Genomic DNA, 104,613 nt, shown 5'->3' on the forward strand with positions numbered 1-104,613 from the left:
TGCCGGTGCAATAAGCCCGCGTTCGCCCAGGCTGTGGTTGCAGGCGAACACCTCATCGATGCCAAACAGGCCCAGCGCCTGCAGGTTGGCGCTCAAATCCTTTTGTTGTACGGCCTTGGCGTCCTGGTGCGGCGCCAGTTGAAACACGCCGTCATCCATGAACAGCAGGCCGATAGGCAGGTCGAACGCGCCACCGGCCAGCACGATATCCAGCGCTTCGCGCGCACTGGGGCCGGACCACGGCGCCTGGCGGCTGATGATCAGCAATGATTTGGCCACGTCATGCACCTCCAAAACAGATCAGGCGGTCGGCGTCCTGGATCGCGTCATGCAATTGCCCCAGGCCCGACAGTGCCCAGGGCGCGTCCAGGTTCACCGCGCTGCGTTGATAGCGCGTGGCTTCCTCGGCATTGAGCACGCCGCGGCGCAGGGCGGCGGCGATACACACGACGCCGTCGAGTTGGTGGGTGCTGACAAATTCGCGCCACTGGCGCGCGATGTCCTGCTCGTCCTGGGGTGTGACGATATTATTGGACGCGCTGTACACGCCATCCTGATAAAAAAACAGCCGCACAATCTCGTGCCCGCCGGCCAGGGCCGCCTGCGCGAACAGCAAGGCGCGGCGCGAGGCGGGCGCATGGGTGGCGCTATACAGTGCAATCGCGAACTTCATGGAACACTCTGCCAACAAACGTGGGCCAATGATAAAGCCGCCGCGACGAAAAAGCCCGCCGTGATCAAAACGGTCACTGCGGTTGATCGTTCTGACGATTGCCGTCGGCGCGGAAGGCTGACTACGCTGTGGCCAGTCCAATTGCAAACGGAGTGTGTATGGCAGGTCCCTTGGCGTCCCTCAAAGTGCTGGATTTTTCCACCCTGTTGCCCGGCCCGTTCGCCTCGCTGATGCTGGCCGACATGGGCGCCGACGTGCTGCGCATCGAATCGCCGACACGGCCGGACCTGTTGCGCGTATGGCCGCCCCATGATCACGGCACATCGGCGAGCCATGCCTACCTCAATCGCAACAAGCGCAGCCTGGCGCTGGACCTCAAGCGGGCCGAGGCGCTGCAGATCGTCCTCGATCTAGTCAAGGGCAGCGATATTCTCATCGAACAGTTCCGCCCCGGGGTCATGGACCGTCTGGGCCTGGGCTACGCCGCACTGAAGGCGATCAACCCCAGGCTGATCTATGTGTCGATCACCGGCTACGGCCAGACCGGCCCCTACCGGGATCGTGCCGGTCACGACATCAACTATCTCGCAATCGCAGGCGTGGCCAGCCACACCGGGCGGCGGGACAGTGGGCCGTTGCCGCTGGGCGTGCAGCTGGCGGATGTGGGTGGCGGGTCCCTGCATGCGGTGGTGGGCCTGCTGGCGGCGGTGGTTGCGCGCCAGCACAGCGGCGTCGGTCAGTACCTGGACGTGAGCATGACTGATTGCTCGTTCAGCCTGAACGCCATGGCCGGCGCGGGTTACCTGGCCTGCGGGGTGGAGCCGGAGCGGGAAAGCCATGTGCTCAATGGCGGCAGTTTTTACGATTACTACCGCACCCGTGATGGACGCTGGATGTCGGTGGGCAGCCTGGAACCGGCGTTCATGCGGCAGTTGTGTGAAACCCTGGGGCGGCCGGAGCTGGCGGTGCACGGGGTGGAGCCTGGGCAGCAGCCGGCACTCAAGCGGGCGTTGCAGGTGGAGTTTGAAAAACGCAGTTTTGACGAGCTGTGCGCGTTGTTTGCGGGCGTGGATGCGTGTGTGGAACCGGTGTTGAGGCTGAGTGAAGCGCTGGCGCATCCGCAGGTGAAGGCGCGCGGTTTGGTCAGCCAGGTGCCGAGGGGCGATGGTTCGACCCAGGCGCAGATGGCCTGCCCGCTGAAGTTCTCCGAGGGTTTGCCGGCGCCACGGCATATCGGGGCAGCCGTGGGGGCGCACAGTGATGAAGTGTTGGCGGAGTTGGGGTTGAGTGCTCAGCGGATTGCGGATTTGCGGCAGGCCAAGGTTATTGGGTGACTGTACTGGCGCCATCGGGGGCAAGCCCCCTCCCACCTTTGATGTGTGAATACATTCAAAATGTGGGAGAGGGCTTGCCCCCGATGAGGCCCTTATTCCACGCGAGTTTCCCCAGTGAACACCAGGGTCTGCCGACACCGCCGACACAAATACCGCCGCCCCTGGCCCACCAGCCCATGGCGCTGCGGCGAAAACGGAAAGTCGCTGTCGGCACAGGGGCACCGGTAGATATAGCGAGTCACCTGGCGACGCTTGACCGCATAGGTGTGGCACCGGTCCGGCGGCAGTTCGTAAACCCCACGCATGATCAACTGCCATTCCTCGCCATGGGGCTGGATGCGCTCGCCAAACAGTTGGTGGGCAATCAGGTGCGCCACTTCGTGGGCCACGGTCTGTTTCAGGAAATGTTGGCTGTTTTCTCGGTAAAGCTGAGGGTTGAAGCGCAGCAGGTTTTCGTGCAAATGCGCGACACCGGCTTTCTGGCCCCGCAGCTTGAGACTGACCTTGGGACGTTTGAAGCTTCGTTTGAAAAAGGATTCGGCTTGCAGGAAACACTCTTCGACGCGGGTATTGAGTTGCTCGGGCATGCTGTACATATCTCCAGAGACGCCCAGTATGCCGCAAAGCAGGGCGTTTCCGAATCTGTCAGGCGCCGAATGGTCATGCATCACGCACAAAGCCACCGTACGGGTGGCTTTGCTTGCGCTTCAACGGCCTAACTGGTGTAAATGGGGCCTACGCCCAGGCCCCAGACGATCACGGTAAACGCCATGATCGCCACCAGCACCACCAGGCCCACGGCCAATACCGAGCTGGAGAACAGAAAACCTTCATCCGGGTCGATACTCATGAACGTCGGCAAGCCCACATACAGCAGATACACCGTGTAGCAGATCGCTGCGGTCCCGACGACCATACCCAGCCACATGTGCGGATAGAGCGCCGCCAGCCCGCCGATAAACAGGGGCGTGGCGGTGTAGGTGGCAAAGGCCACGCAACGCGCCATGCTGGGGTTGGCGTCATAAGTGCGGGCCATCCAGTGAATGAACGCGCCCATTACCGCCACACCGCCCAGCATCGCGGCGTACGACATCAGGGTCATCCACAGCGCGCTTTCCTGGGTGAGCATGACCGGAGCACGGTTGCCGATGACCCAACCGACCCGGGTCGTGCCGATAAATGCGGAGATGGCGGGGATCGCCGCGAGAACCAAGGTGTGAGTGAGGTACATGTGGCTGATGCTTTCTTCCTTATCGCCACGAATTTCCCGCCATTCCTGATCGGGATGGGTAAACAGCCCCACGACGTGATGGATCATGCCAGTCACTCCTGTCGTTATTACTATCGCCCCTCATCGGAGCGCCCACCGGCCAACGGGCCTGCAAGGTCTGGATAGTTGTGCGACCTCAAGTCGCAGTATAGGAAGTGATGTCCTGGAAAACTGTAGGGCCTTTAGAGTAAATCGCGCTGTAAACCCTGGTGCTAATCGCGGCACGGTCTGTGGCTGGCAATCCATTCAAAGGTGGGAGGGGGCTTGCCCCCGATAGCGGTGTATCAGTTACTAGTGCTGGGACTGACACACTGCTATCGGGGGCAAGCCCCCTCCCACATTGGAACTTGGTCGTTCATACCGGTAAAATGCTGCGCTTTTCGTCACACACCTCTAGCGGATCCAAGCGCCATGGGCACTCTTACGGTCAACCAGAACAAACTGCAAAAACGCCTGCGCCGCCTGGCCGGTGAAGCGGTCGCCGATTTCAACATGATAGAGGAGGGCGACAAGGTGATGGTTTGCCTTTCCGGCGGCAAAGACAGCTACACCCTGCTCGACGTGCTGCTGCACCTGCAAAAGGTCGCACCGATCAAGTTCGAGATCGTTGCCGTCAACATGGACCAGAAACAGCCGGGCTTTCCCGAGCATGTGCTGCCGGCCTACCTGAAAGAGCTGGGCGTCGAGTACCACATTGTCGAGAAAGACACGTACTCGGTGGTCAAGGAACTGATCCCGGAAGGCAAGACCACCTGCTCGCTGTGTTCGCGCCTGCGCCGTGGCACGCTGTACACCTTTGCCGATGAGATCGGTGCGACCAAAATGGCCCTGGGTCATCATCGCGACGACATCGTCGAAACCTTCTTCCTGAATATGTTCTTCAACGGTTCGCTCAAGGCCATGCCGCCCAAACTGCGCGCCGATGACGGACGCAACGTGGTGATCCGCCCGCTTGCGTATTGCAACGAGAAGGACATCCAGGCGTATTCCGATTTCAAGCAATTCCCGATCATTCCGTGCAACCTGTGCGGCTCCCAGGAAAACCTGCAGCGCCAGGTGGTCAAGGAAATGCTGCTGGAGTGGGAGCGCAAGACCCCCGGTCGCACCGAGAGTATCTTCCGCAGCCTGCAGAACGTGCAGCCGTCGCAACTGGCCGATCGCAACCTGTTCGACTTCGCCAGCTTGAAAATCGATGAGACGGCCGCCTCGCGTTTCGTCAATGTAGTGAACCTCTGAGCCTGGTCGAGGCTCTAGTACACGGCGCTTGCGGGCGCCGTTTTCAATTCAACTGCCAGGAGAGGGCATGCGCGATTACAAGTGGCTGCACGAATATTGTCTGAACCGCTTCGGTTCGGCGGCCAAGCTGGAAGCCCATCTGCCTGTGCCCAAGACCCCGGCGCAGTTGCGCAAGATCAGCGCTGATCGCTACCTGTCGACCCTGGCGCTGCGGGTATTCCGTGCGGGCTTGAAGCACAGCGTTGTCGACGCCAAGTGGCCGGCGTTCGAGCAGGTGTTCTTCGGCTTCGATCCGGAAAAAGTGGTGTTGATGGGCGCCGAACATCTGGAGCGGCTGATGCAGGACACGCGCATCATTCGTCACCTGGGCAAGCTCAAGAGCGTGCCGCGCAACGCGCAGATGATCCTGGATATCGAGCAGGAGAAGGGCAGCTTCGGTGCGTTTGTCGCCGACTGGCCGGTGACCGATATCGTTGGGCTATGGAAGTACCTGAGCAAGCACGGTCACCAACTGGGTGGGCTGTCGGCACCGCGTTTTCTGCGCATGGTCGGCAAGGACACCTTTGTGCCGAGCTATGATGTGGTGGCGGCCTTGAATGCTCAGAAGATCGTCGACAAGGCACCCACCAGCCTGCGCGACCTGGCGACGGTGCAGGGTGCCTTCAACCAGTGGCATGCCGAGAGTGGGCGGCCGATGTGCCAGTTGTCGATGATGTTGGCGTACACCGTCAACCATTGATCATTGTAGGAGCGAGCTTGCTCGCGAAGAACTTGAGGGCGACGCGTTAAACCCGCATGAGCGCGTTATCGTTAATGATCTTGGCGAGCAAGCTCGCTCCTACAAAGAGTGTGTCAATCGGCGAGCCGCCGGTTCAACTGATGCCGCCAGCGCACATACAGCAGCGCCGTACAAAACACCGCCAGGCTCGCCAGCATCTCGAGCACCCCGAACCACTGGCGGTTCGGGTCATACGCCGCCAGTGCGCCCTTGATGAAATACAGGTTCACCACAAAGCACATCCACGAATGCCCGCGTACGCTGCCCATGATCATTCCGGGCGCCAGCACCAGCAGCGGCACCAGTTCGATCAGCAGGATGACCCACGGACGCGCCCCATGCAGATCGGCGACGAACAGGTAGTACACGCACAACAAGCCTACCAGGGCGAAAAACGCCAGAAGACTCAGTGCGCGCGTCAGCGTGACCCGTGGTTCCAGCCACGCCTGGGACGGCAGGACCTTAGGCTTTTTGGCCACGGCCGTTCTCCAGCAGCGCGGCGGTCTTGGCCAGGCGCAGGCCCAGGGCACGGCACAGGCTGATTTCATGCGGATCGAGCAGACGCTTGCCGTCAGGCCCGGCATGGTGGCTGGCGCCATAGGGCGTGCCGCCGCCCTGGGTGTCGAGCAGCGCCTGCTCGCTGTAGGGCAGGCCGGTGATCAGCATGCCGTGGTGCAGCAATGGCAGCAGCATCGACATCAGCGTGGTTTCCTGGCCGCCGTGCAGGCTGGCGGTGGAGGTGAACACGCCGGCGGGCTTGCCGACCAGGGCGCCGGTGAGCCACAGGTTGCTGGTGCCGTCGAGGAAGTACTTGAGCGGCGCGGCCATGTTGCCGAAGCGCGTCGGGCTGCCCAGGGCCAAGGCCGAGCAGTGTTTCAGGTCATCCAGGCTGGCATACAGCGCGCCTTCGTCCGGGATGCTCGGCGCCACGGCTTCGCACTCGGCGGAAATCGCCGGCACGGTGCGCAGCCGGGCTTCCATGCCGCCCTGCTCGATGCCCCTTGCAATCTGCCGGGCCATTTCGCTGACCGAGCCATTGCGGCTGTAATACAACACCAGCACATAAGGCGTCGTCACGGCAGGATCTCCAGCACGTTTTCCGGCGGGCGGCCAATGATGGCTTTATCGGCGGTTTCCAGGATCGGGCGTTCCATCAGCTTGGGATGTGCGGCGATGGCGGCGATCAGTTGCGCTTCGCTGAGGCTGGCGTCGGCCAGGTTGAGACTTGTGTATTCATCTTCGCCGGTGCGCAGCAATTGGCGCGCGCCGAGGCCCAGTTTGGCCAGCAGGGCCTGCAATTGCGCAGCGTTGAGCGGCGTTTCCAGGTAGCGCACCACGGCTGGCGTGAGGCCGCGGTCTTGCAGCAGTTCAAGCGCACCGCGGGATTTCGAGCAGCGCGGGTTGTGATAAAGCGTCAGATCGGTCATGTGCGGGTCGCATCTTGCGTAAGGTGGCGGGTATTCTACCTGCGCTGGCGCCTGTCCTTAAACCGTAAGAGGCGATAGGCCGCAGCCAACGTTCATTTTTGCAAAGGATTACCCCATGACAAGGCGACTGATCGGTGCATTGGCGATCATCACAACCCTGCTGCTCAGCGGCTGCGGTAACGATTACGGCGTTGACCAGTATGGCCGGACAGTACCGGCCGAGCGCCTGGACAAGCAGTGGCTGGTGGTCAATTACTGGGCCGAATGGTGTGGCCCGTGCCGCACGGAAATCCCCGAGCTCAATGCCCTGGCCGAACAACTCAAGGCGCAGAACGTGGGCGTGTTCGGAGTCAACTTCGACAATGTTCAGGGTGAGGAGCTCAAGGCTGCCAGCGACAAGCTGGGCATCAAGTTCACCGTGCTGGCGCAGAACCCGGAGGGGATCTTCGATATTCCGCGCAGTGAGGCGCTGCCGGTGACCTACATCATCGATGACAAGGGCAAGGTGCGCGAGCAACTGATGGGTGAGCAGACGGCGGAGGGCGTGTTGGCCAAGCTCAAGGCCCTGCGCGGTTAAAGCCACACCTTAAATCAAATGTGGGAGGGGGCTTGCCCCCTCCCACATTTGGACCTCATCAATCCTTGGACGGGGGTGTCAGCCTTCTTCAAGCCACAAGCGAATCGGCTTGCCCTCGGTCGGCCAGAACCGCGTCTGCTCGATCGGCGAGATATCCCAACGCTGTACGCCTTGCAGGGCCTGGAAGAAGCGCTGTTCCTGCTCCATCAACGCCTCGGCGCACAGTTTGCGGGTGCTGCCGATCGGGCCGAAGCTGAGCTTGTCGCCGTCGAGGGTGTACGGCGCAAACCAGTGGTTGCAGCCGCCATTGCCATAGGCGCGACCATCGGCACCGAGGGTGACGGTCAGGTGCGCGTAGTCCATCAATGGCCGCTCGCCGATCCACTCCACTGCATAGCTGTGGTCCTGCTTGAGCTTGACCGCATCACCGGCGCAGCCACTCAGGGCCGTACCCACGGCGGCGAGCAGCAGCATGCGCTTCATTGCGCGGCCTGCTGGCATTTCGGGCAGCGGTGCTTGTCGCCTTCGCTGGCCCAGCCGAGCGCTTTGATGCGGGCATTGGCGGCCGGTTGCAGCGGTTCTTTGGTGAGCTTGGTTTCCACCGCGAATTCAAATTCCAGCACGCTGTCGCAACTGTCGCAATTAACCTTCCAGGTGTGAATCTCCAACTCGCCGAATTTCGGCCCCTGGGCCATGGCGACCCATTGGCCTGCCGGGCGGATGGAGTAGCGCGCATCACCTTCCACGGTCAGGCGCATGGACAGGGTTTTACTGCCGCGCAGGGTGACGATCAGCACGTCGCCATGCTTGATCGAACCACCGTTGCCGGTGACTTGGTAACGGCCCGGCACCAGGGCGCGGCATTCGATCAGGGTGTGTTGCGGGCTCAGCAAGCTGAAGCGGAAATCGTGTTCGGCCATGGATCCTCCAAATAGGCGCGGCATCCTATCACGGGTGCCGACCTATCATGAGCCCGGTATGTGACCGCTGATCATCCCTCGACGAGGTTCTGCGCACGCCCGTCGGCCCACGCCGCAATATTGGCCAGTGTAGTGCCGGCAATCGCCGCCAGTGCCTCGCGGGTCAGGAAGGCCTGGTGGGCGGTGATGATCACATTGGGGAAGGTCAGCAGGCGGGCGAGCACGTCGTCTTGCAGGGGCAGGTCCGAGCGGTCCTCGAAAAACAGCTGGGCCTCTTCTTCATAGACATCCAGCCCAAGGTAACCGAGTTGGCCGGTCTTGAGCGCTTCCACCAGCGCCGGCGTGTAAACCAGGCCACCGCGGCCGGTATTGATCAGCATGGCGCCCGGTTGCATGTGGGCCAGGGTGCCGGCGTTGATCAGGTGCCTGCTGTCGACCGTCAACGGGCAATGCAGGCTGATGACCTGCGCCTCGGCGAGCAGTTCGGGCAGGCTCACGTAGCGCGCGCCCATGGCTTGGACCTCAGGGTTGGGGAAGGGGTCGTGGGCCAGCAACCGGCAGCCGAAACCGGCCATGATCCTGGCAAAGGTGGCGCCGATCTGCCCGGTGCCGACCACGCCGACGGTTTTGCCGACCAAGTCGAAACCGGTGAGGCCGTGCAGGCTGAAATCGCCATCGCGGGTGCGGTTATAGGCGCGATGCAGGCGGCGGTTCAGCGCCAGGATCAGTGCCACGGCGTGCTCGGCCACGGCGTGGGGCGAGTAGGCCGGTACGCGCACAACGCTCAGGCCCAGACGCTGGGCGGCGCGCAGGTCGACATGGTTGTAGCCGGCCGAGCGCAACGCAATCAGACGCGTGCCACCTTTGGCCAGTTGCTCGAGCACCGGGGCGCTGAGGTCATCGTTGATAAAGGCGCAGACCACCTCGTGGTGTTCGGCCAGGGCCACGGTGTCGAGGTTGAGGCGGGCGGGCTGGAATTGCAGTTCGATGCCCGGGGGGCGCGGCTCAGCGAGAAAACTGTCGCGGTCGTAAGTTTGGCTGCTGAAAAGAATGACGCGCATGACTAAAAAGCTCCCTGCAATTCATAGGTTGGAAATTGACCAAATGTGGGAGGGGGCAAGCCCTAATGCCTGTAGGAGCGAGCTTGCTCGCGAAAAACGTCAACGATAACGCGTGCTTCCTGAATGAGCGCGGTGCCTGAGAGTTTTTCGCGAGCAAGCTCGCTCCTACAGGCATCAAGGCAAGCCCCACATGAAAATAGCCTCAGGCGCTGACCCGCGCTTCACTGGCCAGCCGTGCAATCGCCATGTCCAGTTCGTCCAGTGCGGCCATGGCCTTGGCGTCGTCCTGCTTGAGCAGGGTTTCGGCGCGTTGACAGGCCGCGCGCAATTGCGGCACACCGCAGTAGCGCGTGGCGCCATGCAGGCGATGGACGCGTTCGATCAGGGCATGATTGTCATTGGCTTCACGCGCCACCGTAATCGCCAGGCGATCGGCTTCCAGGGAGGCCAGCAGCATGGCAAGCATGTCGGCTGCCAGGTCCGCCTTGTTGGCGGCCAGGCGCAGGCCTTCCTCATGGTCCAGCACCAGCAGTTGCACGCCTGGGCCGAGGCCTTCGGGGAGGCGCTCCGGGCCTTGGTTGCGCAGGGCCAGGCCGGTCCATTTCAGCACCACCTGGGCCAGTTGCCGCTCGCTGATGGGTTTGGTCAGGTAATCGTCCATGCCGCTTTGCAGCAGGGCGCGTTTTTCGTTGGCCATGGCATGGGCGGTGAGGGCGACTATCGGCAGCGGCGTGCCATGGCGTTCGCTTTCCCATTGGCGAATCGCTTCGGTGCTCTGGCGTCCGTCCATGCCGGGCATCTGCACGTCCATCAACACCAGATCGTAGGTTTCCTGCTTCACGGCGTCAATCGCCGCGTAGCCGCTTTCCACGGCCTGCACCTTGGCGCCCATGTCTTCGAGCAGGGTTTGCACCAGCAACAGGTTCGCCGGGTTATCGTCCACGCACAGCACACGCGGCGCACGGCTGGACAAGGGTTCGCCCGGTTCGCTGCGCGAGGGGCGCGGGCTGATCAGGTCGGCCAGGGACCGGCGCAGCTTGCGCGTACACGCGGGCTTGGCCTGCAACTGGCTGTTGGGGTTGGGCACCGACTGGTTGAACAACATCTGCTCGGTCGTCGGGCACAGCACCAGCACCTTGCAGCCCAGGTGTTCGAGGTCCCACAAGTGCTGGTTGAGGCGCTCGGGCGGGATGTCATTGGCGGTGACGCCGAGCACCGCCAGGTCAATCGCCTGTTCGGTCTGGTGCGCGCTGGTAATGCCATTGGTCAGGCTTTCCAGCGTATTGAACGGGGTTACCTCCAGGCCGCAGTCTTCCAACTGGTGTTGCAGGGCCTGGCGCGCCAGTTCGTGGTTCTCCAATACGGCCACCCGGCGCCCGAGCAACGGCGCGCTGGGCAAGTCTTCAATGTCGTCGCGGGTCTTGGGCAGGTTCAGGCTGATCCAGAACTCCGAGCCTTCGCCCGGTGTGCTGTCCACGCCGATTTCGCCGCCCATCTGTTCGATCAGGCGCTTGGAGATCACCAGGCCCAGACCGGTGCCGCCCGGCTGGCGCGACAGTGAATTGTCGGCCTGACTGAAGGCCTGGAACAGCGCGCGCACATCCTGGTTGGACAGACCGATGCCGGTGTCCTGCACGCTGATGCGCAGTTGCACGCTGTCTTCCTGTTCGTCCTCGATCATCGCCCGGGCAACGATGGTGCCTTCGCGGGTGAACTTGATCGCGTTGCTGATCAGGTTGGTCAGGATCTGCTTGAGGCGCAGCGGGTCGCCCACCAGTGACAACGGGGTGTCGCGGTAGACCAGGCTGACCAGTTCGAGCTGTTTGGCGTGGGCGGCGGGAGCGAGGATGGTCAGGGTGTCTTGCAGCAGGTCGCGCAGGTTGAAGGGCACGCTGTCGAGCACCAGTTTGCCGGCTTCGATCTTCGAGAAGTCGAGGATTTCGTTGATGATGCCCAACAGGTTGTCGGCGGATTTTTCGATGGTGCCCAGGTAATCCAGCTGACGCGGCGACAGCTCGCTTTTTTGCAGCAGGTGGGTGAACCCCAGGATGCCATTGAGCGGGGTGCGGATCTCATGGCTCATATTGGCCAGAAACTCCGATTTGATCCGGCTGGCTTCCAGGGCTTCCTTGCGGGCCAGGTCCAGCTCGATGTTCTGGATTTCGATGGTTTCCAGGTTCTGGCGCACGTCCTCGGTGGCCTGGTCGATGCTGTGTTGCAGTTCTTCCTGGGCGTTTTGCAGGGTTTCGGCCATGCGGTTGATGCCCGACGCCAATTGATCCAGCTCCTGGCTGCCCAATGGAGGCAGGCGGGTTTCCAGGTTGCCGTCCTTGAGTTGGGCCACGGCTTGCTTGATCTGGCCGATCGGCGAATTGATGGTGCGGCTGATGCGCAGGGCCAGCGCTGCGGTGCAGATCAAGCCGATGGCGATCAACAGCAGGCTGGCGAACAGGCTGCGATAGCCGCGCAGCAACATGCCGTTGTGGGACAGCTCCACTTCGACCCAGCCCAACAGGCGGTCGGACTCATCCGGAATCAGCTCGCCCGCCAGGTTGCGATGGCGGCCAAACACGGGCATGAGGTAGCGGGTGGCATCATTGCCGGTGCGTTGCAGCAGGTGCGAGCTGTTGCCGGTGGGCGGTTGATTGAGCATGGTCGGGCCGGCATGGGCCAGGGACGAGCGGTCCGGCGCCAGGATCGACACCGTACGCACATCCGGTTGTTCCAGGGATTGGGTCGCGATGCGTTCCAGCAGATCGGTGTTCCGGCTGCTCAGGGCGGGCGCGACCAGCGGCGCCAACTGCTCGGCGATCATTTCGCCGCGTTGCAGCAATTGAGTCTGCAGTTCGGAAAGCTGCATCCAGGTGAAGTAGCCGCCCAACAACAGGGCCATCAGGCTGGTCGGCAATAAAGTCAGCAACAGTACGCGGCCTTTTATTCCCATTCTTCTAAGCACGCCACTCTCCTGCTACCACATTGATATCAATCATCCACGCGGGCATCCGGCCCGCGCCACTTGCGCAGTGTAGCCATTTGCGCAGCCAGGAATCTCGTAAATTAATGACACATGGCAATCTTCGGGCCATTCGGCGCTGACCGGCGATTGCCTGTAACACTTTAATCTTGAATAATCAGTCATTGAGAATGACTTGCAGACGCTAATGAATCCCGCAGCCGTTGGCCTACCCAGCATCCTGACCATCGAAGATGACCCCGTACTGGGCGCCTACGTCCACGAGCATCTGGGCCGCAGCGGCTTTCAGGTCACCTGGTGCCGAAATGGCCAGCAAGGCCTGCAACTGGCCTGCGACCAGCGCTTCGACCTGGTGCTGATGGATGTCCTGCTGCCGGGGCTGGACGGGCTGTCGATCCTCACCCACTTGCGCCAGAGTCATGCCATGCCGGTGATCCTGATGTCGGCCCTGGGCGCCGAAGCCGACCGTATCAGCGGCTTTCGCCTGGGCGCGGACGATTATCTGCCCAAGCCGTTCAGCATGATTGAACTGCGGGTACGCATCGAAGCCATTCTGCGGCGGGTGGCCCTGGATCGCCGTCCCCAGCCGAGCCTTGCGCCTTTGCGCGAGGATGGGCAGGTACTGCGGTTTGACGATGCGCTGTGCGACGTCCGCTACCACGCGCACTGGGCGGGCCTGACGCGCAGTGAATACCGTCTGTTGGAGACCTTGCATCGCAATGCTGAAGAGGTGCTTAGCAAAGCCTTCCTTTATCAGCACGTGCTGCAGCGCGGTTATGCGCCGCACGACCGCAGTCTCGACATGCATGTGAGCCAGATTCGCCGCAAGCTCAAGGCGGTCGGCTACACCGAGCGCGAAGTGCGTACGGTGTGGGGCAAGGGCTACGTGCTGAGCGGTCACGATGAAGACCTTTGAGCGGTTGCCGGGCAGACACTCGTTATTCTGGAAGCTGGCCTGCCTGTTGATCGCCTTTTGTTTGCTGATGATCTGGCTCAGTTGGTCCTGGGGCCGGTACATGGAGCAGCAGAATGCCTACCTCTCCGAGGAGGCGCGCGACACGCTGCGCGGCTATGCGGCGGGCGCCGAGCTGGCCTGGAGCACCCAGGGCAGTGCAGGTGTGGACGCCTGGTTGCAGCAGATGGCTGGGCGTGAGACCACCTGGCTCGGCGTCATCGGCAATGACTTGCAATCCCTCGGCAGCGCACCGTTGAGCGACAGGGAAAGCCAGCGGCTGACCTTTCTGCGCGGGCTGGACTGGCCGGTGAGCCGCCATGCCAAAGGCCCGCCATGGTTGAAGGTCGCGTTTCCAGTTAGCCCTGATGCGGGGTCACTGGTGATCGAACTGCCCAAACGCTTCATGCCGGGGCGTTATCAAGTGTTCTGGCGGATCATCACCAACGGCGTGATTCCCGGGCTGTTTACCTTGTTGTTGTGTATCGGCCTGTATCGATTGCTGATCATGCCGCTCAATCAACTGCGCGAGCAGGCCAATGCCTGGCGTGCCGATCAATTGAATGCGCGGATGTCCCGTGACGCGACCAGCCGCCAGGATGAATTGGGTGAGCTGGGACGCGCCTTTGACCATATGTCCGAACGCTTGCAGGGCACGGTGCAGTTGCAGCAACAGTTGCTGCGGGACATGTCCCATGAATTGCGCACGCCCTTGAGCCGATTGCGGGTGGCCTGTGACAGCGAGCAGGACCTGGCGCAGTTGCGCGAACGCCTGAACCGGGAAATCGACGCCATGCAGCGCCTGGTGGAAGACAGCCTGCAACTGGCCTGGCTGGACAGCGACAGGGCGCCGCTGCCCCACGAAGACATTCAACTGCCGGCGCTGTGGGACATGCTGCGCGAAAACGCCTGTTTTGAAAGCGATTGGCCGGCATCCCGCTTGCCGTGCCTGTTGCCAGCCGAATGCTGGGTGCGCGGTAACCTCAACGCACTGGCCCAGGCTCTGGAAAACGTTTTGCGTAACGCAATACGCCACTCTCCGGCTCAGGGGTGGGTGACATTGGACGGCGCGCGCGAGGGCGACTACTGGCATATCTGGCTGGAGGATCAGGGGGGCGGCATCGATGAGGCTGATCTGGAGCGTATCTTCGCGCCCTTCATCCGGTTGGACGGGTCACGGCCCGGCGACGGCGGCTTCGGCCTGGGCTTGAGCATTGCGCGCAACGCCGTCCAGCGTCAGGGCGGGCGTATCTGGGCGCAAAATTCCGGGCAGGGCCTGCGCGTACATCTGCACCTGCCCGCGCGTTAGCCCTCAGCGGCGGCGCAGTTTGCGTTTCTGCCACTGGTGCGCGACCCACCAGCGCCAATACCCCATGGTCAGGCAGTAGGCCAGGGCACCCAGTACCAATCCGCATACCACCGAGCCCAGCAGGAACGGTTGCCACATCGTGCTCAACTCGCCGCTGATCCATTCCCAGGTGAGGTTGTCGGGGAGGCTGCGTGGCGGCACGTTCATCAACCAGGCACCGGTCATGTAGGTGCAGAAAAACACCACCGGCATCGTGATCGGATTGGTCAGCCAAACCAGGCTGACGGCGATCGGCATGTTGCCGCGCACCACGATCGCCAGGATCGCGGCCAGCAACATCTGCAGGGGGATGGGGATAAACGCGGCGAACAACCCCACCGCCATGGCGCGGGCCACCGAGTGTCGGTTCAGGTGCCAGAGGTTCGGGTCATGCAGCAGGGTGCCAAGAAACTGTAATGACTTGTGTTCCCTGATGCTGCTGGGGTCGGGCATGTACCGTTTGAATAAGCGCCGGGGCATAAGGGGTCCAGGTCAGTTCGAGGGGCAAGTATGCGCGCATTCTATAAACAGAAAATTCAGACTTTGTGACAAAACATCAAAGGCGCTGCGGGGAACCCCGGCTAAGACTGAGTGAATCATTGAAAGGAATGATTCATGAGGACAGGGATGTTCACGCTGGCGCTGGGGTTGCTGACCCTGCGCCTGCTTCCGGCGTTGCCGCCTACCGGATGGCTGTTGGCCATGCTGGTGTTGGCCTTGATGCTGTTGCCGTTTCGCACCTATCCGCTGGCGTTTTTCCTGGTGGGTTTGAGCTGGGCGTGCATCAGCGCGCAGTGGGCACTGGATGATCGATTGCGACCGGCGCTGGAAGGCGAGACGCGTTGGCTGGAGGGGCGTGTGGTCGGGTTGCCGCAACAGACGGACACCGGCGTGCGCTTTGAACTGGCCGACAGCCGGTCGCGCAAAACCCGGCTGCCCAAGCGCATCCGTGTGTCCTGGCATGGCGGGCCGCCGGTGCGCAGTGGGGAACGCTGGCGCTTGGCTGTCACGCTCAAACGGCCGTCCGGCCTGCTCAATTTTCATGGTTTTGATCACGAGGCCTGGCTGCTGGCGCAACGTATTGGGGCCACGGGCTCGGTGAAAGACGGCGTGCGCCTGGCGCCGGCCCGCAACGCATGGCGCGACGGCCTGCGCCAACGCCTGATGGCCAGCGATGCGTACACCCATGAAGCAGCGCTGGCGGCGTTGGTGCTGGGTGACGGTTCCGGGCTGCGAGCGGAGCAATGGCAGGTGTTGCAAGACACCGGCACCGTGCACCTGCTGGTCATTTCCGGCCAACACATTGGCTTGCTGGCCGGGCTGATCTACGCACTGGTGGCCGGGATGGCACGTTACGGTTGCTGGCCGCGCAAACTGCCATGGCTGCCGTGGGCCTGCGGCCTGGCCTTTGTCGCCGCGCTGGGCTATGGCCTGCTGGCGGGGTTCGGTGTGCCGGTGCAGCGGGCCTGCGTGATGGTCGGGCTGGTGTTGCTCTGGCGGCTGCGCTTTCGGCATTTGGGCGCTTGGTGGCCATTATTGCTGGCGTTCAACGGCGTACTGCTGCTTGAGCCCCTGGCCAGCCTGCAGCCGGGCTTCTGGTTGTCATTTGCCGCAGTTGCGGTCCTGGTCCTGACCTTCGGCGGGCGGCTGGGACCCTGGAGTGTCTGGCAGGCATGGACGCGTCCCCAGTGGCTGATTGCTATCGGCTTGTTTCCAGTCCTGCTGGTGCTGGGGTTACCCATCAGCCTCACCGCGCCCGTGGCCAATTTGTTTGCGGTGCCCTGGATCAGTCTGGTGGTGTTGCCTCTGGCGCTCATGGGCACGGTACTGCTGTGGGTGCCGTTGGCCGGTGACGGCCTGCTCTGGTTGGCCGGCGGGGCGTTGGAGGGGTGGTTCAAGATGCTGGCCCTGCTGGCCGGGCAGTTGCCGGCCTGGACGCCGACCCAGGTGCCGCTGGCGTATTGGCTGGTCAGCCTGGTGGGCGCGGTGATGCTGCTGCTGCCCAAGGGCGTGCCGTTTCGGTTGCTGGGCTGGCCCATGCTGTTGCTGGCGGTGTTTCCACCCAGGGAATCGGTACCCCATGGGCAGGTGATGGTGGTGCAGCTGGATGTCGGCCAGGGGCAGGCGCTGATCCTGCGCACCCGCAATCATGCCTTGCTTTACGATGCCGGGCCTCGCTCCGGGTCGGTCGATCTGGGCGCACGCGTGGTCGTGCCGTCGTTGAAAAAATTCGGGATAATGCGGCTCGACATGCTGCTGCTGAGCCACGCCGACGCCGATCACGCCGGTGGCGCGGCAGCTATTGTCCGTGGGCTGCCCGTCAGGCGCGTGGTAGGCGGCGAAACCGAGGGGTTGCCGGCTTTTCTGGAGACTGAGCCTTGTATCAGTGGCGAGCGCTGGGAGTGGGACGGTGTGGCATTCACGTTATGGCAGTGGTCTGACGCCATAGGTGGCAATCCAAAGTCCTGTGTATTGCAAGTGCAGGCCAATGGCGAACGGCTGCTGCTCACCGGCGATATCGACAGCGCGGCCGAGCGCGCCTTGCTCGAAACGCCACTGGCGGTGCCAACCGATTGGCTGCAAGCGCCCCATCATGGTAGCCGCAGCTCGTCATCCAGGCCCTTTGTACAGCGGCTTGCGCCCAGGTCGGTGCTGATTTCCCGGGGCCGGGGCAACGCCTTCGGTCATCCCCATTCGCAAGTGATAGAGCGCTATCAGGCCCAGGGCAGCCGACTGTACGACAGCGCCGAACACGGGGCCGTGCGTTTTCAGCTCGGTGCCTTTCAGCCGGCCATTGTTGCGCGCAGTCAACGCCGGTTCTGGCGCGAACCGTTACCGTAATCCGGCGTTACCAAACACCACAGGCCGCGACAGTCCGGTCTGCGGCCAACGAACCCCGCTGCCGAACCTATATGATAAAGTGGCGCACTTTTTCGAGGGGGCATTCACTGTGTGGGAATTGGTCAAATCCGGCGGCTGGATGATGTTGCCGATCATCATGAGTTCCATCGCCGCACTCGGCATCGTCGCCGAACGCCTGTGGACCCTGCGCGCCAGTCGCGTCACCCCCGAGCACCTGCTGGGGCAAGTCTGGGGCTGGATCAAGAACAAGCAACTCGACAAGCAGAAGCTCAAGGAACTGCGCGCCAATTCTCCATTGGGTGAAATCCTTGCCGCCGGGCTTGCCAACTCCAAGCATGGTCGCGAGATCATGAAAGAGTGCATCGAGGAAGCCGCCGCGCGGGTAATCCATGAGTTGGAGCGCTATATCAACGCCCTCGGCACCATCGCCGCCATGGCCCCGCTGCTCGGTTTGCTGGGCACGGTGCTGGGCATGATCGACATTTTCAGCTCGTTCATGGGCTCGGGCATGAGCACCAACGCCGCCGTGCTGGCCGGTGGTATTTCCAAGGCATTGATCACCACGGCTGCGGGCCTGATGGTGGGTATCCCTTCGGTGTTCTTCCACCGCTTCCTGCAACGGCGCATCGATGAACTGGTGGTCGGCATGGAACAGGAAGCCATCAAGCTGGTGGAAGTGGTGCAGGGCGACCGTGATGTGGACCTGGTCGAGGGCAAAGCGTGAAATTTCGCCGCAAGCAACGGGAAAATGTCGATATCAACCTCGCGTCACTGATTGACGTGGTGTTCATCCTGCTGCTGTTCTTTGTCGTCACCACCACGTTCACCCGGGAAACCCAGCTGCGCGTCGACTTGCCCGAAGCCGTCAGCGGCTCGCCGGCCGAAGACCAGCAGGTCAAGCAACTGGACATTGCCATCAGCGCCGATGGCGTGTTTTCGGTGAATAACCAATTGCTGGAGAAAAACGACCTGTCCACCTTGATGGAGGCCTTGCAGAAGGAGTCCGGCGGCGACACCAACCTGCCACTGTCGATCAGTGCCGACGGCAAGACCCAGCACCAGGCTGTGATTACCGCGATGGACGCCGCCGGCAAGCTCGGTTTCAGCCATCTGCGCATGACCACCGTCGAGGCGGCGAGCCCACCCTGATGGCCATGTCCGATCGTTTGCTCAAGGCCTGGTACGAGGGCCATCCGGCGCTCGTGCTGTTACGGCCGCTGGAGTCGTTGTATCGCCGCGTGGTGCAGCGCAAGCGCGCGCGCTTCCTGGCGGGCGAGGGCGCTATTTACCGGTCACCGGTGCCCGTTGTGGTCGTGGGTAATATCACCGTGGGCGGCACTGGCAAGACGCCGCTGATCCTGTGGATGATCGAGCACTGTCGGCGCAGCGGCTTGCGCGTAGGCGTGGTCAGCCGCGGGTATGGCGCCAAGCCGCCGCAGTTGCCCTGGCGGGTCGAGGCCAGCCAGAGTGCCGAAGTCGCCGGCGACGAACCCTTGCTGATCGTGCAGCGCTGCGGTGTCCCGTTGATGATCGATCCGGACCGCAGCCGCGCGGTGAAAGCGCTGTTGGCCAGCGAAACCCTGGACCTGATTCTTTCCGACGACGGCCTGCAACACTACCGTCTGGCTCGCGATCTCGAGCTGGTATTGATCGATGCCGCCCGTGGCCTGGGCAATCGCCGTTGCCTGCCGGCCGGACCGTTGCGCGAGCCGGTCGAGCGCCTGCACAGCGTGGATGCACTGCTCTACAACGGTGCCGCCGAGGATCGTGAAGGCGGCTTTGCCTTTCGCCTGCAGCCTGCCGCGCTGGTCAACCTGCACAGCGGCGAGCGGCAGCCGGTCCCCCATTTTCCGGTTGGCCAGGCGGTACACGCGGTTGCCGGTATCGGCAATCCGCAACGTTTCTTCAATACCCTTGAAACGCTACACTGGCAGCCGATCCCCCATGCGTTTGCCGACCACGCGCCCTACAGCGCCGAGGTGTTGGATTTCACACCGCGTTTGCCGCTGGTCATGACTGAAAAGGACGCGGTGAAGTGCCGCGCCTTCGCCCGGCCCGACTGGTGGTACCTTGCGGTGGATGCGCTGCCGTCGCCGGCGTTTGTCGCCTGGTTCGACACGCAACTGATGCGCCTGCTGCCCAACCGTCTTTTGCCTTAAACCGTTTATTTCCAGGACATACTCATGGACACCAAACTGCTCGACATCCTTGCTTGCCCGATCTGCAAAGGCCCGCTCAAGCTCAGCGCCGACAAAACCGAGCTGATCAGCAAAGGCGCCGGCCTGGCTTACCCGATCCGTGACGGCATTCCGGTGATGCTCGAAAGCGAAGCCCGCACCCTGACGACCGATGAGCGCCTGGATAAATGACTACCGCCTTCACCGTGGTGATTCCCTCGCGCTATGCGTCGACACGCCTGCCGGGCAAGCCGCTGCAAATGATCGGCGCCAAGCCGATGATCCAGCTGGTATGGGAACAGGCCTGCAAAAGCAGCGCCGAACGTGTAGTGGTGGCGACCGATGATCCGCGCATCATCGACGCCTGCAAAGGTTTCGGCGCCGAGGCGGTGCTGACTCGCGAAGACCATAATTCCGGTACCGATCGCCTGGCCGAAGTGGCGACGCAACTGGGCCTGGCGCCCGACGCCATCGTGGTGAACGTGCAAGGGGACGAGCCGTTGATCCCGCCCAGCGTCATCGACCAGGTCGCCGCCAATCTGGCGGCCCATGGCGAAGCGCGCATGGCGACCCTGGCCGAACCGATCGAAGACAGTGAAACCTTGTTCAACCCGAACGTGGTGAAGGTGGTCAGCGATATCAACGGCCTGGCGCTGACGTTCAGCCGTTCGACCCTGCCCTGGGCGCGCGATGCCTTCGCCAGCAACCCCGGCGTATTGCCGCCAGGCGTGCCGTACCGTCGCCATATCGGCATCTACGCCTATCGCGCCGGCTTCCTGCATGACTTCGTCAGCTGGGGCCCATGCTGGTTGGAAAACACCGAATCCCTGGAGCAACTGCGGGCGTTGTGGCACGGCGTGCGTATCCACGTGGGCGATGCGCTGGAAGCCCCTCCTGCAGGCGTCGATACCCAGGAAGACCTTGAGCGCGTCCGTCGCCTGCTGGGGGCTTGATGGAAGTCCTGTTTGTCTGCCTGGGCAATATCTGCCGTTCGCCCACCGCAGAAGGCGTCTTGCGCCATAAGTTGCGCGAAGCAGGCTTGGCCGGCCAGGTTGAAGTGGCGTCGGCGGGGACGGGGGAGTGGCATATCGGCAACCCACCGGACCTGCGCAGCCAACGTGCGGCGCTGGCGCGGGGCTATGACTTGTCAGCCCAGCGTGCCCAACAGGTCTGCCGCGCTGACTTTGCGCGCTACGACCTGATCCTGGCCATGGACCACAGCAACCTGCTCAACCTCAAAAGCATGCAGCCCGCGCAGGGTAAGGCGCAGCTGGATTTGTTCCTGCGCCGCTTCGACGGTGAAGTGGACGAAGTGCCAGACCCGTACTACGAAGGCGAACAAGGCTTTGACCGGGTGCTGGACCTGATCGAGCGCGCCTGTGATGCATTGGTGATCGAATTGAAGGGGCGGTTATGACCTTGCAAGTCCTTGCGCAGGTATCGCTCAAGCCATTCAACAGTTTCGGCATCGACGTACGCGCACAGTTATTTGCCGAGGCCCGCAGCGATGCAGATGTGCATCAAGCCCTGGCCTACGCCGAGGCGCACAGTGTGCCGCTGCTGGTGATCGGTGGCGGCAGCAACCTGCTGCTGACTCGGGACGTACCTGCGCTGGTGTTGCGCATGGCGACCCAAGGCATTCGCGTGCTGCACGATGATGGCATGCACGTGGTGGTCGAAGCCGAGGCGGGCGAAGCCTGGCACCCCTTTGTGTCGTGGACCCTTGAACAGGGCTTTTGCGGCCTGGAAAACCTCAGCTTGATCCCCGGCACGGTCGGCGCCGCGCCGATGCAAAACATCGGCGCCTACGGTGTCGAGATCAAGGATGTGTTTGCCGGCCTCACAGCGCTGGATCGCCAGACGGGCGAACTGCGGGATTTCAGCCTGGACGAATGCAAGTTTGCCTACCGCGACAGTCTGTTCAAGCATGAAGTCGGGCGTTGGTTGATCCTGCGGGTACGCTTCGCCCTGAGTCGCGCCAGTCACCTGAAACTCGACTACGGCCCGGTGCAACAGCGCCTGGCCGCGCAGGGCATCACCGAGGCCACGCCGAAGGATGTGAGCCAGGCGATCTGCAGTATTCGCCGCGAAAAATTGCCGGACCCGGCAGAGCTGGGCAATGCCGGCAGCTTTTTCAAAAACCCGCTGGTGCCCCAGGCTTTGGCTGCCGAGCTGAAAAGCCGGTATCCGGACCTTGTGGCCTACCCTCAGGCAGACGGGCAAGCGAAGCTCGCTGCCGGCTGGCTGATCGACAAGGCGGGTTGGAAGGGCTTTCGTGAGGGCGATGCCGGCGTGCATAAGATGCAAGCGCTGGTGCTGGTGAACTACGGCTCAGCCACCGGACGGGATATTGCCAACCTGGCGCTGCGTATCCAGCAGGACATTGCCGAGCGTTTCGGGGTCGAGCTTGAGATGGAACCTAACCAGTACTGACTGGTGTTTCCCCAGAAATGAAAAAGCCCCGTATCTCGCGATACGGGGCTTTTTTATAGCGCTGACAATCAGTCGTCACGGCTCATGATGCCGAAGATCTGCAACAGGCTGATAAACAGGTTGTAGATCGACACATACAGGCTGATGGTCGCCATGATGTAGTTACGCTCACCACCGTGGATGATGGCGCTGGTCTGGAACAGGATGCACACCGAGGAGAACAGCACGAAACCTGCGCTGATCGCCAGTTGCAGCCCGCTGATCTGGAAGAACATGCCCGCTACCACCGCCGCCAGCAACACGAAGAAACCGGCGGTGATGAAGCCACCCAGGAAGCTCATGTCCTTGCGGCTGATCAGCACGTACGCCGACAGGCCACCAAACACCAGGGCGGTCATGGCAAATGCCGAACTCACCACTTCCGCACCGCCGGCCATGCCGAGGTAACGGTTAAGGATCGGGCCGAGGATAAAACCCATGAAACCGGTCAAGGCAAAGGCCGACACCAGGCCCCAGGCCGAGTCGCGCAGCTTGTTGGTCAGGAAGAACAGACCATAGAAGCCGATCAGCACGACAAAGATATTCGGGTAACCGACGCGCATCTGCTGGGCCACGTAAGCCATCACGCCGCTGAATGCGAGGGTAAGGGCGAGCAGGCCGTACGTATTGCGCAACACGCGGCTGACTTCAAGCTGCTCAGCCTGCGCGTTGCCATTCACTGCGTAATTCTGTTCGCGCATGGCGACACTCCTTCAGTTTTGAAACGTTCAGTCGCAAAGATCATAACAGACGCTCTGTAACAAGCTATGCAGAGAGTTTGACAGTGTGTTTCATTCGGGTATTATGGCGCCCGCTGAGACGGGATGAGCGACTATAATCCTGTGATGCGCAAGGGAAATTGGCAGAGTGGTTGAATGCACCGGTCTTGAAAACCGGCGAACGTTAATAGCGTTCCCAGGGTTCGAATCCCTGGTTTCCCGCCAAACATCAAAGAGAAATCCCGCGAGCAAACGCTCAGCGGGATTTTTTTTGCCCGCGATTCCGCCGTGTCAGGACTGTCCGCGCAATTGCCCCATTAAATCCGTGGTCTTCCTGACGAGCTTTTACTCGTCACCTCGCTGTTTTTTTACTACCATCGTTAATCTGCGTACTCAAGGAAGAGCGGCCGAGCGCCTTGAGGCTGGTAGAAATTCATACTCGATCTTGAATGAGTCATGACTTTTACCCAGAACCTAACGACTCAGCTAACCGAAATGACCTGTTGGTGGAACCGATGAATAAAATGTGTGGCATCGTTGCAGTGCTAGGGATTGCCCTCTCGGGATGCGCTATTAAAACTCCAGAAAAACCTGAAGTGACACCACCTCCTGCCGTCGTCCAGCAAGAAGCGCCTGAAGCCGCAACTCCGGCACCCGCACAATCGCCTGCGCGATATGAGGCTGCACCTGCGAACGCCAGTGCTTACGCCGCAGTGCCTTACTCACCGCAGGCGGCAGAGCCAGAGCAAGAGCCGGAATCAGAGACAAAACTCAACCAGAATCGCGCTGAGCAGTGCCGTAAAGAGCTGGACGTTCTAAAGGTTTACAACAAAGCGTCTTACGAAAAATACGAAGTCGAATACCAGGCCATTGCCAGCAAGACCGCCAAATACATGGAAGTTAAAGACTCACTGGGTGCCGATTTGAACTATATGGTTATGCCTGCCTATCAATTTCAAATTCGTGAGTTCTGCTTCCGAGTGAAGACCCGTCTGTCGGAGCTTGTGCTTCGCCAAGCGAAATAATAACTCCACTTCAGGGTGCGTTTTTCGCCAGGTGAGGAAGTTTTGAAAAGACTTCCATATCGGGTGAAATACTCGCCTCGCTCGAATCGAGCGGTTAAGTATCCGTAAAGCCAATTGCCTTCGGCGCTGCCGAAGGCGTGAGGCATCCTTCCCCGGCTATGAATGCGCGATGGCCTGCACCGCCAGCGGCAGTTCAATGCTACTTTGGTCGTCGAGATTAATACGATGCACGACGCCAATTTTTTGAATATTTACTTGCGGATGGTTAACTCTTTTTCAGGTAATGGCCGGTCGCGCGCAGGCAGGTCGACCTCTGGAATTTTACAATCTCCGGTCCGACAGCGAGAGCTGCCATCAGGGTGCGGTAACCATGCCAAGTGCGGACGCCAGCGGCAAAAAAGGCGGTAGCCAAGGTTAAACAGCGGCCTGGTCAGCCGCCATGACAAAGGAGCAGCCCAGATGCCGAGTCCCGCTGCTCGCCAGCTCCAGAGGGTCGCGTCCAACCCCGTGACCCACGTTCCATCGTCGAACCTGGCGTGTAGCGATGACTCCATTTGAGCAATGGTGAAATCGACAGATTGGGCATCAAAGGCTGGATGACTGATGTCAACAAAATGGAGGCGATCTGGTGATGCACGCGCACGCAGGATTTTAATCTCTCGAGCGCAGAGTGGGCATTCACCGTCAAAATAAAGCGTCAGTGGCCATTTCATTCGCTCATACATTACAGATGTGTCCTGTACCGGTTTGGAAAAGTACGCTCAGCTGGTTCGCTGAACTTATTCTTGAATAAAAGAGCCACTGCTTGCTCAACCCTGTGGTCTCGGTACTCCCGGCACATCCATATTGATCTTGCGCCAGAAGGCTTCAGAGAAACTGTAAGCCGAGAAAGCGATCAGCCCTAATGCCATAACCAGCAAAATCAACCATCCGCCTGTCAGGCTCTGAAGCGCGTCCAGGGCTTCCTTCATACCAGGTGGATCCATGGCTTGATAATTGGAACCGCTGATTGCCAGTAGCAACGCAATCTCTATAAAGACGACTCCACGGGCTACCAGACCGAATCGAGATACCGGTCGGACATAGCGCATGATGTCTTCATCGGCCTCGAAATATTTCTCGAATGACGCTTTCCATCCCTTGATGAGGTGCGCAATACCTACACCAAGCGGCACGAGAGCGATCAAGTACACCAACAGGTTCGAGTGATCCCAGGATAACAACTGCGCAAGCCAGTCTTTGGTCTGACCTGAGGAGTTGCCCGGGCTTCTAACGCCGCTGATGAGTAGACCTGACGCAAAAAACGCCAGGGCGCCGTTGACTAACCCGCCCGCCAACAGACCACCGCGAATGACCAACCCTTTGAATGTGTTGCCGTGATGATCGACATCACGCGTAGCTTGCAGGACACGCCAGGCCGCGAATGCAAACAGTCCCGCGACCACAAGCCCAACTAAAAAATAGCCAAAGGGTTGGCTTAGCAATGCTTCCAAGCTTTTGTGGCTGTCTTTCGGTTTGGTTGAATCTTGTGCTGCGAGCAGCGCGAAGAGGCCGATGATGAAATAGAGCATACCCCGGGCGGCGTAGCCTCCCCGAGCGAGTATGACCAGGTTATGTTGCGCGGACATTCGATGTATTCCAGAGATTTTGATACAAGAGCAGACACCTGTTGCAGGGTGGGGTTCTGCGGCCGAGTCCTGTGCAGATGCCAACGGCCGGCTGCCGCGCCAGGCCGTGAGCAGAATGGATCATCACTCAACAGTGCAAATCCAGCGGTGATTATGCCGATAGGGCGCGCGGGTGAAGTGCACATCTGAAACCAGATTCAGGCCGCGCTTTTTCAATGCTTCGGTCAGTTGTACGAGTGTCTCTGCCTGGATAGTCATTGCTGTTACCTCGTCAGATTTCCTGCGTTCATAATTCTTGACCGAGGGGGCAGCTCGCTAATTCAAATTTTCTACAGCACTGATTGATGCCTGCTGAAAGCGATTAATCTCAGTTCCCTGTAGTCCAGTGCTTATCCGAACCCGCGCCGCTGCACTTTTTTGCATTCTCCTGATCTACCTCTGTCCCAGCCATCTGAATCCTGCGGATGGCCAACAGCCACAGACCCGGTGCCGATGGTTCGAACGTCAATTGCTTTTATCTCCCGATGGCCGCTGTTGCTGGCTGCGCTGTTCGCGTTATCTACCAATGGCTGCAGCCAGCAACAGGGGCGTGACGTCGCCAGGCAGTTCAGCGAAGGCAAGCCTGATGAGTTTTTTCAAACCAGCGTTGATCGCATGGCCACCCTGGGCATGCGCGACAACCTGCAAAGCCTCTATCTGCTGATGAGCAAGCTTTACCTGCGCAACCCCAGCCAGTGGCGCCAGTCCGGTTACCCGGACGCGGTGACCGCTGCGCGCACCATTCGTCAGGCGATCGAAAACCGTCAGCCATTGCCTGCGCTGGGGGAGCGTCGTGACCTGGCGGCCTTGAGCTATTCCTTGAGCCCGGAGTTTCGTGGTGATCGGGTGGGGGCGTTCATCTACGCGATTGGCAGCATGCTCGTGACGGCACACGGTGGGCGCACGCAATTTTATGTGACCGACTCGATCAACCCGCAGTTTGTCAGCAATGCCGCGCGTAATATCGAGAAAGCCACCTGGCTGCTCGGCCAGCGCCAGGACGCCAACGGGGTGTTGCTGCTGTTTTCCAACGAGATTTCGGAGGAGGGCAGTAACCTCAGTTTCGCCGTCGAGTTCGGCAAGATTGTCGCGCGCCTGGACCTGCTGACCCAGATACTCGATGAGCGCTACCGACGCATTGGTCTCAACTATGCGCAGAGTCTGTTGCTGATGAATTTCTTGCCCGTGCAGTGACACACCGGCCCTATAAAATGGCTAATCAGTGCGGTGTTTCCCTTTCCTCTGTAGGAACTTGCCTTTCATGCCCTTGACCGCTTGAAACACGCCCCCGGTCAGCCCTAGCCTCGGACTTTTCTTAAACATGAGTGCCTACCTTGGGTAAGCGAAAAACGGTTTGGCCTACTGATCGCGAGATCCGCCTGCGATTTATCCTGTTTGCCGTCATCGACGCCGCGAGTGCCCAAGGGGTCGCTTCGGAACTGTTGTTACCCGCGCACAAACTGCTGCGCGACTCGCCGACGGAGGCGCAGCTACGCGACACCCTGGCCGACATCCTGGCCACCGATGAGATGTATGGTTTCAGATTCCCCATCGGTTCCGACGCTGACGATCTGATGCAGACACTGGAGTGGCCGGGCATGCAGGGCAGCGATTGATCATTGAGTTTTCTTTTAAATAATCCTGGTCCGATACGGCTGTGGGAAGGGTCCGTGACTTGAATCGCGCGTGACTTGGCGGGTGTGGGAATCTTCCCATGACTGCTCGCGTGCCGGCATTGCCGTGCATGCCCTTCGTATTTCAAGGACCTGCCCATGCTGTTGCGACAACCACCGCTGCTGTTCGCTGCCCTGACCCTCAGTTCGCTGGTACAGGCCGAAGACCTGCAGTTGGCGCCGGTCGAAGTCACCACGTCCGAAGCCAGTGCCGGCGAGATCGCCCAGGCACAGCTCAACAGCGTGCCCGGCGGCACCAACTTCATCGACATGGACAGCGTGCAGCAGGGGCGGATAAGCACCAACGAGGATGTCTTCAAGTACCAGGCCGGGGTGTACGCCAAGGCGGCCAATAATGAAGGGGTCAAATTGTCCATTCGCGGTTCGGGCTTGAACCGCAGCCCCGGTTCCCATGCCTCCGGCCTGTACGAAATGTTCGATGGCCTGCCGCTGACCGGTCCCGGCGGCACGCCCTATGAACTCAAGGACCCGTTATGGCAGAGCCGGGTGGAGGTGCTGCGCGGCGCCAACGGTTTCGATCAGGGCGCGCTGGCCCTGGGCGGCGCCGTCAACTACGTCACCCGCACCGGTTATGACGTGCCCAAACTGCAAGTGCGCTATGAGGCGGGCAGCCGCGGTTACGCCCAGCGTGAAATCAGTTCCGGCCAGGTGCTGGGAGATGCCGATTACTACATCAGCCTCACCGATTCGCAATCCGACGGTTACCAGCACCAGAGTGCCGGGACGGGCAAGGGCATCGCGGCCAACGTCGGCTATCGCTTCAACCCGAACCTGGAGACGCGCTTCTACCTGCGCTATCGCGAAACCACCAATGACACCCCGGGCAAGCTCACGCGCGAGCAGGTCAGCCATGACCCGCGTGCGGCCAACAGTCTCAACGCCGCCCGCGATTCCAAACGCTTGCAACCGGGTTCCACCTGGCTTGCCAACAAGACCACCTTGCAGTTGGATGACGCTTCGCGCATCGAGGTCGGGCTGGCCTATCACGATTACCCGATGGACCTGCGCGAAGGCACCAACCGCCTGAAAGTTGCCTACACCGACATCAGTGGCACGCTCAATTACATTCGCCAGGACAGCCTGTTCGGCCACGCCAGCAGCACCACGCTCGGCCTGCGCACCACCCAGGCGATGCCGAACAATGGCGCCTCGGAGTACGTGCGCGTCCCGGCCGGCAACACGGCGGGCTATGCCCCGGGCACCAAGACCCGTGACTACACCTATCTGGGCTCCGACACCGTGCTGCATATCGGCAACGAGCTGGAGCTGGTCCCCGACCTGTGGCTCACCACCGGCCTGGCCGCAATCCATACCCGCCGTGAAACCCAGGTCACCTATCCGGACGGCCAGGCACCGACTAGTCAGCACGATTGGGACTACGCGCCACGTGTCGGCCTGCGCTATGACTTCACCCCGCAATTGCAGGTCTACGGCAACCTGAGCCGTTCGGTCGAGCCGCCGCACGCCTGGTCGATGATCTGGGGTTCCAATAAATATTTCGCTGCCGGCAGCGGTGCGGCCACCGGCCTGCAGCGCGAAGGCGTGAAGTTGCGCAATCAAACCGCCACCACCCTGGAGATCGGCGGGCGCGGCGAGGCCTGGCTCGGCCAATGGGACCTGGCGCTCTACCGCTCCGAAGTGCGCCACGAACTGTTGACCGTGGAAACCCAGGCCCAGACCGCGACCGCCAGTGCCATCGTCGCCGAAGCCAATGCCAGCCCCACCGTGCATCAAGGCGTGGAACTGAGCCTGCTCAGCCCGCTGTGGGACGGCGGTCGCAACGGCCTGCTTGCGCTGCGCCAGGCCTATACGTTCAGCGACTTCCACTACCGCGACGATGACCGTTTCGGCGACAACACCTTGCCCCGCATCCCCAAGCACTATTACCAGGCGCAACTGCGCTACAGCCACCCGAGCGGTTTCTACACCAGCCTCAACACCGAGCACGCCTCGCGGGTGGCGGTGGACTACGCCAACTCCTACTACGCCCCGGCCTACAGCACCCTTGGCGCCACGTTCGGCTATGACGCGCCCAGGCAGGACTGGCAAGCCTGGGTCGACCTGCGCAACCTCACCAACCGCCGTTATGCCAACACCGTTACGCCGGGTTACGACGACAAAGGCATGGACTTAGCCCGTTCCACACCCGCCGACGGGCGTGGTGTCTACACCGGCGTGTCGTGGAGCTGGCGTTAAATCAACCTTCGTGCTGGCGCAGGCGCTTGTACAGGGTGTTTCGGCTCACCCCGAGCTCCCGCGCCAGGTGCGAAATGTTCCCGCCCACGGCTTCAAGGCGTCGGTTGAGGTCAAGGTCGTGATCCAGACGTTCGTGGCGGGGCAGCGGCGCTGTCTGCTTCAAGTCGGTAAAAAAATCATCGGGCAGGTGCTCCGGGCGGATCGGCTGTTCTTCGGCCATCGCCAACGCCACCTGCAACACACTGCTCACCTGACGCAAATTGCCCGGCCACGGGTGCTGTTCGAACAGCTTGAGCACCTCGGCACTCAGCCCGGCCCACTGGGTGGGCTCGCGGTGTTGCTGCCACAGTTGCAGGAACAGCGCCTGCTTGTCGCTGCGCTCGCGCAACGGCGGCAGCTCGAGGGTCAGGCCGCCGATGCGGTAATACAAATCCTCACGAAAGCGCCCGGCCTGTACCAACTCCCGTAGCGCTCGGTTGGTCGCCGAGATGATGCGCAGGTCCACCGGGAACACCTCGCTGCTGCCCACCGGTTGCACGCACCGCTCCTGCAGCACCCGCAGCAGGCGGGCCTGGGTGGGTAACGGCATATCGCCGATTTCATCGAGAAACAGGGTGCCCTTGTCGGCCTTGCGGATCAGGCCGATGCTGCCTTTTTGATTGGCGCCGGTGAACGCGCCTTTTTCATAGCCAAACAGTTCCGATTCCACCAGCTCGGCCGGAATGGCCGCACAGTTCACCGCGATCAACGCCTGCCGGCTGCGGGAGCTGGCCTGGTGCAGGGCTTTGACGAACACCTCCTTGCCCACGCCGGTTTCGCCGTGGATCAACAACGGAATGTCCTTCTCCAGCAGGCGCTCGGCCTGGCGCACGGCTTTTTCCACACGCGCGTCGCCAAAATGCAGGGTGGTGAGGTTGACCGCGGTCGGCTTCGACGGCGCAGGCTGATTGAACACCCGTGCCTGTACCGGCATCTGCCTGGGCCGCTTGAGCAGGCACTGGAAGCGATTGCGTCCCGCCGCTTGCAGGGAGAACGGCAGCCCCTCCGGCTGGTTCAACAACTCCAGCAGCGACACCTTGAACAGGCTGTCGATCATCACCCGCGACAAACTGATACCCAGCAGGTTGTCCGCCCGGCGGTTGGCCGACAGCACCTGGCCGCTTTCATCAAAGATCAACAGGCCCGCCCATTGGCTGTCCAGATTGCTCAGACCGGTGTTGAAGGTCAGCTGGAAATGCTCGCCGCGAAACAGGTTGAGGATCAGCCGGTTTTCCACGGTCTGGCTCATCATCTTGACCATGCCCAGGGTGTGGGAGGGCGGCAGGTAGCTGTCGCTGGACACATCCAGCACCGCAATGATTTCGCGTTGGGCGTCGAAAATCGGCGCCGCCGAACCGGTCATGAAGCGGTTGGCCTTGAGGAAGTGTTCGTCGTGCTCGATATGCACCGCCTGGGCGCAGGCCAGTGCGGTGCCGATGGCGTTGGTGCCGCTGGCGCTTTCCAGCCAGCTGGCGCCCGCGCTGAAACCACGGGCCAGCCCGGGCTCGATAAACCGCTGGGTGCCCCACGAGGTCAGGACCTGGCCCTGGTTGTCGGCCAGCATGATCAGGCAGTTGGAATTGCTCAGGATGTTTTCGTAGTAGGGCAGTACTTCCTGATGGGTGGTCTGCACCAGTGAATGCTGGCTCTCCAGCAACTGCCGAATGCCCTCTGCGGGCAATTGATCAAAGCTGGGAACGCTTTGGTGATCCAGCCCGAACGCGCGGCAACGGCGCCAGGAGTCCTGGATGATGGTGTCGTGAGCCAGTGGTTCGGCCATGGGGTGACCTTCATTTTTATTGTTATTGGGCTTACACAATTCAAACTATTGGAATGGGTTCAAGTGTGGGAGGGGGCTTGCCCCCGATAGCGGTGGGTCGGTCAGCATTGCTGTTACTGATGGACCGCCATCGGGGGCAAGCCCCCTCCCACATTGGATCTGTGTTGAACATTGAATCGAGTCCAGAGAGTGTTGTTCAGAACTGTTCATTGTCAACCCCGGCGGTGTTCAGTTGTTCAGCAAGATTGTTCACTCCTGAACATCGCCACTCACCCATTTCCTTATGCATCAAACGCTTGCAGTTTTGGCACGAAACTCGCTCTGACAAACGGCCAGATTCATTCCAATAATAAAAAGGTCGTGTCATGTCATTGACCCTGGAACATGTCTCCCGCGTCGTCGAAGGTCAAACCTGGATCGACGACGCCACCCTGCGTTTCGAGCCCGGCTCCTTCAACGTATTGCTCGGCCGTACCCTGTCCGGCAAGACCAGCCTGATGCGCCTGATGGCCGGGCTGGACAAGCCCGACAGCGGTCGCATCCTGATGAACGGGGTGGACGTCACCAACAAACCGGTACGCCTGCGCAACGTGTCGATGGTGTATCAACAGTTCATCAACTACCCGACCATGACCGTGTTCGAGAACATCGCCTCGCCGTTGCGCCAGGCCGGGGTGTCCAATGAGCTGATCCAGAGCAAGGTGCTGGAAACGGCGCGGATGCTGCGTATCGACAAATTCCTGCAACGCCATCCGCTGGAACTGTCCGGTGGTCAGCAGCAGCGTACGGCCATGGCCCGGGCCTTGGTCAAGGACGCCGAGCTGATTCTGTTCGATGAGCCCTTGGTCAACCTGGACTACAAGTTGCGCGAAGAACTGCGCCAGGAAATGCGCGAACTGTTCAAGGCGCGCCACACCATCGCGATTTACGCCACCACCGAACCGAACGAAGCCCTCGCGCTGGGCGGCACCACCACCATCCTTCACGAAGGCCGGGTGATCCAGAGCGGCAAGGCCGCCGAGGTCTATCACCAGCCGCAAAGCGTATTGGCGGCCGAGCTGTTCTCCGAGCCGCCGATCAACCTGATGCCGGGGCGCATCAGTGGCAATGAAGTGAGCTTCGCCAATTTTGTGCACTTTCCGCTCAATGTCGACCTGCGCTCCATCGGCGAAGGCGAATTCCGCTTTGGCGTACGCCCCAGTCATATCAGCCTGGTGCCGAGCAACGACGATGACCTGGAATTGGCGGTGACCGTGGAGGTGGCCGAAATCAGCGGTTCGGAAACCTTCCTGCATGTGCGCAGCGAACATTTCCTGCTGGTGCTGCACCTGCCGGGGGTGCATGAGTACGACGTCGACGCGCCGATTCGCGTGTATATCCCTACCCATAAACTGTTTGTGTTCGATGGCCAGGGCCGTTTGGTCCAGGCCCCCGGACGCCGTGTCGCGAGGGTTGCCTGATGGCCGAGATCCATTTGCGCAACCTGGCGCATAGCTACAGTTCTGCGCCAAGTGGTCCTGAGGACTACGCCATCCGGGAAATGAACCACGTGTGGGAGCAGGGCGGGGCCTACGCCTTGCTCGGGCCGTCGGGCTGCGGCAAGTCGACCTTGCTTAACATCATCTCCGGCCTGCTCAGCCCGTCCGAGGGCCAGGTGTTGTTCGACACCCAGGTGGTCAACGACCTCACCCCGGAAAAACGCAACATCGCCCAGGTGTTCCAGTTCCCGGTGGTGTACGACACCATGACGGTGTTCGACAACCTGGCGTTTCCCCTGCGCAACCAGGGCATGGCCGAGGCGAAAATTCACAGCAAGGTGCAGGAAATCGCTGAAGTCCTCGACTTGCAGAACCTGCTGAGCAAAAAAGCCCGCAACCTGACGGCTGACGAAAAACAGAAAGTCTCCATGGGCCGTGGCCTGGTGCGCGATGACGTGTCGGCGATCCTGTTCGATGAACCGCTGACGGTGATCGACCCGCACCTGAAATGGAAACTGCGGCGCAAGCTCAAGCAGATCCACGAGCAGTTCAATATCACCATGGTCTACGTCACCCACGACCAGTTGGAAGCCTCCACCTTCGCCGACAAGATCGCGGTGATGTACGGCGGGCAGATCGTGCAGTTCGGCACGCCGCGCGAGTTGTTCGAGCGCCCGAGCCACACCTTTGTCGGTTATTTCATCGGCAGCCCCGGGATGAATCTGATCGAGGTGCAGGCCGAGGCCGGCGGGGTGCGGTTTGCCAACACGTCGTTGCCATTGTCCGAGGCATTGCAGCGACGCCTTGATGCCACCGATTACAAAAAGCTTCAGGTGGGTATTCGTCCGGAGTTCATCCACGTGTGGGACGAGCCCAACCCTGACGCCCTGCAAGCCGACGTCATCCACGTGGAAGACTTGGGCACCTACAAGATCATGACCCTCAACCTCGACGGCGCCACGCTCAAAGTGCGCCTGGCCGAAGACAAACCAGTGCCCGAAGGCCGCGCCTGCATCAGCTTCCCCGCGCAATGGCTGATGCTCTACGCCGATGATTACCTGCTGGAGGTGCTGCCATGAACAAGGTGCAGAACAACAAGGCCTGGTGGCTGGTGCTGCCGGTGTTCCTGCTGGTGGCGTTCAGTGCGGTGATCCCGATGATGACCGTGGTCAATTACTCGGTGCAGGATATTTTTGACCAGTCCAGCCGCTACTTCGTCGGCGCCGACTGGTACAAACAGGTGCTGCTCGACCCGCGCCTGCACGACTCGCTGCTGCGCCAGTTCATCTACTCGGCCTGTGTGCTGCTGATTGAAATCCCCCTGGGCATCGCCATCGCCCTGACCATGCCCACCAAGGGGCGCTGGTCGTCACTGGTGTTGATCATCCTCGCCATTCCTCTGCTGATTCCATGGAACGTGGTCGGCACCATCTGGCAGATCTTCGGGCGCGCCGATATCGGCCTGCTTGGTTACAGCCTCAACGCCCTGGGCATCAGCTACAACTACGCGGCGAACACGGCGGATGCCTGGGTCACCGTGCTGGTGATGGATGTGTGGCACTGGACCTCCCTGGTGGCACTGCTCTGCTACTCGGGGCTGCGCGCGATTCCGGATGTGTACTACCAGGCGGCGCGGATCGATCGCGCCTCGGCCTGGGCGGTGTTCCGACATATCCAGTTGCCGAAGATGAAAAGCGTGCTGCTGATCGCGGTGATGCTGCGTTTCATGGACAGCTTCATGATCTACACCGAGCCGTTCGTACTCACCGGTGGCGGGCCGGGCAATGCCACCACGTTCCTGAGTCAGACCTTGACCCAGATGGCCATAGGTCAATTCGACCTGGGCCCGGCGGCGGCGTTTTCCCTGGTGTATTTCCTGATCATTCTGTTGGTGTCCTGGCTGTTCTACACCGCCATGACCCATTCCGACGCCAACCGCTGAGGCCGCCGACATGAGCAAACGCAAGCTTATTCCGCTGCTGATCTACATCCTGTTCCTGCTGGTGCCGATCTACTGGCTGCTGAACATGTCCTTCAAGAGCAACACCGAAATCCTCGGCGGGCTGACCCTGTTTCCGCAGGATTTCACCCTGGCCAACTACAAGGTGATCTTCACCGACCCCAGCTGGTACACCGGCTACCTCAACTCGTTGTACTACGTGAGCCTGAACACGGTGATTTCCCTGAGCGTGGCCTTGCCGGCGGCCTACGCCTTTTCGCGCTACCGTTTCCTCGGCGACAAGCACCTGTTCTTCTGGCTGCTGACCAACCGCATGGCGCCGCCGGCGGTGTTTCTGCTGCCGTTTTTCCAACTGTATTCGTCCATCGGCCTGTTCGATACGCACATCGCGGTGGCCCTGGCGCACTGCCTGTTCAACGTGCCGCTGGCGGTGTGGATCCTGGAAGGCTTCATGTCCGGTGTGCCCAAGGAAATCGACGAAACCGCCTACATCGACGGCTACTCGTTTCCCAAGTTCTTCGTGAAGATTTTCATCCCGCTGATCGGCTCCGGCATCGGGGTGACGGCGTTTTTCTGCTTCATGTTTTCCTGGGTCGAACTGCTGCTGGCGCGCACGCTGACCTCGGTCAATGCCAAGCCCATCGCGGCGGTGATGACGCGCACGGTGTCGGCCTCGGGTATCGATTGGGGCGTGCTGGCGGCGGCGGGGGTATTGACCATCCTGCCGGGCATGCTGGTGATCTGGTTTGTTCGCAACCACGTGGCCAAGGGCTTTGCCCTGGGCCGGGTCTAGAGGAATCGATGATGGAATGGATGGCCTGGACCACCCCCACAGCCCTGTTCTTTGGCGGCATCGCGCTGATTCTGGCGGGCATGACCACCTGGGAGTTGCGCTCGCCGAGTATCCCTCGGCGCGGTTTTCTGCCGATCAGCACCACCCGTGGTGATCGCTTGTTTATCGGTCTTCTCGGCAGCGCCTACCTGCATTTGCTGGTCATCGGCGTTACCGACTGGAGCATCTGGGTGGCGTCCGCGTTCTCCCTGGTATGGCTGTTGAGTGTGATGCGTTGGGGCTAGGTGTGCACACCCTGTAGGAGCGAGCTTGCTCGCGAAAATCGTCAACGATAACGCAGTGCTCCTGGTAGCCCGCGGTGTTTGTGAGTTTTTCGCGAGCAAGAGAGGGGTGTCTGCAAGCCCCGTTTGAAATTAACCTGGAGGTCTCTATGTTGAATAAAAACAATAAGCTGCGACATAGCATTTCATTGGCTGCCGTACTGGCCCTCAGTGGTTTGAGCGCTTCGGCCTGGGCCGATGCGTATGAAGATGCGGCGAAAAAATGGATCGGCAGCGAGTTCAAACCGTCCACGCTCACCGAAGCCCAACAGCTTGAGGAGTTGAAGTGGTTTATCAAGGCCGCCGAACCCTTCCGTGGGATGAAGATCAACGTGGTGTCGGAAACCCTCACCACCCACGAGTATGAATCCAAGGTGCTGGCCAAGGCCTTCAGCGAAATCACCGGCATCAAGCTGACCCACGACCTGCTGCAGGAAGGCGACGTGGTGGAGAAGCTGCAAACCCAGATGCAATCGGACAAGAATATCTATGACGGCTGGGTCAATGACTCGGACCTGATCGGTACGCACTTTCGCTACGGCAAGACCGAATCCATCACCGACCTGATGGCCAACGAAGGCAAGGATTTCACCTCGCCGACCCTGGACCTCAAGGACTTTATCGGCCTGTCCTTCACCACCGCGCCGGACGGCAAGATCTATCAGTTGCCCGACCAGCAGTTCGCCAACCTCTACTGGTTCCGCGCCGACTGGTTCGAGCGCCCGGAGCTGAAAGCCAAGTTCAAGGAAAAATACGGTTTCGACCTCGGCGTACCGGTGAACTGGTCGGCCTATGAAGACATCGCCAAGTTCTTCAGCGAAGACGTCAAGGAAATCGACGGCAAGCGCGTCTATGGGCACATGGACTACGGCAAGAAAGACCCGTCCCTGGGCTGGCGCTTCACCGATGCCTGGTTCTCCATGGCCGGCGGCGGCGACAAGGGCCTGCCCAACGGCTTGCCGGTGGACGAGTGGGGCATTCGCGTGGAGGACTGTCACCCGGTGGGCTCCAGCGTGACGCGCGGCGGCGACACCAACGGCCCGGCGGCGGTGTTCGCCACGCAGAAATACGTGGACTGGATGAAGGCCTATGCGCCCCCGGAAGCGGCGGGCATGACCTTCTCCGAATCCGGTCCGGTGCCGTCCCAGGGCAACATTGCGCAGCAAATCTTCTGGTACACCGCGTTTACCGCCGACATGGTCAAGCCGGGCCTGCCGGTGGTGAACGCCGACGGTACGCCGAAATGGCGCATGGCGCCGTCGCCGGTCGGGCCGTACTGGGAGAAGGGCATGAAGAAGGGTTACCAGGACGTGGGTTCCTGGACCTTCCTCAAGTCGACGCCGGAGAAACAGAAACTCGCGGCCTGGCTCTACGCGCAGTTCGTCACCTCCAAAACCGTATCCTTGAAGAAAACCATCGTCGGCCTGACGCCGATTCGGGAGTCTGACATCAACTCCCAGGCCATGACCGACATGGCCCCCAAACTCGGTGGTCTGGTGGAGTTCTACCGCAGCCCGGCCCGCACCGAGTGGTCGCCGACCGGCACCAACGTGCCGGACTACCCGCGCCTGGCACAGCTGTGGTGGAGCAACATCGCCGCCGCCGCCAGCGGCGAGAAAACCCCGCAACAGGCGCTGGACAACCTGGCCAAGGAACAGGACGCGATCATGACGCGCCTGGAACGCTCCAAGGTGCAACCGGTGTGCGGCCCGAAAATGAACCCCGAGCGTGACGCGCAATACTGGTTCGACCAGCCGGGCGCGCCGAAACCGAAACTGGCCAACGAGAAGCCCAAAGGCGAGACCGTGAACTACAACGACCTGCTCAAACAGTGGGAGGCGGCGCGTAAATAACAACGCAGCAACCCAGGATGTAAAAATAAAAAATGTGGGAGGGGGCTTGCCCCCGATAGCGGTGTGTCAGTGACGAATTCATTGACTGATCCACTGCTATCGGGGGCAAGCCCCCTCCCACATTTGCATTCTGCACACCTACCGCTTATCCCCCCTTTAACAACCTGATTTGAATTTTTCGCACGCTCCGAGGCTCTGCATTCTATAGGCGCGTGGTTCAAGCGCTTTTGCGGGGTCGCCTTGCAGGCTGGCCCGTTGTAACGGACTTTGCGGAAACTGCCACCATGACACTCCTCACAGCGCTGTCGGGCCAACCGGCCTCTGTCACAGACTCGGCCCAGGGTCGCCATCAACGAGTCTACCAACAGCTGTACGCTGAATCTGCGGATGCCACGCAAGTGGCACGTGATTACCTGCAGGATCAATTGGCGCAGGTAGAAAGCACCGTCAGCGACCTGCCCGAAGTGCCCGAACAGCTGCTGGCCTGGGTCGAACAGCGCTGCGCTGCCGTGGCCGCGGCCTACGCCGAGTACCTGGAGCAACGCCAGCAAGGTCGGCCACGCCGCTACTTCCAGAACAAGGCGCACGCGTTGTATGTGCTGCAACGCGTGGCCCCGACCAAACAGGTAGACGGCGCCTGGCTCTACGGCCTGCTGCGCTATTGGCAGGATCAGCGCTTCGACGGCCTGCTGACCACCTACCTCGAAGAGTTGGGCGACGGCGAAGCCGCCCAGAACCATGTGGTGATCTATCGCAAGCTGCTCAGCGAGCACGATGCCGACAGCGAAGCGGGGCTTGAGGACGGCCACTATCTGCAAGGCGCCCTGCAACTGGCCCTGGGCCTGTGCGCCGAAGAGTTTCTGCCGGAAATCATCGGCTACAACCTGGGTTACGAGCAGTTGCCGCTGCACCTGCTGATCACGTCCTACGAACTGAGCGAGCTGGGCATCGACCCCTATTATTTCACCCTTCACGTGACCATCGACAATGCCAGCAGCGGCCATGCCAGCAAAGCCGCGCAGTCTGTGTTGAACCTGCTGCCGCTGGGTGAGGGCAGGGAAGACTTCTACCGTCGCGTCGCCGCCGGCTATCGCCTCAACGACCTCGGCCCAGGCACTACGGCGGTCATCCAGAGTTTTGATCTGCAGGAGGAGGTGGTGGCCATGCTCGAACGCAAGCGCACTTTCGGCCAGCATATGCATTCGGACTATTGCCGCTTCGAAGGCAAGACCGTCAACCAATGGCTGGCCAAGCCGGGGCAGATCGGTGATTTCCTCAGGGCCATGGAAGAAAAGGGCTGGATCAAACGCAACCAGGACCCCGCCGAGAGCCGTTTCTGGCAGTTGATCGAGGGGGCGGGCGCCGCGATGTTCGGTGTGTTCAGCGGTTATGAAAAACAGGTGCTGCATGACTGGATCGCCGGTGACTGGATGGGCACCCAGCGTGTGGCGCCGGTACGGCCGGGGCGCGGCAGCCGTTTCAGCCGCGAGCAGCACCGTCCGGCTGATCCGGATACCCAGGCCCTCGTCGAATCACTGTGGAGCCTGCCTGATGAACAGCAACCGGGCGCGCTGATCCCGTGGATGTCGGCGCGGCGCCACTGCAGCCCCGCCGGGTTGTACGCCACCCGCCGCTTTATCCAACTGCGCGCGCGTCTGCGCTAAGGAAGTTTGTCCATGTCTGCACAACAACTGGCCGATCGCGCCCTGCTGAATCTTGGTCGAGGCTTGAAGGAGAGCGGCTACCGTTTTATCACCCCGACGCCGTTGACCCACGAGCGCGTATATCGGCGCCTGGGGACACCCCTGGCGATGAACCTGCGCGATGTATTTGGCTGGTCCATGCCGTTCGATAACGACCTGCTGCCTGAGGCCTTCAGGGAGGAGTTGCAGCAGGCCGAAGTGATCGAAAAACACGATGCGCTGTGGCGCAGTACCGTGCGCTGGTCGAGCCTGGAGGGCCTGTTGTTTGCCCATTCGCCTTATCCCACCGTCGAGGCGGACGCGGTGTTTTTCGGTCCCGACAGCTATCGATTCGCCCAGGTGATCGAGGCCCATTTGCAGCAGCGCTTCGAGCCGCTCAAACGTGCGGTGGACATCGGCTGCGGGGCGGGTGTCGGTGCGCTGGTCGTCGCCCAGGCACGCCACGACGCCGAGGTGCTGGCGGTGGATATCAACCCTCGCGCGCTGCGCCTGACTGCGGTGAATGCCGAGCTGGCGGGCCTGACGAATGTGAGTGTCTACCAGAGTGACGTACTGACCAGCGTCGAGGGCGAATTCGACCTGATCGTCGCCAACCCGCCGTACATGAATGACGACCGCCAGCGCGCCTATCGTCATGGCGGTGGTGCGTTGGGCGAACAGCTGTCGGTGCGCATCGTCGGCGAATCCCTCGCACGCCTGGCCGTGAACGGTAGCCTGGTGTTGTATACCGGCGTGGCGATGGTGGCGGGGGGCGATCCGTTTCTGGAGGCGGTCAAGCCATTGCTGGCCAGCGATGCCTATGGCTGGACCTACCGTGAGCTGGACCCGGATGTGTTCGGTGAAGAACTCGATAAGCCAGGGTACGAGCGCGTCGAGCGAATTGCCGTGGTCGCGCTCACCGTCACTCGCCTGCGCTGACGGCTGGGGCGACCATTTATCGGTTGCCGCCGCAGGTTGAGGGAACACCTGCGCACGCTGCGTGCCCTTAAGTAGTGAGACCCAACTACAGGAGTGCAGCGCATGCGCGCGATGACCTACCAAGGCGCCCATAAAGTGCAGGTCGATACGGTACCTGACCCGATTATCGAGCAACCCGACGACATCATCCTGCGCGTCACTGCTACCGCGATCTGCGGCTCGGACCTGCACCTGTACCGGGGCAAGATTCCGACGGTGGAGCACGGTGATATCTTCGGGCATGAGTTCATGGGCATCGTCGAGGAAACCGGCCCGGCAGTCACAGCGGTACAGCGCGGTGACCGCGTAGTGATCCCGTTCGTGATCGCCTGCGGCGATTGTTTTTTCTGCCAGTTGCAGCAGTACGCCGCCTGCGAAACCACCAACGACGGGCGCGGTGCGATCCTGAATAAAAAGGCGATTCCGCCGGGTGCCGCGTTGTTCGGCTACAGCCGCCTGTACGGTGGCATTCCCGGCGGCCAGGCCGAACTGGTGCGGGTGCCCAAGGCCAATGCCGGACCGTTCAAGGTGCCCGGGGTGCTGGCGGACGAAAAGGTGTTGTTCCTTTCCGACATCCTGCCCACGGCCTGGCAGGCGGTGACCAATGCCGGTATCGGCAGAGGCTCCAGCGTGGCGATCTATGGCGCCGGCCCCGTGGGTTTGCTCAGCGCCGCGTGTGCGCAGATGCTCGGGGCCGAACGGATTTTCATGGTCGATGATCATCCCTACCGTCTGGCCTACGCGCAAAAGATGTACGGCGTGATCCCGATCAACTTTGAAGAGGACGATGACCCGGCCGACACCATCATCCGCCAGACCGCCGGCATGCGCGGCGTCGATGGTGTGGTGGATGCGGTGGGTTTTGAAGCCAAGGGCAGCACCACCGAAACCATCCTTACCACCTTGAAGATCGAAGGCAGCAGCGGCAAGGCCCTGCGCCAGTGCATCGCCGCCGTGCGCCGTGGCGGGGTGGTCAGCGTGGCCGGGGTGTATGCCGGCTTTATCCATGGCTTCATGTTTGGCGATGCGTTCGACAAGGGCCTGACCTTCAAGATGGGTCAGACTCATGTGCAGCGCTTCCTGCCGGAATTACTTGAGCACATTGAACTCGGGCATTTGAATCCCGAGGCCATCGTTACCCATCGGCTGTCTCTGGAGCAGGCCGCGCGGGGCTATGAACTGTTTGATAAAGCCGAGGAAGAGTGCCGCAAGGTGATTCTGCTGCCGGGGATCAGTGATCGGCCGTTGACCGAGCCGCTGGAAGAACTGTCTCCCGAGATCCGCATGCAAGGCGCTCCCGGTTTTTAGTCTGCGAATACAAAACCAATGTGGGAGGGGGCTTGCCCCCGATTGCGGTGAGCCAGCTAAGCATTGGTTGGCTGACACACTGCTATCGGGGGCAAGCCCCCTCCCACATTTGAAATGCGTTCAACTCAAGGCTTGTGGCTGTATGTGCAATTGGCCATCGACATCCTTCACCAACCCGCTGGCCAACAACAGCGGCGCCACGCGCTTGTGCAACTGCGGCTCGACGAATTCCTTCACCGTCTCCAGCACCAGCACGCCACTGAGCGGCAACTCGGCCTTGGTGTACGACAACCAGGCCTTCTTCAACGCCATCAGCACATCACTGCCGGCCGTGGCGGCAAAGCGGCGGTGGGTGGGCTTGCCGTCGAAAGTGAACGTGTGCTGGAAGCCGTACCCGGTTTCATCGCCGCCGCTGGCGCTGCAACGGATGCAGGTGCACGGGCCGTCGCCAAACGCGCTGCGCAGGTAGGCGTTGAAGTCCACCACGGGTTTGAGTGACAGGCGCTTATCGACCTCGAACAGGTCTCCGGTCATTTTTTCGTCAGTGTCCAACGTCTATTCCTCGCAAGTCGGTAGCGGTGTTCCAAAGCGCGGCACAATACCAGCCAAGCGCGTGTTTGGGGATTTTTTGCCTTTAACGGGCGAACCATCAGCGGAAAAATTCTCCCGGCGTAGTATCAAATTGCTGGCGAAAGGCGTTGATAAACGCCGACGTCGAGTCATAACCACAGCCCAGCGCCACATCCGTTACCCGCTCGCCTTGCTCCAGGGCGGGCAGGGCGCTCAGCAGGCGCAGGCGCTGGCGCCACGCGCGGAAGGTCAGCCCGGTGTCACTCAGAAACAGACGGCTGAGGGTTTTTTCGCTGACCCCAAGCTTTTGGCTCCAGTCTCCCAGCGTGGTCTGCTGCTCCGGATGCAGGTTCAGGCTGCGGTAGATCTGCCGCAAGCGGGCGTCATGGGGCAGGGGCAGCATCAAGTCCACCTGAGGCGCGGCGGCGAGTTGGTCCAGTATCACCTGGGCCAGGCGCCCGTCCGGGCCATCCTCGGCATATTCCACCGGCAATTCGCTGAAGCTGCGGATCAACTCGCGCAACAGGCTACTCACCGCCAGCACATGACAGTGCCCGGCCGCCCACGCCGTGACGCTGCAATCCAGGTACAGGCTGCGCATCTCGGTGTGGGGCGCGCTGTAGACGCGGTGCGGCATGCCCGCCGGAATCCACACCGCACGCTGGGGCGGGGCGACGAAGCGGCCGGCACCGGTCTGGATCTCCAGCACCCCGGAAATCGCATAGGACAACTGCACCCACGGATGGCTGTGCCGCCGCGTCAGTGCGCGATTGGGCAGCGATTCGGTGCGTCCATACACCGCCCGTGGCAGGCTGGATAGCCCGGGAATCGTGCGTCGGACGGTCTTGTCCTGTCCTTTAGGCGGCATTTACTGGCTCATTGGCGTTAGTCGGTAACAGGTCGTTACGTTAGAGTCGGGCCATGCGCTTGGCAACCCCTGGAAGATTTGCTTATGACCCGTCCGCGTTTCCTGCCCGACAACTTCACCCTGACCCTGATCGCCACGGTGATCCTCGCCTCCCTGCTGCCGGCCAGCGGCCAGACCGCCGTGGCCTTCGGCTGGGTCACCAACCTCGCTATCGCGCTGCTGTTTTTCCTGCACGGCGCCAAGCTGTCGCGCCAGGCCATCGTCGCCGGGGCAGGGCACTGGCGTCTGCATTTGCTGGTGTTCAGCCTGACCTTCGTGCTGTTCCCGCTGCTGGGCCTGGCGCTCAAGCCCGTGCTGTCGCCGCTGATCGGCAACGACCTGTACATGGGCATGCTCTACCTCTGCGCGCTGCCGGCCACCGTGCAATCGGCGATTGCCTTCACCTCCCTGGCGCGCGGCAATATTCCGGCGGCGATCTGCAGCGCAGCGGCCTCGAGCCTGTTCGGCATCTTCCTCACGCCGTTGCTGGTGACACTGCTGCTCAATGTGCACGGCGATGGCGGCTCCACCGTCGACGCGATCCTGAAGATCAGCGTGCAGTTGCTGCTGCCGTTCGTCGCCGGCCAGATCGCCCGGCGCTGGATCGGTGGCTGGGTCGGCCGCAACAAATCCTGGCTCAAGTTCGTCGACCAGGGCTCGATCCTGCTGGTGGTCTACGGCGCGTTCAGCGAGGCGGTCAATGAAGGCATCTGGCACCAGATTCCGCTGTGGGAACTGGGTGGGCTCGTCGTTGCGTGCTGCGTCTTGCTGGCCCTGGTGCTGGTGGCCTCCGCGCTGCTGGGCAAGGCGTTCGGCTTCAACCAGGAAGATCGCATCACCATCCTGTTCTGCGGCTCGAAGAAAAGCCTGGCCACTGGCGTGCCGATGGCCCAGGTGTTGTTTGCCGGGGCGAGCATGGGCGTGTTGATTTTGCCGTTGATGCTGTTTCATCAGATCCAGCTGATGGTGTGTGCGGCGTTGGCTCAGCGCTATGCCAAGCGGCCGGAAAGCATTCCTGAGTTGATGACGCAGGTGGATCCGTGAGTCTGGGCTCTTCAGGCCGATTCAAGCCGACGATTAGGCAGTCGCGCTGAGCCTTCATGCGATAACCGGGCAGGATCAGGGCCAACAGCGCCGCGAGAAACCTATAGAATGCTCAACGGCCACGCGTCTTCTGCGCGGCCGTTTGATCACTGTCAGAGTACCTCGCCCTTCAATGAGCCTTTCAGCCGCAACCCCCCAAGCCAATTGGCAACCGGTCATCGCCCTGGCGCTGGCCGCGTTTGTGTTCAATACCACCGAATTCGTGCCGGTCGGCCTGCTCAGCGCCATCGGCGCCAGCTTTGACATGCCGGTGGCCAGCGTCGGCCTGATGCTGACCATCTATGCGTGGATCGTGTCGCTGACGTCGCTGCCGGTGATGCTGCTCACGCGCAACGTCGAGCGGCGCAAGTTGCTCATCGTGCTGTTCGGCCTGTTTATCGTCAGCCATATCCTGTCCAGCGTGGCCACCAGTTTCGGCTTGCTGATGGTCAGCCGGGTCGGCATCGCCCTGGCCCATGCGCTGTTCTGGTCGATCACCGCATCCCTGGCGGTGCGCCTGGCGCCACAGGGCAAGCAGGTGCAGGCCCTGGGCCTGCTCGCCACCGGTACGTCCCTGGCGATGGTGCTGGGTATTCCCCTGGGTCGCCTGCTGGGCGAGGCCATGGGCTGGCGCACCACCTTCCTGGTGATTGCCGCATTCGCCGCCGCGCTGGTGTTCTGGCTGGCGCGCACCTTGCCTCCGCTGCCGAGCCAGAACTCCGGCTCACTGCGCAGCCTGCCGCTGCTGTTCAAGCGCCCGGCGTTGGTGGCGCTCTACGTGCTGACCGCGATGACCGTCACCGCGCAATTCACCGCCTACAGCTACATCGAGCCCTTCGTCGAAGGCGTCGCCGGTCTGGGTGGCAGTGCGGTCACCCTGATCCTGCTGGTATTCGGCGGCGCCGGCATCATCGGCTCGCTGCTGTTCAGCCTGGTGCATCGTTTCAACCCGCACGTCTTCGTGGTCAGCAGCGTGTTCCTGCTCGCGGCCTGCCTGGCGCTGATGTTGCCGTTGAGCGGCGCTGAATCCTACCTGGTGGGCCTGAGTGTGTTCTGGGGCATGGCGATCATGGGGTTCGGCCTGGCGATGCAGTCCAAAGTGCTGGTGCTGGCACCCGACGCCACCGACGTGGCCATGGCGATGTTCTCCGGCATCTACAACATCGGCATCGGCGGCGGTGCGTTGATGGGCAGTTGGGTCGGCAGCCACTTCGGCTTCGCCTGGATCGGCGCGGCGGGCGGGTTGCTGGCGGCGCTGGCGTTGGTGGGGTATTGCCTGGCGATTCGGCGGTTTGGCACGGGGGTGGTGCAGCGCTGAAGCGACGGTTACCTATCGGTCCAAATGTGGGAGGGGGCTTGCCCCCGATGGCGGCCTCAGGGCCGACCAGGATGTTGGATCAGATCGAGTACATATCCGTTTCTGCGGTAACGGCTACTTAGGGTTCCGCTTTTACAGCGGCTCACTTTTGAAAAGCCGGAATGCCGGCCCAGTCAAAAGTAAGCAAAACGCTCTTGCCCCACCACTCGGCACCTCGCCCAGGCTCGGTGTGCCCGAACACAGGCTTGAATCCGTGGGCCGCCGCAATGGGCCATCCATGGCCCAGTGCGGCTAACCCGGCGTCCTGCCGGGTTACCCACGGACTCAAGCCTGCGTTCGGCCAGCGTGGTTTAACGGGGCGCCTAAGATCAAGATCAAAAGCGCGGCGGCCTTAGAGCCGACCGGTATTTTGTGTCGGCCCCGGTCCAAATGTGGGAGGGGGCTTGCCCCCGATGGCGGTGGCACAGCAGACGCTGGACATTACTGATCCGGCGCCTGACTAAAACCGGACAATTCCTACAAGATCCATCAATGCCCATTGCTACCGTCTCGCGGGGCCGCCCACTTCCCGTGGTGACGGCATGAACAGTAATGGAGTCGATTGTGCAAAAGCGTTTGATCGCCGAGTTTATCGGTACGTTCTGGCTGACGTTCGGCGGCTGTGGCAGCGCCATTCTGGCGGCGGCCTTTCCTGGGTTGGGCATTGGTTTCGTGGGTGTTGCGCTGGCGTTTGGTCTCACTGTACTGACCATGGCCTACGCGGTCGGGGGTATCTCCGGTGGACACTTCAACCCGGCGGTGACCATTGGCCTGTGGGCAGGGCGGCGGATCGCTGCCGGTGATGTGCTGCCGTATATCGCGGCGCAGGTTGCTGGGGCGATTGCTGCCGCGGCGGCGTTGTACCTGATTGCCAACGGGCAGCCTGGTTTCACCGTGGGTGGTTTTGCCGCCAACGGTTACGGCCCCCTGAGCCCAGGCCTCTTTGACCTGAAGGCCGCACTGTTGGCTGAACTGATCGCCACGTTCTTCTTCGTATTCATCATTATGCGTGTGACTGCACCGGGGGCTGCTCCGGGCTTTGCGCCAATTGCCATTGGCCTGGCGCTGACCTTGATTCACTTGGTGCTGATCCCGGTGACCAATACGTCGGTCAACCCGGCACGCAGCACCGGGCCAGCATTATTTGCCGCAGGTGAGTACCTTTCGCAGCTCTGGGTGTTCTGGCTGGCGCCGATTGTTGGCGGGGTTTTGGGGGCGTTGGCAGCACGCACATTGGGCGAGCAAAAGCCGGCTTGATGCCTCATACGGTGGCGAGTGGGTTGCTCTGCACTGTAGGAGCGAGCTTGCTCGCGAAGAAGTCACAGATACCGCGTTCATCCAGGATGCACGCGTTATCGTTGACGTTTTTCGCGAGCAAGCTCGCTCCTACAGTGCAAGGCAAGCTCCCTCGCCACAGGCCCTTGCAACGCCGAAGTTGTATCGGTAACGGTGGCGATAGTGGGCATCACAGCGCAGCCAGTACCTTTTCGAGTTTTTCCTGGTCACGCGCAAACTGGCGGATGCCTTCGGCGAGTTTTTCGGTGGCCATCGCATCTTCGTTGGAGGCCCAGCGAAACTGCGCCTCGTTGATGGACTGGCGCGCTTCGCCGGCGGCACCGAGCACCAGTTTACGATCGAGGGTGCCCTGGTCTTCATCGAGTTTTTGCAGCAACTCGGGGCTGATGGTCAAGCGATCACAGCCCGCCAGCTGTTCGATCTGGCTCAGCGTTCGAAAGCTTGCGCCCATCACCACGGTGTCGATCCCGTTGGCTTTGTAGTAGTTGTAGATCCGCGTCACCGACTGCACGCCCGGGTCATCCACGCCGGTGTAATCCAGGCCTGTGCTCTTGCGGTACCAGTCGTAGATGCGGCCCACGAACGGTGAAATCAGAAACACGCCGGCATCGGCGCAGGCCTGGGCCTGGGCGAACGAGAACAGCAGGGTCAGGTTGGTCTGGATGCCGGCTTTTTCCAGGCGTTCGGCGGTGCGGATACCTTCCCAGGTGGACGCCAGTTTGATCAGCACGCGGTCGCGACCGACGCCGGCGTGGTCATAGAGGTCGATCAGCTGATTGGCTTTGGCCCACAGCGCGTCTTCATCGAAGGACAGCCGTGCGTCGACCTCGGTGGAGATGCGTCCCGGAATCACCTTGAGAATGCCGCAGCCCACCGCCACGGAAAACTGATCGCAGGCCAGGCCCAGGTCGCCTTTGGACAGGTCGAGCGCGTTGCGCAGGATGTCGCCGTAATGCTCGATGGCCGAAGCCTTGAGCAGCAGAGACGGGTTGGTGGTGGCGTCCACCGGGCGCAGGCGGCTGATGGCTTCCAGGTCGCCGGTGTCGCAGACCACGGTGGTGAATTGCTTGAGTTGTTCGAGTTTGGATGTCATGAGCGGCGGTCTCCAAAAAAAGGGTTATCGGTTGAGGGCCTGCGCGGTGTCAAGGTCGGTCACCAGGATGTCGAGGTAACCGCCGGTGAGCGCGCCACGAATCGCCTGGACCTTGTTCAGCCCGCCGGCCAGGCCGAGCACGCGGTGGATGTTGCGCAATTTGGGCAGCGCCACCGACACCACGAATTCCTCATCTTCCTCCAGCACCGGCTTGCCCTGGGCATCGAAGTAACGCAGGCAGATATCGCCCACCGCGCCACGCTCGGCCAACAGGCGCAGCATGTCCTCGGTGTAGTAGTTGCCGCTGTTGCGCAGCAGTTGCGAAGGCTCAAGTTCACCGATGCCGACGATCGCCAGGGTGATGCTGTCAAAGCGTTGCAGCACCTCCTTGACCTCTTCCATCTGCACGATGCGCTGCTTGCTCTGCACCGATTGCTCGATGCTTTGCGAGGGCAGCAGGTACGCCGGGCAATTGAGCAGGGTCGCCAGGCGCTGGGTGAGCAGGGTGGCTTCGAACGCGCCTTTATGGCCGACCCCGCCCAACAGTTGTACCACTTCCTCGGCGCCTTGTTTACCCGGTTGGGCATGCAGATGGCCGACCATGGCGCGAATGGTGCTGCTCCACGACGAAATGCCGATGCGGTCCTGGGGCGACAGGCTGGTCTCCAGGTAATGCGCGGCGGCCGAGCCGATGGCTTGCTTGATGCTTTCATCGTTGCCGGGCTGGGTGGCTTCCACCACGATCACCCGACGCACGCCGTAGCGGCGTTGCAGTTGGGTTTCCAGCTCCAGGTGCAGCCCTTGCAGGCGCATCACGCTGATTTTCACCACACCCTCCGCCAGCGCGCGGCGCAGGGCGCGGCTGATAAAGGACTGGGAGAGGTCCAGTTGCGTGGAAATTTCGGACTGCTTGAGCCCTTCTTCGTAATAGAGGCTCGCGATCTTGGTGATCAGGCGCTGTTCTTCGATCTGGCTCATGAAAGCCTCAGTGGTTGACTCAATGGCCGTGAGGATACCAAACCCTTACGACATGATCAGGCCTCCGTCGATATTGATCGCCTGGCCGGTCAGGTAGGCCGCGTCATCCGAGGCCAGGAACGCCACCAGCCCGGCGACATCCGAGGGTTTGCCGGCGCGGCGCAGGGGGATGTTCCTGACCCATTCGGCCATCAATTCGCCCTTGGCGTAGCGCTTTTCGTCGGTGCTGAGGATCTCGCCCCAGACGCGGTCGTTGTAGTCCCACATCTCGCTTTCGATGATGCCCGGGCAGAACGCATTGACCGTGATGTTATGCCGCGCCAGCTCCAGGGACAGGCTCTGGGTGATGCCGATCACGCCCATCTTGCTCGCGGCGTAGTGCGGGGTGTAGATAAAGCCCTGGCGGCCCTGGCCCGACGAGGTATTGATCAAGCGTCCGCTACCTTGCCTGACCATGTACTTGGCCGCCTCCCGGCAACCCAGCCACACCCCGGTGGTGTTGACCTGCAGCACCTTGTCGAAGTCGGCGCGGGGCATGGTGTCGTAGTGGTCGATGGTGATGATGCCGGCGTTCTGCACCGACACGTCGATACTGCCGAAGCGTGCGTGGCCTTCGCGGTAGAGCCGTTCGATATCGCTTTCGTTGGTGACATCGATGCCGAGGGCGAGGGTGCTCACGCCGTATTCCCGGGCCAGCTGGTCGGCGGTGAAGGTCACGCGCTCCAGGTCGTTGGAGGCCAGCACCAGGTGGGCGCCTTCCTGGGCGAAGCGCTCGGCAATGCCGGCGCCGATGCCACGGCAGGCGCCGGTGATGACGATGGTTTTACCGCTGAATCGTTGCGACATGACGAACTCCTACCAGCACACAAAGCCGCCATCGACCAACAGGTCGACACCGGTGCAGAAAGACGACGCCTGGCTGACCAGGAAGATCGCCGGGCCGACCATTTCGTCCACGCTGGCCATGCGGCCCATGGGCGTGGTCTGTTCAAAGATCTTCACCTGATCGGCGACTTCCGGCCGCGAATTCATCGGCGTGGCGGTGTAGCCGGGGCTGATGCAGTTCACCCGCAGGCCCTTGTCGGCCCATTCCATCGCCAGGCTTTTGCTCAGGTGGATCACCCCGGCCTTGGAGGTGTTGTAGTGCGCCTGCAACAGGCCGCGGTTGACGATGCTGCCGGACATGGAGGCGATGTTGACGATGGCGCCTTTGCCACGCGGCAGCATGACGGCAGCCTGGGCCTGGCAACTGAGAAAGATGCCGGTGAGGTTGATGTCCAGGGTGGTTTGCCAGCGTTGCAGTTCCAGGTCCTCGGCGGCCTGGGCGTTGGCGATGCCGGCGCAGTTGACCGCCACGCTGAGCTCGCCCAGTTCGCTTTCGGTGCGCGCTACGGCCGCGTCCAGCGCGGCGCGTTCGGTGACCGTGCCGCTCAAGGCGAGGGCGCGACGGCCCAGGGCTTGGATGCGCTCGACGGTACTGGCGATGCCGGGGCTGCCGGGCAGGTCAAAACAGGCGACATCGGCGCCGGCCTCGGCAAGCCCGACGGCGATGGCCTGGCCGATGCCGCTGCCGGCACCGGTGACAAAGGCGACTTGGCCCTGAAGACTGAAAAGTTGCATGCAAAACTCCGTTATTTGAAAGCGCCGCTATCCAATGTGGGAGGGGGCTTGCCCCCGATAGCAGTCTGTCAGTTGATAATTGGGGTGACTGATACACAGCCATCGGGGGCAAGCCCCAATGCCAGTCAGTTAAGGCTTTTTGTAGGAGCGAGCTTGCTCGCGAAAAATTCACAGGCACCGCGCTCATTCAGAAAGCACGCATTATCGTTGACGTTTTTCGCGAGCAAGCTCGCTCCTACAGACGGCGGTGTACGCTTAACTGACTGGCATTAGGGCAAGCTCCCTCCCACATTGGATCTTCGTTGTTTGTGGGTTAAGCAGTGGCCATTTCCATTACGGAAACCGGCGTGGCTTCGCCGCGCTCCAGAATCCCCATCTGCCGGCCCCGGCTCATCACCATCACCCGATGGGACAAGCCCAGCACTTCATCCAGATCCGAGCTCACTACGATCACCGCCATGCCCTTGGCCGCCAAATCCGCGATCACCTCATAAATCGCCGCCCGCGCGCCCACGTCGATGCCGCGTGTCGGCTCATCGAGAATGAACACCTTGGGATTACGCGCCAGCCACTTGGCGATAATCACCTTCTGTTGATTACCTCCGGACAGGCTGGAAATCCGCGACTGCGGCGCACCTTTCACGCCCAGCCGCGCTACCGCCGTGCGCGCGAATTCACGCAGCGGGGCAGGGAATACCCAGCCGCTTTTATCCAGCAGGTCGGTGTTGCCGTAGATCAGGTTGTCTTCGATGCGATGTTCCACCACCACGCCTTGCTGCTTGCGGTCTTCGGGCACCAGCACCACACCGGCCTGGATCGCCTCGAACGGCGAGCGCAGTTGACGCACCTCGCCCTCGAGCACCATGTGCCCACGGATATCCTGAGCGGCGCCGGCAAGGGTGCGCACCAGTTCGGTCCGCCCGGCGCCGACCACGCCGGCAATGCCGAACACTTCACCGGCGCGCACGCTGAAGTCGATGCCGTGCAAGGCGAATTCGCGACAACTCAAATCCTTGACCTGAAGCATCACCTGTTCCTGCGGCGCCTGCAGCGCGGGGAAAATCCGCTCCAGGCTGCGCCCGACCATCTGTTCCACCAGCTCACGTACCGGCACTTGCGCAGTGGCATGCAGGGCGATCTGGCGACCGTCGCGCAGCACCAGCACACGGTCGGCAATGCGCGCGATTTCTTCCAGGCGATGGCTGATATAGATAAACGACACGCCCTCGGCCTTGAGCCGCTCCACCTGCTGGAACAACAACTCGGTTTCCTCGCCACCCAAGGCAGCGGTGGGTTCATCCAGGATCAACAAGCGCGCCTTGAGAGTCAGCGCCTTGGCGATTTCCACCAGTTGCTGGGCCGCCACGCTGAGGCCTTCGACCTTGCGCGACGCCGGCACCTTGAGCCCCAGGCGCTCCAGTTGGACCTGTGCCTGGGCTTCGATGCAGGCGCGGTCCACCCGCCCGTGACGCATGGGCAGGCGACCGACGAAGATATTCTCGGCAATCGACAGTTGCGGCAGCAGGCGAATTTCCTGGTGGATCAGGCCGATACCGGCGCTCAACGCGGCCCCCGGCGAACCCGGCGCGTAAGGCTCGCCGAGCCAGGTCATGCTGCCCCCGGCTTGCGGTTGCACCAGGCCTGCGATGATCGACGACAGAGTCGACTTGCCCGCGCCGTTTTCACCGAGCAGGGCCAACACTTCGCCGGGACGAATGTCGACGTTGATCTGCGACAGCACCTGCACCGGCCCGTAGGCCTTGCTGATATTGCGCAGGCACAGCACCGCATCGCCGGCTGTGTCCAGAACTGCTGCGTGCATGACGACCTCCCAGGTTTACGGGTGCTGTTGCAGGAACGGCGCGACGTTGTCTTTGGTGGTCAGCACGGTGGGCAGCAGTTGTTCCTTGGGCACGTCTTTGCCGGCTTTGAGGTCGATGGCAGAGGCCACGGCCAGGCGCCCCATTTTCTGCGTCTGCTGGGTCATGGTTGCGTTCAGCACACCACTTTGCACAGCCTTGAGCCCGGCGATGTCACCGTCAAAGCCGACGATCACCACCTTGTGATCGAGGTTGCCGACCTTGACCGCTTGAGCGGCGCCCAACGCCATGGCATCGGCGCGGCCGAAGAACACGGTAATGTTCGGGTCGCGCTGGAGCAGGTCCTGGGCCACGGCAAAGCCTTTGTCCTGGGCCCATTCGGCCGGTTGCTGGGCCACCACCTTGAGGTCCGGGAAGGCTTTCAAGCCCTCTTCGAAACCCTTGGCCCGATCGTTTTCCGGCGTGGTACCGATCTGGCCTTGCAGGATCGCGATGCGGCCTTTGCCGTCGGTGATCTTGCCCACGTATTCGGCCAGAGTCTTGGCGCCGGCCACGCTGTCGCTGGCGATGAAGGTATCGCCCGGTGCGTCGGGGGCGTTGCGGTCCACGGCGATTACCGGAATACCGGCGGCCTTGGCGGCTTTCACCGGCACACCGGCGGCGGTGGCGCCGGCCGGAATGTAGATCAGCACGTCGATCTGGCGGGTGATCAGGTCTTCTATCTGGCTGACCTGGGTGGAGGAGTTGCCCTGGGCGTCCACGGTGATCACCTTGATCCCCTTGGCCTTGCCCTCGGCTTCCACCGATTGCTTGATCTGGTTGAAGAAGTCGGCCTGCAGGTTGGCCACGGCCAGGCCGATGGTCAAATCCTTGGCCCAGGTGGTGCCGGCGGCGGTGAGGGTCGCGGCCGCCAGAGCAGTGGCGATAAGCAGTTTCTTGGGGCTGAACATGTCGGTGACTCCTGGTTTTATTGTTGGAGGGTGTCAACTGTCGAACAGGTTTAACGGGCAGTGCTGGAACGGCGTCGCAAGGTATCGATGGTGACGGCGAGGGCGATGACCACGCCGATCACCACTTGTTGGATAAAGGGCGAGACGCCCAGCAGATTGAGGCCATTGCGCAACACGCCAATGATCAGCACGCCCACCAGGGTGCCGCCGATGCTGCCCACACCGCCGCTGAGGCTGGCGCCGCCAATCACCACGGCGGCGATGGCGTCCAGTTCCAGGCTCAAACCCGCACTGGGTTGCGACGAGTCCAGGCGCGCGGCCAGGGTCACGGCGGCTATCCCCGCGAGGGCGCCGCTGATGGCGTACACCCACAAGGTAATTGCGCGCACCTTGATGCCCGACAGGCGCGCCACTTCCGGGCTGCCGCCCATGGCGTAGAGGTTGCGGCCACCGGCGCGAAAGCGCAGGAACACCCAGGCCACCAGCAGCATCACCAGGAACAGCCCGACAGTGGCCGACAAAAAGCCGAAATGCCGCACCGTGGCCAAGCGGGTGAACCACTCCGGGAAACCGACGACCTGCCGGCCTTCGGTGAGGATGTTCGCCAGGCCGCGGGCCACCGACATCATGGTCAGCGTGGCAATGAACGGTGGCAACTTGGCGTAGGTGATCAACCCACCGGACACCAGCCCGGCCAGCATGCCGGTGGCAATCGAGATGGGAATCGCAAAGCCCAGCGGCACCGCCTGGTCCTGATAGAGCCAGCCCAGCATCATCATCGAGAAGGCCAGCACCGAACCGACCGACAGATCGATGCCGCCGATCACGATCACCGCCGTCATGCCAATCGCCAGGATGCCCAGCACCGTGACCTGATCAAGAATGTTCAGGCCATTGCGCAGGGAGAAGAAGAATTCGGAGCTGAAGGAGAAGACCAGCACCAGCAGCACAAGCCCTATCAATGGGCCGCCGATATTGCTGGGCAGCAGTTTCACCAGCCGGGGGCGGGGTGGCGGCTTGAGTTCGTCCGGGTGCTGGACAATCGCTTTGGCGTCCACAGTGTTCTCCTGAGTTATTTTTTTTGGAGTGCTTCAGGTCGTCTGAATATTTATGCGAGCCTGACTGTTAATTCAGATTCCAGTGACACTGTGGCAAAGTCAAGCGCTTAATTTTTCAGGCAGGCCTCTAAAACGCCGTTTCAACGGCGTGCAAAGCCCCGGTGTAGACCGGCCCCTGTGGGATTTTGCCCGTCTGTCCGAGTGATATTTCTTCGGCTTTTTTCATTTTTACGCTGATCGCTCACTTGACCGCGCGGGAGATCGGCGTCTAAATAGAAATATATTGTCACTGCTGAATAAATATTCAAACACAGCTTTCGGCACTTTTATCTCACGTGGTCAGCCCCACAGGAGCCGCTGCATGAATGCCTTCCAGTACGACGCCCACCAGATCAAGGAACAGGCCCGCCTGATCCGCCGCCATGTAATCCGCCTGAACGCCGATTCACCGGCCGGTGGCCACACCGGGGCCGACCTGTCCGAAACCGATATCCTCGCCACCCTGTATTTCCGCATCCTCAACATCGGCCCGGAACGTACCGAAGATCCCGAGCGCGATATCTATATCCAGAGCAAGGGCCACGGCGTCGGTGGCTTGTATTGCTGCCTGGCACAGGCGGGCTATATCCCCGAGGCATGGTTGCCGACCTATCAACACTTCAACTCCCACTTGCCCGGCCACCCCGTGCGCCAGAAAACCCCCGGCATCGAACTCAACACCGGCGCCCTCGGCCACGGCTTGCCGGTAGCGGTGGGGCTGGCGTTGGCGGCGAAAATGTCCGGCAGCAAAAAGCGCATCTACGTGCTGACCGGCGACGGCGAACTGGCCGAAGGTTCCAACTGGGAAGCGGCGATGGCGGCCGCCAAGTACGGGCTGGATAACCTGTTTGTGATCGTCGACAAAAACAAACTGCAACTGGCGGGATTGACCGCCGACATCATGCCGCTCGACCCGCTTGACGTGAAATGGGCCGCCTTCGGCTTTACGGTCAGCGAGTGCGACGGCAACGATGTGAGCCAGTTGATCGACGCCCTGGAACACATGCAGACCCGCACCGGCGCGCCCCAGGTGCTGATCGCCCACACCATCAAAGGCAAGGGCGTGTCGTTTATCGAAGCCCGCCCCGAATGGCATCACCGCGTGCCCAAGGGTGATGAAATCAACGCAGCACTGGAGGAGTTGAACCATGGCGAGTGAACATTTGGCGAGTGTCATGGTGCAGGCCTTTATTGACGCGGTCGACGCCGGGCTGGACGTGGTGCCGGTGGTCAGCGACTCCACCTCGACGGCCAAGATCGGTCCGTTTGCCCAGCGTTTTCCCGAGCGCTTGATCAACGTCGGCATTGCCGAGCAGTCGCTGGTCAGCGTCGCGGCCGGGCTGGCCCTGGGCGGAAAGATCGCCGCCACCTGCAACGCCGCGCCGTTTCTGATCTCGCGCGCCAATGAGCAGATCAAGGTCGACGTCTGCTACAACCAGGCCAATGTGAAGATGTTCGGCCTCAACGCCGGCACCAGCTACGGCCCGCTGGCCAGCACCCACCACAGCCTCGACGACATTTCAGTGATGCGCGGGTTTGGCAATGTGCAGATCTTCGCCCCGGCGGATGCCCTGGAGTGCCGACAGATCGTCGATTACGCGCTGCGCTGCCACGGGCCGGTGTATATCCGTCTCGATGGCAAAGCCTTGCCGGACGTGCACGGCGCTGACTATCAATTCACCCCCGGCCAGGTGGATATCCTGCGTCAGGGCGCCGACCTGAGCATTGTGGCCCTGGGCTCGGTGGTGCATGAAGCGGTGGACGCGGCCAAGCTGTTGGCCGAGCAGGGCATCCAGGCCCAGGTGATCAACCTGTCGTCGATCCGGCCTTTGCAGCGCGACGTGTTGCTCAGTGCCCTGAGCGGCACCCGCGCGGTCATCAGCGTGGAAGAACACAACATCAACGGCGGCGTCGGCAGCCTGGTGGCCGAAGTGCTGGCCGAGGCCGGGCTGGGTATTGCCTTGATCCGCCTGGGCATCGGCGATGGCGAATACGCCGCCGCCGGTGCGCGTGAACCGACACGTGCCTTGCATAACATCGATGCGGCTGGGATTGTGGCGGCTGCCACTCGGTTGCGGTGAAGCCATGAATAACAACACGCCGCTGATCCTGGCGATCGACGAAGGCACCAGCAACGCCAAGGCGGTGCTGGTCAACGAACGGGGGCAAGTGATCGCCCGGGGTTCGCGGCCGTTGAGCGTCAACCATCCCCAGGCCGGTTTTTCCGAACAGGACCCGCTGTTTATCTGGCACAGCACCCTGGCCGCGATGCAAGACTGCCTGGCCCAGGTGGATCGCCCGATCACTGCGCTGGCGATCAGCAACCAACGCGAATCGGTGGTGGCCTGGGATCGCCGTACCGGCGAGCCGCTGTCGCCGTGCATCAGTTGGCAGTGCCGACGCTCCACCGCCTTGTGCACCCAGCTGCACGCGCAAGGGCACGAAGCCGTCATCCTGGAAAAAACCGGACTGGCCCTGGACCCGATGTTCTCGGCCGGTAAATGGCGCTGGATTCTCGACCACCTGGACAACGGCCATGCCCGCGCCGCTGCCGGTGAGATTTGCCTGGGCACCGTCGACAGCTGGCTGCTGTGGCAACTGAGCGGCGGCCAGGTGTTCGCCACCGACTACTCCAATGCCGCGCGCACGCAACTGTTCAACCTGCATACCTGCGCCTGGGACCCGCAATTGCTGGATCTGTTCGCCATCCCGTTGGCCGCGTTGGCGCCCATCCAGGCCAGCGCCGGTTTCTTCGCCCACACCGTTGCGTTGGGTGGTTTGCCCGCCGGCATCCCGATCATGTCGATGATCGGCGACTCCCACGCCGCGCTCTACGGACAGGGCGGTTTTGCACCGGGGCTGGTCAAGGCCACCCTCGGCACCGGCTCCTCCCTGATGACCCCCATGAGCGGTGCGATTGCGTCCACCCACGGCCTGTCGACCACCCTGGCCTGGCATGACGGCGTCAAGCCTACGTTCGCCATGGAGGGCAACATCGTCCACACCGGGGCCGCCGTGCAATGGGCCTCGCGCCTGATGGCCGGGGACTCCCTGGACACCTTGACCGCGCAGGCCGCGCAACTGCCGGATAACGGCGGCGTGTACTTTGTGCCGGCGCTGTCCGGGCTGGGCGCGCCGCATTGGCAAGCCGATGCGCGCGGGTTGATCTGTGGGCTGACTGAAGCCACGTCCGGCGCACATATTCTGCGCGCGTCGCTGGAGTCCATCGCCTATCAGATCCGCGATGTGTTCGAAGCGATGCAGCAGGACATCGGCCACCCGTTGCAGGAGCTGTGGGTCGACGGCGGCGCCACACGCAACCGCTGGCTGATGCAATTTCTGGCCAACCTGCTGCAACGCCCGGTGGTACGCAGCCTGTCGCCGGAAGTGTCGGCGCTGGGCGCGGCGCATCTGGCGGGCAGGGCGTTGGGGATATGGGCGAGTGATGCGGCGCTGGAGCAGTTGGAGCGTCAGCGCGAGCGCTTTGAGCCGCAGGATGATCCGACGATGGCAGGGCGCTACACCGAATGGAAAAAGGCCCTGGCCCGCACACTTCTCTAACGCCACATGCAGTCCAAATGTGGGAGGGGGCGGTGCGACGATTCAGTTAAGCGTACACCGTCCACCGTAGGAGCGAGCTTGCTCGCGAAAAACGTCAACGATAACGCGTGCTTCCTGAATGAACGCGTTGCCTGTGAGTTTTTCGCGAGCAAGCTCGCTCCTACAAAAGCCTTGACTGACTGGCGTTAGGGCAACCCCATTCCACATTTGGATTGCTGCTGGCCTTCAAGGCTTCCAGGTCTGCACATCCTTTGCGTCCACCGCCCTGGGCAACAAGCCGGCCTTGAAGAACGCATCGGCAATGTTCTGCTGCTCGGCCAACTGCTCCAGCGTCACCGGTTGCACCTGATAACTGCGGTGCGCATTGGCGGCTTCCACCGTCGTCACATCCAGATCGCCCCACAGCGGCCCGAGCACTTTCGCCGCGTCCTGCGGGTGGGCTTTAACCCATTGGCCGGCCTGTTCCAACTGCGCGTACACCACCTTCAACACCTTCGGATGGGCCTGGGCATAAGGCGTGCCCGTCAGGTAATAACGCTTGTAACTGGCCAGCCCGGCACCGTCCGCCAGGGTGCGCGTCGGCAATTGGCGTTGCACACTGCTCAGAAACGGTTCCCAGGTGACCCAGGCATCCACCTTGTTGTTTTCGAACGCCGCGCGGCCGTCGGCGGGGGAGAGATAGGCCGGCTGAATGTCCGCGAATGCCAGGCCGGCTTTATTCAATGCGGCGATCAGCAGGTAATGAGTGCCGGCGGCCTTGGTCACGGCGATTTTTTTGCCCTTGAGGTCCGCCAGTTGCTGGATCGGCGAGTCCTTGCGCACCACGATGGCCTGTGCTGCGGGCGAGGGCGCTTCCTGGGCAAAGTAGGTAAGTTTGGCCTGGGCCGCCTGGGCGAAAATCGGCACGGTGTCGGCCACATCAGCGCTGATGTCGACGTTGCCGACATTCAGCGCCTCAAGCAATGGCAAGCCGCTGGGGAACTCATGCCAGCTGACATCAATGTTTTCGGCCTTGAGAGCTTTTTCCAGGGTGCCCTGGGTTTTCAGCAGGGTGATCAGGGTCGAGGATTTCTGGTAACCGATACGTACGGTTTCCTGGGCGTCGGCGCTTACGGCAACGGACAAAGCCAGCAATCCTGATACAGCAGCGATAAGGCGGCGAAGGGTCATGAGCGGCTCGATTTTCAACAGAATGAGCCGAAGCATAAGGTTCTGAAAACCGGTTGATAAATACTCTTTCGATCTGAGCTTAAGGACACTTGAAGCCTTGTCCGTTGACGGAGGGTATAGCCGTCAAATCGAGCCGCGAGCCATCACGCAACACCGTCCAAATGTGGGAGGGGGCTTGCCCCCGATGGCGGTGGTTCAGATACAGATTAGTTGACTGACCCACCGCATCGGGAGCAAGCCCCCTCCCACCGGGGTTATGGGGTGCTGGCGGGTCCGGGTTGCAGGCAATCCAGTGCGCGGTCGGCCAGCGTGCGGGCCATGTCGATCAACGATCAGGCAACACGGGCCAATGTGGGAGGGGGCTTGCCCCCGATGACGGTGGTTCAGATACAGATTAGTTGACTGACCCACCGCTATCGGGGGCAAGCCCCCTCCCACCGGGTTATGCGGTGCTGGCGGATCCAGGTTGCAGGCAATCCAGTGCGCGGTCGGCGAGGGTGCGCACCATGTCGATCAAGATCAGGCGACACAGGCCAACTGTGGGAGGGGGCTTGCCCCCGATGACGGTGGGTCAGATACAGATTAATTGACTGACCCACCGCATCGGGAGCAAGCCCCCTCCCACCGGGATGATGGAGTACTGGCGGATCCAAGTTGCAGGCAATCCAGTGCGCGGTCGGCCAGCGTGCGGGCCATGTCGATCAACGATCAGGCAACACGGGCCAATGTGGGAGGGGGCTTGCCCCCGATGGCGGTGGTTCAGATACAGATTAATTGACTGACCCACCGCATCGGGAGCAAGCCCCCTCCCACCGAGGTTATGGGGTGCTGACGGGTCCGGGTTGCAGGCAATCCAGTGCGCGGTCGGCGAGGGTGCGGGCCATGTCGATCAAGTGGGCGGTGGAACAGGCCATGTCGCGTCGAGTGCCTTTGAGGCCTTCGGCGGTTTCGGTGGCCGTGGTGGCGGCGCAGCGTAGCAGCGAGGCAATGTTGGCGATGGCGTCTTCGAAGCTCAGGTCTTCGTGGGCAACAAAAACGGGGAAGGGTGGATCGGGGACGATTTTGCTCATGGATATAGCTCCTACTCGGTTGGGGCGCCATCCGGTGCCGTTTCCACACGGCAGATTGGGTGGCAGCCATACGCGGGGTGGAAACCGGGGAGTAGGACCCAGTCAGACCGAAGTCTGCCCGCGTACAGCCGCCATTGAGCGTTTGCATACGATCATGACGCCTACTCATTCCGGGTTTCCACACCCGATCGCTGATATGCAGCGACGAAGCGAAGGCTAGCCAGTGGATTGAGCAGGCGCAAGGCCGAAGGATTGTCTAGGAAACGTCCTGCAAATTAAAGGGATACGGATTGCTGGCCTTTAACAATGCATGTCGAGCAGGCGATGCAGATAAGGGAAATGATTACTGACTGGGGCCGTCAGCGTTCCATCAGATTTATACGACGAAGATCTCGGAATCGTCCGACTTTACCCTAAACAAATCCCTCTCCAAAGTTTGGCTTTCTCAACGATCCTGCGCGGCCATTACAGTACTGAATGGAATATAAACATGTTCGAAGTACCCATGTATCGGAAAAATGGTAGCCGTATCGAGCTACAGGATTTATTGGAAAAGGTACCTGATAATGATTGGGTATGGCTAATTATCGAATTTGATGGCGTTGCAAATTTGCCAAATGATGAGTCGATTGACGAATTTCAGAATCGTATTCGTTACCTGCCCAAAGGACTCGTTCAAACTTGGGAAAATATATTGAGATTTTCCCGGTGTATTGACTATACAGTCGACTGTTTAATCGTGGCGGTCTCATGTGTTGAGCAAGTGGATGTAGAAAGGTTGTTGAATGATGAGTTTCAGGATTGTGTGATCTTTATTCGTGCAATTGACAGCACTGATTGGATGTTGCATGCGTCAAACCCTGAAATTTTGGATGGCTTTAAAATAGTCACAAGTTAATTATGTATTAATTTCATGGTGGGTTCAGAAAAAATATTGGCATTGGAGGTGTTGTTAGTTGCGATTGGTGTATTTTCAAATATCTAGACTTCACGTTTTCCCTGATCTAATTCAATGTTCGGAATGTCGCATGTTCAGTAATATTAGGTCCAGCCAGTGAAGGTAAGCGTTATAAAATCCGACGCTGAGCTGACCCTAAAAACAGATGGTCTAAAAACGCGCTTTGGCTACGAGATCAGCGTGACAATTAACACCCCCAATTTGCAGGAGGAAGCAGTCAAATTTATAGAGCTGGTCACTCGACACCTTGAATCAGGCTTCAAACTTGCGTCAGACGAAACCTTAGGATATGGCTGCTGGATCACCAAAATGCACCTCAACAATAGGCAAGAACTAATGTTCTTTGAACAGGCACCGAGGACGGAGACTTATGTTCCTGGTATCAACACCACCCTGCAGCTGTGGGCGGAGCAACACATGATATGCGCAAAAAACGGCGTAGATTATGTTGCACCGTCCTTTGAGCAAATGATCATCATTTCACACGGAGTCATGGAAGGGGATCCGGCCGAGGGCGTTCGCTATCCCTCTCCTGAACATATGTCAGGCTGGTGGATCACGACAGATCGCTATGATGGAAATACGGAGAACCTGCAGTCAGTACATCTCCAACATGTCGCGGTCAATAGGCCAGACCTGGTCAAATACCTTGGACTTCCATTTGGGTATCGATTTCACGGGCCAAGCAATGACGTTTGGCTAGATGAAAAAATAAAATAAGCGAAGGTGAATATCTATGCTGTCCAGCACTTTTCACGACCAAAAATTGGTATCGATAGCCGTGGCAGATGATGCGCTGACTATCGAGATATCAACGCAAGACAAGACGACCAAGATACGGGTGACAGGATTACAAAAAATCCGCGTCACAGATTTTAAAGAAGGCAATATAATAAACATTGCTCAAGTCATCCATGCGCAACACTCTACTGAAAGTGTGAGTGCGGTAAAGTCATTGCTACAATACGTTTATGAAATAAGTGATGACGAACTGCAGCAAAATACCAAACTGTCATGCTCATTTGATAAAAAAATCAAGGAATATGAGGATGGTTCCATCGTGATTTTTGAAATAGAACCCTCTTATGGTGCCTATTTGGTTGCCGTCGGCACGGATATCCTGGAGGAGGGTGTACATAAGCCATCCCAAGCATAAGAACATCATCGACCTTGAGACCCAGACGAGAGCAAGCCACGTCCTCACAAGTACATTATTTGCTCTCGACGAGCCCCCTCCTGGAACCATTCCCTACTTCCCTTGTCCCCGCTTCCCATGTCACCCCCCGCCCCGCAAATCCCTTAATTTTCCAAGCCTGCCGGAAGCCTCTCCAGGCCCCCGGCTGCGCCCGTTGTTTTTTTCAGGGCGCAGAGCAGCCGATTCAAGCGGCAAAACTGAATACGGACATTCTCTTCAACCGTGACTTATCAGGCAGGTTTCCCCATGCAGTTCAGCGAATTACTGGCAGCGATTTCCACCCATGCGATCCGTCTGCAGACGGAAGAGGGCGACCTGATCGTCCTGGGCGATGACGACGCGCTGGATGACGGGCTGTGGGACCAACTGATCGCGCACAAACCCCAACTGCTTGAGCTGGTCGCGGCGCATGGCGGTGACTGGTCGAGCCCGGCCTATCGCATCACCCCGGACATGCTGCCCCTGGTCACGCTCGACCAGCCGGCCATCGACCGCATCGTCGCGGCGATCCCTGGCGGGGCGGCGAATGTGCAGGATATCTACCCGCTGGCGCCGCTCCAGGAAGGCATGCTCTACCACCACCTTCGCGCACAGCAGGGCGACCCCTATGTGCTGCACGCGCAGTTCGTGTTCGACAGCCGCGCCCGTATGCACACCTTTGCCCAAGCGCTGCAATGGGTGATCGATCGTCACGACATCCTGCGCACGTCGATGGCCTGGGAGCGCCTCGACGAGCCGTTGCAAGTGGTGTGGCGCAAGGCAATCCTGGCCTGTGAAGAGGCGTATCTGGACGGTGCCGACCGCCTGGCCCAACTGCTCGCACGCTACGATGCGCGCACCTATCGCATGGACCTGGGCCAGGCGCCGTTGCTGCGCCTGGTGTTCGCCGACGATCCGGCCAACGAACGTGTGGTGGCGATGCTGTTGTTTCATCACACCATCCTCGATCACACCGCCCTCGATGGGGTGCGCGAGGAAATCCAGCTGTACCTGGCCGGCAAGCAGGCGCAGGCCGCGCCGCCGGTGGCGTTTCGCGGCTATATCGCCCAGGTGCGTCATGGCGTGAGCGAACAGGCCCACGAAGCCTTCTTTCGCGACATGCTCGCCGACATCGACGCACCGACCTTGCCCTTCGGCTTGCAGGACGTGCAGGGCGATGGCCTGGGCATCGACGAAGCGCGCCTGCCGGTTGATCACGCGCTGAGCGTGCGCCTGCGCAGCCTGGCGCGTCCGTTGGGCGTCGGTGTGGCAAGCCTGATGCACCTGGCGCTGGCCCGGGTGCTGGGGGTGGTCTCCGGCCGTGAGTCGGTGGTGTTCGGCACCGTGATGCTCGGCCGCATGGGCGCGGGCGAGGGCGGCGAACGCGCGTTGGGCATGTTCATCAATACCTTGCCGCTGCGCGTGGATGTCGGCGAGCAAGGCGTGCGCGCCGCGATCAAGGCTACCCACGAACGCCTCACCACCTTGCTTGAGCACGAACACGCCTCCCTGGCGCTGGCCCAGCGTTGCAGCGGGGTGGCGGCGCCGGCGCCGCTGTTCAGTGCAATGCTCAATTACCGTCACAGCGCCGCCAGCGACATGCACGCAGTGATCGAGGTCGCCGAAGGCATCCAGGTGCTCGGCGCCGAGGAGCGCACCAACTACCCGCTGACGGTCAATGTCGATGACCTGGGTGAAGACTTTGCGCTGACGGTGATGGTCGATGCGTCGATCAGCGCGCAACGCGTCGCCGGCTACCTGCACACGGCGCTCGAAAGCCTGGCCGATGCCCTCGAACAGCGACCGGACATGCCGCTCAGCGGCCTGAACATCCTGCCTGACCTCGAACGCCATACCTTGCTGCACCACCTGAACCAAAGCCCCGCGCACTACGCCGACACCGCCCTGATCCATCAGCAAGTCGAAGCCCACGCCGCCGCCCGCCCCGACGCGATTGCCGTGCGTTTCGAACAGCACTGCCTGACCTACGGTCAACTCAACGAACGCGCCAACCAGGTCGCCCATGCGCTGCTGGCCCACGGCGTGCGCCCCGACGCGCGCGTGGCGATCTGCGTGGAGCGCGGCCCGCAGATGATCATCGGCCTGCTCGGCATCCTCAAGGCCGGTGCCGGTTATGTACCGATCGACCCGGCGTACCCGCAGGAACGCATCGCCTACACCTTGGGCGACAGCGCGCCGGTGGCGGTGCTGGTGCAGGCCGATACCCGACACTTGGTCGGCAACCTGGCGCAGATCGACCTCGACGCCCTGCACCAGCAGGCCACGGTCAATCCGCGCCTGCACCTGAGCCCGGCCCACCTGGCCTATGTCATCTACACCTCCGGCTCCACCGGCCAGCCCAAGGGCGTGATGATCGAACACCGCCAGGTGGCGCGGCTGTTCAGCGCCACCCAACACTGGTTCGGCTTCAACCAGCACGACGTGTGGGCGCTGTTCCATTCCTTTGCGTTCGACTTTTCCGTGTGGGAAATCTGGGGCGCGCTGATGCATGGCGGCCAGTTGCTGATCGTGCCGCAACTGGTCAGCCGCTCACCGGATGAGTGCTACGCGCTGCTCTGTGAAGCCTCGGTGAGCATCCTCAACCAGACGCCGAGTGCGTTCCGCCAGTTGATCGCGGCGCAGGGTAACAGCGACCAGGCGCATTCGTTGCGCCAGGTGATTTTCGGCGGCGAGGCCCTGGAGCCGGGCATGCTCAAGCCCTGGTATGCACGGGCGGTGAATGCCGGTACGCAACTGGTGAACATGTACGGCATCACCGAAACCACCGTGCACGTGACCTACCGCGCGCTGGAGGCGGCCGATGCGCAGTTGGTCGGCGTGAGCCCGATTGGCGTGCGCATCCCGGATTTGCAGCTGTACGTGCTGGATGCACAACGCGAGCCGCTGCCGTTTGGCGTGGTCGGTGAGTTGTATGTGGGCGGCGCCGGGGTGGCGCGTGGTTATCTGAACCGTGACGCGCTCAACGCCGAACGCTTCCTGCCCGACCCGGCCACCGGCTTGCGCATGTACAAGACCGGCGACCTTGGCCGCTTGCTGGCCGACGGCAGCGTCGAGTACCTGGGGCGCAACGACGACCAGGTGAAGATTCGCGGTTTCCGTATCGAACTGGGTGAAATCCAGGCCCACCTGGTCACTGCCGACGGTGTGCGCGACGCCGTGGTGATCGCCCGCGAGGATAGCCCCGGGGACAAACGCCTGGTGGCCTACGTGATTGCTGACGGTGCGCCCACTGCGGCCGCCTTGCGCGACCATCTGCTGCTGAGCCTGGCCGATTACATGGTGCCCGCTGCCTTTGTGCTGCTGGAGCGTTTCCCGTTGACCACCAACGGCAAACTCGACCGCAAGGCCTTGCCCGCACCCTATACCGACGCGTTGGCCCGGCGTGGTTATGCGCCGCCCCAGGGCACGGTGGAAACCACCATCGCCACGCTCTGGCAGGACTTGCTCAAGGTCGACCGCGTGGGACGCGAGGATAATTTCTTCGAGCTCGGCGGCCACTCCCTGTTGGCGGTCAAGCTGATCGAGCGCATGCGTCAGGTGGACCTGAGCGCCGATGTGCGCGTGCTGTTCGGCCAACCGACGCTGGCGGCGCTGGCGGCGGCGGTCGGCGGGCACTTTGAAGTGCAGGTGCCGGCCAATCTCATTGAAGAACACAGCACGGCCATCACGCCGGACATGCTGCCCCTGATCGACCTCGACCAGGCCGCCATCGACCACATCATCCAGGCGATACCCGGCGGCGTTGCCAACGTGCAGGACATTTACGGCCTGGCGCCGCTGCAGGCCGGGATTCTCTACCATCACCTGGCAACCGCAGAGGGCGACCCCTACGTGTTGCAGGTGCAGTTCAGCTTTGCTGACCAGGCGGCGCTGGACGGATTTGTCCAGGCGCTGCACAGCGTAATCGAGCGCAATGACATCCTGCGCACCGCGATCCTCTGGGAAGGCCTGGATGAACCGGTGCAGGTGGTGCTGCGCCAGGCGCCGCTGGCGGTCGAGCGGGTCGAGGCCACGGGCGACGATGCCCTGGCATCTCTGCAACAGCGCTTCGACCCCCGTCACTATCGCCTGGACCTGTCACGCGCTTCGCTGATGCGCCTGGCATACAGCGAGGAACCGGGTCGCCTGGTCGGCATCCTGCTGTTGCACCATATCCTGCTCGACCACACCGCCCTGCACGTGCTGGTGCAGGAGATGAGCGCCAGCCTGGCCGGCAGCAGCGACCAGTTGCCCGACGCGGTGCAGTACCGCAACTACGTGGCCCAGGCACGCCTCGGTGTAAGCCAGGCGCAGCACGAAGCCTTCTTCAGCGAGATGCTCGGCGATATCGACGAGCCGACCCTGGCCTTCGGCTTGCAGGATGTGAATGGCGACGGCAGCGGCATCGTCGAAGCGCATCTGCCGCTGGAGCCGGGGCTGAGCCTGGCCCTGCGCGAACAGGCACGGCAGTTGGGCGTGAGTGCCGCAAGCCTGGTGCACCTGGCCTGGGCGCAGGTGCTGAGCCAGGTGTCCGGCCAGCGTGATGTAGTGTTCGGCACCGTGTTGCTGGGGCGCATGCAGGGCGGCGAGGGCGCTGATCGGGCGCTGGGGATGTTCATCAATACCTTGCCGCTGCGGGTCAGCCTTGGCGCCACGGGGGTGCAGGCCGGTGTGCGTGCCACCCACGCACGCCTGGCGCAATTGCTCGGGCACGAGCATGCCTCGTTGTCCCTGGCCCAGCGCTGCAGCGGCGTGCCGGCGTCGTTGCCGTTGTTCAGTACCTTGCTCAACTATCGTCACAGCGCACCGGATGAAGCACCGGGTGACAGCCCGTTCGCCGCGTCCGGCATCCAGGTGCTCAGCTCCGAAGAGCGCAGCAACTACCCGCTGGTGCTCAACGTCGATGACCTGGGCGCAGGCTTCGCGCTCACCGTGCAAGGCGTCGCTACGCTGGACGTGCAGCGCGTGGCTGACTATATGCTGACCGCGCTGCGCCACCTGGTGACGGCGCTGCAACAGGCGCCGACCACCGCGCTGCAATTGTTGTCGATCGTACCGCCGGCAGAGCGTCGGCAATTGCTGGTGGAGTTCAACGCCACTCGCCGCGACTACCCGGCGCACCTGAGCGTCGCCCAGCTGTTCGAAGCCCAGGCGCTGGCACGGCCTGAAGCGGTGGCGGTGGTGCATGGCAAGCTGTCCCTGAGTTACCGCGACCTCAATCGCCGCGCCAATCGCCTGGCTCACTACCTGATCGGCCAGGGCGTGCAAGCCGGCGAGCCGGTGGCCCTGGCGCTGCCGCGCAGCATTGAGCTGGTGGTCAGCCAACTGGCCGTGCTCAAGTGCGCGGCGGTGTACGTGCCGCTGGACGTCAATGCGCCGGCCGAGCGCCAGGCGTTCATGGTCCAGGACAGCGGCGCCCGCCTGGTGCTGGACGACCTGGCCGGGCTGAACCTGGACGGGCTGCCGGCGCAGAACCCCGAGCGGGAACAGTCCGCCGACAGCGTCGCCTACATCATGTACACCTCCGGCTCCACCGGCACTCCCAAAGGCGTGCTGGTGCCCCAGCGTGGCATTACCCGGCTGGTGATCAATAACGGCTACGCCGACTTCAATGCCCAGGACCGCGTGGCCTTTGCCTCGAACCCGGCGTTCGATGCCAGCACCATGGACGTCTGGGGCGCGTTGCTCAACGGTGGGCAAGTGCAGGTGATCGACCACGCCACCGTGCTCGACCCGCAGGCGTTCGGCGCCGAGCTTGCCGGTGCCACGGTGCTGTTCGTCACCACCGCGCTGTTCAACCAGTATGTGCAGCTGATTCCCGAGGCATTGGCCGGCCTGCGCATTCTGCTGTGCGGCGGCGAGCGCGCCGACCCGGCCGCCTTCCGCAGCCTGCTGGCCCAGGCACCGTCACTGCGCCTGGTGCATTGCTATGGCCCGACCGAAACCACCACCTACGCCACCACCTACGAAGTGCGCGCACTTGCCGATGACGTGGAGAGCGTGCCGGTGGGTCGGCCTATTTCCAACACCCAAATCTATGTACTGGACGCGCAGTTGCAGCCGGTGCCGCTGGGCATCACCGGCGAAATCTGCATTGGCGGCGATGGCGTTGCCAAGGGTTATTTGAACCGACCGGACCTGAGCGCCGAAAAGTTCGTGCACGACCCGTTTTCCGAACAGCCCCACGCCCTGATGTACCGCACGGGCGACCTGGGGCGCTGGTCGGTGGACGGCTTGCTCGAGTGCCTTGGACGCAATGACGATCAAGTGAAAATCCGTGGTTTTCGTATCGAGCTGGGTGAGATCGAGGCGCGTCTGGCGAGCTGCGCCGGCATCCGCGACGTCGCCGTGCTGGCCCGCGAGGACGTGCCGGGGGACAAGCGCCTGGTCGCCTATTTCACCTGGGCCGACGCCGCGCTGGACATCGACGACGTGCACGCCCACCTGCAAGGCCTGCTGCCGGACTACATGCTGCCCTCGGCCTACATGCCCCTGGCCAGTCTGCCCTTGACCAACAACGGCAAGCTCGACCGCAAGGCCTTGCCCGCGCCAGACCCGCAAGCCCTGCTCAGCCGTGCCTACGAGGCGCCCCAGGGCGAGGTGGAAACCCTGCTGGCGCAGATCTGGCAGGACGTGCTCAAGCTCGAGCGCGTCGGGCGGCATGATCATTTCTTCGAACTCGGCGGGCATTCGTTGCTGGCCGTCAGCCTGATCGAGCGCATGCGCCGCGTCGGCCTGAGCGCCGATGTACGCGTACTGTTCAGCCAGCCCAGCCTGGCGGCATTGGCGGCGGCGGTGGGCAGCGGGCGTGAAATCGTGGTGCCGGCCAATGGCATCCCGGCAGGTTGCACGCACATCACCCCGTCGATGCTCAGCCTGGTGCAACTCGACGCAGCCGCCATCGAACGCATCGTGGCCAACGTGCCGGGCGGTGCGGCGAACGTGCAGGATATCTACCCGCTGGCGCCGTTGCAGGAAGGCATCCTCTATCACCATATCAGCGCTGAACAGGGCGACCCGTACCTGCTGCAATCGCGCATGGCGTTCGACAGCCTCGAACGCTTGCACGCTTTCATGGGCGCGCTGCAGCAGGTGGTGGCGCGCCACGACATCCTGCGCACCGGGGTGGTCTGGGAAGGCCTGGACAGCCCGGTGCAAGTGGTGTGGCGCCAGGCGCAGCTGGTGGTGCAGGCCGTCAGCCTGGACCCGGCCGACGGCGGCATCATCGAACAACTGCATGCGCGCTTCGATGCGCGGCACTACCGGCTGGACATCACCCAGGCGCCGCTGCTGCGCATGGTCTACGCCCAGGACCCGGCCAATTCACGTGTCGCGGCGATCCTGCTGTTCCACCACCTGGCCCTGGACCATACCGCCATGGAAGTGGTGGGCCAGGAGATGCGGGCCTTCATGCTGGCGCAGGCGGATGACTTGCCCGAGGCCGCGCCGTTTCGCAACTACGTGGCCCAGGCGCGCCTGGGAGTCAGCGTGGCCGAGCATGAGCAGTTTTTCCGCGGCATGCTCGCCGATGTCGACGAGCCGACGCTGCCATTCGGCCTGCACGATGTGCAAGGCGACGGCCGCACCATCGAAGAAGCCGAACTACAATTGCCGGTCGAGCTGGCGCAGCGGGTGCGCGAGCAGGCACGCCACCTGGGTGTCAGCGCCGCGAGCCTGATGCACCTGGCCTGGGCGCAGGTGCTGGGGCTGGTGTCCGGGCGCGACGACGTGGTGTTCGGCACCGTGCTGATGGGGCGCATGCAGGCCGGCGACGGGGCGGACCGCGCCCTGGGCATGTTCATCAACACCTTGCCGCTGCGCGTCGACGTGGCGGCCGCTGCCGCCGACGCGGTCAAGGCCACCCATGCACGCTTGAGCGCCTTGCTCGGGCATGAACATGCCTCCCTGGCCCTGGCCCAGCGTTGCAGTGGGGTGGCGACGGCCACGCCGCTGTTCAGCGCCTTGCTCAATTACCGCCACAGCAGCCCCGGCGAAATGGCCCGCGACGGCCACGGGATCTGGGAGGGCGTACAGCTGCTCGGCGGCGAAGAGCGCAGCAACTATCCGCTGACCCTGAGTGTGGACGACCTGGGCGAAGGCTTTGCCGTGGCCGTGCTGGCCTTGCCGCAGATCGGCGCCCAGCGCCTGTGTGACTACATGCACAACGCCGTAGAGCAACTGGTGGCCGCTCTGGAACACGCGCCGGACACCCGCTTGCCTCACCTGCCGATTCTGCCGACGGCCGAACGCGACACCCTGCTGCGCGAATTCAACGCCACCGCCCATGACTTCCCGCGCGGGCACACGCTGCACGGGGCCTTTGAAGTCCAGGTCGAGCGCCAGCCCGATGCCATCGCGGTGATGCAGGACGGGGCGGCGCTGACCTATCAACAGCTCAATCAACGCGCCAACCAACTGGCGCATCATCTGCTGGGGCTTGGCGTGCAGCCGGATGACCGCGTGGCGATCTGCTGCCGTCGCGGCCCGCAGATGCTGGTGGGCCTGCTGGGCATTCTCAAGGCCGGCGCGGGTTATGTACCGATCGACCCGGCGTACCCGGCCGAGCGGATCGCCTACCTGTTGCAGGACAGCGCACCGGTGGCGGTGCTCTCGGAAGCTGGTACTCGAGACTTGCTCGGCGCCGTCGCCAGTGTCGACCTTCACGACCCCGGCTTGAAGCAATACCCAGTGAGCAATCCGCAACTCGGCGCACTGACCCCGGCGCACCTGGCCTACGTGATCTACACCTCCGGTTCCACCGGCCAGCCCAAGGGCGTGATGGTGGAACATCACCACGTGGAAAACCTCGTGCACTGGCATTGCGAGGCCTTTGGCCTGGGGGCTGCCAGCCAGACCAGCAGCGTCGCCGGTTTCGGTTTCGATGCGCTGGCCTGGGAAGTCTGGCCGGCGCTGTGCGTGGGCGCGACCCTGTACCTGCCGCCCGCCGAGGTGGGCAATGAAAACATCGACGAACTGTTGGCCTGGTGGCTGGCGCAGCCGCTGGACGTGAGCTTCCTGCCCACCCCGGTGGCCGAGTACGCCTTCAGCCTGAACCTGCAACACCCGACCTTGCGCATGCTGCTGATCGGTGGCGACCGCCTGCGCCAGTTCAGCCAGGAACGGCGTTTTGCCCTGATCAATAACTACGGCCCCACCGAAGCCACGGTGGTCGCCACCTCCGGCCGCGTACGGGCCGGGCAGCCTTTGCATATCGGCCGGCCCATCGCCAATGCCACCAGCTACGTGCTGGATGCGCACTTGCGTGCGGTGCCGGTGGGCGTGGCGGGTGAACTGTATGTGGGTGGGCGCGGCGTGGCGCGCGGGTACCTGAACCGCCCGGACCTGACCGCCGAGCGCTTCCTGCAAGACCCGTTCAACCCCGGGCGCATGTACCGCACCGGCGACCTGGTGCGCTGGTTGCCCGATGGCAACCTGGAGTACCTGGGGCGCAACGATGACCAGGTCAAACTGCGCGGGGTGCGGGTTGAACTGGGTGAAATCGAAAGCCGCCTGGCCGCGCTCGACAGCGTGGCGGAGGCCGTGGTGCTGGTGCGCGAAGGGCGCTTGATCGCCTGGTTCACCGAGCACCAGGCGCTGTCGATCGAAACGCTGCGCGCGCAGCTTCTGGCGCAGTTGCCCGAGGCCCTGGTGCCGGTGGCCTACGTGAAACTTGCGGCCTTGCCCCTGACCGCCAACGGCAAGCTGGACCGCAAGGCCCTGCCAGCCCCAGATCAGGCCGCGCTGCTGACCCGTGACTACGAAGCGCCCCAGGGCGAGGTGGAAACCCGTCTGGCGCGGATCTGGGCCGACGTGCTGCAAGTGGAGCAGGTGGGGCGCCATGACCACTTCTTCGAACTGGGCGGGCATTCGTTGCTGGCCGTCAGCCTCATCGAGCGCATGCGCCAGGTCGGCCTGAGCGCCGATGTGCGCGTGCTGTTCAGCCAGCCGACCCTGGCCGCGTTGGCCGCCGCCGTCGGCAGTGGTCGCGAAGTGCAGGTGCCGGCCAACCGTATTCCCGACGGTTGCCAACGCATCACCGCGGACATGCTGCCGCTGGTCACGCTGGAGCAGTCGACGCTGGATCAGGTGATCGACCAAGTGCCCGGCGGCGCCGCCAATGTGCAGGATATCTACCCGCTGGCGCCGTTGCAGGAAGGCATTTTCTACCATCACCTCAGCGCCGAGCAGGGCGACCCGTACCTGCTGCAATCGCACCTGGCGTTTGACAGCCTTGAGCGTTTGAACGCGTTTGCCCAGGCGCTGCAGCAGGTGATCGATCGCCACGATATCCTGCGCACCGCAGTGGTCTGGGAAGGTCTGGTGCAACCGCTGCAAGTGGTGTGGCGCAAGGCTGAACTGGCCGTGCAGTGCGTATCGCTGCAAGGCAACGTCCTTGAACAGTTGCACCAGCGTTTTGACCCGCGCCATTACCGGCTGCCGATGTCCCAGGCCCCGCTGATCCGCCTGGTGTATGCCGAGGACCCCAGCCAGGAGCGGGTCGTCGCGATGTTGCTGTTCCACCATATCGCCCTTGATCACACGGCACTCGACAGCGTACGCCAGGAGATGCAGGCCAGTTTGCTCGGGCAACCCCGGATCGCTGAAGCTGCCATTCCTTACCGCAACTATGTGGCTCAGGCGCGCCTGGGCGTCGCAGAGCAGGAGCATGAGGCGTTCTTCCGCCAGATGCTGGGAGACATCGACGAGCCGACGCTCCCGTTCGGCTTGCAGGACGTTCAAGGTGACGGCAGTGCAATCGAAGAGGTGCAGCAAAGCCTGGCCCCGGCCTTCAGCCAGCGTCTGAGGGCCCAGGCCCGCCTCGCGGGTGTCAGCGCCGCCAGCCTGTTTCATCTGGCGTGGGCCCGGGTGCTGGCCAGCACCAGCAGCCAGTACAGCGTGGTTTTCGGCACTGTACTGCTTGGCCGTATGCAGGGGGGCAAAGGCAGCGACCGTGCGCTGGGGATGTTCATCAATACGTTGCCGCTGCGCGTGGATATTGATGAAACCGGCGCGCGCGCGGCCGTCAAGCACACCCATGAGCGCCTGACGGCACTGCTCGGCCATGAACATGCATCGCTTGCCCTGGCCCAGCGTTGCAGCGGCGTCGCCGCGCCGTTGCCGTTGTTCAGCGCAGTGCTCAATTACCGCCACAGCGCCAGCCAGGAGGCGACGGTGTCGCCGGCATGGCAAGGGATTCATACCCTGGCCAGTGAGGAGCGCACCAATTACCCACTGACCTTGAACGTCGATGATCAGCGCGAGGGTTTCCGCCTGACCGTCATGACCCCCGCGCACATCGGTGCGCAACGCGTCTGCGGTTATATGCAGACGGCTCTGCTTGGGCTGGTCGAGGCGCTGGAGCAGGCGCCGCACCTGCCGATCAGCCGCTTGTCGATCCTGGGGCAGCAGGAGCGCGAGAAACTCTTGCACGGCTTCAACGCGACCGCAGTCGATTACCACCTCGACCAGACGTTGCACGGCTTGTTCGAGGCGCAGGTCTCACGCACGCCGGAGGCCGAGGCAGTGAAAGCGGGTGATCAGCGCCTGAGCTATCGGCAACTCAACGAGCGGGCCAACCGTCTGGCTCATCACCTGCGCGAACTGGGCGTACGGCCCGAGTCGCGGGTCGGGGTGTGCCTGGAGCGCGGCCTGGACATGGTCATCGGCCTGTTCGCCATCCTCAAGGCCGGCGGCGGTTATGTGCCGCTCGACCCGGCCTATCCCCATGAGCGCCTCGCCTACATGCTGCACGACAGCGCACCGGTGGTGGTGCTGGCCCACGGCGCAACCCGTGCCTTGCTCGGTGATGTACCCACCCTTGATCTGGACCGCGACACCTGGCAGCACCAGCCGAGCACCAATCCCGGCGTGCCGGACCTGACTGCCCGGCATCAGGCTTATGTGATCTACACCTCCGGCTCCACCGGCCAGCCCAAGGGCGTAATCAATGAACATGCCGGTGTGGTCAACCGTCTGCTGTGGATGCAGGACGCGTACGGCCTCAACGCGCAGGATGCGGTGTTGCAGAAAACGCCCTTCAGTTTCGACGTGTCGGTGTGGGAGTTCTTCTGGCCGCTGATGACCGGCGCCCGTCTGGTCATGGCGCGGCCGGGCGGACACAAGGACCCGGCGTATCTGTGCGAAGTGATTGAGGCGGAGCACATCACCACGCTGCACTTCGTACCGTCGATGCTCGACGTATTCCTGGCCCACGACGATGTCAGCCAGGCCGCCGGGCTGGTGCGTGTGATGTGCAGCGGTGAAGCGCTGCCGGGCAGCCTGGTGCGGCGCTTCAAGCAGCAACTGCCGGGCATCGGTTTGTATAACCTGTATGGCCCGACCGAAGCTGCGGTGGATGTGACCGCCTGGAACTGCGCACGCAGCGACGTGCCGGACAACACGCCGATCGGCAAGCCGATTGCCAACACGCGCATGTACGTGCTGGATGAGCAGTTGCAGCCGGTGCCGCTGGGCGTGGTCGGTGAGCTGTTCATCGGCGGCGTGCAGGTGGCGCGGGGGTATCTCAACCGTACGCAACTGACCGCCGAACGCTTCCTCGAGGACCCGTTCAGCGCGGGCCGGATGTACCGCACCGGCGATCTTGGTCGCTACCTGCCGGACGGCAATCTCGAGTACCTGGGCCGCAACGATGACCAGGTGAAGATTCGCGGCCTGCGCATCGAACTGGGGGAAATCCAGGCGCGACTGATCGAGCATCCAGCGGTGAAAGAGGCCGTGGTCGTGGCCCGCGAAGATCGCCTGGTCGCCTACTACACCGGCGCGGCCACCGCCATCGACGCCCTGCGCAGCCAACTCTTGCGGCACCTGCCGGACTTCATGGTGCCCGCGTTGTTCATGCACCTCGACGCGCTGCCCCTGAGCCCCAATGGCAAGCTCGACCGCAAGGCGCTGCCGGCCCCCGGTATGCACGCGCTGAGCGTGCGTGAGTACGCGGCGCCCGAAGGCGACACCGAGATCCTGCTGGCCCGGTTGTGGGCCGAGTTGCTCAACGTGGAGCGCGTGGGGCGCCATGACAATTTCTTTGAACTGGGCGGGCATTCGCTGCTTGCCGTGAGCTTGATCGGGCGCTTGCGCCAGGAAGGCATGGAAGCCGATGTGCGAGGGCTGTTCGAGCAACCGACCCTGGCCGGCTACGCCGCAATGACCGAACGAATGGAGATCGTCCTGTGAACATCCAACAATTGCTGGCAACCCTGAAAGTCAAGGATGTGCAACTGGCGCTCAAAGGCGAGCAACTGTCAGTTCAGGGCAACAGACAAGCCTTGAGCGACCCGGCGATCCTTGCTGCGTTGCGCGAACACAAGCCGGCCCTGATCGAACGGATCAAGACGGGTGAATATTCGGCCGGCAAAACCGGCGAGGTCCAGGTGCCGGCCAACGGCATCGCACCGGGCGTCGAGCGCATCACCCCGGCCATGTTGACGCTGTCCACACTGAGCCAGGATGAGATCGAGCGGATCGTCGCCACCGTCGAGGGCGGCGTGGCGAATATCCAGGACATCTATCCACTGGCACCGCTGCAGGAAGGCATTCTCTACCACCACGCGAGCACGGAGCAGGGTGACCCGTACATCATGCAGTCGCAGTTCGCCTTCGACAGCCTGGCGCGGTTCGAACAGTTCGCCAACGCCTTGCAGAGTGTCGTGGATCGGCACGATATCCTGCGTACCGGCGTGGTTTGGCAAGGCCTTGAACAGCCCTCGCAAGTGGTCTGGCGCCAGGCCCGGCTGCCGGTGCAAGCCCTGGAGCTGGACCCGGCTGAGGGCGATGTCGCATCGCAATTGCGCCAGCTGTTCGATATGCGCCATTACCGCCTGGACGTGACCCAGGCCCCTCTGCTGCGCCTGGTGCGCACCTGGGACGAACCCGGGCGGCGCGTGGTGGCAATGCTGCTGTTTCATCACATGGCCCTGGACCACAGCGCGCTGGACGTAGTGCGCCATGAACTGCAGGCGCTGTTGCAAGGCCGTGGCGAAGAGTTGGGCCAGCCCATCCCGTTTCGCAATTACGTGGCGCAGGCGCGGCTGGGCGTCAGCGAGCAGGAGCACGAGGCGTTTTTCCGTCAGATGCTCAGCGATATCTGCGAGCCGACCTTGCCTTTCGGTCTGCAGGATGTGCAGGGCGACGGCCGCGATATCGTCGAAGCGGATTTGCCGTTGTCGGCAGCGCTCAATCAACGTACCCGCGAGCAGGCACGCCAACTGGGCGTCAGTGCCGCGAGCATGTTCCATATGGCCTGGGCGCAGGTGCTGAGTGTGCTGGCAGGCAAGCAAAGCGTGGTGTTCGGTACGGTGTTGATGGGGCGCATGCAGGGCGGTCAGCAGACCGACAGGGCACTGGGGATCTTCATCAATACGTTGCCGTTTCGTGTGGACGTCGGTCATGCGGATGTGCGCACCGGCATCAGGGACACCCATGCACGGCTGACGACGTTGCTGCGCCATGAGCATGCCCCTTTGGCGTTGGCGCAGCGCTGCAGTGGAGTGACTGCGCCCACGCCACTGTTCAGTGCGTTGCTCAATTACCGGCACAGTGGTTCCGGCAATCAGGCCGAGGCTGTGGCGGCATGGAACGGCATCGAAATGTTGAGCTCGCAGGAGCGTACCAACTACCCGCTGACGCTGAGCGTGGATGACCTGGGCGATAGCTTCATCTTGCGTTTGCTCGCCTGCACCCAGGTCGACCCGCACCGCGTCTGCGCCTACCTGCAAACCGCCCTGGAAAACCTGGTGAGCGCCCTGGAGCAGGCGCCGCACACCGCGCTCAACCAACTGCCGGTGGTGCCGCTGGCCGAGCAGCGCCTGTTGATCGAGCAGTTCAACGCGACCCAGGCGGTGTTCCCCCAGGGCAGCACCTTGCACGCGCGCATCGAGGCCCAGGCCGCGCTGACCCCGGATGTCATCGCGGCGGTCTGCCTGGACCGCACGCTGAGCTACGCCGAACTCAACGGGCAGGCCAACCTGCTGGCTCATCACCTGCTGGCGCTGGGGGTCAGGCCCGATGACCGCGTGGCCATCGTCGCGCGCCGTGGTCTGGACACCCTGGCCGGCTTGCTGGCGATTCTCAAGGCCGGCGCCTGTTATGTGCCGGTGGACCCATCCCACCCGGCCGAGCGCCTGAGCTATCTGCTCAGCGACAGCGCCCCGGTGGCCGTGCTGACCCAGCACGCGTTGCTCGAGCGCCTGCCGGAGCTGGACGTGCCGGTGATCAACCTGGACCGCTACACCTGGCAGCACCACGCGGCGAGCAATCCCGACGTGGCCATGACCCCGTCTAACCTGGCCTATGTGATCTACACCTCCGGCTCCACCGGCCTGCCCAAAGGGGTGATGGTGGAGCATCACAGCGTGGCCAATCTGGTGGACTGGCATTGCAGCGCCTTCGACCTGCGCGCCGGGCGGCATACCGCCAGTGTGGCCGGTTTCGGTTTTGATGCGATGGCCTGGGAAGTGTGGCCGGCGCTGTGCGCAGGCGCCACCTTGCACCTGCCGCCGGCCCGTGACGGCGCCGAGGATGTCGACGCGCTGCTCGCCTGGTGGTGCGCGCAACCGCTGGACGTGTGCTTCCTGCCGACGCCGGTGGCCGAGTACGCCTTCAGCCAGAACATCGAGCACCCGACCCTGCGCACGCTGTTGATCGGCGGCGACCGCCTGCGCCAGTTCGGGCGTGCGCAGCGCTTTGAGCTGATCAACAACTACGGCCCCACCGAAGCCACGGTGGTCGCTACCGCCGGCAAGGTCGAGGCGGGCCAGCCGTTGCATATCGGCAAACCCATCGCCAATGCCAGGGTGTATCTGCTGGACGAGCAGCTGCGCCCGGTGCCGCTGGGGGTGGCGGGCGAACTGTATGTAGGCGGCAAGGGCGTGGCCCGCGGTTACCTCAACCGCCCGGAGCTGACCGCCGAGCGTTTCCTGCGCGACCCGTTCAGCAGCGGGCGCATGTACCGCACCGGCGACCTCGCGCGCTGGCTGCCCGACGGCAACCTCGAGTACCTGGGGCGCAACGATGACCAGGTGAAGATCCGTGGCATGCGCATCGAACTGGGGGAAATCGAGACCCGGCTCAACCAGCTGCCGGGCATTCTGGAGGCGGTGGTGCTGGTGCGTGAGGAGCGGTTGGTGGCGTATTTCACCGAAAGCCCGCAACTGGATGCGCTGGCCGTCGCTGATATCCGTGCGCACCTGGTGGCCCATCTGCCGGACTATATGGTGCCGGTCGCTTTCATGAAGCTCGACACGCTGCCCTTGACCGCCAACGGCAAGCTCGACCGCCAGGCTCTGCCGGCCCCCGATATGGCCGCGGTATTCAGCCGCGAATACGAGGCACCGTTGGGCGAGATCGAAAGCGTGTTGGCGCAGATCTGGGCCGACGTGTTGCAAGTGGAGCGGGTTGGGCGGCGCGATCATTTCTTCGAGCTGGGCGGGCATTCGCTGCTGGCGATGCGCATGGTGTCCCAGGTGCGCCAGCGCCTGGGCGTCGAGTTGGCGCTGGGGGATCTGTTCGCCAACGCCGAACTGGCGGCAGTCGCTCACGTGCTGGCCCAGGCGGGTCGCAGCACCTTGCCGGATATTCTGCCGGCCAAGCGTGGCGAGGCGGTGCCGCTGTCATTCGCCCAGCAGCGCCTGTGGTTCCTGGCCAACATGGACGGCGGCAACAGTGCCTACAACATTCCCATCGGTTTGGCCCTGCGTGGGCAATTGCACGTCCAGGCGCTGCAACAGGCGTTGGCCTGTATCGTCAGGCGCCATCACACCCTGCGCAGCCGTTTTGTCCAGGTGGGCGATGACACACAGGTGCTGACCGTGCCCGCCGACGATGCCATGCCGCTGCAGTTGCTGGACCTGCGCAATCATCCCGAGCCGCAACAGGCCCTGGACGCGTTGATCCACCACGAGGCTGCGGCGACGTTTGACCTGGAGCGTGGCCCGCTGCTGCGCGGGCACCTGGTGATGATGGCCGACGATCATCATGTGCTGCTGCTGACCTTGCACCACATTGTCTCCGATGGCTGGTCCATGGGCGTACTGACCCGCGAACTGATGGCGCTGTACCAGGCGTTCATCCACGACCAGCCCGACCCGCTGCCGCCGTTGACGATCCAGTACGGTGATTTCGCCATTTGGCAACGTTTGTGGCTGAGCGGTGAAGTGCTGCACCGCCAGAGCGATTACTGGCAGCAGGTGCTGGCGGATGCGCCGGCCTTGCTCACGCTGCCTGTCGATCGTCCACGTCCGGCGCAGCAGGACTACGCCGGCAGCAGCGTCGAGGTGCATGTGGACGAACGCCTGACCGCCGGGTTGAAGGCTTTGAGTCAACGCCATGGCGTCACGCTTTACATGACCCTGTTGAGCGCCTGGGCAGCGCTGCTGGCACGGTTGTCCGGCCAGCAGGACCTGGTGATTGGCTCGCCGGTGGCAAACCGGATGCGCAGTGAAGTGGAAGAGCTGATCGGTCTGTTCGTCAATACCCTGGCCCTGCGGATCGATACCTCGGGTGAACCGAGCACCGAATTGCTGCTGGCGCGGGTCAAGGCGGTGTCGCTGGCGGCCCAGTCCCATCAGGATCTGCCGTTCGAGCAGGTGGTGGAGATTACCCAGCCGGTGCGCAGCCTGGCCCACACGCCGCTGTTTCAGACACTGCTGGCCTGGCAGGACGCCAGTGTGCCCAGCCTGACGTTGGGCGATCTGGTGATTGAGGGGGTGGCTCAGCAGAGCCTGTTCGCCAAATTCGAGCTGACCCTGGACCTGGGTGAAGACCAGGGCAGGATCCGTGGCGCGCTGCAATACGCTGTCGCGCTGTTCGATGAGGCGACGGTGCAGCGCTACGTCGGTTACTTCACCCGCCTGTTGCAGGCCATGGTCGCCGACGACCGAGCGGTGCTGGCCCATGTGCCGCTGATGGAAGAACCTGAGCGTCAGCAGGTGCTGGTGGACTTCAATGCGACCTCGATGCCCGGCAATGCCGAGCACACCGTGCACGGGCTTGTCGCCGCGCAGGCCGAGCGCACGCCCGACGCCATTGCGGCCAAGGCCGGCGAGCACCACCTGACCTATGCCGAACTGGACAGGCACGCCAGCCATCTGGCAAATCACCTGCGCGGCCTGGGCATCAAGCCCGACGACCGCGTGGCCATCGTCGCCCGGCGCGGCCTCGACACCCTGGTCGGGTTGCTGGGGATCCTCAAGTCCGGCGCGTGTTATGTACCGGTCGATCCCGCGCATCCGGCCGAGCGCCTGGCCTATCTGCTCAGCGACTGCGCCCCCTTGGCCGTGCTGACCCAGCGCGCGCTCCTGCCAAGGCTGCCGGCCCTTGAGGTGCCGGTGATCGAGCTGGATGGCGATGGCTGGCTTACCCCCACGCAACCTCATCCCGAAGTGGCTGCCGGCCCGTCCAATCTGGCCTACGTGATTTACACCTCCGGCTCCACCGGCTTGCCCAAAGGTGTGATGGTGGAACACCACAGTGTGGTGAATCTGGTGGGCTGGCACTGTCGTGCTTTCGACCTGAGTGCCGGGGGCCATACGGCCAGTGTCGCCGGCTTCGGATTCGATGCGATGGCCTGGGAAGTCTGGCCGGCGCTGTGTGTCGGCGCGACCCTGCACTTGCCACCGGCCCATGACGGCGTTGAGGATGTCGACGCACTGCTCGCCTGGTGGTGTGCGCAACCCCTGGACGTGTGCTTCCTGCCGACGCCGGTCGCCGAGTACGCCTTCAGCCAGCAGATCGAACATCCGACGCTGCGCACCTTGCTGATCGGTGGCGACCGCTTGCGCCAGTTCACGCGAGCGCAGCGTTACGCATTGGTCAATAACTACGGGCCCACCGAAGCCACAGTGGTCGCCACCTCCGGCCGGATCGAGGTCGGCCGGCCGCTGCATATCGGCAAGCCTGTCGCCAATGCCACGGTATACCTGCTCGACGACCAGCAGCGCCCGGTGCCGCTGGGGGTGACCGGAGAATTGTATGTCGGCGGCAAAGGCGTGGCACGCGGTTACCTGAACCGCTCGGAACTGACCGCCGAACGCTTCCTGCATGACCCGTTCAATGAGGGACGCATGTACCGAACCGGTGACTTGGCGCGTTGGTTGTCCGACGGCACCCTTGAGTACCTGGGGCGCAACGACGATCAGGTGAAAATCCGTGGTGTGCGCATCGAACTGGGTGAAATCGAAACCCAACTCAACCAGTTGCCGGGTATCCAGGATGTCGTGGTGCTGGTATGTGATGAGCGGCTGGTGGCGTATTTCACCGCGCATCCGTCGGCAAGCCCCTTGGCTGCCGGTGATATCCGTGCGCACCTGGTTGCGCGTCTGCCGGGCTACATGGTCCCGGCCGCTTACGTGCGGCTCGATGCGCTCCCGCTGACGGCCAACGGCAAGCTCGATCGCAAGGCCCTGCCAACGCCGGACCTGTCGGCGCTGTTTATCCGTGAGTACATTGCGCCCGAGGGTGAGCTTGAAAGCGTGCTCGCGCAGATTTGGACCGATGTGTTGCAGGTGGCGCAAGTAGGCCGGCGCGACAACTTTTTCGAGCTCGGCGGTCACTCGCTGTTGGCCATGCGCATGGTGTCCCAGGTGCGTCAGCGCCTGGGCATAGAGCTGCTGCTGAGCGATTTTTTCGCCAATGCCGAGCTCAGCGCCGTCGCCGCCGTACTGGCCCAGTCCGGTCGCAGCACTTTGCCGGATATTCTGCCGGCCAGTCGCGAGGAACACGTCCCGTTGTCGTTCGCCCAGCAACGTCTGTGGTTCCTGGCGTTGATGGAAGGCGCCAATACCGCCTATAACATTCCCATCGGCTTGCGACTGCGCGGGCAATTGCATGTGCAGGCGCTGCAACGCGCCTTGGCACGTATCGTTGCGCGACATGAAACCCTGCGCAGCCGCTTTGCCCAGCAGGGTGACGACGCCCGGGTGCTGATTGCACCGCCTGAAGAGGTGTTGCCGCTGCAACTGCAGAACCTGCGGCGTCACTCCCATCCTCAGCAGGCCTTGGACGCATTGATTCACGGCGAAGCCTCGGCTCCGTTCGACCTGGAACAGGGTCCGCTGATACGTGGACGCCTGGTGGCAATGGCCGACGATCACCATGTGCTGTTGCTGACCCTGCACCATATCGTCTCTGATGGCTGGTCCATGGGCGTGCTCACCCGGGAGCTGATGGCGCTGTATCAGGCCTTCAGTCATGGCCTGCCCGACCCGTTGCCGCCACTGCCGATCCAGTACGCCGATTTTGCCGTGTGGCAACGGCGCTGGCTGAGTGGCGAGGTCCTGAACCGCCAAAGCGCTTACTGGCAGCAAACCCTGGCTGGCGCGCCGCCGTTGCTGTCCCTGCCTACCGATCGCCCCCGCCCGGCGCAGCAGAGCTATGCCGGCGATACGGTCCAGGTGCGCCTGGATGAACTTCTGACCGCCGGGCTCAAGGCGTTGAGCCAGAGGCACGGGGTGACGCTGTACATGACCGTGATGAGCGCCTGGGCGTCACTGCTTGCACGCTTGTCCGGTCAGCACGACCTGGTGATCGGCTCGCCGGTGGCCAACCGGGCCCGCAGTGAGGTGGAGGGGCTGATTGGCTTGTTCGTCAACACCCTTGCCGTGCGCATCGATACCTGCGGCGAACTGAGCACCGAGGCACTGCTGGCGCGGGTCAAGGCGGTGACACTGGCCGCTCAGTCTCACCAGGACCTGCCGTTCGAAAAAGTCGTGGAGATCCTCCGGCCGCTGCGCAGCCTGGCCCATAGCCCGATATTCCAGGTGCTGCTGACCTGGCAGGACAGCAGTGCACCGGCGCTGGCCCTCGGCGACCTGACGCTGGAAGCGATCGTGGAGAATAGTCACTTTGCCAAGTTCGATCTGGCGTTGAGCCTGGGTGAAGTCGAAGGTTGCATTCTGGGCACTCTGGAATACGCGGTGGCCTTGTTCGATGAGGCGACCGTGCAGCGTTACGTCGGCTATCTGATGTGTCTGTTGCAGGCGATGGTCGAAGACGACCAGGCGGTGCTGGAGCACGCGCCGTTGCTGGGCGCGCGCGAACGTCAGCAGCTGCTGTTTGACTTCAACGCTACGGCAGTCGACTACAACCTCGACCAGACCCTGCACGGCCTGTTCGAAGCGCAGGTTGTACGCACGCCGGATGCGATTGCGCTCAAGGCCGGCACGCAGCAATTGACCTACGCCGAACTCAATACCCGGGCCAACCAATTGGCCCATCACCTGCTGGCGCTCGGTGTGCAGCCGGATGCACGGGTGGCCGTCTGCGCAGAGCGTGGCCTGGACATGGTTATCGCCCTGTATGCGGTGCTCAAGGCCGGCGCGGCCTATGTGCCGCTGGATCCGGCGTATCCCCAGGAGCGGATCGCCTACATGCTGCAAGACAGTGCACCGCAGGTGGTGCTCGCCCAGGTCGCTACGCGTGGTTTGCTGGGCGAGGTGCCGGTGCTTGAACTGGACCAGCCGTGCTGGCAGCACCAGCCGCACGACAACCCGGCTGTACGCGGTACAAGTGCTTACGTGATCTACACCTCAGGCTCCACCGGCCAGCCCAAGGGGGTGATCAACGATCACGGCGGGGTGGTCAACCGTCTGCTGTGGATGCAGGACGAATACGGATTGACCCGCGACGACGCGGTCCTGCAGAAAACCCCGTTCAGCTTTGACGTATCGGTGTGGGAATTCTTCTGGCCGTTGTCCACCGGTGCTCGACTGGTAATGGCGCGTCCCGGCGGTCACAAGGACCCCGCTTACCTGTGCGAGGTCATCGAAGCCGAGGCGATCACGACGCTGCACTTTGTGCCGTCAATGCTCGATGTCTTCCTTGCCTATGGCGATGTCAGCCAGGTAGCGGGCCTGCAACGCGTGATGTGCAGCGGTGAAGCGCTGCCAGGCAGCCTGGTGCGGCGCTTCAAGCAGCAACTGCCGGGCGTCAACCTGTATAACCTGTACGGTCCGACTGAAGCGGCGGTGGATGTGACGGCGTGGTCCTGCCTGCCTTGCGACGTGCCGGACAACACGCCCATCGGCAAACCGATCGCCAATACCCGCATGTACGTGCTGGACTCGCAGATGCAGCCGGTGCCCCTGGGCGTGGTGGGCGAGTTGTTCATTGGCGGCGTACAAGTGGCGCGGGGCTATTTGAACCGTCCTGAGCTGACGGCCGAGCGCTTCCTCGATGACCCGTTTACCCAGGGACGCGTGTACCGCACCGGTGATGTCGGCCGCTATCTGCCCGACGGCACACTCCAATACCTGGGTCGCAATGACGACCAGGTGAAAATTCATGGCTTGCGTATCGAACTGGGGGAAATCCAGGCACGACTGATCGAGCATCCCGCGGTCAACGAAGCGGTGGTGGTGGCCCGTGAGCAACGCCTGATCGCTTACTACACCGGCGACGCTTGCGACATCAATGCGCTGCGCAGTCATGTGGCGCAACAGCTTCCGGCGTTCATGGTGCCCGCTGTGTTTGTACACCTGGACGCACTGCCGCTGAGCCCCAACGGCAAGCTCGATCGCAAGGCACTGCCTGCGCCGGGCGTGGAGTCAATGAGCGTGCGCGACTACGAAGCGCCAGAGGGCGATACCGAAATCGCTTTGGCCAGCGTATGGGCCGAGTTGCTGGGGGTGGAGCGCATAGGGCGCCAGGATAATTTCTTCGAGCTGGGCGGGCATTCGTTGATGGCCGTGAGCCTGATGGGGCGCCTGCGGCGCCTCGGGTTGTCGGCGGACATGAACGTGCTGTTCAGCCAGCCGACGTTGGCGGCCCTGGCGGCGACCCTGGGCGGCAGCCGGGAAGTGGCCGTACCGGCCAATGGCATCGCTGCTGGTTGCGACGCCATCACGCCGTCCATGCTGACGCTGGCGCGCCTGGATCAGCCGGCCATCGACCGGCTTGTTGCCGCCATCCCCGGCGGGGCTGCGAACGTGCAGGATATCTACCCGCTGGCCCCGTTGCAGCAGGGGATTCTTTATCACCACCGCGCGGTGCAGGAGGATGACGTGTATGTGCTGCAGGCGCACTTTGCCTTCGACAGCACGGCACGCTTGCACGCGTTTGCCGAGGCGTTGCAGGCGGTGATCCGGCGTCATGACATCCTGCGTTCCTCGTTCCATTGGGACGGCTTGCAAGAGCCGATGCAAGTGGTGTGGCGTGAGGCGTCCCTGCGTGTTGAGAAAGGGCCGTTGCCGCAGCGCCTGGACCCGGCTCAGGCACCGGTGATGCGCCTGGTCTACACCGAGGAAGCGCAGCGCGTGGTCGCCACCTTGCTGTTTCATCACTTGGTGATGGACCATGTGACCCTGGGCATCCTCAAGCATGACCTGCAGGCATTTCTGTGCGGCAAAGGCGATGCGCTCAGCGCACCGGTGCCGTATCGCAATTACGTTGCCCAGACCCGCCTGGGCATCACCGACCAAGAGCATGAAGCGTTCTTTCGCGACATGCTCGCCCAAGTTGATGAGCCGACCTGCCTGTGTGAGCTGGGCCCGATTGAACAGGTGCAAAGCCTGCTCGACCTTGCGCTGAGCCAGCGTCTGCGTACTCAGGCGCGTCGGGCCGGCGTGAGCGCTGCCAGCGTCATGCACCTGGCCTGGGCCCTGGTCATGGGCAAGGTGGCCGTGCGCGAGTCGGTGGTGTTCGGCACCGTGATGCTGGGCCGCCTGCAGGGCGGCGAAGGGGCCGAACGGGCCATGGGCGTCTTTATCAATACCTTGCCGCTGCGCGTCGACCTGGGTGAACACTCGGTGCGCGGTGCGCTGCGCGACACCCATGCGCGCCTGGCGCAGTTGCTCAAGCATGAACACGCGCCCCTGGCGCTGGCGCAACGTTGCAGCAGCGTGCCGACGGGTACGCCGTTGTTCAACGTGCTGTTCAACTATCGTCACAGTGCCGAGGTGCCCGGCGCGCCAAATGACGATGCAGCAAAGGCATGGCAGGGTATCTATTTGCTCGAGGGCGAGGAGCGCTCCAGCTACGGCCTGTCGATGAGCGTGGACGACCTGGGCGACAGTTTCAGCCTGAGCGCCGCGGGGCAGGGCGCGCGGCGTCTTTGCGCTTACCTGGCCACGGCGCTTGAACAGATGGTGACGGCGTTGGAGGACACCGTCGACAGCGCCATCAGCGCTGTGTCGATCCTGCCGGCTCACGAACGTCGACAATTGATCGAGGACTTCAACGCTACCGCCCGCGAATTCCCCCGCGCGCACACGGTGCAACGCCTGTTCGAGGCCCAGGCCGGGGCCCGTCCCGCTGCGTTGGCGGTGGTGCATGGCGAGCAGCGCGTGAGTTACGTTGACCTGAACATTCGCGCCAACCGCCTGGCCCATCACCTGCTCGGGCTCGGCGTGCGCGCCGGGGACAGTGTGGCGATTCTGCTGCCACGCGGCGTGGACTTGATAGTCGGCCAACTGGCCGTGTTGAAATGCGCCGCCGCCTACGTGCCGCTGGATATCAACGCCCCCGCCGAGCGCCAGGCTTTCATGCTGCAGGACAGCGGCGCGGTGCGGCTGTTGACCCGCAGCGATATAGCCGTTGATTACCCGGCTCAACGCCTGGACCTCGATACGCTGACCCTCGATGCGCAACCTGACCACAACCCCGACCTGTCGCAATCGTCGGACAGCGTGGCCTACCTCATGTACACCTCCGGGTCCACCGGCACGCCGAAGGGCGTAGTGGTGCCTCATCGTGGCATCACCCGGCTTGTGATCAACAACGGCTATGCGGATTTCAACGCGGGTGATCGTGTGGCATTCGCCTCCAACCCGGCCTTTGACGCGAGCACGATGGATGTGTGGGGAGCATTGCTCAACGGCGGGCAGGTGCAGGTCATTGATCACGCCATTTTGCTCGATCCGCTGGCGTTTGGCGCTGCATTGGAAGGGGCGACGATACTGTTCGTCACCACGGCGCTGTTCAATCAGTACGTGCAACTGATACCCGATGCGCTGGCGGGGTTGCGCATCCTCCTGTGCGGCGGCGAGCGCGCTGATCCGGCAGCGTTCCGCAGTTTGTTGGCGCGGGCACCGGCACTGCGCCTGGTGCATTGCTACGGGCCGACGGAAACCACCACTTACGCGACCACCCATGAGGTGCGCGCACTCGCCGACAACACGGACAGCGTGCCGATCGGGCGACCTATATCCAATACTCAGGTGTATGTGCTGGATGCGCAGTTGCAGCCGGTGCCGGTGGGCGTGACCGGTGAAATCTGCATTGGTGGCGACGGCGTGGCCTTGGGCTATCTGAATCGTGCGCAATTGAGCGCCGAACAGTTTGTGCAGGACCCCTTCAAGCCCGACGCCCTGATGTACCGCACCGGCGACCTGGGTCGCTGGAACGCGGACGGCTTGCTGGAGTGCGTGGGTCGCAACGATGACCAGGTGAAGATTCGCGGTTTTCGTATCGAGCTGGGCGAGATTGAAGCACGCCTGGCCACCCACGCCGCCATTCAGGAGGCGGTGGTGCTGGCGCGTGAAGACGCCCCGGGCGACAAACGCCTGGCGGCCTATTTCACCTGGGCGTCAGAGCCGGTCGGCATCGACAGCCTGCGTGCCCACCTGCAAGAGCAACTTCCGGACTACATGGTGCCGTCAGCTTACGTGCCACTGGAGCGGTTACCGCTGACGGCCAATGGCAAGATCGACCGTAAAGCCTTGCCGGTCCCAGCGCTGCAAGCCCTGGCTGGCCGCGTGTTCGAACCGCCTCGCGATGCAGTGGAATATAAGCTGGCTCAGCTATGGGCCGACGTGCTCAAGCTTGAGCAGGTCGGTCGCGATGACAGTTTCTTCGAACTGGGCGGTCATTCTTTGCTTGCCATTCGCCTGGTCGGCCTGATGGAAGAGGCGGGTCTGCAAGTCAGCCTGGCCGAGCTCTTTGAGCATGTCAGCGTGGCGAACGTGGCCTCGATGCTGCGCGAGCGTGACGAGCAGGCAGCGCGCAGCACCACGGTGGTGACCGTGCGCAGCAGCGGTGCCGAGCCGGCATTGTTCCTGGTGCACGAGTTCAGCGGCATGGACGTGTATTTCCCGGCGCTGGGTCAGCACCTGCCGGGTGATTACCCGATCTATGGTCTGCCGGGCCTGGCGCTGGGCGAGTCGCACCTGAACACCATGGAGGGCTTGGCGGCGCGCCTGGTCGGCCTGATTCGCGAGATCCAGCCGCACGGACCCTATCGTGTGGCGGGATGGTCGTTCGGCGGGGTGCTTGCCTATGAAGTGGCCATGCAACTGTTGGGGCTGGACGAAACCGTCGCGTTCCTTGGCTTGATCGACACCTTCGTGCCGCGCATGACCGATCAGGGCAAGGCACGCTGGGAAGGGCCGCAGGCGCTCAAGCGGCATTTGCTGCTGCAGTGCACGGCCCATTGGACCGTACAAGGAGGCGTGCATGAAGTGGCGAGATTGGCGCAGCTGGAAGCAGACACTCAACAGCTGGACCTTGCGGGCCTGCTGCAATGTTGTCGCGATGAAGGTTTGCTATACCCGCAAATGGCGGCGGCCGCGGACGCCGACTTGATCAGTTTCATCGAGCGCGAAGTCGGGCACGGGCATGCGCTGGCGCATTACAGCCTGTTCCCGCTGCCGATTGCGGTGCATCTGTTCAGCGCCCAGGAGCGGCCGACCGAACTGTCGCGGCGCAGTGAGTCGTTGGGCTGGGAGGACGCGCTGGCATCCGGGCAACTGCGCCAGATCGAGGTGCCCGGCAATCACCAGAGCATGATGCAGGCGCCGCATATCCGCAGCCTGGGTGCGGCGATGGCCCAAGCGTTGGCCGAGTCGTTACCGGTGATGGAAGCGGCGCATCAGCCCGTGCTGCGTATCCAGGGCGGCAAGACTGGGCATGCGCCAGTGTTCTGTGTACCGGGGGCGGGCGACAGCGTGACCGGCTTTGTCGGCTTGAGCGAGGCGCTGGGGCGGGACTGGCCGTTGTATGGCTTGCAGCCGCGTGGGCTGGACGGTGAAGCGGTGCCGCACAGCCAGGTGGAAGCGGCGGCGCAGTGTTATCTGGCGGCGCTGATTCAGGAGTGCCCGGCAGGGCCGGTGCATCTGGTCGGGCATTCGTTTGGCGGCTGGGTGGCGCTGGAAATGGCGCTGCGCTTGCAGGCGATGGGCCGCGAGGTGGCGTCGTTGACGGTGATCGACAGTGAGTCGCCGGGGGGTAATGGCGGGGTGGGGCGGACGTATACGTCGACGGCGGCGTTGTTGCGGTTGATCGAGGCGATGCAGTTGGCGGCCGGGAGATCCCTGGGAATCGATCCGCTGGATTTTGCCGCGAGTGATGAGGTGGCGCAGCGCCAGGCGTTGCATGCCGGGATGGTCGGGGTTGGTTTGTTGCCGGCGCGGTCTGCCGGGGATGCGATGGTTGGCCCGGCGCGGACTTATGCGGCGGCGTTGCGTACGGTGTATCGGCCGCAGGCGCGGTACGACGGGGTGGTGCGCCTGGTGCTGGCGCGAGACCCGGCGCTGGATGCGGCGGGCAATCAGCGTGAGCAGGGGTTGATGATCGAGGGGTGGCGGGGGCAGGGGCGTGGGTTGCAGGTTTGGTATGGCGGGGGCAATCACTTCACTTTGCTCAAGGCGCCGAATGTTTCGGCGTTGGCCAGGTGGTGGGTTGAGGGGGTTGGGGTTGGGGAGGTGGTGTCTTGATGGCCGCCAAAGGTGGGAAGGGGCTTGTTCCTGATGTCGGCCTGTCAGCCAACGGTTACCCATCTGGCACACCTCGGTCCAAATGTGGGAGGGGGCTTGCCCCCGATGGCGGCCTCAGGGCCGACCAGGATTTTGGATCAGACCGAGTACATATCCGTTTCTGCGGTAACGGCCACTTAGGGTTCCGCTCTTACAGCGGCTCACTTTTGAAAAGCGCAAAAGTAAGCAAAACGCTCTTGCCCCACCACTCGGCGCCTCGCTCAGGCTCGGCGTGCCCGAACGAAGGCTTGAATCCGTGGGCCGCCGCAATGGGCCATCCATGGCCCAGTGCGGCTAACCCGGCGTCCTGCCGGGTTACCCACGGATTCAAGCCTGCGTTCGGCCAGCGTGGTTTAACGGGGCGCCTAAGATCAAAAGCCAGATCAAGATCAAGAACGACTCGCTGCGCATCGTGGTTAGCGTTTGGATTCCCGTGCTCAATCAAAAAGCCCAATTTTATGGTCATTTATGCAAACGTCTAAGTTACGCAAAATCGGTATATTCGCAGTGCTGGCGGTTGCCATCGGCTTGATCATTTACACCGTCAAGGCGCCTGCCGATGCGCCCCAGTACCTCACCGCCACGGTCGAGCGCGGCGATATCGAAAACGCCGTTCTCGCCACAGGCCTGCTGGAGGGGGTCAAGCAGGTCGATGTGGGCGCGCAGGTTTCCGGTCAGTTGAAGTCGCTCAAGGTCAAGGTCGGTGACAAGGTCAAGAAAGGCCAGTGGCTGGCTGAAATCGATCCGCTGATTCTGCAGAACACGCTGCGCAAGGCCCAGGTCGACGAGGAGAATCTGCAGGCTCAACGCCGCGCCACGGCGGCGCAGGTCAAGCAGGCCAGGTCGGTGTATGAGCGCTACAAGGGCTTGCAGGCCGATGAGTCGGTGTCGCGCCAGGATTTCGAAGACGCTGAGTCGACCTTCCAGGTGCAGCAGGCCAATCTGCTGTCGCTGGATGCGCAGATCAAGAGCGCGCATATCCAAATCGATACCGCCAAGGTCAACCTGGCCTACACCCGTATCAATGCGCCCATCGACGGCGATGTGGTGGGCATCGTCACCCAGGAAGGCCAGACGGTCATCGCCAACCAGTTGGCGCCGGTACTGCTCAAGCTGGCCGATCTGGACACCATGACCGTCAAGGCCCAGGTGTCTGAAGCGGATGTGATTCATATCAGCCCCGGCCAGCAGGTGTATTTCACCATTCTCGGTGAGGCCGACAAGCGCTATTACGCCAAGCTGCGTGGTACTGAACCAGCACCGCAGAATTTCCTGGAAACCCAGACCGCCGGCACGCCCAAGCAGAATACGGCGGTGTTCTATAACGCGCTGTTCGACGTGCCCAATCCCGACCACCGCCTGCGCATTGCCATGACCGCCCAGGTGCGCATCGTGCTCGACACCGCCGACGCCGCGCTGATGATGCCGGTGGCGGCGTTGGGCGCGCGCAATGCCGAGGGCGGCTATGCAGTGCGTGTGCTGGATGCCAAGGGCAAGGCGCAGGTGCGTGAGGTGAAGACCGGCATCAACAATAATGTCAAGGTGCAGATCCTCGACGGCCTGGTCGAGGGCGACAAGGTGGTGATCGGCGACGCCTCGCCTGCCGTGGCGGGGAGCTGAGTCATGAGCCAACCTCTGCTGGAGCTCAAGGGCATCACCCGCAGTTTCATGGCCGGCGAGCGTGAATTCATCGCCCTCAAGGGCATCGACCTGACCATTCACGCCGGTGAGATGCTGGCGATCATCGGCGCCTCGGGCTCGGGTAAATCGACGCTGATGAACATCCTCGGCGGCCTGGATTACGCTACCGCCGGCAGCTACAGGATCAATGGCATCGAAACCCGCTCCCTGGGCGATGAGCAACTGGCGGAACTGCGCCGCGACTACTTCGGGTTTATCTTCCAGCGCTACCACCTGTTGGCGCACCTGAGTGCGTTGCACAACGTAGAAATGCCGGCGATCTACGCCGGTATCCCGGAAAGCCAGCGCCACAGTCGCGCGCGGGAGTTGCTTGCGCGGTTGGGCCTGTCGGGGCATGTCACCCATCGGCCGAGCCAGTTGTCCGGTGGGCAGCAGCAGCGTGTCAGTATCGCCCGGGCCTTGATGAATGGCGGTGAAGTGATCCTTGCCGACGAGCCCACCGGTGCCCTCGACACCCACAGCGGCAAGGAGGTGATGCGCATCCTCGCCGAGCTGCACGCGGCCGGGCACACGGTGATCATCGTCACCCACGACCCCAAGGTGGCGGCCAATGCCCAGCGTATCGTCGAGGTGTGCGACGGCGAGATCGTCAGCGACAAGGCCAACGAACGTGTCGATCCGGATCTGCCCCACGAAGCGCCGATCGAGCCCCGGCGCAGCGGCGCGCGACGTCTGGTGGCGAGCCTGGGGTTGTTCAAGGAGGCATTCAACATGGCCTGGGTCGCGCTGATTTCCCATCGCATGCGCACCTTGCTGACCATGCTCGGCATCGTCATCGGCATCACCTCGGTGGTGTCGATCTCGGCCATCGGCGAGGGCGCCAAGCGTTATGTGCTCAAGGACATCCAGGCCATCGGCAGCAATACCATCGATATCTTTTCCGGCACCAGTTTCGGTGACAGTCGCGCCTCGGCCATCGAGACCCTGATGCCGTCGGATGTGGACGCGTTGAACCAGCTGTATTACGTCGACAGCGCCACCCCGGTGGTGGGGCGCAACCTGTTGCTGCGCTTTGGCAATATCGATGTGGACGCCCAGGTCAACGGCGTCAGTGACCGCTATTTCAAGGTCAAGGGCGTAAAGCTTGAAGCCGGTATCGCCTTCAGTGAAAGCGATGCACGGCGTCAGGCGCAGGTGGTGGTGATCGACCACAACACCCGGCATCGCCTGTTCGGGCCGAACGTCGACCCACTGGGCCAGGTTATTCTGGTGGGCAACCTGCCGTGCACGGTGATCGGGGTGACGGCGGACAACAAGAACCTGTTCGCCGCCAGCAAGGTGCTGAACGTGTGGGTACCGTATGAGACGGCGGCGGGGCGCCTGTTAGGCCAGCGCCATCTGGACAGCATCACCGTGCGCATCAAGGACGGCCAGCCGAGCAAGGTGGTGGAAGACAACGTCAATAAGCTGATGCTGCAACGCCACGGCACCAAGGATTTCTTTACCAACAACCTCGACAGCATCATGCAGACGGTACAGAAAACCAGCCGCTCGCTGGCGCTGCTGTTGTCCTTGATTGCGGTGATTTCATTGCTGGTGGGCGGCATCGGGGTGATGAATATCATGCTGGTGTCGGTCACCGAACGCACCCGCGAGATTGGCATTCGCATGGCGGTAGGGGCGCGGCAATCGGATATTCGCCAGCAGTTTCTGGTGGAGGCGGTGATGGTGTGTTTGATCGGCGGGATTATCGGCATCTCGCTGTCCTATGCCATCGGCTACTTGTTCTCGCTGTTCGTGAAGGAGTGGGAAATGGTGTTTTCCCTGGGCTCGATCATCACCGCGTTTGCCTGCTCGACGCTGATCGGCATCGTGTTCGGCTTCGTGCCGGCGCGCAATGCGGCGCGGCTGGACCCGATCGAGGCACTGGCCCGCGATTGATTCCTTCAGGTCGCTGGAGATCAAATGTGGGAGGGGGCTTGCCCCCGATGGCAGTATGTCAGTCAATGCATAGGCAAGCTGACACACCGCTATCGGGGGCAAGCCCCCTCCCACATTTGGACCGCAGGGCATCAGGCAGATAGCCGTCGGTTGCGAGGCTGTCAGCGGCTTCGACACAGGTCCGGTGCCGTACCGCAATTTACTGTGGGAGGGGGCTTGCCCCCGATGGCAGTATGTCAGTCAATGCATAGGCAAGCTGACACACCGCTATCGGGAGCAAGCCCCCTCCCACATGTTGACCAGTGTCGGCTTAGAAACTCGTGCTGTCTTCGGTGGCATACATCCACCGTAACAACGAGTGCCGCCCGCTGATCCCCAACTTGATCGCCGCGCGTTTGAGGTAGCTCTCGATGGTGTTGACCTTCAGCGCCAATTGTTCGGCCAACTCCGGCGCGGTACGCCCGGCCAGCAGGCCCACGCACACTTCCAGTTCACGGTTGGACAGGGTCAGCCCCGATTGCACCAGCCGCTCCTGAATGCGTCGGCGCAAGGTCTCGATGCCTTGGTTCTGCGGTTGCTGCGGCGTATTGCCAGGGGGGCATGGCTGGATCGCGCTGATGTGGTTTTCCACCATGGGCAGCAGCAGCGTGGAGAAGTCCTGCAGCATGCTGAGTTCCTGGGCGGAGAAGTTTTCGGATGGGTGCGAGCGGTACACCGACAACACATACCGCACATCGTCCTTACGGCGGGTGAGGTGCAGTTGGGCGGCCGGTTGTTCTTCGCCCAGCGCCACGGTCGAATCGGTATAGACCGGGCTGATCCGGCGGCGGCTGTGGCCGGCGGCGTTCACTCGCAATTGTGTGATGTGCGTGGCGTCCACTGCCAGTTGGGTGAGGATCAGGTCATGCAGCATACGTGGGAAGTGGCGACTGCCGGTGCTGGCGATGACCTTGCCTATATGTGGGAACAGGTGTGAGTTCATCAATTCGTCCATGAGTTTCGGGTGCAGGTATCCGGCCTTATAGCGGCGGGGGTTAAGAGGCTAGCCAATGCGAATAACCTGCAGTGATAGTGCTGCCCGCCGAGACGTATGCTAGTACAGCCTGACTAAAGGGTGGGGATCCAATCGTTAAAAAAACAGATTAAAAGCGCATAACGACCATGGCGTGTGATTTCGACGCCGGCGTAAAGACGTCGCCTACGGCTTCGGCGGTTGATGCCCCAGCGCGCTTGCGTAAGCGGCTATCGAGCATTCGTACGTAACGTACATCGTGTCGGATCTGCAACGCCCAAGATAAGGCTCCAGCCAGATAGGATTCCCGTATGACGACTGTTGCTTCACGCCCCAGTGATGCGCTGCAGCTTATCGAAGCGTTTGGGCACCGAGATGATCGCGGCGGCGAAATCCGCCATAACGGCCTGCCGTCCAAGTTACCTGAAGAAGGGACGGTGGCGGCAATGACACCCTGGACCTTTCCGGCTACACGCAGGTGCAGCGAATCAGCCTGCCGGAGGGGACCTTCTCTGATGTCGGCGGCCTCAAGGGCAATATTTCGATGCCTATGGCGTGACAATCGAAAATGCCATCGGCGGCTCCGGTAACGACTTGATGGTGGGTAACGAGGTGGCCAACGAACTCAAGGGCGGCGAGGGCAATGACTGGCTGTATGGCGCGCAGGGGGCGGACATGTTGTGGGGCGGCAACGGCAAGGACCTGTTCGCTTACGGGCGGATCAGCGACTCGCCCCAGGTCGCGCCCGACCGCATCATGGACGTTGTCAGCGGTGAAGACAGGGTCGATGTGTAGGGCATCAGGGCCTCGCTGGACATTGCGCAACTGACCTTCGTCGACGCATTCTCCGGCACCATGGGTGAAGCCATGTTGACTTACAACCCAGTGCTGAAAATGAGTAGCCTGGAAATCTGCGCTACACCGAATGAGCCGAACTTCGTGCTTGTCGTAGAAGGCCAATTGCAGCGCAGTGATATCGTCAGTTGAGGCTTTTCATGCCTGGGCAACCCGGTGCCGCAACAGCGCCTCGAACACCCGTTGCGCCCGTGGCTCATCACTGTGGGCCACATTGAAGCGCATCAAGTCCCGGTGCGCCGGGTCGTAGCCGAACAGCGTGCCGGGCGCCAGCACCATGCTGCGCTTCAAGGCCTCCTGGGCCAGCAGTTCGCCGTTGACGCCCGGCGGCAGGCGCGCCCAGATGAACATGCCGCCTTCGAAGGCCATCGGCAGTTCGCAGCCGCAGCGCTTGAGCCATTGCTCGACGCGCCCGCCGGCTTCCATCAGGCGCTGGACCATGCGCTTGCGGTGCTTGGCATAGCTGCCTTCACTGAGCATGCGGTACACGATCTGCTCGAACAGCTCCGAAGTCACGCCGCCGCTCATCAACTTCATATTGGTCAGGTTGGCGGCCAGTTGCGGCGCGGCCACCACGTAGCTGACGCGGGTGTTGGCGCTGAGGATCTTCGAGAACCCCGACAGGTAGGTGACCTGATCCAGCCCGGCGACGGCGGCCAGGCGCGGCGGCGGGTTGGGGTGCAGGTCGCCGTAGAGATCATCCTCGACGATATGGCAGTGGTACTGCTGGGTCAGTTGCAGCAGGCGAAACGCCTGGCTGGGGCTGAAGGAATGGCCCGTCGGGTTATGCAACACGCTGGTGGTCAGGTACAGGCTGGGCCGGTGTTCGGCCAGCAGGTGTTGAAGGGCGGTGAAGTCGAAGCCGTCGGGGCGGCGCTCGAGCGTCACCACCTTGACGCCATGCAGTGCCAGGTTGGCGTGGAAGTTGAAATAGCACGGCGCGTCCAGCAGCACCGTGTCGCCGGGCCGCACCAGCAGGCGCATGAGCATGTCCAGGCCCTGCACGGTGTTGGGTGTGGTGATGATCTGGTCCACCGGCACCGACAGGCCTTCGCCGTGGAGTTTGTGTTGCAGCGCCTGGCGCAACGGCAACAGCCCGGCCGGCGTGCCGAGCCCGGCGATGCGCAGCGACGGCGCGCGCACCACGCTGCGCATGGTCTGGCGGATCGCTTCGCCGTTCAGCCAGTCCTCCGGCAAGTGCCCGCCACCGGGGCGCAGCTCGCCACTGGCGGTGACCAGGGGGCGGCGCAACACGCTGAGCAGGTCCTGGGGCAGCAGGTCGACCCAGGTCACCGGCGCCGGTCGCGCGCTGTCCATCGCCACGAAATAGCCACGGCCCTGGCTGGAGGTCAGCAGGTTGCGCCCGCGCAGACGGTCCAGGGCCTCATTGAGGGTGAACTTGCTGACACCGAGAATTGCGGTCAACTCGCGCACCGACGGCAACTTGCTGCCGGGCGCCCATTCACCGGCCTCGATGGCCTGGCTGAAAGCCTCCACGATCTGCTGAACCTTGGGTGTGCCTTCCACAAAGGCGATGGCGGATACCAACATGAAACATCCTTGGGTTTGCCGGTATTTTTACCGGTGAAGTCAGGCCGGATTAGGCCTCACTTTACCTGCCTGGCGCAATGCCATTCCCCTAGACTGCGCGCCATCTCGCCAGGAGTTGGCGAAATTTCCTATACGCGAGCAATGGATTCTGCATTCTCATGAAGACTTATATGTGTGCGCCCTGCGGTTTTATGTACGTGGAAGAATTAGGCATTCCGGAGGACGGAATACCCGCCGGCACCCCTTGGGAAGAGGTGCCTGAAGACTGGACATGCCCGGATTGCGGCGTGACCAAGGCCGATTTCATGGCCATCGAACTCGCTGACGCTGTACCCGCCTGACCCTCCATCAACGAAAGGAATCGCTCCATGGAAAGCAAATTGATCAACCCCGCCGTGCCGTTCTGTACCGGTGTGGCCCACCAGAAATACCTGGCCGCGGAGCCGGGCCTGCAAGCCGCCATCGAAGGGCAGTGCACCCACTGGTATGTGGACGGCAGCCTGTTCGGCGAAATGGTCGACGACTGGACCGATGCGCGCATCGAAAGCCTGCAGGCGCAGATCGCCGCCAGCGGCGTCAAGCCGGTGTTCCACGGCAACTTCAAGGCACCGCTGGGCAGTGACGTCGAGGCGTTTCGCGTGGCGGCGGTGGCCTATGTCAAGCAAGAGATCGATATCGCCAGTCGCCTGGGCGCGCCGCTGATCATTCACGGTGGCTGCATCGTCGAGCCGAAAATGGTGCTCAAGGCCAAGAAAGTCGCGCTGGAGCATTACCTCAAGTCCGTCCAGGAACTGGCCACTTACGCCGCGGCCAAGGGCACGGATATCTACCTGGAAAACCTGTCCAACTACGTCAACTATCGCCCCTTCCACTACATCTTTACCCATGAGGCCGAATACGCGTTTGTGTTCGAGCGCCTGCAGGCCCACGACAACGTATATTTCTTCCTCGATGCCGGCCACGCCAACATCGAAAACGGCCTGCCGGCGGCCGTGGTGCGCAAGTATCATCACGTGATCAAAGGCATTTCCTTCAGCAACAACAACGGCGTGCAGGACCAGCACTTCGGCATTCACGACGGCAACTGCGACTACGCCGACGTGATGCAGGCCATTGTCGAAACCAACTGGAAAGGCCTGGTGGCGTTTGAAACCCGCAACCAGACCGCCAAGGCTGCGCTGGCCGACCTGGCCTTGATGTACCGCGAATCCCTGACGACCGAAATCGCCGTCGCCTGATGCCGTCCAGGGGCGGGCGCCTTTTGGCGTGCGCCCCTTGTTGCCGTTTTCTCCATTCAAGGTCCCGGACCATGACAAGTGCGTTAACGCTGTCTTCGTTTCTCTACTTCCTGTTGTTCTGCGCCACCATGACCTTCAGCCCCGGCCCCATGACCTTGCTGCTGTTGAGCCTGGGCTTGAAGGACGGCCTGCGCAGTTCGATCCCGGCGCAGATCGGCGCCAGTGTGTCGTACCTGATTTCGATCCTGATCTTTGCCGTGGGCTTTTCCGAACTGATCAAGGGCAACCTGGCGATTACCCAGGCCATCCAGTTTGTCGGCGTGGCCTACATTCTTTACCTGGCCTACAAGCAGTGGACCAGCAGCGGCGTGTCGATCGACAAGGCCGGTGCCGTGGAGGGCTCGCGCAGTCTGTTCGGCAAGGGGTTGCTGACCGGCTTTTCCAATCCCAAGACCATCATCATGTTCAGCGCCGTGTTCCCGCAGTTTGCCGGGGCGGGTGAACACAGCTCGGCGGCGGATATCGCCATCCTCGGCCTGACTTTCCTGCTGCTGCAATTTGCCAGTGGTTGCCTGTATTGCTATTTCGGCCAGCGCATCAAGCACGTGCTGGAAAACCCCCGGCGGCGCGTGCTGTTGCAGCGGATCACGGCGGTGATGTTGCTCGGCGTGGCGGTGATGCTGGCACGCGGGTTTTCCCATTGACGCGGGAACTTGGTTACGGTCCGTTTAGTGGGGTAGGGTGTGGCGGCACCCCTTCAACAAAAACAAGGATCGGTTCATGCTCTTCACCTTCCCCCGTACCCTTCTGGCCGCCACCCTGGCCTTGTCCTTCGCCCTGCCGGCCTACAGCGCCGAACCCCACAAACAGATCCAGGCGGACGCCGAACAGTACAAGGCCGAGGCCCTGAAACTGCTGGAACGCCTGGTGAATATCGATTCCGGCTCCGGCTACGAGCCAGGCCTGACCCAAGTGCGCGATATTGCCGTGGATGAATTGAAACAGTTGGGTTTCAGTGTCCAGTTGGTGCCGGACAAGGCCGCCAATAACAGTCATGTGGTCGCCACCCTCAAGGGCACCGGCAAGGCCAGGATCCTGCTAATGGCGCACATGGACACCGTGTTCAAGGAAGGTTCGGCCGCCGAACGTCCGTTCCACATCAAGGACGGCCGCGCTTATGGCCCCGGCGTGATGGACGACAAAGGTGGCATCGTCGCCGGCATCTATGCGCTCAAAGTCCTGAAAAACCGGGGTTTCAAGGACTATGCGCAGATCACCTTCCTGCTCGATGCCAGTGAAGAAACCGGCTCCGACGCCGCTTCCGAACTGATCCGCACCACCGCCAAGGGCCACGACGTGACCCTTAACCTGGAACCCGGCCGCCCAGCCGACGGCCTGGTGGTCTGGCGCAAAGGCAGTGCCACCGCCGTGGTCGAAGTCAAAGGCAAAGCCGCCCACGCCGGCGTCGCGCCCGAATTGGGGCGCAACGCCGCCATGGAAGTTGCGCACCAGATACTGCAACTGGGCAAGCTGGGGGACGAAGAAAAGAAAACCACCATCAACTTCACCGTGCTCAAGGCCGGCGACCGCACCAACGTCATCCCCGACCAGGCCACCGCCAAGGCCGACGTGCGCGCGGCGTTGCCGGAAGAATTCGACCGCATCGAGAAAGACCTGGCGCAGGTTTCAGCGGACAAACTGATTCCCGAAACGGAAGTGAAGACCAGCCTGCAACGCGGGCTACCGCCGATGCCGCAAACGGCGGAGTCGGACAAACTCGTCGCGATTGCCCAGGGCATCTACGGGGAGTTGGGCAAGACCCTGACCATCGAAGGCAGCGGCGGCGCGGCGGATGCAAGCTTGTCGGCCGGGGTGGGAACGCCGACGCTGGATGGGTTTGGGATCGTGGGCGGCAATATTCATACGCCCGAGGAATACGCCGAGGTGGAGAGTGTGGTGCCTCGAGTTTATTTGTTGAGTCGGATGATTATGGAGCTGGCCAAGCGTTGAGTTCATGCACCTGTGGCGAGGGGGCTTGCTCGCTCGCCACAGGGGGGGTTACCAAGTTGATTGGTCTTCGCGGCTGGCTTTTTGGAGATCGTCTTTCCAAGCATCTTGAGCGAGAAAATAAATATCTCTCAGAAAGTTTTTCGGATCATCCAGGTCATACCATTCTGCTCTTGGCCACGATCCGGCATCGTTTTCTCTTATCTCGAACAAGTTTCGAAAGTCGTAACCTTCATCATCCAGCTTGCTTTTTAAGTTTTCAATGAGAACGTATTTGTGCCTGTACGAAAGGTAGCTCAAGCTTAACGCGTAACGTTTTATCAGTTCCTCTCTGTCCGCTTTATTGTTGGGATCATATTTTTCGAGCTTTATGCCGAGATCTTGCTCGCGGTCGTAAACATCAAATGCCCCTATAAACCATGTTAGGCTCGGATCAAACGGCTCATTTAAGAATGGATCTTTCAACATTTCGCGGTCCAGCCTGAGCAAGCTTGCTCGCCACAGAATTTTTTTCAGAAAGAATGGCGAGTCTTTTACCAGGTTGATTGGTCTTCACGGCTGGCCTTTTGGAAGTCGTCTTTCCAGACTTCGTTGGCGAGCCGGTAGATGTCGGCGAAAAAACCCCGGGGATCGGTTATTTCGGTTTCGTCCCAAGCCATAGTTATATATTCGTCGTAATCACTTTCGAATTCTTTGGCGAAGTCAAAGTCAGGGTTTTCTAATGCATTTTGAAGCATTGATATTAATATGAATCGATGCCTGTAAGTAAGATACATAAGCTCTTTAAGAATAAAATCCCTTATGATTATTTCTCTCTCCTTAGAATTATTAGGGTTGTATTTCCAAAGCGCTTCGCCTTTGGTTTCTTCAAGGTCGTATATTGACAGTGCTGCCAAAATATAAGAGATTTTGGGCGTGAAAGGGGTATCTCTAAATGGCGATTTCAGCATTGTAACCTCAGTACGGAAATGCGGTGAATGGACGAGTTATGTTATTTTTATCAAATCTTACTTCCACGTTATTCATGTTTTCTATGTATTTAGGGTTGTTTTTGTCTTTATTGTTCGGCTTGTATCCGTGTCCTGAGTTTGGTAGTTCCATTTTTACTACAGGATTACCAGAGTTGTCATAACCCGTATACGATGGATTGTTTCCTTGCATTTTATAAATGGCCTTATTGAGGGCGTGAAGGTGTATTTTCCAGCTTTTGAATTGAGAGCTAGAATTAACTTTCTCTTTTTTCCCCGTCGCTGGGTTTGTTCCATCTACTGAACGTTTTTGCATCGCTGTGTGTGGTATCTCTTTTCCGTGTCTGGCAACAGTATGCATGTCATATTTTTTCTCTAGCTCAAGCACTCGTCGTTTGGCATTTGCCTCACTCAGTTCCTCTATTCTTGCCCGTCTCTGTTCCCCGGTTGGTTGAGGTGCTGAGGGCTGTCTTTCATCAACTCTTGCCGTCCCAAATAGGATTTCTGGCCCGTCTGTTAATTTACATCCATCACTACCCGGACAGGTATTAAGGCCTAAAGGATCAATCCATCCCGTAGGATTGGGCACGTACTGGTACGGGTTGATCCCACCCGCCAGCTTCACCGGATCCGGCGTCAGGTAACGACCAATATCCGGATTGTAGTAGCGATGGCGGTTGTAGTGCAGGCCGCTTTCCTGGTCGAAGTACTGGCCTTGGAAGCGCAGCGGGTTGTCGATTTTGCCGACGTCGAGCCGGCTGATTTTTCCGTAGGCGTGGTAGTGGGCGGACCAGACGATGTCGCCTTCGGGACTGGTAAGTTCCTGCGGTGTGCCGAGGTGGTCGAGTTGGTAGTAGTAAGGCTTTACGTCTTCCGGCCCGAAGCCTTCCAGCAGTGCCAACGGACGGAAGCTGTCGGGTTCGTAGAGGTAGCTGCGATGGCGGTCGGCATGGTGTTCGGCGATGAGCTTGTCGCCTTGCCAGAAAAACTCTGTGGTTTTCTCTTCGATGGTTTTGCTGATGCGCCGACCAAACGGGTCATAGCGGTAGCGGGCGGTCTGCCCGTTGGGCTTGGTGACGCCAATCAGCCGGTGCTGGCAGTCGTAGCGGTACTCGGTGACGAGTGAATGACCTTTGCCGCGCCGCTCTCGGATCAGGTTGCCGAAGGCGTCGTAGTCGTAATAATGATCGCCCTGGATCATCAGGCGATTACCCGCCACGATGTCCGGGCCCGGCCTGTCTTGCATGAGTAAATTGCCGGCGGGGTTGTGGCCGAAGCGCTCCTGCACATCCTGCGAATGATCGGCGCGGGTCAGGCGCTGGAGCGGGTCGTAGCGGTAACGGTGTTCGCCTTTGCGGGTGTCGAGCAGGCGGGTGAGGTTGCCGGCTTTGTCGTAGTCGTATTGGCGTTGGTAGAGATGGTTTTGCTGCTGGGTGATGGCGTGGGCGTGCAGGCGGTTCTGGTCGTCGTAGTGGTAGTGGCTGAGCAGTTGGCCTTGTTGGCGTTGGTGTTCGCGACCGGCATGAAAGAGGTGGGAGGTCAGCAGTGCGCCATTGAGTTCGACGGTGGCCAGATGGCCGCCCTTGTCGTGGTTGAAGGTGACGCGGTTGTTGTCCGGCAGGCGTAAATGCTGAAGTTGCCCGCAGGCGTCGTAGCCGTAGCGCAAGGTGCCCCAGCCCTGGTGTTCGGCAGTGAGGCGGTTTTGCTTGTCGTACTCGTAGGCCAGCGCCCAGTGGCCGTCTTCGACGCTGAGGAGGTTGCCCTGGCGGTCGTAGGTGTAGTCGACCGTATTGCCATCGGGCAGGGTTTTTCGTACGAGGCGACTGGCGTGGTCGCGCTCGTAGCGGGTAACCAGCTGACTGCCGTCGTCGCCGTGTTCGGTTTTTTCCAGCAGGTCGCCGTTGAGGTCGTAGGCGTAGGCGGTGCGCTGGCCGTCGAAGCCGGTTTCCTGTCGGATCAGGCCGTTGGGGTGGTAGTCCAGTTGATAGGTTTCACCGACTTCGTTTTCGATGGCGGTCAGCAGCAGACGGGCATTGTCGTAGCGGTACTTGACCTGGGTGCCGTCGGCGTTGATGCGACGGCTGATCAGGTGCAGGCCGTCGGCGTATTCGTAGCGGGTGACGTGGCCGAATTCATCACGCTCGGCGATGATTTTTCCGTAGGGGTTGTAGCTGAATTCCCGGTAGGTACCGTCGGGTTGGGTCAGTTTCAGCAGGCGTCCTACGGCATCCCATTGATACTGAGTCTGCGCGCCATGTTCATCCTCACGTGCAACCTGCCGGCCCAGGTCGTCATAGCGATAGCGCTTGATGCCACCGTTGGGCAATTGTTCTTCAACGAGCTGCCCGCGCTCGTTCCATACCAATCGATGACAGCTGTTGTCGGGATACCAGACCCCAGTCAGTTGCCCCCGCTTGTCGTAGCTGTAATCCGTCGCGTTGCCGTCCGGATCAATCCTGCGGATGACATCGCCTTGCTCATTACGCTCGTATTTCCAGACCGATTCACCGCGCCGCACAACCCGTACGAAGCCGTTGTCATGCTCGTAGGACGTCGGCTCATCCTCCCCCGGAAACAGCGCGATCACGCGTCCGGCGTCGTCGTACTGATACGCCGTCACCGCGCCCATCGGATCCTGCTCGACGGTCAGTCGGCCCTTGTCGTCGTAGGATTTGAAATGCCGGGCGCCGTCGGGATCGATGCGCTGTACCAGTCGCGCACGCTGGTCATGCACGTAAACTTCCTGGCTGCCATCGGCGTTGTGCACGTTGACGCTGCCGTCATCGCCCCAGGCATAGCGCGTGTCCATCTGCGAAAAACTGGCCCAATGTCGGACGCAGCGTGCCGCCTTGCCGGCGCGTTCCCATTCCCAGAAGAAACTCGCCCCACCGGCCAATTGCCGCTCAAGAATGACGTGCTGCTCGTCGTACCGATAAACCTCGCGTTCACCGACGGCATTGGTCGCCGATACCAGTCGTCCGGCGTCGTCATAGGCGTAGGAAACAATATTTTGCTCAGTCACCCAAACGAAGGGCTCATGATCTTTGGCGCGATGAACCTGGTAGTCCACCGCCACAATCCGACCCAGCGCGTAGCGCAAGAGCAAAGAGCGCCCCGCACCGTTATCCAGTCGCTCAATACGCCCCAACCGATCCCGGAAAATCCGCAACCGGTTGTCATACGCATCGCTGATCGCCGTCAGCACGCCGTCGCAAAAGTGATAGAACCGAGAAGACTGGGCCAGCACCAACTCGCCAGAAACCGAGCCCAAATAAATCGCCGCTTCGGCCAGGCTGTTGGTAATCGCCGGTCGAGCCACCGTCGGCAAGGGCAGGGTGGTCGAGCGATTCTCATGGTCGGTCCACACCACCGAATCGCCCGACACAGAAAGCCTGTGCGCCAGCGCATGACTCCAGCCAAGCCCCAGCCCGCAATCCACGTCCAC

76 protein-coding genes, 1 tRNA gene and 1 pseudogene (1 of these 78 only partly in view) are annotated in these 104,613 nt (G+C 62.0%); 46 read left to right on the forward strand and 32 right to left on the reverse strand.

Annotated elements, in window-relative coordinates:
- Together tusC and tusD are read right to left on the reverse strand one after the other, a co-directional pair.
- A protein-coding gene (gene tusC, locus TU82_RS04055; protein WP_057721808.1) for a sulfurtransferase complex subunit TusC crosses the window boundary here: on the reverse strand, positions 1-279 show its 5' portion. Its footprint begins 72 nt before the window's first position; the window shows 279 of its 351 coding nt (coding positions 1-279); it begins with the start codon at positions 277-279; the stop codon falls past the left edge of the window.
- Position 280: 1 nt separating this feature from the next.
- On the reverse strand, positions 281-673 hold the full coding sequence (gene tusD, locus TU82_RS04060; protein WP_057721809.1) for a sulfurtransferase complex subunit TusD: 393 nt from the start codon (positions 671-673) through the stop codon (positions 281-283).
- Positions 674-831: 158 nt separating this feature from the next.
- Here tusD and TU82_RS04065 point away from each other — a divergent pair, with 158 nt between their 5' ends.
- The gene (locus TU82_RS04065; protein ID WP_057721810.1) at positions 832-2,007 is read left to right on the forward strand and encodes a CaiB/BaiF CoA transferase family protein; all 1,176 of its coding nucleotides are present in this window, start codon (positions 832-834) and stop codon (positions 2,005-2,007) included.
- Between the two features lie 92 nt (positions 2,008-2,099).
- Here TU82_RS04065 and TU82_RS04070 read toward each other — a convergent pair whose 3' ends face one another.
- Together TU82_RS04070 and TU82_RS04075 are read right to left on the reverse strand one after the other, a co-directional pair.
- Complete coding sequence (locus TU82_RS04070; protein WP_057721915.1) at positions 2,100-2,594, reverse strand: SprT family zinc-dependent metalloprotease; 495 nt, start codon at positions 2,592-2,594, stop codon at positions 2,100-2,102.
- 128 nt (positions 2,595-2,722) lie between these two features.
- On the reverse strand, positions 2,723-3,325 hold the full coding sequence (locus TU82_RS04075; RefSeq protein ID WP_057721811.1) for a Yip1 family protein: 603 nt from the start codon (positions 3,323-3,325) through the stop codon (positions 2,723-2,725).
- A gap of 363 nt (positions 3,326-3,688) precedes the next feature.
- Between TU82_RS04075 and ttcA the strand changes: the two genes are divergently transcribed.
- Together ttcA and TU82_RS04085 are read left to right on the forward strand one after the other, a co-directional pair.
- Positions 3,689-4,513 carry a tRNA 2-thiocytidine(32) synthetase TtcA gene (gene ttcA / locus TU82_RS04080; RefSeq protein ID WP_057721812.1) on the forward strand — a complete coding sequence of 275 codons (825 nt, stop codon included), beginning with the start codon at positions 3,689-3,691 and terminating at the stop codon, positions 4,511-4,513.
- 67 nt (positions 4,514-4,580) lie between these two features.
- Positions 4,581-5,252: a DNA-3-methyladenine glycosylase I gene (locus TU82_RS04085; RefSeq protein ID WP_057721813.1), complete on the forward strand. Its 672-nt coding sequence runs from the start codon at positions 4,581-4,583 to the stop codon at positions 5,250-5,252.
- 113 nt (positions 5,253-5,365) lie between these two features.
- On the opposite strand, the gene TU82_RS04090 is transcribed toward TU82_RS04085, so the two are convergent.
- From TU82_RS04090 to arsC, 3 genes are read right to left on the reverse strand one after another with little or no spacing between them, the layout of a single operon-like run.
- The gene (locus tag TU82_RS04090) at positions 5,366-5,770 is read right to left on the reverse strand and encodes a DUF2069 domain-containing protein (protein ID WP_057721814.1); all 405 of its coding nucleotides are present in this window, start codon (positions 5,768-5,770) and stop codon (positions 5,366-5,368) included.
- Entirely contained in the window at positions 5,754-6,368 is a 615-nt protein-coding gene (gene wrbA / locus TU82_RS04095) for an NAD(P)H:quinone oxidoreductase (RefSeq protein ID WP_057721815.1), read from the reverse strand. Before wrbA ends, TU82_RS04090 begins: the two co-directional genes overlap by 17 nt.
- Positions 6,365-6,718, reverse strand: a complete 354-nt coding sequence (gene arsC, locus TU82_RS04100) for an arsenate reductase (glutaredoxin) (RefSeq protein ID WP_057721816.1) — start codon at positions 6,716-6,718, stop codon at positions 6,365-6,367. Before arsC ends, wrbA begins: the two co-directional genes overlap by 4 nt.
- A gap of 115 nt (positions 6,719-6,833) precedes the next feature.
- On the opposite strand from arsC, the gene TU82_RS04105 reads away from it, so the two are divergent.
- A complete protein-coding gene (locus TU82_RS04105) occupies positions 6,834-7,295 on the forward strand; it encodes a TlpA family protein disulfide reductase (RefSeq protein WP_057721817.1) in 462 nt (153 codons plus the stop codon).
- 78 nt (positions 7,296-7,373) lie between these two features.
- Here TU82_RS04105 and TU82_RS04110 read toward each other — a convergent pair whose 3' ends face one another.
- From TU82_RS04110 to TU82_RS04125, 4 genes are all read right to left on the reverse strand, one after another.
- Positions 7,374-7,778 (reverse strand): META domain-containing protein, encoded by a 405-nt coding sequence (locus TU82_RS04110; RefSeq protein WP_057721818.1) that lies wholly within the window; start codon positions 7,776-7,778, stop codon positions 7,374-7,376.
- Positions 7,775-8,215, reverse strand: coding sequence for a hypothetical protein (locus TU82_RS04115; RefSeq protein WP_057721819.1), 441 nt, complete (start codon positions 8,213-8,215; stop codon positions 7,775-7,777). Before TU82_RS04115 ends, TU82_RS04110 begins: the two co-directional genes overlap by 4 nt.
- A 71-nt stretch (positions 8,216-8,286) precedes the next feature.
- The gene (locus TU82_RS04120; protein WP_057721820.1) at positions 8,287-9,276 is read right to left on the reverse strand and encodes a 2-hydroxyacid dehydrogenase; all 990 of its coding nucleotides are present in this window, start codon (positions 9,274-9,276) and stop codon (positions 8,287-8,289) included.
- A gap of 202 nt (positions 9,277-9,478) precedes the next feature.
- Positions 9,479-12,232: a response regulator gene (locus TU82_RS04125; protein ID WP_057721821.1), complete on the reverse strand. Its 2,754-nt coding sequence runs from the start codon at positions 12,230-12,232 to the stop codon at positions 9,479-9,481.
- A 205-nt stretch (positions 12,233-12,437) separates the two neighbouring features.
- On the opposite strand from TU82_RS04125, the gene TU82_RS04130 reads away from it, so the two are divergent.
- Together TU82_RS04130 and TU82_RS04135 are read left to right on the forward strand one after the other, a co-directional pair.
- Entirely contained in the window at positions 12,438-13,166 is a 729-nt protein-coding gene (locus TU82_RS04130) for a response regulator transcription factor (RefSeq protein ID WP_057721822.1), read from the forward strand.
- Complete coding sequence (locus TU82_RS04135) at positions 13,153-14,511, forward strand: sensor histidine kinase (protein ID WP_057721823.1); 1,359 nt, start codon at positions 13,153-13,155, stop codon at positions 14,509-14,511. The genes TU82_RS04130 and TU82_RS04135 overlap by 14 nt, the downstream gene beginning before the upstream one ends.
- Positions 14,512-14,514: 3 nt before the next feature.
- On the opposite strand, the gene TU82_RS04140 is transcribed toward TU82_RS04135, so the two are convergent.
- Entirely contained in the window at positions 14,515-15,030 is a 516-nt protein-coding gene (locus TU82_RS04140) for a DUF2062 domain-containing protein (protein WP_057721824.1), read from the reverse strand.
- Between the two features lie 135 nt (positions 15,031-15,165).
- On the opposite strand from TU82_RS04140, the gene TU82_RS04145 reads away from it, so the two are divergent.
- From TU82_RS04145 to murB, 8 genes are all read left to right on the forward strand, one after another.
- Positions 15,166-17,391 carry a DNA internalization-related competence protein ComEC/Rec2 gene (locus TU82_RS04145; RefSeq protein WP_057721825.1) on the forward strand — a complete coding sequence of 742 codons (2,226 nt, stop codon included), beginning with the start codon at positions 15,166-15,168 and terminating at the stop codon, positions 17,389-17,391.
- A gap of 109 nt (positions 17,392-17,500) precedes the next feature.
- Positions 17,501-18,136 (forward strand): MotA/TolQ/ExbB proton channel family protein, encoded by a 636-nt coding sequence (locus TU82_RS04150; RefSeq protein ID WP_057721916.1) that lies wholly within the window; start codon positions 17,501-17,503, stop codon positions 18,134-18,136.
- Complete coding sequence (locus TU82_RS04155; RefSeq protein ID WP_057721826.1) at positions 18,133-18,561, forward strand: ExbD/TolR family protein; 429 nt, start codon at positions 18,133-18,135, stop codon at positions 18,559-18,561. Before TU82_RS04150 ends, TU82_RS04155 begins: the two co-directional genes overlap by 4 nt.
- Entirely contained in the window at positions 18,561-19,571 is a 1,011-nt protein-coding gene (gene lpxK / locus TU82_RS04160) for a tetraacyldisaccharide 4'-kinase (RefSeq protein WP_057721827.1), read from the forward strand. The genes TU82_RS04155 and lpxK overlap by 1 nt, the downstream gene beginning before the upstream one ends.
- Before the next feature lie 24 nt (positions 19,572-19,595).
- Complete coding sequence (locus tag TU82_RS04165; protein WP_003174668.1) at positions 19,596-19,781, forward strand: Trm112 family protein; 186 nt, start codon at positions 19,596-19,598, stop codon at positions 19,779-19,781.
- Complete coding sequence (gene kdsB, locus TU82_RS04170; RefSeq protein WP_057721828.1) at positions 19,778-20,542, forward strand: 3-deoxy-manno-octulosonate cytidylyltransferase; 765 nt, start codon at positions 19,778-19,780, stop codon at positions 20,540-20,542. The genes TU82_RS04165 and kdsB overlap by 4 nt, the downstream gene beginning before the upstream one ends.
- Positions 20,542-21,006 carry a low molecular weight protein-tyrosine-phosphatase gene (locus TU82_RS04175; protein WP_057721829.1) on the forward strand — a complete coding sequence of 155 codons (465 nt, stop codon included), beginning with the start codon at positions 20,542-20,544 and terminating at the stop codon, positions 21,004-21,006. Before kdsB ends, TU82_RS04175 begins: the two co-directional genes overlap by 1 nt.
- Complete coding sequence (murB, locus tag TU82_RS04180) at positions 21,003-22,022, forward strand: UDP-N-acetylmuramate dehydrogenase (RefSeq protein ID WP_057721830.1); 1,020 nt, start codon at positions 21,003-21,005, stop codon at positions 22,020-22,022. Before TU82_RS04175 ends, murB begins: the two co-directional genes overlap by 4 nt.
- Before the next feature lie 68 nt (positions 22,023-22,090).
- On the opposite strand, the gene TU82_RS04185 is transcribed toward murB, so the two are convergent.
- The gene (locus tag TU82_RS04185; RefSeq protein ID WP_053256786.1) at positions 22,091-22,762 is read right to left on the reverse strand and encodes a Bax inhibitor-1/YccA family protein; all 672 of its coding nucleotides are present in this window, start codon (positions 22,760-22,762) and stop codon (positions 22,091-22,093) included.
- Positions 22,763-22,914: 152 nt separating this feature from the next.
- On the opposite strand from TU82_RS04185, the gene TU82_RS04190 reads away from it, so the two are divergent.
- Together TU82_RS04190 and TU82_RS29080 are read left to right on the forward strand one after the other, a co-directional pair.
- Positions 22,915-23,005: transfer RNA gene (locus tag TU82_RS04190), tRNA-Ser, on the forward strand.
- Between the two features lie 224 nt (positions 23,006-23,229).
- On the forward strand, positions 23,230-23,805 hold the full coding sequence (locus TU82_RS29080; protein WP_231982758.1) for a hypothetical protein: 576 nt from the start codon (positions 23,230-23,232) through the stop codon (positions 23,803-23,805).
- Positions 23,806-24,056: 251 nt separating this feature from the next.
- On the opposite strand, the gene TU82_RS27555 is transcribed toward TU82_RS29080, so the two are convergent.
- Together TU82_RS27555 and TU82_RS04200 are read right to left on the reverse strand one after the other, a co-directional pair.
- Positions 24,057-24,530, reverse strand: a complete 474-nt coding sequence (locus TU82_RS27555) for a thiol-disulfide oxidoreductase DCC family protein (protein ID WP_082631954.1) — start codon at positions 24,528-24,530, stop codon at positions 24,057-24,059.
- Positions 24,531-24,614: 84 nt separating this feature from the next.
- Positions 24,615-25,433, reverse strand: a complete 819-nt coding sequence (locus tag TU82_RS04200) for a DUF1206 domain-containing protein (RefSeq protein ID WP_057721831.1) — start codon at positions 25,431-25,433, stop codon at positions 24,615-24,617.
- Between the two features lie 492 nt (positions 25,434-25,925).
- On the opposite strand from TU82_RS04200, the gene TU82_RS04205 reads away from it, so the two are divergent.
- From TU82_RS04205 to TU82_RS04215, 3 genes are all read left to right on the forward strand, one after another.
- Positions 25,926-26,666, forward strand: coding sequence for a hypothetical protein (locus TU82_RS04205; RefSeq protein WP_057721832.1), 741 nt, complete (start codon positions 25,926-25,928; stop codon positions 26,664-26,666).
- A gap of 140 nt (positions 26,667-26,806) precedes the next feature.
- A complete protein-coding gene (locus TU82_RS04210) occupies positions 26,807-27,088 on the forward strand; it encodes a hypothetical protein (protein WP_057721833.1) in 282 nt (93 codons plus the stop codon).
- 156 nt (positions 27,089-27,244) lie between these two features.
- The gene (locus TU82_RS04215) at positions 27,245-29,362 is read left to right on the forward strand and encodes a TonB-dependent receptor family protein (protein WP_057721834.1); all 2,118 of its coding nucleotides are present in this window, start codon (positions 27,245-27,247) and stop codon (positions 29,360-29,362) included.
- A 1-nt stretch (position 29,363) separates the two neighbouring features.
- Here the strand turns inward: TU82_RS04215 and TU82_RS04220 are convergent, their stop codons facing one another.
- Positions 29,364-31,181, reverse strand: a complete 1,818-nt coding sequence (locus TU82_RS04220) for a sigma-54-dependent Fis family transcriptional regulator (protein ID WP_057721835.1) — start codon at positions 31,179-31,181, stop codon at positions 29,364-29,366.
- Positions 31,182-31,546: 365 nt separating this feature from the next.
- Between TU82_RS04220 and TU82_RS04225 the strand changes: the two genes are divergently transcribed.
- The 9 genes from TU82_RS04225 to TU82_RS04265 all read left to right on the forward strand — a co-directional run bounded on the left by TU82_RS04225 (position 31,547) and on the right by TU82_RS04265 (position 41,553).
- Positions 31,547-32,641, forward strand: coding sequence for an ABC transporter ATP-binding protein (locus tag TU82_RS04225; protein WP_057721836.1), 1,095 nt, complete (start codon positions 31,547-31,549; stop codon positions 32,639-32,641).
- On the forward strand, positions 32,641-33,738 hold the full coding sequence (locus tag TU82_RS04230; RefSeq protein ID WP_057721837.1) for an ABC transporter ATP-binding protein: 1,098 nt from the start codon (positions 32,641-32,643) through the stop codon (positions 33,736-33,738). Before TU82_RS04225 ends, TU82_RS04230 begins: the two co-directional genes overlap by 1 nt.
- The gene (locus tag TU82_RS04235; RefSeq protein ID WP_057721838.1) at positions 33,735-34,601 is read left to right on the forward strand and encodes a carbohydrate ABC transporter permease; all 867 of its coding nucleotides are present in this window, start codon (positions 33,735-33,737) and stop codon (positions 34,599-34,601) included. Before TU82_RS04230 ends, TU82_RS04235 begins: the two co-directional genes overlap by 4 nt.
- 10 nt (positions 34,602-34,611) lie before the next feature.
- Positions 34,612-35,412: a carbohydrate ABC transporter permease gene (locus TU82_RS04240; protein ID WP_003232361.1), complete on the forward strand. Its 801-nt coding sequence runs from the start codon at positions 34,612-34,614 to the stop codon at positions 35,410-35,412.
- Positions 35,413-35,423: 11 nt separating this feature from the next.
- Positions 35,424-35,696 carry a DUF2160 domain-containing protein gene (locus tag TU82_RS04245; RefSeq protein WP_057721839.1) on the forward strand — a complete coding sequence of 91 codons (273 nt, stop codon included), beginning with the start codon at positions 35,424-35,426 and terminating at the stop codon, positions 35,694-35,696.
- A 146-nt stretch (positions 35,697-35,842) separates the two neighbouring features.
- Positions 35,843-37,585: an ABC transporter substrate-binding protein gene (locus TU82_RS04250; protein ID WP_057721840.1), complete on the forward strand. Its 1,743-nt coding sequence runs from the start codon at positions 35,843-35,845 to the stop codon at positions 37,583-37,585.
- Positions 37,586-37,869: 284 nt separating this feature from the next.
- Positions 37,870-39,249 (forward strand): iron-containing redox enzyme family protein, encoded by a 1,380-nt coding sequence (locus tag TU82_RS04255; RefSeq protein WP_057721841.1) that lies wholly within the window; start codon positions 37,870-37,872, stop codon positions 39,247-39,249.
- Positions 39,250-39,261: 12 nt separating this feature from the next.
- On the forward strand, positions 39,262-40,206 hold the full coding sequence (locus TU82_RS04260; protein ID WP_057721842.1) for a methyltransferase: 945 nt from the start codon (positions 39,262-39,264) through the stop codon (positions 40,204-40,206).
- Between the two features lie 102 nt (positions 40,207-40,308).
- Positions 40,309-41,553, forward strand: a complete 1,245-nt coding sequence (locus TU82_RS04265; RefSeq protein ID WP_057721843.1) for a zinc-dependent alcohol dehydrogenase — start codon at positions 40,309-40,311, stop codon at positions 41,551-41,553.
- Positions 41,554-41,673: 120 nt separating this feature from the next.
- Here the strand turns inward: TU82_RS04265 and TU82_RS04270 are convergent, their stop codons facing one another.
- Both TU82_RS04270 and TU82_RS04275 read right to left on the reverse strand, forming a co-directional pair.
- Complete coding sequence (locus TU82_RS04270; RefSeq protein WP_057721844.1) at positions 41,674-42,105, reverse strand: hypothetical protein; 432 nt, start codon at positions 42,103-42,105, stop codon at positions 41,674-41,676.
- 97 nt (positions 42,106-42,202) lie between these two features.
- Positions 42,203-42,991, reverse strand: coding sequence for an AraC family transcriptional regulator (locus TU82_RS04275; protein WP_057721845.1), 789 nt, complete (start codon positions 42,989-42,991; stop codon positions 42,203-42,205).
- 84 nt (positions 42,992-43,075) lie between these two features.
- Between TU82_RS04275 and TU82_RS04280 the strand changes: the two genes are divergently transcribed.
- From TU82_RS04280 to aqpZ, 3 genes are all read left to right on the forward strand, one after another.
- A complete protein-coding gene (locus tag TU82_RS04280) occupies positions 43,076-44,074 on the forward strand; it encodes a bile acid:sodium symporter family protein (RefSeq protein WP_057721846.1) in 999 nt (332 codons plus the stop codon).
- 172 nt (positions 44,075-44,246) lie between these two features.
- Positions 44,247-45,431 (forward strand): sugar transporter, encoded by a 1,185-nt coding sequence (locus tag TU82_RS04285; RefSeq protein ID WP_057721847.1) that lies wholly within the window; start codon positions 44,247-44,249, stop codon positions 45,429-45,431.
- A 591-nt stretch (positions 45,432-46,022) separates the two neighbouring features.
- A complete protein-coding gene (aqpZ, locus tag TU82_RS04290) occupies positions 46,023-46,727 on the forward strand; it encodes an aquaporin Z (RefSeq protein WP_057721848.1) in 705 nt (234 codons plus the stop codon).
- A 208-nt stretch (positions 46,728-46,935) separates the two neighbouring features.
- Here aqpZ and tal read toward each other — a convergent pair whose 3' ends face one another.
- The 7 genes from tal to TU82_RS04325 all read right to left on the reverse strand — a co-directional run bounded on the left by tal (position 46,936) and on the right by TU82_RS04325 (position 54,285).
- Positions 46,936-47,859: a transaldolase gene (tal, locus tag TU82_RS04295; RefSeq protein ID WP_057721849.1), complete on the reverse strand. Its 924-nt coding sequence runs from the start codon at positions 47,857-47,859 to the stop codon at positions 46,936-46,938.
- A gap of 24 nt (positions 47,860-47,883) precedes the next feature.
- Positions 47,884-48,837 (reverse strand): sugar-binding transcriptional regulator, encoded by a 954-nt coding sequence (locus tag TU82_RS04300; RefSeq protein WP_057721850.1) that lies wholly within the window; start codon positions 48,835-48,837, stop codon positions 47,884-47,886.
- Positions 48,838-48,882: 45 nt separating this feature from the next.
- Positions 48,883-49,683, reverse strand: coding sequence for an SDR family oxidoreductase (locus tag TU82_RS04305; RefSeq protein WP_057721851.1), 801 nt, complete (start codon positions 49,681-49,683; stop codon positions 48,883-48,885).
- Between the two features lie 9 nt (positions 49,684-49,692).
- A complete protein-coding gene (locus TU82_RS04310) occupies positions 49,693-50,472 on the reverse strand; it encodes an SDR family oxidoreductase (protein WP_276307141.1) in 780 nt (259 codons plus the stop codon).
- 298 nt (positions 50,473-50,770) lie between these two features.
- A complete protein-coding gene (locus TU82_RS04315; RefSeq protein ID WP_057721853.1) occupies positions 50,771-52,279 on the reverse strand; it encodes a sugar ABC transporter ATP-binding protein in 1,509 nt (502 codons plus the stop codon).
- 15 nt (positions 52,280-52,294) lie between these two features.
- Positions 52,295-53,227, reverse strand: coding sequence for a sugar ABC transporter substrate-binding protein (locus tag TU82_RS04320; RefSeq protein WP_057721854.1), 933 nt, complete (start codon positions 53,225-53,227; stop codon positions 52,295-52,297).
- A gap of 50 nt (positions 53,228-53,277) precedes the next feature.
- A complete protein-coding gene (locus TU82_RS04325) occupies positions 53,278-54,285 on the reverse strand; it encodes an ABC transporter permease (protein ID WP_057721855.1) in 1,008 nt (335 codons plus the stop codon).
- Between the two features lie 361 nt (positions 54,286-54,646).
- Here TU82_RS04325 and TU82_RS04330 point away from each other — a divergent pair, with 361 nt between their 5' ends.
- From TU82_RS04330 to TU82_RS04340, 3 genes are read left to right on the forward strand one after another with little or no spacing between them, the layout of a single operon-like run.
- Positions 54,647-55,483, forward strand: a complete 837-nt coding sequence (locus TU82_RS04330) for a transketolase (protein ID WP_057721856.1) — start codon at positions 54,647-54,649, stop codon at positions 55,481-55,483.
- Positions 55,473-56,405: a transketolase family protein gene (locus tag TU82_RS04335; RefSeq protein WP_057721857.1), complete on the forward strand. Its 933-nt coding sequence runs from the start codon at positions 55,473-55,475 to the stop codon at positions 56,403-56,405. The genes TU82_RS04330 and TU82_RS04335 overlap by 11 nt, the downstream gene beginning before the upstream one ends.
- 4 nt (positions 56,406-56,409) lie before the next feature.
- Complete coding sequence (locus TU82_RS04340; protein WP_057721918.1) at positions 56,410-57,885, forward strand: FGGY family carbohydrate kinase; 1,476 nt, start codon at positions 56,410-56,412, stop codon at positions 57,883-57,885.
- Positions 57,886-58,110: 225 nt separating this feature from the next.
- On the opposite strand, the gene TU82_RS04345 is transcribed toward TU82_RS04340, so the two are convergent.
- Entirely contained in the window at positions 58,111-59,055 is a 945-nt protein-coding gene (locus TU82_RS04345) for an aliphatic sulfonate ABC transporter substrate-binding protein (RefSeq protein ID WP_057721919.1), read from the reverse strand.
- Positions 59,056-59,873: 818 nt separating this feature from the next.
- Positions 59,874-60,125, reverse strand: a complete 252-nt coding sequence (locus TU82_RS04350; protein WP_057721858.1) for a DUF6124 family protein — start codon at positions 60,123-60,125, stop codon at positions 59,874-59,876.
- A gap of 490 nt (positions 60,126-60,615) precedes the next feature.
- Here TU82_RS04350 and TU82_RS04355 point away from each other — a divergent pair, with 490 nt between their 5' ends.
- From TU82_RS04355 to TU82_RS04390, 7 genes are all read left to right on the forward strand, one after another.
- Complete coding sequence (locus tag TU82_RS04355) at positions 60,616-61,023, forward strand: hypothetical protein (RefSeq protein WP_057721859.1); 408 nt, start codon at positions 60,616-60,618, stop codon at positions 61,021-61,023.
- 156 nt (positions 61,024-61,179) lie between these two features.
- Positions 61,180-61,803, forward strand: coding sequence for an immunity protein Imm33 domain-containing protein (locus TU82_RS04360; protein WP_057721860.1), 624 nt, complete (start codon positions 61,180-61,182; stop codon positions 61,801-61,803).
- Positions 61,804-61,819: 16 nt separating this feature from the next.
- Positions 61,820-62,239, forward strand: coding sequence for a hypothetical protein (locus TU82_RS04365; RefSeq protein ID WP_057721861.1), 420 nt, complete (start codon positions 61,820-61,822; stop codon positions 62,237-62,239).
- Between the two features lie 285 nt (positions 62,240-62,524).
- Positions 62,525-75,448, forward strand: a complete 12,924-nt coding sequence (locus tag TU82_RS04370) for a non-ribosomal peptide synthetase (RefSeq protein ID WP_057721862.1) — start codon at positions 62,525-62,527, stop codon at positions 75,446-75,448.
- Positions 75,445-89,916, forward strand: coding sequence for a non-ribosomal peptide synthetase (locus TU82_RS04375; RefSeq protein ID WP_057721863.1), 14,472 nt, complete (start codon positions 75,445-75,447; stop codon positions 89,914-89,916). Before TU82_RS04370 ends, TU82_RS04375 begins: the two co-directional genes overlap by 4 nt.
- Before the next feature lie 507 nt (positions 89,917-90,423).
- Complete coding sequence (gene macA / locus TU82_RS04385; protein WP_057721865.1) at positions 90,424-91,575, forward strand: macrolide transporter subunit MacA; 1,152 nt, start codon at positions 90,424-90,426, stop codon at positions 91,573-91,575.
- A gap of 3 nt (positions 91,576-91,578) precedes the next feature.
- Entirely contained in the window at positions 91,579-93,537 is a 1,959-nt protein-coding gene (locus tag TU82_RS04390) for a MacB family efflux pump subunit (RefSeq protein WP_057721866.1), read from the forward strand.
- A gap of 310 nt (positions 93,538-93,847) precedes the next feature.
- Here the strand turns inward: TU82_RS04390 and TU82_RS04395 are convergent, their stop codons facing one another.
- Positions 93,848-94,519 (reverse strand): helix-turn-helix transcriptional regulator, encoded by a 672-nt coding sequence (locus TU82_RS04395; protein WP_173667472.1) that lies wholly within the window; start codon positions 94,517-94,519, stop codon positions 93,848-93,850.
- 508 nt (positions 94,520-95,027) lie between these two features.
- Between TU82_RS04395 and TU82_RS29385 the strand changes: the two are divergent.
- Positions 95,028-95,536: pseudogene (locus tag TU82_RS29385) on the forward strand (M10 family metallopeptidase C-terminal domain-containing protein).
- 6 nt (positions 95,537-95,542) lie between these two features.
- Here TU82_RS29385 and TU82_RS04405 read toward each other — a convergent pair.
- Positions 95,543-96,955 (reverse strand): aminotransferase-like domain-containing protein, encoded by a 1,413-nt coding sequence (locus TU82_RS04405; RefSeq protein WP_057721869.1) that lies wholly within the window; start codon positions 96,953-96,955, stop codon positions 95,543-95,545.
- 158 nt (positions 96,956-97,113) lie between these two features.
- Between TU82_RS04405 and TU82_RS04410 the strand changes: the two genes are divergently transcribed.
- The 4 genes from TU82_RS04410 (at position 97,114) to TU82_RS04425 (ending at position 100,203) form a co-directional block, all read left to right on the forward strand.
- Positions 97,114-97,296 (forward strand): rubredoxin, encoded by a 183-nt coding sequence (locus TU82_RS04410; RefSeq protein WP_057721870.1) that lies wholly within the window; start codon positions 97,114-97,116, stop codon positions 97,294-97,296.
- Positions 97,297-97,323: 27 nt separating this feature from the next.
- Positions 97,324-98,193: a sugar phosphate isomerase/epimerase family protein gene (locus TU82_RS04415; RefSeq protein ID WP_057721871.1), complete on the forward strand. Its 870-nt coding sequence runs from the start codon at positions 97,324-97,326 to the stop codon at positions 98,191-98,193.
- 71 nt (positions 98,194-98,264) lie between these two features.
- Positions 98,265-98,897, forward strand: coding sequence for a LysE family translocator (locus tag TU82_RS04420; RefSeq protein WP_057721872.1), 633 nt, complete (start codon positions 98,265-98,267; stop codon positions 98,895-98,897).
- A gap of 76 nt (positions 98,898-98,973) precedes the next feature.
- Positions 98,974-100,203: a M20/M25/M40 family metallo-hydrolase gene (locus tag TU82_RS04425; RefSeq protein ID WP_057721873.1), complete on the forward strand. Its 1,230-nt coding sequence runs from the start codon at positions 98,974-98,976 to the stop codon at positions 100,201-100,203.
- A 48-nt stretch (positions 100,204-100,251) separates the two neighbouring features.
- Here TU82_RS04425 and TU82_RS04430 read toward each other — a convergent pair whose 3' ends face one another.
- The 3 genes from TU82_RS04430 to TU82_RS04440 form a co-directional block, all read right to left on the reverse strand.
- Positions 100,252-100,668, reverse strand: a complete 417-nt coding sequence (locus TU82_RS04430; RefSeq protein ID WP_057721874.1) for a hypothetical protein — start codon at positions 100,666-100,668, stop codon at positions 100,252-100,254.
- 65 nt (positions 100,669-100,733) lie between these two features.
- On the reverse strand, positions 100,734-101,150 hold the full coding sequence (locus TU82_RS04435) for a hypothetical protein (protein WP_057721875.1): 417 nt from the start codon (positions 101,148-101,150) through the stop codon (positions 100,734-100,736).
- Between the two features lie 7 nt (positions 101,151-101,157).
- Positions 101,158-104,613 (reverse strand): RHS repeat domain-containing protein (locus TU82_RS04440; protein WP_057721876.1); only part of this gene is annotated, 3,456 nt, incomplete at its 5' end.

This window comes from Pseudomonas orientalis (genome assembly GCF_001439815.1).
GTDB classification, from domain to species: domain Bacteria; phylum Pseudomonadota; class Gammaproteobacteria; order Pseudomonadales; family Pseudomonadaceae; genus Aquipseudomonas; species Aquipseudomonas orientalis.

Coding starts and splice junctions, on each gene's coding strand:
- tusD (WP_057721809.1), bottom strand. CDS start 673: ATGAAGTTCGCGATTGCACTGTATAGCGCCACCCATGCGCCCGCCTCG.
- TU82_RS04065 (WP_057721810.1), top strand. CDS start 832: ATGGCAGGTCCCTTGGCGTCCCTCAAAGTGCTGGATTTTTCCACCCTG.
- TU82_RS04070 (WP_057721915.1), bottom strand. CDS start 2,594: ATGCCCGAGCAACTCAATACCCGCGTCGAAGAGTGTTTCCTGCAAGCC.
- TU82_RS04075 (WP_057721811.1), bottom strand. CDS start 3,325: ATGATCCATCACGTCGTGGGGCTGTTTACCCATCCCGATCAGGAATGG.
- ttcA (WP_057721812.1), top strand. CDS start 3,689: ATGGGCACTCTTACGGTCAACCAGAACAAACTGCAAAAACGCCTGCGC.
- TU82_RS04085 (WP_057721813.1), top strand. CDS start 4,581: ATGCGCGATTACAAGTGGCTGCACGAATATTGTCTGAACCGCTTCGGT.
- arsC (WP_057721816.1), bottom strand. CDS start 6,718: ATGACCGATCTGACGCTTTATCACAACCCGCGCTGCTCGAAATCCCGC.
- TU82_RS04105 (WP_057721817.1), top strand. CDS start 6,834: ATGACAAGGCGACTGATCGGTGCATTGGCGATCATCACAACCCTGCTG.
- TU82_RS04110 (WP_057721818.1), bottom strand. CDS start 7,778: ATGAAGCGCATGCTGCTGCTCGCCGCCGTGGGTACGGCCCTGAGTGGC.
- TU82_RS04115 (WP_057721819.1), bottom strand. CDS start 8,215: ATGGCCGAACACGATTTCCGCTTCAGCTTGCTGAGCCCGCAACACACC.
- TU82_RS04120 (WP_057721820.1), bottom strand. CDS start 9,276: ATGCGCGTCATTCTTTTCAGCAGCCAAACTTACGACCGCGACAGTTTT.
- TU82_RS04130 (WP_057721822.1), top strand. CDS start 12,438: ATGAATCCCGCAGCCGTTGGCCTACCCAGCATCCTGACCATCGAAGAT.
- TU82_RS04135 (WP_057721823.1), top strand. CDS start 13,153: ATGAAGACCTTTGAGCGGTTGCCGGGCAGACACTCGTTATTCTGGAAG.
- TU82_RS04140 (WP_057721824.1), bottom strand. CDS start 15,030: ATGCCCCGGCGCTTATTCAAACGGTACATGCCCGACCCCAGCAGCATC.
- TU82_RS04145 (WP_057721825.1), top strand. CDS start 15,166: ATGAGGACAGGGATGTTCACGCTGGCGCTGGGGTTGCTGACCCTGCGC.
- lpxK (WP_057721827.1), top strand. CDS start 18,561: ATGGCCATGTCCGATCGTTTGCTCAAGGCCTGGTACGAGGGCCATCCG.
- TU82_RS04165 (WP_003174668.1), top strand. CDS start 19,596: ATGGACACCAAACTGCTCGACATCCTTGCTTGCCCGATCTGCAAAGGC.
- kdsB (WP_057721828.1), top strand. CDS start 19,778: ATGACTACCGCCTTCACCGTGGTGATTCCCTCGCGCTATGCGTCGACA.
- TU82_RS04175 (WP_057721829.1), top strand. CDS start 20,542: ATGGAAGTCCTGTTTGTCTGCCTGGGCAATATCTGCCGTTCGCCCACC.
- murB (WP_057721830.1), top strand. CDS start 21,003: ATGACCTTGCAAGTCCTTGCGCAGGTATCGCTCAAGCCATTCAACAGT.
- TU82_RS04185 (WP_053256786.1), bottom strand. CDS start 22,762: ATGCGCGAACAGAATTACGCAGTGAATGGCAACGCGCAGGCTGAGCAG.
- TU82_RS29080 (WP_231982758.1), top strand. CDS start 23,230: ATGAGTCATGACTTTTACCCAGAACCTAACGACTCAGCTAACCGAAAT.
- TU82_RS27555 (WP_082631954.1), bottom strand. CDS start 24,530: ATGTATGAGCGAATGAAATGGCCACTGACGCTTTATTTTGACGGTGAA.
- TU82_RS04200 (WP_057721831.1), bottom strand. CDS start 25,433: ATGTCCGCGCAACATAACCTGGTCATACTCGCTCGGGGAGGCTACGCC.
- TU82_RS04205 (WP_057721832.1), top strand. CDS start 25,926: ATGGTTCGAACGTCAATTGCTTTTATCTCCCGATGGCCGCTGTTGCTG.
- TU82_RS04215 (WP_057721834.1), top strand. CDS start 27,245: ATGCTGTTGCGACAACCACCGCTGCTGTTCGCTGCCCTGACCCTCAGT.
- TU82_RS04220 (WP_057721835.1), bottom strand. CDS start 31,181: ATGGCCGAACCACTGGCTCACGACACCATCATCCAGGACTCCTGGCGC.
- TU82_RS04225 (WP_057721836.1), top strand. CDS start 31,547: ATGTCATTGACCCTGGAACATGTCTCCCGCGTCGTCGAAGGTCAAACC.
- TU82_RS04230 (WP_057721837.1), top strand. CDS start 32,641: ATGGCCGAGATCCATTTGCGCAACCTGGCGCATAGCTACAGTTCTGCG.
- TU82_RS04235 (WP_057721838.1), top strand. CDS start 33,735: ATGAACAAGGTGCAGAACAACAAGGCCTGGTGGCTGGTGCTGCCGGTG.
- TU82_RS04240 (WP_003232361.1), top strand. CDS start 34,612: ATGAGCAAACGCAAGCTTATTCCGCTGCTGATCTACATCCTGTTCCTG.
- TU82_RS04245 (WP_057721839.1), top strand. CDS start 35,424: ATGGAATGGATGGCCTGGACCACCCCCACAGCCCTGTTCTTTGGCGGC.
- TU82_RS04250 (WP_057721840.1), top strand. CDS start 35,843: ATGTTGAATAAAAACAATAAGCTGCGACATAGCATTTCATTGGCTGCC.
- TU82_RS04255 (WP_057721841.1), top strand. CDS start 37,870: ATGACACTCCTCACAGCGCTGTCGGGCCAACCGGCCTCTGTCACAGAC.
- TU82_RS04260 (WP_057721842.1), top strand. CDS start 39,262: ATGTCTGCACAACAACTGGCCGATCGCGCCCTGCTGAATCTTGGTCGA.
- TU82_RS04265 (WP_057721843.1), top strand. CDS start 40,309: ATGCGCGCGATGACCTACCAAGGCGCCCATAAAGTGCAGGTCGATACG.
- TU82_RS04275 (WP_057721845.1), bottom strand. CDS start 42,991: ATGCCGCCTAAAGGACAGGACAAGACCGTCCGACGCACGATTCCCGGG.
- TU82_RS04280 (WP_057721846.1), top strand. CDS start 43,076: ATGACCCGTCCGCGTTTCCTGCCCGACAACTTCACCCTGACCCTGATC.
- TU82_RS04285 (WP_057721847.1), top strand. CDS start 44,247: ATGAGCCTTTCAGCCGCAACCCCCCAAGCCAATTGGCAACCGGTCATC.
- aqpZ (WP_057721848.1), top strand. CDS start 46,023: ATGGAGTCGATTGTGCAAAAGCGTTTGATCGCCGAGTTTATCGGTACG.
- tal (WP_057721849.1), bottom strand. CDS start 47,859: ATGACATCCAAACTCGAACAACTCAAGCAATTCACCACCGTGGTCTGC.
- TU82_RS04300 (WP_057721850.1), bottom strand. CDS start 48,837: ATGAGCCAGATCGAAGAACAGCGCCTGATCACCAAGATCGCGAGCCTC.
- TU82_RS04305 (WP_057721851.1), bottom strand. CDS start 49,683: ATGTCGCAACGATTCAGCGGTAAAACCATCGTCATCACCGGCGCCTGC.
- TU82_RS04315 (WP_057721853.1), bottom strand. CDS start 52,279: ATGCACGCAGCAGTTCTGGACACAGCCGGCGATGCGGTGCTGTGCCTG.
- TU82_RS04320 (WP_057721854.1), bottom strand. CDS start 53,227: ATGTTCAGCCCCAAGAAACTGCTTATCGCCACTGCTCTGGCGGCCGCG.
- TU82_RS04330 (WP_057721856.1), top strand. CDS start 54,647: ATGAATGCCTTCCAGTACGACGCCCACCAGATCAAGGAACAGGCCCGC.
- TU82_RS04335 (WP_057721857.1), top strand. CDS start 55,473: ATGGCGAGTGAACATTTGGCGAGTGTCATGGTGCAGGCCTTTATTGAC.
- TU82_RS04340 (WP_057721918.1), top strand. CDS start 56,410: ATGAATAACAACACGCCGCTGATCCTGGCGATCGACGAAGGCACCAGC.
- TU82_RS04345 (WP_057721919.1), bottom strand. CDS start 59,055: ATGACCCTTCGCCGCCTTATCGCTGCTGTATCAGGATTGCTGGCTTTG.
- TU82_RS04350 (WP_057721858.1), bottom strand. CDS start 60,125: ATGAGCAAAATCGTCCCCGATCCACCCTTCCCCGTTTTTGTTGCCCAC.
- TU82_RS04355 (WP_057721859.1), top strand. CDS start 60,616: ATGTTCGAAGTACCCATGTATCGGAAAAATGGTAGCCGTATCGAGCTA.
- TU82_RS04365 (WP_057721861.1), top strand. CDS start 61,820: ATGCTGTCCAGCACTTTTCACGACCAAAAATTGGTATCGATAGCCGTG.
- TU82_RS04370 (WP_057721862.1), top strand. CDS start 62,525: ATGCAGTTCAGCGAATTACTGGCAGCGATTTCCACCCATGCGATCCGT.
- macA (WP_057721865.1), top strand. CDS start 90,424: ATGCAAACGTCTAAGTTACGCAAAATCGGTATATTCGCAGTGCTGGCG.
- TU82_RS04390 (WP_057721866.1), top strand. CDS start 91,579: ATGAGCCAACCTCTGCTGGAGCTCAAGGGCATCACCCGCAGTTTCATG.
- TU82_RS04395 (WP_173667472.1), bottom strand. CDS start 94,519: ATGAACTCACACCTGTTCCCACATATAGGCAAGGTCATCGCCAGCACC.
- TU82_RS04405 (WP_057721869.1), bottom strand. CDS start 96,955: ATGTTGGTATCCGCCATCGCCTTTGTGGAAGGCACACCCAAGGTTCAG.
- TU82_RS04410 (WP_057721870.1), top strand. CDS start 97,114: ATGAAGACTTATATGTGTGCGCCCTGCGGTTTTATGTACGTGGAAGAA.
- TU82_RS04415 (WP_057721871.1), top strand. CDS start 97,324: ATGGAAAGCAAATTGATCAACCCCGCCGTGCCGTTCTGTACCGGTGTG.
- TU82_RS04420 (WP_057721872.1), top strand. CDS start 98,265: ATGACAAGTGCGTTAACGCTGTCTTCGTTTCTCTACTTCCTGTTGTTC.
- TU82_RS04425 (WP_057721873.1), top strand. CDS start 98,974: ATGCTCTTCACCTTCCCCCGTACCCTTCTGGCCGCCACCCTGGCCTTG.
- TU82_RS04430 (WP_057721874.1), bottom strand. CDS start 100,668: ATGTTGAAAGATCCATTCTTAAATGAGCCGTTTGATCCGAGCCTAACA.
- TU82_RS04435 (WP_057721875.1), bottom strand. CDS start 101,150: ATGCTGAAATCGCCATTTAGAGATACCCCTTTCACGCCCAAAATCTCT.